The organism is Vibrio sp. SCSIO 43009 (assembly GCF_023716525.1).
Taxonomy (GTDB): domain Bacteria; phylum Pseudomonadota; class Gammaproteobacteria; order Enterobacterales; family Vibrionaceae; genus Vibrio; species Vibrio alginolyticus.
Map to the genome: position 1 here is coordinate 2,248,352 of NZ_CP071842.1, position 115,343 is coordinate 2,363,694.

At 43.4% G+C, this 115,343-nt stretch carries 96 protein-coding genes, 1 other RNA gene, 1 pseudogene and 1 riboswitch (2 of these 99 running past the window's edge); of the genes and pseudogenes, 34 read left to right on the top strand and 64 right to left on the bottom strand.

All coding sequences use genetic code 11. The features are described from left to right. The 4 genes in view from mukB to cmoM are tightly spaced (at most 2 nt apart) and all read right to left on the bottom strand, a layout consistent with a single transcriptional unit that may run on beyond the window. A protein-coding gene (mukB, locus tag J4N43_RS10435) for a chromosome partition protein MukB (protein ID WP_044129446.1) crosses the window boundary here: on the bottom strand, positions 1 to 1,851 show its 5' portion. 2,613 nt of this gene lie to the left of the window's left edge; 1,851 of the gene's 4,464 nt are visible here — the first part of the coding sequence; it begins with the start codon at positions 1,849 to 1,851; the stop codon falls past the left edge of the window. Between the two features lie 2 nt (positions 1,852 to 1,853). Then, complete coding sequence (gene mukE, locus J4N43_RS10440; RefSeq protein ID WP_005378379.1) at positions 1,854 to 2,579, bottom strand: chromosome partition protein MukE; 726 nt, start codon at positions 2,577 to 2,579, stop codon at positions 1,854 to 1,856. Then, positions 2,560 to 3,897: a chromosome partition protein MukF gene (gene mukF, locus J4N43_RS10445; RefSeq protein WP_017634722.1), complete on the bottom strand. Its 1,338-nt coding sequence runs from the start codon at positions 3,895 to 3,897 to the stop codon at positions 2,560 to 2,562. The genes mukE and mukF overlap by 20 nt, the downstream gene beginning before the upstream one ends. A gap of 2 nt (positions 3,898 to 3,899) precedes the next feature. Next, the gene (cmoM, locus tag J4N43_RS10450; RefSeq protein WP_053349533.1) at positions 3,900 to 4,691 is read right to left on the bottom strand and encodes a tRNA uridine 5-oxyacetic acid(34) methyltransferase CmoM; all 792 of its coding nucleotides are present in this window, start codon (positions 4,689 to 4,691) and stop codon (positions 3,900 to 3,902) included. Positions 4,692 to 4,805: 114 nt separating this feature from the next. On the opposite strand from cmoM, the gene elyC reads away from it, so the two are divergent. Then, complete coding sequence (elyC, locus tag J4N43_RS10455; protein ID WP_053349441.1) at positions 4,806 to 5,591, top strand: envelope biogenesis factor ElyC; 786 nt, start codon at positions 4,806 to 4,808, stop codon at positions 5,589 to 5,591. Positions 5,592 to 5,664: 73 nt separating this feature from the next. Here elyC and torR read toward each other — a convergent pair whose 3' ends face one another. Then, entirely contained in the window at positions 5,665 to 6,375 is a 711-nt protein-coding gene (gene torR / locus J4N43_RS10460) for a two-component system response regulator TorR (RefSeq protein ID WP_005378370.1), read from the bottom strand. Positions 6,376 to 6,641: 266 nt separating this feature from the next. On the opposite strand from torR, the gene torD reads away from it, so the two are divergent. From torD to J4N43_RS10485, 5 genes are all read left to right on the top strand, one after another. Next, positions 6,642 to 7,289, top strand: coding sequence for a molecular chaperone TorD (gene torD / locus J4N43_RS10465; protein WP_017820035.1), 648 nt, complete (start codon positions 6,642 to 6,644; stop codon positions 7,287 to 7,289). 468 nt (positions 7,290 to 7,757) lie between these two features. Next, positions 7,758 to 8,762, top strand: coding sequence for an HTH-type transcriptional repressor PurR (gene purR / locus J4N43_RS10470; protein ID WP_005378368.1), 1,005 nt, complete (start codon positions 7,758 to 7,760; stop codon positions 8,760 to 8,762). A 287-nt stretch (positions 8,763 to 9,049) separates the two neighbouring features. Then, positions 9,050 to 9,139, top strand: a riboswitch (cyclic di-GMP riboswitch). Between the two features lie 116 nt (positions 9,140 to 9,255). Beyond that, on the top strand, positions 9,256 to 9,846 hold the full coding sequence (locus J4N43_RS10475) for a TfoX/Sxy family DNA transformation protein (RefSeq protein WP_005378367.1): 591 nt from the start codon (positions 9,256 to 9,258) through the stop codon (positions 9,844 to 9,846). A gap of 114 nt (positions 9,847 to 9,960) precedes the next feature. Continuing rightward, a complete protein-coding gene (locus J4N43_RS10480; RefSeq protein WP_005378366.1) occupies positions 9,961 to 10,647 on the top strand; it encodes a TVP38/TMEM64 family protein in 687 nt (228 codons plus the stop codon). A gap of 20 nt (positions 10,648 to 10,667) precedes the next feature. Then, positions 10,668 to 10,988, top strand: coding sequence for a DUF2007 domain-containing protein (locus J4N43_RS10485; RefSeq protein ID WP_017820033.1), 321 nt, complete (start codon positions 10,668 to 10,670; stop codon positions 10,986 to 10,988). A 31-nt stretch (positions 10,989 to 11,019) separates the two neighbouring features. Here J4N43_RS10485 and J4N43_RS10490 read toward each other — a convergent pair whose 3' ends face one another. From J4N43_RS10490 to topA, 4 genes are all read right to left on the bottom strand, one after another. Then, positions 11,020 to 11,823 carry an alpha/beta fold hydrolase gene (locus J4N43_RS10490; RefSeq protein WP_017820032.1) on the bottom strand — a complete coding sequence of 268 codons (804 nt, stop codon included), beginning with the start codon at positions 11,821 to 11,823 and terminating at the stop codon, positions 11,020 to 11,022. Positions 11,824 to 11,932: 109 nt separating this feature from the next. Next, complete coding sequence (gene glgA, locus J4N43_RS10495; protein WP_017820031.1) at positions 11,933 to 13,390, bottom strand: glycogen synthase GlgA; 1,458 nt, start codon at positions 13,388 to 13,390, stop codon at positions 11,933 to 11,935. Further along, the gene (gene glgC / locus J4N43_RS10500; protein ID WP_252094111.1) at positions 13,380 to 14,597 is read right to left on the bottom strand and encodes a glucose-1-phosphate adenylyltransferase; all 1,218 of its coding nucleotides are present in this window, start codon (positions 14,595 to 14,597) and stop codon (positions 13,380 to 13,382) included. The genes glgA and glgC overlap by 11 nt, the downstream gene beginning before the upstream one ends. A gap of 607 nt (positions 14,598 to 15,204) precedes the next feature. Further along, entirely contained in the window at positions 15,205 to 17,835 is a 2,631-nt protein-coding gene (gene topA / locus J4N43_RS10505) for a type I DNA topoisomerase (protein WP_053303238.1), read from the bottom strand. Between the two features lie 434 nt (positions 17,836 to 18,269). Here topA and J4N43_RS10510 point away from each other — a divergent pair, with 434 nt between their 5' ends. Beyond that, a complete protein-coding gene (locus J4N43_RS10510) occupies positions 18,270 to 18,518 on the top strand; it encodes a YciN family protein (RefSeq protein ID WP_005387884.1) in 249 nt (82 codons plus the stop codon). A gap of 62 nt (positions 18,519 to 18,580) precedes the next feature. On the opposite strand, the gene aroA is transcribed toward J4N43_RS10510, so the two are convergent. Together aroA and J4N43_RS10520 are read right to left on the bottom strand one after the other, a co-directional pair. Beyond that, positions 18,581 to 19,861, bottom strand: a complete 1,281-nt coding sequence (aroA, locus tag J4N43_RS10515; protein WP_005387883.1) for a 3-phosphoshikimate 1-carboxyvinyltransferase — start codon at positions 19,859 to 19,861, stop codon at positions 18,581 to 18,583. 290 nt (positions 19,862 to 20,151) lie between these two features. Continuing rightward, positions 20,152 to 20,628, bottom strand: a complete 477-nt coding sequence (locus tag J4N43_RS10520) for an outer membrane lipoprotein (protein ID WP_005378348.1) — start codon at positions 20,626 to 20,628, stop codon at positions 20,152 to 20,154. 39 nt (positions 20,629 to 20,667) lie between these two features. On the opposite strand from J4N43_RS10520, the gene aat reads away from it, so the two are divergent. The 3 genes from aat (at position 20,668) to infA (ending at position 22,373) form a co-directional block, all read left to right on the top strand. Then, positions 20,668 to 21,375, top strand: coding sequence for a leucyl/phenylalanyl-tRNA--protein transferase (aat, locus tag J4N43_RS10525; RefSeq protein WP_005378347.1), 708 nt, complete (start codon positions 20,668 to 20,670; stop codon positions 21,373 to 21,375). Next, a complete protein-coding gene (locus tag J4N43_RS10530) occupies positions 21,372 to 22,073 on the top strand; it encodes an arginyltransferase (protein WP_017820028.1) in 702 nt (233 codons plus the stop codon). The genes aat and J4N43_RS10530 overlap by 4 nt, the downstream gene beginning before the upstream one ends. Positions 22,074 to 22,154: 81 nt before the next feature. Beyond that, positions 22,155 to 22,373 (top strand): translation initiation factor IF-1, encoded by a 219-nt coding sequence (gene infA / locus J4N43_RS10535; RefSeq protein ID WP_001040192.1) that lies wholly within the window; start codon positions 22,155 to 22,157, stop codon positions 22,371 to 22,373. Between the two features lie 133 nt (positions 22,374 to 22,506). Here infA and clpA read toward each other — a convergent pair whose 3' ends face one another. Then, positions 22,507 to 24,774 carry an ATP-dependent Clp protease ATP-binding subunit ClpA gene (clpA, locus tag J4N43_RS10540; RefSeq protein ID WP_005387879.1) on the bottom strand — a complete coding sequence of 756 codons (2,268 nt, stop codon included), beginning with the start codon at positions 24,772 to 24,774 and terminating at the stop codon, positions 22,507 to 22,509. 50 nt (positions 24,775 to 24,824) lie between these two features. After that, a complete protein-coding gene (gene clpS / locus J4N43_RS10545; RefSeq protein WP_005378419.1) occupies positions 24,825 to 25,145 on the bottom strand; it encodes an ATP-dependent Clp protease adapter ClpS in 321 nt (106 codons plus the stop codon). 704 nt (positions 25,146 to 25,849) lie between these two features. Here clpS and cspD point away from each other — a divergent pair. Continuing rightward, positions 25,850 to 26,068: a cold shock domain-containing protein CspD gene (gene cspD, locus J4N43_RS10550; protein WP_005378407.1), complete on the top strand. Its 219-nt coding sequence runs from the start codon at positions 25,850 to 25,852 to the stop codon at positions 26,066 to 26,068. Between the two features lie 183 nt (positions 26,069 to 26,251). Here the strand turns inward: cspD and J4N43_RS10555 are convergent. Continuing rightward, positions 26,252 to 28,478: pseudogene (locus tag J4N43_RS10555) on the bottom strand (NADP-dependent isocitrate dehydrogenase). A 311-nt stretch (positions 28,479 to 28,789) separates the two neighbouring features. Between J4N43_RS10555 and J4N43_RS10560 the strand changes: the two are divergent. Then, positions 28,790 to 29,491 carry a pseudouridine synthase gene (locus J4N43_RS10560; RefSeq protein WP_053349439.1) on the top strand — a complete coding sequence of 234 codons (702 nt, stop codon included), beginning with the start codon at positions 28,790 to 28,792 and terminating at the stop codon, positions 29,489 to 29,491. 85 nt (positions 29,492 to 29,576) lie between these two features. On the opposite strand, the gene J4N43_RS10565 is transcribed toward J4N43_RS10560, so the two are convergent. Then, the gene (locus J4N43_RS10565; RefSeq protein WP_017820027.1) at positions 29,577 to 30,254 is read right to left on the bottom strand and encodes a DUF2057 family protein; all 678 of its coding nucleotides are present in this window, start codon (positions 30,252 to 30,254) and stop codon (positions 29,577 to 29,579) included. 76 nt (positions 30,255 to 30,330) lie between these two features. Continuing rightward, on the bottom strand, positions 30,331 to 31,410 hold the full coding sequence (locus tag J4N43_RS10570; RefSeq protein ID WP_005378424.1) for a porin: 1,080 nt from the start codon (positions 31,408 to 31,410) through the stop codon (positions 30,331 to 30,333). 515 nt (positions 31,411 to 31,925) lie between these two features. On the opposite strand from J4N43_RS10570, the gene dinG reads away from it, so the two are divergent. The 5 genes from dinG to xthA all read left to right on the top strand — a co-directional run bounded on the left by dinG (position 31,926) and on the right by xthA (position 36,409). After that, positions 31,926 to 34,001, top strand: coding sequence for an ATP-dependent DNA helicase DinG (dinG, locus tag J4N43_RS10575; protein WP_053349438.1), 2,076 nt, complete (start codon positions 31,926 to 31,928; stop codon positions 33,999 to 34,001). A 14-nt stretch (positions 34,002 to 34,015) separates the two neighbouring features. Next, positions 34,016 to 34,801: a sulfite exporter TauE/SafE family protein gene (locus J4N43_RS10580; protein WP_005378430.1), complete on the top strand. Its 786-nt coding sequence runs from the start codon at positions 34,016 to 34,018 to the stop codon at positions 34,799 to 34,801. Continuing rightward, a complete protein-coding gene (locus J4N43_RS10585; protein WP_053349437.1) occupies positions 34,798 to 35,343 on the top strand; it encodes a primosomal replication protein in 546 nt (181 codons plus the stop codon). Before J4N43_RS10580 ends, J4N43_RS10585 begins: the two co-directional genes overlap by 4 nt. Beyond that, positions 35,343 to 35,507, top strand: coding sequence for a pleiotropic regulatory protein RsmS (gene rsmS / locus J4N43_RS10590; protein ID WP_005378432.1), 165 nt, complete (start codon positions 35,343 to 35,345; stop codon positions 35,505 to 35,507). Before J4N43_RS10585 ends, rsmS begins: the two co-directional genes overlap by 1 nt. A 95-nt stretch (positions 35,508 to 35,602) precedes the next feature. Further along, the gene (gene xthA, locus J4N43_RS10595; RefSeq protein WP_005378433.1) at positions 35,603 to 36,409 is read left to right on the top strand and encodes an exodeoxyribonuclease III; all 807 of its coding nucleotides are present in this window, start codon (positions 35,603 to 35,605) and stop codon (positions 36,407 to 36,409) included. Positions 36,410 to 36,502: 93 nt separating this feature from the next. Here the strand turns inward: xthA and J4N43_RS10600 are convergent, their stop codons facing one another. From J4N43_RS10600 to J4N43_RS10625, 6 genes are all read right to left on the bottom strand, one after another. Next, positions 36,503 to 39,226, bottom strand: a complete 2,724-nt coding sequence (locus J4N43_RS10600) for an ImpA family metalloprotease (protein ID WP_158159609.1) — start codon at positions 39,224 to 39,226, stop codon at positions 36,503 to 36,505. A gap of 154 nt (positions 39,227 to 39,380) precedes the next feature. Next, the gene (locus J4N43_RS10605; protein WP_053349436.1) at positions 39,381 to 40,058 is read right to left on the bottom strand and encodes an ABC transporter permease; all 678 of its coding nucleotides are present in this window, start codon (positions 40,056 to 40,058) and stop codon (positions 39,381 to 39,383) included. Positions 40,059 to 40,061: 3 nt separating this feature from the next. Then, entirely contained in the window at positions 40,062 to 40,802 is a 741-nt protein-coding gene (locus tag J4N43_RS10610; protein ID WP_005378436.1) for an ABC transporter permease, read from the bottom strand. Between the two features lie 81 nt (positions 40,803 to 40,883). Beyond that, positions 40,884 to 41,654 carry an L-arginine-binding protein AotJ gene (aotJ, locus tag J4N43_RS10615; RefSeq protein ID WP_005378437.1) on the bottom strand — a complete coding sequence of 257 codons (771 nt, stop codon included), beginning with the start codon at positions 41,652 to 41,654 and terminating at the stop codon, positions 40,884 to 40,886. Positions 41,655 to 41,737: 83 nt separating this feature from the next. Then, entirely contained in the window at positions 41,738 to 42,508 is a 771-nt protein-coding gene (locus J4N43_RS10620; protein WP_005378438.1) for an ABC transporter ATP-binding protein, read from the bottom strand. A 264-nt stretch (positions 42,509 to 42,772) separates the two neighbouring features. Beyond that, on the bottom strand, positions 42,773 to 44,248 hold the full coding sequence (locus J4N43_RS10625; RefSeq protein ID WP_017820023.1) for a hypothetical protein: 1,476 nt from the start codon (positions 44,246 to 44,248) through the stop codon (positions 42,773 to 42,775). A 454-nt stretch (positions 44,249 to 44,702) separates the two neighbouring features. On the opposite strand from J4N43_RS10625, the gene J4N43_RS10630 reads away from it, so the two are divergent. From J4N43_RS10630 to J4N43_RS10670, 9 genes are all read left to right on the top strand, one after another. Next, positions 44,703 to 46,250: a DUF3360 family protein gene (locus J4N43_RS10630; protein WP_005378441.1), complete on the top strand. Its 1,548-nt coding sequence runs from the start codon at positions 44,703 to 44,705 to the stop codon at positions 46,248 to 46,250. A gap of 303 nt (positions 46,251 to 46,553) precedes the next feature. Beyond that, entirely contained in the window at positions 46,554 to 48,830 is a 2,277-nt protein-coding gene (pflB, locus tag J4N43_RS10635; RefSeq protein WP_005378442.1) for a formate C-acetyltransferase, read from the top strand. 153 nt (positions 48,831 to 48,983) lie between these two features. Then, positions 48,984 to 49,961, top strand: a complete 978-nt coding sequence (locus J4N43_RS10640) for a lipid A deacylase LpxR family protein (protein ID WP_053349435.1) — start codon at positions 48,984 to 48,986, stop codon at positions 49,959 to 49,961. A 211-nt stretch (positions 49,962 to 50,172) separates the two neighbouring features. Continuing rightward, positions 50,173 to 50,913 (top strand): pyruvate formate lyase 1-activating protein, encoded by a 741-nt coding sequence (pflA, locus tag J4N43_RS10645; RefSeq protein ID WP_005378444.1) that lies wholly within the window; start codon positions 50,173 to 50,175, stop codon positions 50,911 to 50,913. A 154-nt stretch (positions 50,914 to 51,067) separates the two neighbouring features. Then, positions 51,068 to 51,733 carry an energy-coupling factor ABC transporter permease gene (locus J4N43_RS10650; protein ID WP_005378445.1) on the top strand — a complete coding sequence of 222 codons (666 nt, stop codon included), beginning with the start codon at positions 51,068 to 51,070 and terminating at the stop codon, positions 51,731 to 51,733. 136 nt (positions 51,734 to 51,869) lie between these two features. Next, positions 51,870 to 52,370, top strand: coding sequence for a YfbU family protein (locus tag J4N43_RS10655; protein ID WP_005378446.1), 501 nt, complete (start codon positions 51,870 to 51,872; stop codon positions 52,368 to 52,370). A 493-nt stretch (positions 52,371 to 52,863) separates the two neighbouring features. After that, a complete protein-coding gene (locus J4N43_RS10660; protein ID WP_005378447.1) occupies positions 52,864 to 54,798 on the top strand; it encodes a PrkA family serine protein kinase in 1,935 nt (644 codons plus the stop codon). A gap of 47 nt (positions 54,799 to 54,845) precedes the next feature. Next, positions 54,846 to 56,117, top strand: a complete 1,272-nt coding sequence (locus tag J4N43_RS10665; RefSeq protein ID WP_005378448.1) for a YeaH/YhbH family protein — start codon at positions 54,846 to 54,848, stop codon at positions 56,115 to 56,117. 11 nt (positions 56,118 to 56,128) lie between these two features. Then, positions 56,129 to 57,688, top strand: a complete 1,560-nt coding sequence (locus tag J4N43_RS10670) for a SpoVR family protein (RefSeq protein WP_005378449.1) — start codon at positions 56,129 to 56,131, stop codon at positions 57,686 to 57,688. 79 nt (positions 57,689 to 57,767) lie between these two features. Here J4N43_RS10670 and kdsB read toward each other — a convergent pair whose 3' ends face one another. The 5 genes from kdsB to J4N43_RS10695 are packed head-to-tail and all read right to left on the bottom strand — an operon-like array spanning position 57,768 to position 63,731. Next, positions 57,768 to 58,523, bottom strand: a complete 756-nt coding sequence (gene kdsB, locus J4N43_RS10675) for a 3-deoxy-manno-octulosonate cytidylyltransferase (protein WP_053349434.1) — start codon at positions 58,521 to 58,523, stop codon at positions 57,768 to 57,770. Then, positions 58,523 to 58,702, bottom strand: coding sequence for a Trm112 family protein (locus J4N43_RS10680; RefSeq protein ID WP_005378451.1), 180 nt, complete (start codon positions 58,700 to 58,702; stop codon positions 58,523 to 58,525). The genes kdsB and J4N43_RS10680 overlap by 1 nt, the downstream gene beginning before the upstream one ends. Beyond that, positions 58,683 to 59,690, bottom strand: coding sequence for a tetraacyldisaccharide 4'-kinase (gene lpxK, locus J4N43_RS10685; RefSeq protein ID WP_053349433.1), 1,008 nt, complete (start codon positions 59,688 to 59,690; stop codon positions 58,683 to 58,685). The genes J4N43_RS10680 and lpxK overlap by 20 nt, the downstream gene beginning before the upstream one ends. A gap of 5 nt (positions 59,691 to 59,695) precedes the next feature. After that, the gene (msbA, locus tag J4N43_RS10690; RefSeq protein ID WP_005378453.1) at positions 59,696 to 61,444 is read right to left on the bottom strand and encodes a lipid A ABC transporter ATP-binding protein/permease MsbA; all 1,749 of its coding nucleotides are present in this window, start codon (positions 61,442 to 61,444) and stop codon (positions 59,696 to 59,698) included. A 31-nt stretch (positions 61,445 to 61,475) separates the two neighbouring features. Next, positions 61,476 to 63,731 (bottom strand): DNA internalization-related competence protein ComEC/Rec2, encoded by a 2,256-nt coding sequence (locus J4N43_RS10695; RefSeq protein ID WP_053349432.1) that lies wholly within the window; start codon positions 63,729 to 63,731, stop codon positions 61,476 to 61,478. 8 nt (positions 63,732 to 63,739) lie between these two features. Between J4N43_RS10695 and J4N43_RS10700 the strand changes: the two genes are divergently transcribed. Next, positions 63,740 to 64,249, top strand: coding sequence for a DUF2062 domain-containing protein (locus tag J4N43_RS10700; protein WP_005387834.1), 510 nt, complete (start codon positions 63,740 to 63,742; stop codon positions 64,247 to 64,249). 150 nt (positions 64,250 to 64,399) lie between these two features. On the opposite strand, the gene lolE is transcribed toward J4N43_RS10700, so the two are convergent. Genes lolE through lolC form a run of 3 tightly spaced genes read right to left on the bottom strand, consistent with a single transcriptional unit; the run spans position 64,400 to position 67,555 of the window. Further along, a complete protein-coding gene (gene lolE, locus J4N43_RS10705) occupies positions 64,400 to 65,644 on the bottom strand; it encodes a lipoprotein-releasing ABC transporter permease subunit LolE (protein WP_017820016.1) in 1,245 nt (414 codons plus the stop codon). A gap of 2 nt (positions 65,645 to 65,646) precedes the next feature. Further along, positions 65,647 to 66,354, bottom strand: coding sequence for a lipoprotein-releasing ABC transporter ATP-binding protein LolD (lolD, locus tag J4N43_RS10710; protein ID WP_053349431.1), 708 nt, complete (start codon positions 66,352 to 66,354; stop codon positions 65,647 to 65,649). Next, positions 66,347 to 67,555, bottom strand: coding sequence for a lipoprotein-releasing ABC transporter permease subunit LolC (gene lolC, locus J4N43_RS10715; protein ID WP_053349430.1), 1,209 nt, complete (start codon positions 67,553 to 67,555; stop codon positions 66,347 to 66,349). Before lolC ends, lolD begins: the two co-directional genes overlap by 8 nt. A gap of 249 nt (positions 67,556 to 67,804) precedes the next feature. On the opposite strand from lolC, the gene J4N43_RS10720 reads away from it, so the two are divergent. The 4 genes from J4N43_RS10720 to J4N43_RS10735 all read left to right on the top strand — a co-directional run bounded on the left by J4N43_RS10720 (position 67,805) and on the right by J4N43_RS10735 (position 73,331). Then, positions 67,805 to 68,374 (top strand): hypothetical protein, encoded by a 570-nt coding sequence (locus J4N43_RS10720; protein ID WP_017634743.1) that lies wholly within the window; start codon positions 67,805 to 67,807, stop codon positions 68,372 to 68,374. A gap of 5 nt (positions 68,375 to 68,379) precedes the next feature. Further along, on the top strand, positions 68,380 to 71,841 hold the full coding sequence (gene mfd, locus J4N43_RS10725) for a transcription-repair coupling factor (RefSeq protein WP_053349429.1): 3,462 nt from the start codon (positions 68,380 to 68,382) through the stop codon (positions 71,839 to 71,841). A 7-nt stretch (positions 71,842 to 71,848) separates the two neighbouring features. After that, positions 71,849 to 72,622: a peptidoglycan binding protein CsiV gene (locus tag J4N43_RS10730; RefSeq protein ID WP_080996815.1), complete on the top strand. Its 774-nt coding sequence runs from the start codon at positions 71,849 to 71,851 to the stop codon at positions 72,620 to 72,622. A 160-nt stretch (positions 72,623 to 72,782) separates the two neighbouring features. After that, entirely contained in the window at positions 72,783 to 73,331 is a 549-nt protein-coding gene (locus J4N43_RS10735; protein WP_053349427.1) for a GNAT family N-acetyltransferase, read from the top strand. Between the two features lie 76 nt (positions 73,332 to 73,407). On the opposite strand, the gene J4N43_RS10740 is transcribed toward J4N43_RS10735, so the two are convergent. The 7 genes from J4N43_RS10740 to hinT all read right to left on the bottom strand — a co-directional run bounded on the left by J4N43_RS10740 (position 73,408) and on the right by hinT (position 79,620). Continuing rightward, positions 73,408 to 74,697, bottom strand: coding sequence for an NAD(P)/FAD-dependent oxidoreductase (locus J4N43_RS10740; protein WP_053349426.1), 1,290 nt, complete (start codon positions 74,695 to 74,697; stop codon positions 73,408 to 73,410). A 532-nt stretch (positions 74,698 to 75,229) separates the two neighbouring features. After that, complete coding sequence (ycfP, locus tag J4N43_RS10745; RefSeq protein WP_005378464.1) at positions 75,230 to 75,772, bottom strand: alpha/beta hydrolase YcfP; 543 nt, start codon at positions 75,770 to 75,772, stop codon at positions 75,230 to 75,232. 75 nt (positions 75,773 to 75,847) lie between these two features. Next, the gene (gene thiK, locus J4N43_RS10750) at positions 75,848 to 76,729 is read right to left on the bottom strand and encodes a thiamine kinase (protein ID WP_053349425.1); all 882 of its coding nucleotides are present in this window, start codon (positions 76,727 to 76,729) and stop codon (positions 75,848 to 75,850) included. A gap of 24 nt (positions 76,730 to 76,753) precedes the next feature. Beyond that, positions 76,754 to 77,344, bottom strand: coding sequence for a penicillin-binding protein activator LpoB (gene lpoB / locus J4N43_RS10755; RefSeq protein WP_005378467.1), 591 nt, complete (start codon positions 77,342 to 77,344; stop codon positions 76,754 to 76,756). A gap of 66 nt (positions 77,345 to 77,410) precedes the next feature. After that, positions 77,411 to 77,803 (bottom strand): YcfL family putative periplasmic lipoprotein, encoded by a 393-nt coding sequence (locus J4N43_RS10760; RefSeq protein ID WP_005378469.1) that lies wholly within the window; start codon positions 77,801 to 77,803, stop codon positions 77,411 to 77,413. Continuing rightward, on the bottom strand, positions 77,803 to 79,200 hold the full coding sequence (locus J4N43_RS10765; protein WP_053349424.1) for a COG3014 family protein: 1,398 nt from the start codon (positions 79,198 to 79,200) through the stop codon (positions 77,803 to 77,805). The genes J4N43_RS10760 and J4N43_RS10765 overlap by 1 nt, the downstream gene beginning before the upstream one ends. A gap of 69 nt (positions 79,201 to 79,269) precedes the next feature. Next, the gene (hinT, locus tag J4N43_RS10770) at positions 79,270 to 79,620 is read right to left on the bottom strand and encodes a purine nucleoside phosphoramidase (RefSeq protein WP_005378473.1); all 351 of its coding nucleotides are present in this window, start codon (positions 79,618 to 79,620) and stop codon (positions 79,270 to 79,272) included. A 269-nt stretch (positions 79,621 to 79,889) separates the two neighbouring features. Here hinT and J4N43_RS10775 point away from each other — a divergent pair, with 269 nt between their 5' ends. Both J4N43_RS10775 and J4N43_RS10780 read left to right on the top strand, forming a co-directional pair. After that, positions 79,890 to 81,881 carry a methyl-accepting chemotaxis protein gene (locus J4N43_RS10775; protein WP_053349423.1) on the top strand — a complete coding sequence of 664 codons (1,992 nt, stop codon included), beginning with the start codon at positions 79,890 to 79,892 and terminating at the stop codon, positions 81,879 to 81,881. A gap of 163 nt (positions 81,882 to 82,044) precedes the next feature. Further along, positions 82,045 to 83,205, top strand: a complete 1,161-nt coding sequence (locus tag J4N43_RS10780; RefSeq protein WP_005378476.1) for a DUF1887 family protein — start codon at positions 82,045 to 82,047, stop codon at positions 83,203 to 83,205. A gap of 157 nt (positions 83,206 to 83,362) precedes the next feature. Here J4N43_RS10780 and udp read toward each other — a convergent pair whose 3' ends face one another. The 21 genes from udp to J4N43_RS10885 form a co-directional block, all read right to left on the bottom strand. Then, positions 83,363 to 84,121 (bottom strand): uridine phosphorylase, encoded by a 759-nt coding sequence (gene udp / locus J4N43_RS10785; RefSeq protein ID WP_005378479.1) that lies wholly within the window; start codon positions 84,119 to 84,121, stop codon positions 83,363 to 83,365. Positions 84,122 to 84,435: 314 nt separating this feature from the next. Beyond that, positions 84,436 to 86,742, bottom strand: coding sequence for a zinc/cadmium/mercury/lead-transporting ATPase (locus J4N43_RS10790; RefSeq protein ID WP_033905039.1), 2,307 nt, complete (start codon positions 86,740 to 86,742; stop codon positions 84,436 to 84,438). 172 nt (positions 86,743 to 86,914) lie between these two features. Further along, positions 86,915 to 87,334 carry a CBS domain-containing protein gene (locus J4N43_RS10795; RefSeq protein ID WP_005378483.1) on the bottom strand — a complete coding sequence of 140 codons (420 nt, stop codon included), beginning with the start codon at positions 87,332 to 87,334 and terminating at the stop codon, positions 86,915 to 86,917. Positions 87,335 to 87,581: 247 nt separating this feature from the next. Beyond that, complete coding sequence (locus J4N43_RS10800; RefSeq protein WP_158159608.1) at positions 87,582 to 88,316, bottom strand: RNA methyltransferase; 735 nt, start codon at positions 88,314 to 88,316, stop codon at positions 87,582 to 87,584. A 564-nt stretch (positions 88,317 to 88,880) separates the two neighbouring features. Then, entirely contained in the window at positions 88,881 to 89,489 is a 609-nt protein-coding gene (locus tag J4N43_RS10805) for an imm11 family protein (protein ID WP_104040164.1), read from the bottom strand. A gap of 232 nt (positions 89,490 to 89,721) precedes the next feature. After that, positions 89,722 to 90,222 carry an AHH domain-containing protein gene (locus J4N43_RS10810; RefSeq protein WP_252094112.1) on the bottom strand — a complete coding sequence of 167 codons (501 nt, stop codon included), beginning with the start codon at positions 90,220 to 90,222 and terminating at the stop codon, positions 89,722 to 89,724. A gap of 1 nt (position 90,223) precedes the next feature. Then, the gene (locus tag J4N43_RS10815) at positions 90,224 to 93,052 is read right to left on the bottom strand and encodes a DUF4150 domain-containing protein (protein WP_169644468.1); all 2,829 of its coding nucleotides are present in this window, start codon (positions 93,050 to 93,052) and stop codon (positions 90,224 to 90,226) included. Between the two features lie 27 nt (positions 93,053 to 93,079). After that, entirely contained in the window at positions 93,080 to 93,544 is a 465-nt protein-coding gene (locus J4N43_RS10820) for a hypothetical protein (RefSeq protein ID WP_169644466.1), read from the bottom strand. Positions 93,545 to 94,487: 943 nt separating this feature from the next. Continuing rightward, positions 94,488 to 95,093: a type I-F CRISPR-associated endoribonuclease Cas6/Csy4 gene (gene cas6f, locus J4N43_RS10825; RefSeq protein WP_169644465.1), complete on the bottom strand. Its 606-nt coding sequence runs from the start codon at positions 95,091 to 95,093 to the stop codon at positions 94,488 to 94,490. Positions 95,094 to 95,101: 8 nt separating this feature from the next. After that, a complete protein-coding gene (gene csy3, locus J4N43_RS10830) occupies positions 95,102 to 96,133 on the bottom strand; it encodes a type I-F CRISPR-associated protein Csy3 (RefSeq protein ID WP_169644464.1) in 1,032 nt (343 codons plus the stop codon). Between the two features lie 6 nt (positions 96,134 to 96,139). After that, complete coding sequence (locus tag J4N43_RS10835) at positions 96,140 to 98,227, bottom strand: type I-F CRISPR-associated protein Csy2 (RefSeq protein ID WP_169644462.1); 2,088 nt, start codon at positions 98,225 to 98,227, stop codon at positions 96,140 to 96,142. Positions 98,228 to 98,229: 2 nt separating this feature from the next. Next, positions 98,230 to 99,441 carry a TniQ family protein gene (locus J4N43_RS10840; protein WP_169644461.1) on the bottom strand — a complete coding sequence of 404 codons (1,212 nt, stop codon included), beginning with the start codon at positions 99,439 to 99,441 and terminating at the stop codon, positions 98,230 to 98,232. Between the two features lie 91 nt (positions 99,442 to 99,532). After that, positions 99,533 to 100,489 carry a toll/interleukin-1 receptor domain-containing protein gene (locus tag J4N43_RS10845; protein WP_169644460.1) on the bottom strand — a complete coding sequence of 319 codons (957 nt, stop codon included), beginning with the start codon at positions 100,487 to 100,489 and terminating at the stop codon, positions 99,533 to 99,535. A 23-nt stretch (positions 100,490 to 100,512) separates the two neighbouring features. Next, on the bottom strand, positions 100,513 to 101,229 hold the full coding sequence (locus tag J4N43_RS10850; RefSeq protein ID WP_252044901.1) for an RNA ligase family protein: 717 nt from the start codon (positions 101,227 to 101,229) through the stop codon (positions 100,513 to 100,515). After that, a complete protein-coding gene (locus J4N43_RS10855; protein WP_169644459.1) occupies positions 101,190 to 101,732 on the bottom strand; it encodes a hypothetical protein in 543 nt (180 codons plus the stop codon). The genes J4N43_RS10850 and J4N43_RS10855 overlap by 40 nt, the downstream gene beginning before the upstream one ends. Beyond that, positions 101,729 to 103,006, bottom strand: a complete 1,278-nt coding sequence (locus tag J4N43_RS10860; protein ID WP_169644458.1) for a DUF3696 domain-containing protein — start codon at positions 103,004 to 103,006, stop codon at positions 101,729 to 101,731. The genes J4N43_RS10855 and J4N43_RS10860 overlap by 4 nt, the downstream gene beginning before the upstream one ends. Positions 103,007 to 103,024: 18 nt before the next feature. Beyond that, entirely contained in the window at positions 103,025 to 104,818 is a 1,794-nt protein-coding gene (locus J4N43_RS10865; protein WP_169644457.1) for a restriction endonuclease subunit S, read from the bottom strand. Further along, complete coding sequence (locus tag J4N43_RS10870) at positions 104,818 to 106,296, bottom strand: N-6 DNA methylase (RefSeq protein ID WP_169644455.1); 1,479 nt, start codon at positions 106,294 to 106,296, stop codon at positions 104,818 to 104,820. Before J4N43_RS10870 ends, J4N43_RS10865 begins: the two co-directional genes overlap by 1 nt. Before the next feature lie 123 nt (positions 106,297 to 106,419). Next, positions 106,420 to 108,867, bottom strand: a complete 2,448-nt coding sequence (gene hsdR, locus J4N43_RS10875; RefSeq protein ID WP_169644454.1) for an EcoAI/FtnUII family type I restriction enzme subunit R — start codon at positions 108,865 to 108,867, stop codon at positions 106,420 to 106,422. A 123-nt stretch (positions 108,868 to 108,990) separates the two neighbouring features. Further along, complete coding sequence (locus J4N43_RS10880) at positions 108,991 to 110,376, bottom strand: DEAD/DEAH box helicase (RefSeq protein ID WP_169644453.1); 1,386 nt, start codon at positions 110,374 to 110,376, stop codon at positions 108,991 to 108,993. Next, positions 110,370 to 110,915, bottom strand: coding sequence for a VspR family transcription factor (locus tag J4N43_RS10885; protein WP_049535808.1), 546 nt, complete (start codon positions 110,913 to 110,915; stop codon positions 110,370 to 110,372). Before J4N43_RS10885 ends, J4N43_RS10880 begins: the two co-directional genes overlap by 7 nt. A gap of 101 nt (positions 110,916 to 111,016) precedes the next feature. On the opposite strand from J4N43_RS10885, the gene J4N43_RS10890 reads away from it, so the two are divergent. Further along, positions 111,017 to 111,325, top strand: coding sequence for a helix-turn-helix domain-containing protein (locus J4N43_RS10890; RefSeq protein ID WP_045419487.1), 309 nt, complete (start codon positions 111,017 to 111,019; stop codon positions 111,323 to 111,325). 19 nt (positions 111,326 to 111,344) lie between these two features. Here J4N43_RS10890 and J4N43_RS10895 read toward each other — a convergent pair whose 3' ends face one another. The 6 genes from J4N43_RS10895 to J4N43_RS10920 all read right to left on the bottom strand — a co-directional run. Next, positions 111,345 to 112,328 carry a TniB family NTP-binding protein gene (locus J4N43_RS10895; RefSeq protein ID WP_038875871.1) on the bottom strand — a complete coding sequence of 328 codons (984 nt, stop codon included), beginning with the start codon at positions 112,326 to 112,328 and terminating at the stop codon, positions 111,345 to 111,347. A 2-nt stretch (positions 112,329 to 112,330) separates the two neighbouring features. Then, positions 112,331 to 113,440: a TnsB C-terminal domain-containing protein gene (locus J4N43_RS10900; RefSeq protein WP_252094113.1), complete on the bottom strand. Its 1,110-nt coding sequence runs from the start codon at positions 113,438 to 113,440 to the stop codon at positions 112,331 to 112,333. After that, complete coding sequence (locus J4N43_RS10905) at positions 113,430 to 114,248, bottom strand: TnsB C-terminal domain-containing protein (RefSeq protein WP_252094114.1); 819 nt, start codon at positions 114,246 to 114,248, stop codon at positions 113,430 to 113,432. Before J4N43_RS10905 ends, J4N43_RS10900 begins: the two co-directional genes overlap by 11 nt. A 1-nt stretch (position 114,249) precedes the next feature. Next, the gene (locus tag J4N43_RS10910) at positions 114,250 to 114,876 is read right to left on the bottom strand and encodes a TnsA endonuclease N-terminal domain-containing protein (protein ID WP_169644450.1); all 627 of its coding nucleotides are present in this window, start codon (positions 114,874 to 114,876) and stop codon (positions 114,250 to 114,252) included. A 122-nt stretch (positions 114,877 to 114,998) separates the two neighbouring features. Further along, positions 114,999 to 115,095, bottom strand: an RNA gene (ffs, locus tag J4N43_RS10915) — signal recognition particle sRNA small type. Between the two features lie 137 nt (positions 115,096 to 115,232). Beyond that, positions 115,233 to 115,343: the 3' portion of a GGDEF domain-containing protein gene (locus tag J4N43_RS10920; protein ID WP_151514634.1), read on the bottom strand. It continues 1,893 nt past the right edge of the window; only the last 111 of its 2,004 coding nucleotides appear in the window; its start codon lies off the right edge, out of view — the gene reads right to left on this strand; its stop codon occupies positions 115,233 to 115,235.

Sequence of the window (115,343 nt, forward strand, 5' to 3'; positions counted from 1 at the left end):
CTCTCTCAGTTTCTCTAGCGCATCGTTCGCCGCAATCCAAGCTGGTGCTATTGCTTCAAGCTTACTAATTTCTGCCACCGCGTTTTGCTCTAGACGGCGCTGTTCACCACGCTGATCACGAACTTCTTCTTGAGCTATCTCTAGTGATTCGATTTGCGTCGCATGACGTTCACGTTCTTGTTCAAACGTAACCTCATCGGTTAGTTCAACGTGATATTGCTTTTTGTATTCAGCAACCAGTTCACGTGCTTGACGCTGCTGGTTAAGGCTGCGTTCGAGATCACGGTGTTGTGCTCGCCATTGCTGTTCGTTTTGTGCGATTTGTTGTGACTCACGCGCTTTCGCAATTGCGGTTTTCGCATGTTCAGACGCGTCTTTGCGCTCAACTTGACCAACAATGCTTTGTACCAGTTTAAGCGCGGTTTCAAACTGCTCTGCCGCTGCAGAAGACATGTCCAGTTTGTGCTTAACCGATAGCAACGCATTGGTGCTTTCTGACTCTTTGTTCTTAAGCTCAGAGACAAGCGCTTGAGCCGATTCCGCCGTTAGGCTGTCATCGCCAAGTAGCTGCTTCGCTTTCTCCAGCGCTTGAACTGCTTGTTGATATTGAAGGGCGCGAGTTTGCTGAACGTCAAGAGCTTGCTGGTAATCAGCAAGTTGCGTCTTAAGGCTATCCACCTCTTCTTCTGCAACGGTAGCTTGCTCTTCAGCCATCATCACGCGTTCTTGCGCTTCTTCCACTACCATCATTTGTTCTTCAAGACGCTCGCTCAGCTCTTCAAGATCTTCTTGGTAGCGTTCGATCTTCTCTTGCTGACGCAGCGCGTTTTGCACCAGTTGCAAGTGATCAGAAGCCGCTTGGTAGTCTTGCTCTAAAGAAGATTCTGATTCGATCAGCAGTTCCAGCTCTTCTTGAACGCGATTAAGCAGATTGTTTTGCTCAATCAAGGTCTCGCGAGAACCAAATAACTCTGAACGCAAAGACAATGTCTGTTCTAGTTTTTTACGACGCTCGTTAGCATGGCGCATATAGTCCGCTGCCACGTAGTTGGTCGACTCTGTAATCAAGTGTTTGAACAAGTCACGATCTGCTTGCGTGGTTTTGATCGCTTCTAGCGTCATGCGGTTTTCACGCAGTGCCGATTCCATATCTTGGAACGCTTTTTTCACGCCGCCGTTTTGTGGCAAAAGGTAGTCACGTAGCGAGCGCGTAATCGCACTTGAGATACCACCGTAAAGCGATGCTTCGATCAGGCGGTAGAATTTAGAACGGTCACCAGAGTTACGCAGTTTCTTCGGAATCACACCGAATTCAAACATTTGTGCGTGGTAATCCACGATAGAAGAGAACGCTTTGAACTGAACGCCTTCAAATTCCGCGATCGATTCTTTTACTTCGTTGATTTGACGTACACGAGCTTGAGTCGCAGATACGCTTTCAACCAAAATATCCGTTGGTTTCACATGGCTTGGAAGACCTTGGATCACAAACGGTTTGATGTCTACTTTCTTATCACGACCCGCAACTTGCTGTAGTTTTACTGCAAACAATAGGCGTTGGTTACGTGAGTTCACCACGTCTAGCGCCGCATAACATGCGCCCGGCTGTAGCTTACCGTACAAACCTTTGTCGCGAGACGATTGGCTGCTGCCTGCTTCTGTCGTATTACGGAAGTGCAGTAGCGTTTGGTCAGGAATCAATGCGGTGATGAACGCCGCCATTGTGGTTGATTTACCTGCACCGTTACCACCTGATAGCGTGGTGACCAGACCATCGATGTCAAACGTACGGGCAAAGAAGCCGTTCCAGTTGACCATGGTCAGCGATTGGTATTTACCGCGTTCAATCATGCTCATGCTTCACCCTCTTCTGTTGTTTCTTCTTGGGCTTGGTCGTCTTGATCTTCTTCAGACAATAAGCTGCCTTGGCTTGGCTCTTTGGTGTGCACTACTGCTTCACCATCACGGATCAGACGCAGCTGCGCTTCACGCATGTCATCGCCAATACGTACATCGGCACCAAAGCGGAATACCGCTTCACTGATGCTGAATTTACCGGTTTCACCGATGTTGATGATCATGCCTAGGCGACGCAGACGACGAAGTGACGTACGTACTTTTTCAAACAGCTTTTCTTTATCGAGGTCAGAACCAGTCGCACGGTTCGTCACTAGCTTCATCAGCTTGTTTTCATCTGCTAGAGCAAGCAGTTCGTCGTACAGCTCTTGGTTAGTGAAGATGCCTTCGTGCGCAAGACGCTCTGGGCTTAGATAAAGGAAACACAGTACCTTACCCACCAGCATATCCAGTTCAGAAAGAACACTACGGCCAATCAGAGACGTTGAACGAGGACGAAGATAGAAGAAACCTTCTGGCGCTTTCACCAATTCGGTGTTGTAGCGTTGGTAGAAAGAAGAAAGCTCAAGTTCGAAATCCGACAGCAACGCGTGGTTGTCTAGATCTTCACTTGAGATATGACGCCCTGCTCGAAGCATGCTGTCTAGCGCTGGGAACAGAGGGTTAGAAATTGCTTTTGCCAGATTCTCTGACATGTATTCATTAGTATCGGTCGATGACATTCGCTTGTACCTTTGCCCCAAATTCGTTGATTGCTTTCCAGTCTGGTTGAATCGCTTGGTAATCCGATTCTGAATACCCTAGACGTACAGCTTGATCGACGATAATGCGAGCTAAATCAAAATGATGAGTGTAAGGGTGCTGTGCAAGGTAATCTCGCAGTACCACACTCAAATCGATTGGTGTGCCTTGATCTTTATGCGCTTTTAGCATGTCACCAATTCGTTCAGACAGCTCATCATTGACTTGTTGAAACTCTTCGTATTCTACTTCCATCGGAACTTGACCCGTTACCTCGTCATCACGCAGTACTAGGGCCTCATCACGAAGGTCAGAAAGCCTCTCCGCATCTGCATAAGTCAGATACCAAGGCGCATCGAAGTAATCTTTGACAGATTGACGCAGACGCGAGCTAAACGCACGGTTCTTATCCATATCGATTGCAGTACGAATAAACTTGTGCACGTGTCGGTCGTAACCAATCCAAAGGTCGATCGCTTGCTGGCCCCAGCTTGTGATTCGGTCCAGCTTCATTTGCAGACCAAACAAGGCTTCTTCGATAAACTCCAGCTCAGGGTCACCGTAAACAATTTCTTGAATATCGAGGATCTGAGTTTGCAGTTCATCACTGGCGGCTTGCAGCGTATCTTGAAGTTCACGCAACGTGCTTGATGTTTCTGACAGTAGCGCTTCACAGTTGTTGATCGCTTCGCGCCAGTCTTTGTTAAGCAGGTCAGCAATCTGTTGTTTCACTGACTGTTGCTGCTCATCCATAACACGTTGGTTGAGGTCAATTTGATCGAAGATTTCGCCTACAGAATATTTTAAAACACCGTATACGTTTTTCTTCCAGTGACCCGGTGTGCCACCTTTTTGTGCTGCCTCAATCGCTTTCGCCATTTCATCCGCTACCATGGATAGCTGGATAGATAGACGCAGTTTTGAGAACTCACGATGACGCACGTAGTAGTCGGTTATTCCTATCGCTAATGGCGACAAGCGGTAAATGCTCGCTCCGTCAGTAATTTCACTGACAAAACGGCTCATAAGACGCTGCTTAACCATCTCGTTGATCGCATTGTTCGCACGAAAAGCGGAGGCTTCGCCGGTCTCATCAAATAGTCGAGTGACGATGGCAAATGCATCATGCAGTTCACCTTCACCCAGTTCTTCATCGAACCTTTCATTACTCAGTACGGCAATGGCTATCAAAAATGCCAATCGCTCTGTGGTCAGGTTCAACGAGAAATCGTGCTGCTTAACCCAGCCAACCAGCTCATCGATTGGTTGCTCTGCAGCATTGAGAGTCATCTCACTCATTGTTATTCCTGTTTATCGTTCTTTTTAGCCCACACATGAATGTAGCGGCCTAATGAGAGGTATGGCTCTTGTCGACAAAGTTGTTTTTCTAGCGCCAACACATCTTCAAACTCGTAATCACCCATGTATTCCATATTGCCTATGTAATCACTAAATGAGCGAATACCAGATTTGCCACAAATATTAAAACCTGAATTTTCTATCCACTGGTAGACTTCTTCAGGTTTTAAGCCTTTTTGCGGCTGTAGTTTAAATCTTTTTCGGTGAGGCATGCCGTCTAATATATGAGGAATGTTGCCACAAACCACGTTTTTATAGACTAAACCGTGGTGGTTGTAGAACATGACTGATGCGATGCCTCCCGGTTTTACTTGTTCAAGAACTGTTTCAAGTGCGGCCTTAGGATCAACCAACCACTCCATCACAGCGTGGAACATAACCAGATCGACCTGTCCATCCATATGTTCACCGATGGATTGGACAGGCGAATGAATCAGGCGATACTGCTCAAGCAAACCGTTTTTTTCAATATCCTGCTTAGCCAACTGCAGCATTTCCGAAGATAGATCACATAAAGTGATTCGATGTCCGAGCTTAGCAAGCTTTTGCGACATTTGTGCCAAACCACCACCAGCGTCTAACACTTCTAGGGGTTGCTGGTCAGCATCTAATTCACTTAGAATCTGTAGAAAATCTTCCCACACAATGATTTGGCGGATCTCCCCTTTATCGGAGCCGTAAATATTTTTTGCAAATTTGTGGGCGATATCGTCGAAATTGCGGTCTTCTGTCACTTCTGCTGAGTTATCATAACGGATTGTGCCGCTATTCTGGCACAAGGAAAGCAGGAATAAAGAGGGATACCCTCATTTTTATTATCAATTGATGTTTTTTCGGACTATTTATGTATGTTTGAGCTGAAAAAAGTAGTGTCAGCCATGCTTATGCCCCTTCCGGCATTGCTGCTGATAGGCTTGTTGGGTCTTGCTCTCATTAGTTTTACTACAAAACGTAAAACTGGCTGCTTCGTTGTTCTATTCTCTTTTGTTGGCATTTTTCTTGTTGCCTTCCAACCTGTTTCAACCAAGCTTCTTATGCCGTTAGAGCGAGAGCATAAAGCCTTTTTGCCAGTTTCTGGCACCATCGACTACGTGATGGTTTTAGGGAATGGTCATGTTATCGATGACGAAATTCCACCCACCTCGCAGTTAAGCCGTGCAGCATTAATGCGCTTAACTGAGGGCATTCGTATTTTAAGAATGTATCCAGGCGCGAAATTAATCTTATCCGGCTATGCTGGCGGATCTGAAATTAGCCACGCGCGAATGATGGCGAACGTTGCCCTTGCGTTGGGAGTCGCGAAATCCGATATCATTTTATTAGAAGATGCGAAAGATACGTGGGAAGAGGCGCGTCAAGCGGCTGCATTCGTTCAACAAAAGGAGATTGTGTTAGTCACTTCTGCGAGTCACATGAGCCGTGCATTGTATGAGTTCAACGCAGCAGGCATTAAACCAATCCCAGCTCCGACCAACTTCTTAGCTATTAGCGAGATAAGTCAACCTTGGGATAAATACTCACCTAAAGCGCGTTACTTAGAACAAACAGAGCTTTATTGGCATGAGTACTTGGGCAGCATTTGGCAAAGATTGCGTGATACTGTCGGCCAAACACCAATGGCTGAAGCAAACTAGTATTATCTTGAAGCCACAAAAAAGGGAGAGCCGAAGCTCTCCTTTTTCTTTTTACGATTTAGTGATGTTCAAACTAGTCACCAGCAAACATATAGCCTTCGCCGTGTACCGTTACAAAAATCTGTGGGTTCTTAGGATCGAACTCCATTTTTGCGCGCATACGTCGAATAAGAACATCAATGGTGCGGTCATTCGGCGCATCAACTCGATGGCTGATCATGTTCAAAATACGCTCACGACTTAACACCTGGTTAGGGTAAGACGATAATGCCACCAAAAGTTCGTACTCTGCTTTAGTTAGTTTTACTGGCTCACCGTTGCGGCTAAGTGCGCGACGTTGAATGTCGAATGTCCACTCCCCAAAGCGCACAATGTGCTCTTCACTGGTTTCATTCGCTTTCGAGCTGCCACTGCGCGCTGCTGAAATACGCCACAGCAAGTTTTTAACGCGAACTAACAGCTCTCTCAGTTCAAAAGGTTTTGTCACATAATCGTCAGCACCCATTTCTAGGCCTACGATTTTATCAATGCTATCCGTGCGTCCTGTTACTAATATGATACCAATATCCGATTGGCTACGTAACTCACGAGTAAGCATCAGGCCGTCTTCACCAGGCAGGTTAATATCCAGCATGATCAGGTCTACATCGCCCGCTTGCAAAACTTCACGCATTTCTGCGCCACTCTCTGCTTCGCTGACTTGGTAGCCCTCATTTTGGAAATATCCCGCAAGCTTACTACGAGTTACAACATCATCTTCTACGACTAATACGTGATAGCTCATTTACACCACTTTTCTGTCTTCTTATTATCCAAAACGTATTCTATTCATAACTAGTAACATTTCTAGTCATAGATACATTAAAACGCAAGATTTAGCGTTTTTATTGATTCAAAACAAGCTTGCCCATTGCTATTAATAAACGGTCATTTTTGACCATAAAACATAACAATTATAGTTACTGCTATTCATTTTAATTGATTACACTTAGGGGATATCCCTAATTGACTTTGTGATGCATGACTTGAAGCATCATTCAGGAGCCCAAAATGCAAGAAGTGAAAGCTTTTAATGAAAAACGCGCTGAAATTTACTGGTGGTTTTCGAGCTTGTTCGCAAAAGAACTAACAGAGAAAGAATTGGAAGCCTATCACAGTGTTGAAATTCGCAGTTTTCTCGCAGGTTTAGGTGAAAATGAGTCGCTAAAACCAGCCGTTGATAGCCTAGTTGATGCGCTGAATCGGTTACAAGATCGTGAAGATGCACAACTAGAGCTTGCAGCTGACTTTTGTGAACTGTTTTTGAAGACAGAAAAATACGGCGCTCTTCCTTACGCATCCATGTACATTGGTGAATCAGGTTTACTGAATGACAAGCCAGCTGAGGAAATGGAAAAGTTGATGGCTGAATTTGGCGTTCAAGTAGACGAAAACCTAAAGGAACCTGCGGATCACTTAGCCGTTGAGCTCGACTTTCTCGGGAACATGATTATCCGCTCAAACGAGCTTGAACAAGAAAAACACATGGAAGAAGCCTTCGTTAAACAAAACGACTTTATCCAGCAACAATTGATGTCTTGGTTACCTCAGTTTTCAGACAAATGTAAACAATTCGACGAATTTGGATTTTACTCGAGTGTCGCGAAACTATTAGTTGCATTTTGTAAACTAGACAGCGCCTACCTTCTTGGTGAATAATTGCCGCCTATTTTTAGGGAGCCTGCCTATCGGGCTTCCTGTATGCCTGAAAGTGACCAATTGTAAGTAACTTGGGTATAATATTCGTTTGCCTTAACTTAGCGCAAAGACGCTTGGTTATTTAGCAGTCAAAATGTGACTTCAAATACACAAATCTCTTGCTGAAAACATTGCTAGTCAGTCCACATAGGGCTAAAATGTGAGCGCAAACGATTAAATATGATTTATATGTAAACCGCTGAAATATAGCGGTTTTTGTGTTTTCTTAACAGGTTGATGGCAATTTCTCATCAGATAGAAAAAAGATAAAATTCATCGACCGATGCTGCTACGCACCCTTTTGTCGCACTTGGATCAACCGCTGCCGAGACACTTAGCGCCAATTTTATATTGCTAGGTGTGAAACCATTAGAGCATCAGGTACATCCAATACGACATATTTCAGTAGCTCGATACAGGACACCATTTATGGCCACGATAAAAGACGTTGCTCGCTTAGCCGGCGTTTCCACTACGACAGTTTCGCACGTTATCAATAAAACGCGTTTCGTTGCAGAAGCAACGCAAGAAAAAGTAATGAAAGCCGTTGACGAGCTGAATTACGCGCCAAGTGCCGTTGCACGCAGCCTAAAATGCAACTCAACTCGTACGATTGGCATGTTAGTAACTCAATCAACTAACCTATTTTTCTCAGAAGTGATTGATGGCGTTGAGAGCTACTGTTACCGCCAAGGCTATACTCTGATTTTATGTAACACAGGCGGGATTTACGAAAAACAACGCGATTACATTCGTATGCTGGCTGAAAAGCGCGTTGATGGCATCCTAGTGATGTGTTCTGACTTAACCGAAGAACTAAAAGAGATGCTTGACCGTCATGCGGACATTCCTAAAGTGGTCATGGATTGGGGCCCAGAGAGCTCACAAGCAGACAAGATCATGGATAACTCAGAAGAAGGTGGCTACATTGCAACCAAACATCTGATTGACAATGGTCATACGGATATCGCTTGTCTAAGCGGTCATTTTGAAAAGCTTGCTTGCCAAGAGCGCATTGCAGGTTTCCGTCGCGCAATGAGTGAAGCGAACCTAGCTGTAAATGAAGACTGGATCCTTGAAGGTAACTTTGAATGTGATACGGCCGTATTAGTTGCAGATAAAATTACCGCAATGGACAAGCGCCCGACGGCGGTATTCTGTTTTAACGACACAATGGCTCTAGGCCTAATGAGCCGCTTGCAACAAAACGGGATCAAAATTCCTGAAGATATTTCAGTGATCGGCTACGACAACATCGAGCTTGCGGAATACTTCTCTCCACCGCTAACGACTATCCACCAACCTAAACGTCGTGTTGGTAAAAATGCATTCGAAATTCTACTTGAGCGTATCAAAGATAAAGAACACGAAAAACGAATTTTCGAAATGCAACCTGAGCTTGTAATTCGAAATACTGTGAAAAAAATGAACTAAATTTCACTGTATTTAACCGTGTTAAATAAGCGCTCTACAGGGGCGCTTATTTTTTTGGGAAAATTAAGCATTCTCTAATACTTCACACAGCTCTAATAACAATTGACTAACGTTAACTCCCTGTTTTATATAAATGTAATATATATTAAGAACTCCTTTTCAAAGGCCAATTTGCACCTTTCCATATGCAAAATAGAGCATTCAATCTATCATTTTTATTGAACCGAAATCACACTTTTAACGCTAAACCGTGATGTTAATTCAATATAAGAAGTATGCTCATTGTGTCACGCACAGGGCAAACCATTCGAAAGAGTGGGACGCAAAGCCTCCGGCCTGAACCATATTACGATATGGAAGGTAGCGGGGTTACCGATGGCAAGTGTGTAAGCAATGACTTTACTCTGTAATGACATTGTTTTTACGCATGTTTGCTATTCTCTCGGACCTGACTTTTGGTGGCGTAATATTAATTACACCGAGATAACAAAACATGGATAAACCGATACTCAAAGACTCTATGAAGCTATTTGAGGCACTTGGTAATATCAAGTCGCGCTCAATGTTTGGTGGCTTCGGACTATTCGCTGATGAAACAATGTTTGCACTAGTGGTAAACAATCAGCTTCATATCAGAGCAGACCAAAAAACTTCATCTGACTTCGAGAAACAAGGGCTAAAGCCTTACGTTTATAAAAAACGTGGCTTTCCAGTCGTTACAAAGTACTACGCTATTTCCAGCGATTTATGGGAATCAAGCGAACGCTTAATCGAAGTAGCGAATCAATCATTGAAAAAGGCAAAGCTTGAGAAAGAACAGCAAGCAAGTACAAAGCCTAACCGTTTGAAAGATTTGCCTAACTTACGACTGGCTACCGAGCGCATGCTAAAAAAAGCCGGCATCGAATCCGTAGAGAAGCTTGAAGAGGAAGGTGCGCTTAACGCCTATAAAGCGATAAGAGATACGCACTCTGCAACCGTCAACATTGAGTTGCTATGGGCACTAGAAGGTGCTATCAACGGCACTCATTGGAGTGTGGTACCTCAAGCTCGCCGAGATGAGTTGATGAACGGCCTCCAATAAAAGTCGGCCTAAAAACTATCTTGTAAAACCGCAGTCTAATCTGCGGTTTTTTTGTGAAATTTTTTCGGTTTTCCTACTGTCTTATTACATATATCCCAAATTGGAATCAAAATTATGAATAAGAAACTGATATTAGGTCTCATCCTACTAGCGGCTATCGTCTTTTTAGGTATTAACTTTGGCCAGTATTTAACCTTAGAGAATGCAAAAGCCCAACAAGAAGCACTAACTACATACATCGATCAGAATTTTGTATTCTCGGCTGCGATTTACTTTTTTACCTACATTGCAATTACCGCTTTTTCTATCCCAGGAGCGGCAGTAGTCACCTTACTTGGTGCAGCCTTATTTGGTTTTTGGACAAGCTTGCTACTGGTTTCTTTCGCTAGCACTATGGGGGCAACACTGGCCTTCTTGAGCAGCCGATACTTATTGCGTGACTGGGTACAAAACAAATTCGGAAATAAACTCAACGCAATTAATCAAGGTGTCGAAAAAGACGGAGCTTTTTATCTATTTTCCTTGCGTCTAATCCCTGTATTCCCTTTCTTTCTAATCAACTTACTGATGGGCTTAACACCGATGTCTGTAGGTCGATTTTATCTCACTAGCCAAATAGGTATGCTGCCAGGCACAGCCGTATATCTGAATGCAGGTACTCAATTAGCAACAATTGAAAGCCTATCGGGCATTGTTTCACCCGCAGTATTAGCGTCTTTTGCGCTATTGGGACTATTTCCAATCATCACTAAATGGGTTATGAATAAAGTAAGGCCGACACCAAGTCAGCAAAACTCGTAATTGGTGAAGTGGGTATTTTGATGAAAATATTTATCGCTAAAAACCCAGCAGAAGCACACATTGTATGTGAGCTGCTTAAAGTGGAACAAATTTACTGTGAAGTTCGCGGAGAAGGTATTTTCGGCTTAAAAGGAGAACTGCCGTTTGGTGATGATACCGATCCTTATGTGTGGCTTTTTGACACGGCACAAAAGATGAAAGCTGAAGAAATAGTAAAAGCATATCGAAAACAATCCGATAGGCATGAGTATCAAGATTGGCAATGCCCAAAATGTCATGAAATAAACGAAGGGCAATTTGGTGCATGTTGGCAATGTGGATATCAACTAGGAGAGCTATAGCGGCTCTCCTATTCAGCGGATGCACTCAGTTTTAAGCACATACTGCTTGCTGTTTAATAAACTCGATGGAGTGTTGATTGAAGTCTTCTGGACGCTCTACATTGCATACATGACCACAATTCGGGATTTCTCGTAGAATGCTGAGCTTATGTGCTGCAACCATTTCTTTGACAGGTTTAATAAACATGTAATCCCTGTCGCCCATTAAGTAAAGAGTCGGAATGGGTAACTCTCGATCTTTAAAATATTTCATTAACGGATTTACATCAGCGGCAAGAATAAACCAACGTTTAAATTCTTTTTGGCAAAGCTTCTTGGCTTCGCGAATAAAAAGGTGGCGAGATTCTCGTTGGCTTCTTTGAGGCATAACAATATAAGCGAACAGTTTGTAGAGCCACATGTACGGTAGGATATGCTTACAAAAATTACCTAATTTCACCAATATCTGAGAACGAGTGTTAAGCCTTGTGACAGCACCGCCGAGCACCATCGAACGTACGCGCTCTGATGACAATTCAGCAAGGTTTCGAACAATAATAGTACCAAGCGACATACCGACAAAATGAGCGGATTGGATCTTTAAATGGTCCAATACTTTCAAAATATCTTGGGTAACTTCCGTAAAGGTATAACGGCTAGCAATGAGCTCTTTAAGTAACTGATTTGACTTTCCATGGCCTCTTAAATCGATCAGCAATAAGTTAAAGTGTTGCTTGTAAGCTTTAATTTGCTTGAACCAGATAGAAGAGCTACCACCAGCACCGTGCACAAATACAACCCACTCATTACTAGTAGGGTGCAAATAGGTTTTATGAAAAAGTAGCGGCTGGGTCATATTGAGTATCAAAAAGATCGTGCTATTGAGTAAAAAGCCATCCTACCACACTCCCCTTACTCAAGATAATAAAGGCACCTCATTCGGTGCCTTTCGTTACAATTTTAAGTCAAACTAACGCTGAGTGGTAAAGCTGCAAATAAGATTCTGCGGCCTTTTGCCAACAAAAGTCTTGTTGCATCGCGTGCAACTGTACTTTATTCACTTCAGGCTCGTTTTGAGCGTAGAGCAACAGTGCCCTTAGCATCGTTAACAACAATGCCTGCGGTGTCGGTTCGAAAAAAACAAACCCCGTTGCTTCAGATGGGTTTACATCATAATCGCTAACGCTGTCCTTTAAGCCACCAACACCGCGTACTATCGGTAATGTCCCATAAGCCATACTATAGATTTGGTTTAAGCCACATGGTTCAAACTCAGAAGGCATCAAGAAGAAATCAGAACCAGCTTCAACGATATGCGCAAGTTCATTGTCATACGCTTCTACAAAGGCAAATTTGCTAGAAAACTGCGCGGCAACCTCTCGTAACTGAGCGGCAAGAACAGGGTCTCCGGTCCCAACGACAACTAGCTGAACATCGTGCTTCAAAAAGTCGGCCAAAGCAGGCAACAAGTAATGAACGCCTTTCTGCTGGGTCAACCGACAAACCATACCGAACATAGCTACATTTTTTTCGGGCAAATTTAGTCGTTGTTGTAATGCTTTTTTACAAGCTTTCTTCCCTTGCGACATACTTTGCTGGTCGGCGCAGTAATTAACCGGCAAGTAGGTATCCGTTTCCGGATTCCAAGCGCTGTAATCACAACCATTCAAGATGCCGACTAAGTCCTGCGCACGTTGCTGAAACTCCCAAGCCATGCCGTGACTGCCAAGCTCTGTTTTTAGTTCCTCTGCGTACGTAGGGCTAACCGCGTTTATCTTATCTGCATTCATTACACCAGCTTTAAGCATCGTAATATGCGTTGCACTCACCGCAGCATCGGGAACGTTTCTACAATGAAACTCTGGCAAACACTGCACATCTTCATAACTAAATACGCCTTTAAAGACCGCATTGTGAATTGAAATGACGCTTTTAGTATGAGCAAAAAACGGATCATTGCCATACCTGTGCTTGAGCAAAAATGGAACAAGACCTGTGTGCCAATCGTTCGCGTGTATGATATTAGGTTGAAAGGCGAGCTTGGGTAACATATCGAGACATGCTGCACTAAAAAACGCAAAGCGCTCGCCGTTATCAGTATACGCTTGGTTGTTCTCCGCATACATTGATGGTCGATTGAAATACGGCGGACAATCAATCAGGTAAACAGGATTTTGACCTAACATGAGCCGCAAAACTCGATACTCCGTATGCGGCCATGATGTTAATTCTGTTTCTAATACAACTTCTGCGTCTGCGAGTTTATCAATACTGCTGTACGCAGGGATGGTAATTCTTACGTCTTGCTGTAGGTTTTGAAGGGCTTCCGGTAGTGCCTTGGCAACATCTGCCAAGCCACCACTTTTAATGAGGCCTTCAACCTCAGAAGCTACAAACAGAATAGATAAGTTGTTAGTAGCCAACTCGAGCTCCTTTCGGAATAACAACAATGCCCTCCTCAGACACGTGGAAGTGTTTTTTATCTTCTTGAAGATTCACACCAATCTGAGTACCAGGAGCAATATCGGCATCCTTGTCGACAATCACACGACGTAAAACACAGCCTTCGCCAATTTTTACGTCACCAAGAAGTATACATTCGCTGATATCGCAAGCAGAAGCAATATTACTGCGAAAACCAAGCACCGACTTTTCGATTCTTGAGCCTCTAACATAGCTGCCATTACACACTAAACTATCTATTATCTGCACACGACCATTATCAGAGTCGGTAAATGTCGCAGGTGGCAATGGTGGGTAGTAGGTGTGCAATGGCCATTTACGGTTGTACAGCGAAAATGGAGCTTCTTTTTCTAGCAGATCCATATGCGCTTGCCAGTACGCATCAATAGTTCCGACATCACGCCAGTACACCTCTTCTTTTTCGCCACTGATTTTGTTGGTACTGAAGTCATACACGAACACATCACCTCTAGGGAACATCTTTGGAATGATGTCCTTTCCAAAATCATGTGATGAAGCTTCATTATCCGCATCTTCGACCAACTCTGAGAACAGTACCTGAGCTTCAAAAACATAGTTACCCATTGAAACTAAAGCGTAATCAGGGTCACCAGGAATCGACTTCGGATTTGCTGGTTTTTCTTCAAAGCCAATCATACGACCTTCACTATCGACTTCGATAACCCCAAATTGCGACGCCTCTTTTAGTGGCATGCGCAATGCAGATACCGTCAGAGAAGCCTTCTTTTCTGAGTGGAAGTTCAGCATTTGTTTGATATCCATCTTATAGATATGGTCAGAGCCAAAAATACAAACTTGCTCTGGTTCCTCTAATTCCATAAAACGCAGGTTTTGATAGATCGCGTCCGCCGTCCCTTCGTACCAACGTTTACCAGTACGCATTTGAGCGGGAATAGGATCGATAAAGCGGTCTGTAATGCCGTTGATGTTCCACCCCTTTTTTAAGTGATGGAATAAAGATTGAGATTTAAATTGGGTTAGGACGTAAATGCGCATCAGATCCGCATTAACAAAATTGTTTAGAGCAAAATCGATCAATCGATAACTACCACCAAACGGTACCGAAGGTTTACTGCGAGATTCCGTTAAAGGTCTCAAACGAGAGCCTTCACCGCCAGCAAGAATCATTCCCAAAACACCAGCCATTTGTTGTTCTCCATATCGTTATAGCTTGGATTTGGTACTCGCTTGAATGAGTCATACTCGGGGAGTCAAGCGAATACATTTAGCAACCGTCTCTGAGTTTCTGTGAACTCTTACAACACGGATAAAAAAGCTACGGCACTTCCAGTATGCAACGTCCACTCTTTCCTTATTTTTTGACGCAAACAATGCACACAGTTGCACTAATTTTTGTAATAAATTATCTAAGCGGGTTCTAAATTACAATTTTTAATACGCCATTCTGTGTACCATACAGCTCTTGCGTACTCAAGACGATATCTAGATCACACATGGAAAAGCAAACGATTACATTGTGAAAACAATTTACGAACGGATTCACTACACCGCCGATTTTTTAGCCCAATGTATAACAAATATGTGAATGCAAAATGAAAGTTACAACGAATATTTTTTACATAAAAATACATCAGCGACTACGAAATATTGATACTGGGATCTTCTCGCGTCAGCAAAACTCAGTCAAAGCAGCAAAGATCTATACGAACAACACAGTGGCCTTTACGCAAAAACAAAACGCAAAAAAGGCAGCGATATCGCTGCCTTTTTACATTACTTAGATCGTACGTTTTTATGCTTTCGCTTTTTTACGCTTATCAGTGACTTCCCACTTACCGTCAACAAAGAGCGCTGTCCAACCAGATGGTTTGCCATTCTCTTCCGAACGAACGTAGTTCTCTTTTGTTTTGCGACTAAAGCGTACAACTGCAGGACGACCATCAGGATCTTCTTGCGGTGCGGTCGCTAGGTATTTGAACTTCTCAGGTAAACGCTCTTCAAAACGTGCCAGTTCAGCAACCAAAGGAGCACGTGTCTCGCGCGATTTCGGGAAGTTGCTTGCCGCCATAAATAGACCTGAAGCACCATCACGAAGTACGAAATACGCATCTGAGTTTTCACATGGCAACTCGGGGAAATGAACAGGATCTTCTTTCGGTGGCGCGACTTCGCCATTCTTCAAGATCTTTCGAGTGTTCTTGCACGTTTCGCTCGTACAATCCATGTATTTACCAAAGCGACCATTCTTAAGCACCATATCAGAGCCACATTTGTCACATTCAACAACTGGACCATCGTAGCCTTTTACTTTGAACTCGCCGTATTCAACAAGGTAGCCTTCACAGTTCGGGTTATTACCACAAACATGCATCTTACGCTTGTCATCAATCAGGTATGCGTCCATCGCTGTTTCACAGATCGGACAACGCTTTTTAGCACGAAGAGCTGCGGTTTCAACGTCTTCTTCTAGAACGTTAATAATACCTTCTTCGTCACCCAAGTTGATGGTTGTCTTACAACGCTCTTTTGGTGGTAACGCGTAACCTGAACAGCCTAAGAACACACCTGTTGAAGCAGTACGGATGCCCATTGGACGGCTACACGTCGGACACTCGATATCCGTCATGACGATGTGGTTTAACTTCATACCGCCTTCTGACTCATCCAGCTCCGCTTTTTCAAGATCGCCAGTAAAATCAGCAAAGAAGTTGTCTAACACAGCTTTCCAGTTCACTTCACCTTCAGCAATTTGGTCCAATTTCTGTTCCATACGCGCAGTAAAGTCGTAGTTCATCAAATCGTTAAAGCTGTCATCAAGGCGGTCAGTAACAATTTCACCCATTTTTTCAGCGTAGAAACGGCGCTGATCAACTTTCACGTAGCCACGATCTTGAATCGTAGAAATGATCGATGCGTAAGTCGACGGACGACCAATACCTCGTTTCTCTAGCTCTTTAACCAGTGCTGCTTCAGTGTAGCGCGCAGGTGGCTTTGTAAAGTGCTGTTTAGGGTCAAGTGACTCTAAGCTTAGCTTATCGCCAAGTTGTACCGCAGGAAGGATTGTATCCTCGTTTTTGCCCATTGGACGCTGTACACGAGTCCAGCCGTCAAATTTAAGGATACGGCCTTTCGCTTTAAGCGTGTATTCTGCCGCTTTTACACTGATGGTTGTTGAATCGTATTCTGCTGGCGTCATTTGACACGCTACAAACTGATTCCAAATCAAAGCGTAAAGTTTGTGCGCATCAGCATCGACACCTTGCAGGTCTTCCGCCTTAACACCCACATTTGAAGGACGGATCGCTTCGTGCGCTTCCTGTGCTCCTTCTTTGCTACCGTACGTCAATGCTTTCGCTGGTAGGTACTTATCACCAAACTCAGAACCAATAAAGTCACGTACAGCGTCCACAGCCTCGGCACTTAGGTTAGTCGAGTCAGTACGCATATAAGTGATGTAACCGGCCTCATAGAGGCGCTGAGCTAGCATCATGGTCTTTTTCACGCCGTAGCCCAGACGTGTACTTGCTGCCTGTTGAAGCGTAGAGGTGATGTAAGGTGCTGAGGGCTTGCTCTTTGTAGGGCGGTCTTCACGCTTACATACTTCGTAACTTGCATTCTCAAGTACAGACATCGCTGCTTTGGTTTCTGCCTCATTAACTGGCTTAAACGCAGAACCGTCTTTCTGAGCAACAAGCAGTTTAAAGTCCGCTTTGTCTTTCGTTTTCGTATTCGCATGAATGTCCCAGAATTCTTCTGGTACAAACGCGTTAATCTCACGCTCACGCTCAACTAACAGTTTCACCGCAACAGACTGCACGCGACCAGCAGATAAACCACGAGCCACTTTTTTCCAAAGTAAAGGTGAAACCATAAAACCAACGACACGGTCCATGAAGCGACGTGCTTGTTGGGCATTTACACCATCCATGTTCAGCTCGCCAGGTGTCTGGAAAGCTTGTTGGATCGCGTTTTTCGTAATTTCGTTAAAAACTACACGTTTGTATCGCTCTTCATCGCCACCGATGATCTCACGAAGGTGCCATGCGATTGCTTCTCCTTCGCGGTCCAAATCGGTTGCGAGATAAACGCAATCTGCGTCTTTGGCGAGTTTTTGTAGTTCGTTGACAACTTTTTCTTTGCCTGGAAGGATTTGGTAATTCGCTTCCCAGTCATGATATGGGTTAATCCCCATTTTTTTGATCAACGCTTTGCGGTCTTTCTCTTTTTTAACGCGCGCTTTCTCTTCCGGACTCATCCCTTTAGTTGAGATGGCTGCGGCTTTTTTCTCACCAGTGCTTTGACCGGCCGTAGGCAGATCACGCACATGACCAACACTAGACTTAACAATAAAGTCTTTACCAAGGTACTTATTTATCGTCTTTGCCTTGGCTGGTGACTCCACTATAACGAGTGATTTACCCATAACTGACTCTAACGTCCTTCATAATAATGCGGGTAGAAACCTTGTTTAAAGGCCACCCGCATAATGTTCTATTTCATTGCTTCTTTTTTTACTATTGTGCGAGATGAAAAGAAGATCAACTGCTTTTTTGAAATTCAGATCCGATTGGTTGACAATTCATCGTCTTTATACTTCAAAGAGACAGGGTTCTGAAAGGTATTGAGCGGCATATCTAAACAGGCAAACTTAGCATCCGCTAATCCAATGCAATAAATTTTGTTACCCATCACAAAATAGTTTGGTTCAATGCTCTGCCATCTTCCTCCGCATCATGCTTATACTCTAAAAATTGATCTGTTTAGTCTTACTGAACGATTGACTGAATTAATCATGCACACCCATTTTAGTTGTAGGTATACTCAGCATTCTTAACTAAATAGAATGGTAGAAAGAATATGTCTGATAGAACGTTTATCGAAGAGTTCGACCTTCTTTTGATCGCTAACCAAATCATCCAAGAGCACGATGATTACATCGAGGGAATGCGAGCAACAAGTGTAGAAGAAAAAGAAGGTGTTTTAGTTTTTAAAGGTGAATACTTCCTTGATGACAAAGGTTTACCAACTTCAAATACGACTGCAGTATTCAATATGTTCAAATACTTAGCGCATCACCTTTCTAAGGAATTTACGCTGGTTAAATAGTATTGGGAAACAAAAAAGCCAGAGTGTTATTCACTCTGGCTTTTTGTTTTAGGTCAGAATATTTAGCAGCTTAAAGCCTTAAGTTTGTCGAAGTAGTCAGGGAACGTTTTCGACGTACACTTTGGATCGTTAATCGTCACAGGCGTATCACTAAGTGCCACCAGCGAAAAACACATCGCCATTCGATGATCATCGTAAGTATCAATCGCAGCATGCTTTAACTGAGAGACAGGTTTGACGATGATGTAGTCTTCCCCTTCTTCCACTTCCGCACCGACTTTACGTAACTCAGTCGCCATAGCTGACAAACGGTCTGTTTCTTTTACACGCCAGTTATAAACGTTACGAATAGCGGTAGTGCCTTCGGCAAATAGCGCTGTTGTCGCGATGGTCATTGCAGCATCAGGGATATGGTTGTAATCCATATCGATGCCTTTCAATTGACCAACACGTGAAATTACGTAGTCATCACCCCATTCAATTTCTGCACCCATTTTTTCAAGCGCATCAGCAAATTGAATATCACCTTGAATGCTGTTTTTACCGATACCCGTGACTTTAACTTCTCCACCTTTGATGGCTGCCGCCGCCAAGAAGTAAGAAGCAGAAGACGCGTCACCTTCAACCAAGAAATCACCTGGAGCAATGTATTGCTGACCGGCTGGGATCACAAACTCTTGATAGTCGTTGTTGATCACATCGACTCCAAACTGCTTCATGATATGCAGGGTGATATCGATATAAGGCTTAGAAACCAAATCGCCTTCGATGTTGATGCGAATTTCACCTTCAGCCAATGGCGCAGACATTAAGAAAGCGGTCAAGAACTGACTTGAAATGGACCCATCGATAGAAACTGTACCTGCTTTTAGGCCAGTACCAATTATTTTGAGAGGCGGAAAGTTCTCGTTTTCCATGTACTCAACGTTCGCACCAGCATCTTTCAGTGCCGTGACAAGGTGACCAATTGGACGCTCTTTCATACGAGGTTCGCCCGTCAGTACATACTCCCCTTCTCCAAGACAAAGAGCCGCAGCTAATGGTCGCATCGCAGTGCCAGCATTGCCGAGAAATAACTCTACCGGCTCTGAGACAGAAAACGGACGCCCAAGGCCTTCAACGAGACATTCTGTTTTATCTTCGGAAAGTTGGTATTGAACGCCTAGTTTAGTCAGCGCATTCAGCATATGACGAATATCATCACTGTCGAGGAGATTAGTAAGGCGAGTTCTGCCTTTAGCAAGAGCAGCAAGTAAAAGAGCTCGATTAGAAACACTTTTAGAGCCAGGAAGGTTCACTTCCCCTTGAATTTTATTGATAGGTTGTAACGTTAGGCTTTCCATTAAAAGTTGATAATCCTTTGTGCCCTCAACATACGATTTTTTATGAGGGCTAAACAATTCTTCGTGAATTCAGACTACCCAAAAAAACACGACAAAACCAGAGTAAATCGGCGCTAATTTATGAATATCCTCAAGCAGCCTAAAGATACAGAATTAAAGGCATTGCCAGCGATGTAAATCAGAGCGAAAGAAGCACGGCGAAACAGCAAACTATTTCGACTTTATTTGACGATAAGCCAGCCCGACTGTACATGCCTGATTAGGCTTCGTTAGACTAAAACAACCTAGGGTTAATAAGTGATATCAACCCTGACTCCATCATCAAAATATAAAATACGAACTTCATCCCCTCGACTAAATAACATATTTTTATCAACATCTTGGATGACATTAATTAGCTTATCACCCTTCACTTTGATGAGTAGCTCAACTAACTTATATTCAACCGTGTATTGGTAATTACTTTGGTTTTGAGCAACTGCGGCACCTGCAAGCGCACCCACTGCCGTCGCGACTTCTCTTCCCGTACCGCCACCAAATTGATTACCGACTAAACCACCGATAGTGGCACCAAGTAGTGTCTTCCAACCGTTACTTTTCGATTGAACAACCTCTTGTTGAGTAATATAACGGACAGAGTCAATCTTCCCGTAAACTACTTCATTAACTGGCTTGGCAACATTTCTTTCATAGGCTGCGTTGGCGACAAGTGGTAAAAACAGTATGATCCCAAGCCATACTTTTACGATATTTCTTAACCAGGTCATCATAAACTCCTCTGACTCCAATGTTGGTAACGACTTCTTATGGCTATTTATTTAACTGAACTCGATGAAACGTTCAACTTTCCCTCACCCTATAAAGCACTCAGCGACCCCAATGGTTTGCTGGCTTTTGGTGGTGACTTAAACCCCATGAGAATCCTCAATGGTTACTATCAAGGCATTTTCCCTTGGTATGGTCCTGGTGAACCTATTTTATGGTGGAGCCCTTCTCCGCGCGCTGTGTTTGACCCATTGCAGTTTAAGCCATCTAAAAGTCTCAAAAAATTTCAGCGTAAACATAACTATAAAGTAACACTCAATTTCGCGACAGAAGAAGTGATTAGACTATGTTCTTCAACACGCCCTGCAGAGGAAACATGGCTCAACGAGGAAATGCAAACTTCCTACATTGAGTTAGCCAAACTTGGTCACTGTCACTCTGTAGAAGTATGGCATGACAACAACCTGATTGGCGGACTATATGGCATCTGCGTGGGCCAACTTTTTTGCGGGGAGTCGATGTTTAGCCTAAAAGATAACGCATCCAAAATTGCATTGTGGTACTTATGCAACCATTTGGCGTCAAAGCAAGGTCAATTAATCGATTGCCAAGTTATGAATTCTCACTTGGCATCACTTGGCGCATTTGAACTTGAGCGTGACGAATTTATGCAAAAACTACTATCTTTAAGAGAAAAGCAAACACTATTTGATGCCTATCAGCCCCAAGTTTTGCAGGATTCAGTATGAGTACGGATATACAACATATTCGAATAGGGTTGACGAATAATCACCCTTGTAGTTATTTGCCTGAACGGCAAGAGCGGGTTGCGGTGGCGCTTGATGAAAGGCTGCATACTGAAGAAAATTACCAGTTGCTCATGGCTAACGGTTTTCGTCGTAGCGGAGATACCATATATAAACCGCATTGCGAGCATTGCACCGCTTGCCAGCCAATTCGAGTCTCGATTCCAGACGTTAGATTATCAAAAAGTCAGAAGAGGCTGCTTAATAAAGCACAGTCTTTACGCTGGGAAATGAAACCTGAAATGGATGAGGAATGGTTTGAGCTTTACAGTCGGTACATCGGCAAACGGCATAAAAACGGCACTATGTACCCACCAAAGCGTGATGAGTTTGCTCGATTTGCTCAAACTAGCTGGCTGACAACGTCGTTTTTACACATTTACGATGAATCAGATCGATTGCTCGCCATTGCGGTGACAGATTTGATGCCACAATGCTCGAGTGCTTTTTATACTTTCTTTGACCCTGACTACGAGTTATCTCTTGGCACGTTAGCAGTGCTTTATCAAATTAAATACTGCCAAGAAAACAAACAACAGTGGCTATATTTGGGATATCAGATTGATGAGTGCCCAGCAATGAGCTACAAAACACGCTTTCAACGCCACCAAAGGCTAGTAAATCAGCGTTGGCGAGGGTAGAATACGCCTCAACTTTACATAATTACTATTTAGCGGCAGAATATAGCCCGCTAATATTGCCTAATTTCTAAAGAGGATTAAATGGCTAAAGAAGACGTAATCGAGATGCAAGGCACTGTCCTTGACACTCTACCAAACACTATGTTCCGTGTTGAACTTGAAAACGGTCACGTTGTGACTGCTCACATCTCTGGCAAGATGCGTAAGAACTACATCCGTATCCTAACGGGTGACAAAGTAACTGTAGAGATGACTCCATACGACCTGTCAAAAGGCCGCATCGTCTTCCGCGCTCGTTAATCTCTGATTTTCGGATGCAATAAAAAACGGAGCAAGCTGCTCCGTTTTTTATTGCACAATTTTTTCCGATTTAGTTCAGATAAAAAAGCGCACGATCTTCTCGTGCGCTTTTGCGTTTGTTACCGACTAACGATTAATGCATCGCTGTCTCTTTCTCACTTAAGTATTCAAACTCAAGCGTATCGTTGACCAGCGTTACTTTCACTGTACCGCCGTCAACTAAAGATCCAAACAACAGTTCGTTAGCCAAAGGCTTCTTAAGCTGTTCTTGGATAACACGCCCCATTGGGCGAGCCCCCATAGCTTTGTCATAACCTTTATGTGCTAACCAATGGCGAGCGTCTTGCGATACTTCCATTGAAACGCCTCTCGCATCAAGTTGCACTTGCAGTTCAACAATGAACTTATCAACCACTTGATGGATAACGCTTTCATCAAGGCTGTTAAACCAGATGATGTTATCAAGACGGTTACGGAACTCAGGAGTAAACACCTTCTTAATTTCCGCCATTGCATCGTGACTGTTGTCTTGTTGAATCAAACCAATTGATTTCTTCTCGGTTTCCGCCACACCTGCGTTAGTTGTCATAACAAGAATGACATTACGGAAGTCTGCTTTGCGACCATTGTTGTCCGTTAGCGTACCGTTATCCATGACTTGCAACAACAGGTTAAAGATATCAGGGTGCGCTTTTTCAATCTCATCAAGTAATACGACCGAGTGTGGATGCTTAATAACAGCATCGGTTAGCAAACCACCTTGGTCATAACCGACATAACCAGGAGGCGCACCAATTAAGCGACTTACGGAGTGACGCTCACCATACTCAGACATATCAAAACGAAGTAGCTCGATACCTAGAAGCTTAGATAACTGCACCGTCACCTCTGTTTTACCAACCCCTGTTGGGCCTGCAAACAAGAATGAACCAACAGGTTTGTTGTCTACACCTAAACCTGCACGTGTCAGCTTGATCGCCTCGGACAATGCATCAATCGCATTATCTTGACCGAATACCAACATCTTCATTTTGCTATCTAAGTTTTTCAAAATGTCTTTATCTGAAGAAGAAACCGACTTCTCTGGAATTCGCGCCATTTTGGCAACCATTGATTCGATATCTGCCACTCCGACCGTTTTTTTACGACGGCTTGCAGGAGCAAGACGACTACGAGCACCAGCTTCATCAATGACATCAATGGCCTTATCTGGTAGATGGCGTTCATTAATGTATTTAGCCGACAGTTCTACCGCGGCACGCAGTGCTTTATTGGTATAACGTACTTCATGGTGAGCTTCGTACTTCGGCTTCAAGCCCATCAAGATTTTAGTTGTATCATCCAATGAGGGCTCTACAACGTCTATCTTTTGGAAGCGGCGAGACAACGCACGCTCTTTCTCGAAAATGTTGCTATATTCTTGGTATGTCGTCGAACCAATACAACGCAACTTACCGCTACTTAAAAGAGGCTTAATAAGATTTGCTGCATCGACTTGACCACCAGATGCCGCGCCTGCACCGATGATGGTATGTATTTCATCGATGAACAAAATGGCATCTTCTTCTTTTTCAAGTTGTTTCAAAATCGCCTTGAAGCGCTTTTCAAAATCACCGCGGTATTTGGTACCAGCGAGCAAAGAGCCAATATCTAGTGAATAAATCACGCTGTTTTGAATAACCTCAGGGACCTGCCCTTCGACAATTCTCCATGCAAGACCTTCCGCTATGGCTGTTTTACCAACCCCTGCCTCACCCACTAGTAGTGGATTATTCTTGCGGCGTCGACAAAGTACCTGAATAGTGCGCTCTAACTCTTTATCACGTCCAATGAGTGGGTCGATGTTTCCATCTTTAGCGACTTGATTAAGATTCGTCGCAAAGCTTTCTAAGCGTTCTTCAGAATTAGGCTCTTCAACACTTTCTGAGCTAAACGAGTCTGATGATGAATCCTCACCTGCACCTGATGCTTTAGTAATACCGTGGGAGATGAAGTTAACAATATCTAATCGGGAGATGTCATTTTTCTTCAGAAGGTAAGCGGCATGCGACTCTTGCTCACTGAAGATAGCAACAAGCACGTTGGCGCCTGTTACTTCATTACGACCAGACGACTGTACATGAAAGACGGCGCGTTGTAGTACACGTTGAAAACTCAAAGTCGGCTGCGTTTCACGCGTCTCATCACTATCTGGGATAAGAGGCGTAGTTTGATCGATGAAAATATCGAGTTCGTTGCGTAAAGCGTCAAGATCCGCCTTACAAGCTAGAAGGGCTTCCTTAGCTGCATCATTTTCCAACAATGCAAGTAGGAGGTGTTCGACAGTCATAAACTCGTGGCGTTTATCTCGCGCCCGAGCAAATGCACCGTTAAGGCTTGACTCTAGTTCTTTATTTAGCATAAGTACCTCCCGAAAAAACAACTGGGGTTGTTCGAGCAAGTCTTCTTTGTTTACGCTTGCTCCATAGTGCAAAGTAGCGGATGTTCATTTTCCCTTGCGTACATCGTAACTTGCGCTACTTTTGTCTCGGCAATTTCTGCGCTGTATGTGCCGCAGATTGCCTTTCCTTCATAGTGGACCTGAAGCATGATTTGAGTTGCTTTATCAATATCATGTGAGAAAAATCGCTCAAGCACCTCTATGACGAAATCCATAGGTGTATAGTCATCATTATTGAGTACGACATTGTACAGCTTAGGTGGCTGGACTTTCGTACTTTCTCGCTCCAGAAGATCAGAGTCCGGAGTGACCCATTCAAAATTTTTACTCATGGCAATCTAAAGATATCGTATCAAAGGGTTGATGTTTTCGACCTATAAAAACAATCTACCACAAGCATGCAGCGCGGTGTAGTGAGTTATGGCACCGAATTCGATCTTTGATCGATAAAAGTTGCTACCTAATATAGAGACTAATGCACGTCTTGATACGGCGCAAATAAAAGATGCTTGTCGATAAGTTACACATTTTTTCTTATAAAAGAACTTTCTATTTATTGCTCTCGGACTATTGCAAACCACCCCATCATCTTCTATCTGGATCACACTTCCTCATTGAGAATACGGTAATTATCACGAAAACTTCATTTTTTATTCAGTCAGAGGATTCTTCTCCCATAAGCAACACGGACAGTATGGCTTTTTCAGTATGAGCCACTTCATAGGCAAATTGACTAAACTTCTGCGTATATACGAAAAACTGTTTGCAAATTTGTTAATCTCAAAAGTGATTTGTTTTCAATTATGTTTCTGTTTGTTGCTCACTGCTATTGACTGTCGAAATTCATTGACTACAGTGGAAAGTGTCGATGCATAAATCATCATTTTGAAACCTCTCTTCTTTAAGTGGTTTGATGAATGTGACTTATCATTGATTTGACGTTTGTTGGCATTCGCTGACAATGGTAGTACCAAGTTAAAGGTATAACTTGGTTGCAGTAACAACATCAGTAAAAAATGCATGAGGGATGTAAAGCATGGCTACAGGTACAGTAAAGTGGTTTAACAATGCCAAAGGATTTGGGTTTATTTGTTCAGATGAAGAAGAGGGAGATATCTTTGCCCACTACTCAACTATCCAGATGGACGGTTATCGTACACTGAAAGCAGGCCAACAAGTCTCTTACGAGATTGAAAAAGGTCCCAAAGGCTGTCACGCGAGTAGCGTCGTGCCTCTTGAAGGCCAAGCCAAATAATTAGAGCGCCGTCGAAATATAAAAATATTGCTCTCGAAACGCCACGTTGATGTTTTGAAGAGAAAAATAAACCCGCCAAGATAGCGGGTTTCTTACTATTTAGAGCACGTGTTACAAAAGGAACACTTACAACGCACTTACAGGATAGGAAACACGCCGAAAACGACGTGTTTTTACACTAACTTACTTGTTAATGATTGCGTTAAAGGTTTCGCTTGGGACGCATCAATTTAGAAACCAATGCATCGTCTAGTAAGTAGTAGCCTCCTAGCTCACCTTTCACGCCTTGCGCATTATTTAGCTCAGCAACGATCGTTTCTTCCTGCTCTGACAGCGCTTTTGCAATTGGTGCAAATTCAGCAGCAAGATCCGCATCACCCGTTTGCTCTGAAAGCGCTTTCGCCCAGTAAAGTGCAAGATAGAAGTGGCTTCCACGGTTATCTAGCTCACCCACTTTGCGTGACGGAGATTTGTTGGTGTCTAAAAACTCACCGGTCGCTTTATCTAGTGTATCTGCGAGAACCTGAGCCTTAGGATTGTTTGTCGCTACACTTAAATGCTCTAACGAAGCTGCAAGCGCTAGGAACTCGCCCAAAGAATCCCAACGAAGGTGATTCTCTTTTTCTACTTGTTGAACGTGCTTAGGAGCAGAACCACCAGCGCCTGTTTCAAATAGACCACCACCATTCATCAATGGAACAATAGATAGCATCTTAGCAGACGTACCTAACTCGAGAATTGGGAACAAGTCTGTTAGGTAGTCACGAAGAACATTACCTGTAACAGAGATAGTATCTAGGCCCGCTTTCATACGCTCTAGTGAGTACTTACAAGCTTCAACAGGAGATAGGATCTTAATCTCTAGACCGTCAGTATCGTGATCTGGTAGGTAGGCGTTTACTTTCTTGATGAGCTCAGCATCGTGCGCGCGGTTTTCATCTAGCCAGAATACAGCTGGAACACCTGTTGCACGTGCGCGAGTCACTGCTAGTTTAACCCAATCTTGGATTGGTGCGTCTTTAACCTGACACATACGGAAGATATCACCTTCTTCAACCGCTTGCTCTAACAGTACGTTACCTGAAGCATCAACAACGCGAACAGTACCCGCAGCGTCTAGAATGAATGTCTTGTCGTGAGAACCATACTCTTCAGCTTTCTGAGCCATTAGACCAACGTTAGGTACGCTACCCATAGTGGTTGGATCAAATGCGCCGTGCTCTTTACAGAAATCAATAACCGCTTGGTAAATACCTGCGTAGCTACGATCTGGAATCATCGCTTTGGTGTCTTTTTGTTTACCATCTGGTCCCCACATTTGACCCGAAGAGCGAAGCATTGCTGGCATAGAAGCATCTACAATAATGTCACTTGGTACATGTAAGTTTGTGATACCACGATCAGAGTCAACCATCGCAAGTTCTGGTTGAGTTTGGTAAACCGCTTGAATGGCCGCTTCAATTTCTGCTTTTTGCGCTTCAGGTAGAGACTCAATTTTTGAGTAAACATCACCGATGCCATTGTTTACATCAACACCTAGCTCTTCAAACAGCTTACCGTACTTATCGAAAACGTCTTTGTAGTAAACTTTTACTGCATGGCCGAAAATGACAGGGTCAGACACTTTCATCATCGTCGCTTTCATATGAAGAGACAGCAGCACGTCTTGTGCTTTCGCTTCAGCAATCTCTTTCTCGAAAAATTCAACCAACGCCTTCTTCTTCATTACTGAAGTATCAATGACTTCTTTATCTAGTAATGGGAACGCAGACTTAAGCTCTTTAACTGTACCATCATTACCGACAAACTCGATTTTGACCTCTGTTGCACCAGAGATAGTTGTAGACTTTTCGCTACCAAAGAAGTCATTGTCTGACATGCTCGCAACATGGGACTTAGATTCTGCTGACCATGCACCCATTGAGTGTGGGTTTTTCTTCGCGTAGTTCTTAACCGAAGTCGGAGCACGACGGTCTGAGTTACCTTCACGAAGTACTGGGTTAACCGCACTACCTTTGATTTTGTCGTAAGCCGCTTTAATCGCTTTCTCTTCGTACGTGCTCGGCTCTTCTGGGTAGTTTGGTAAATCGTAACCTTTCGCCTGAAGCTCTTTAATCGCCGCTTTAAGCTGAGGAACTGAAGCTGAAATGTTAGGTAGCTTGATGATATTTGCTTCTGGAGTTTGAGCTAGTTCACCAAGCTCAGTCAACGCATCGCCAATGCGCTGTTCTTCTTTTAGATGCTCTGGGAAGTTAGCGATAATTCGACCTGCTAGTGAAATATCACGAGTATCTACATTGATGCCAGACGATGCTGTGAATGATTGAATGATTGGTAGTAATGAATAAGTTGCTAGCGCCGGCGCTTCATCAGTGATGGTGTAGATAATTGTAGGTTTTTCTGTAGGCATGAAATTTCCCTATTTTTTAATCAACTTGTTGGCTGATCAACTCAGCGTCTGAGTTGGTTTAATTGACGCATTGCTGCGCGTTAGCAGTACATGTCTCCTCACTAACGCCACATGCGGTTCGCACTCTTTGTTGTAGTTTGAAGCTCTAAGCTCTGAATCCATGAGTGCACTGATATAATTAAACAAATAACACGAATTAGTCTATCATTCTGTGCGCGTTTGTTAGTTTTAGGCGCGCAAATCATATCCGATCATGAGAAAACTTAAAACTTTCAAACACAGTTCATTTACATTTTTGCAGGGTAGTTAACATGTCATCTCGTACAGGTCAGGAAAAAGGTCGCAGTCGTAACCAGTCTAAAACGGGCCATTTTAAACACTCAGGAGCTCGCAATGGCTCGAAGACTCGTACTCAGCAAGACCGCCGCCCTAATCTCCCAACAAAGAGCCAAAAGCCAAAAGTGCCCCCTAAAGATCGTAAAGTCATTATTTTCAATAAGCCTTACGATACGCTCAGTCAATTTACCGATGGCGATGGTCGCAAAACGTTAGCGGACTATATCCCGATCAAAAATGTCTATGCGGCTGGCCGATTGGACCGAGACAGCGAAGGTTTAATGGTACTCACTAACGATGGCATCTTGCAGGCGAAGCTAACGCAGCCAAAGTCAAAATCGCCGAAGACTTATTGGGTTCAAGTCGATGGCGCTCCTCAGGAGCAAGATCTTGAAAAATTGAGAAAGGGAGTAGAGCTAAAAGATGGTATGACTCTACCAGCCGAAGTTGAAGTTATTCCAGAACCACAAGTCTGGGACAGAACGCCTCCTGTTCGTTTTCGAGCAAATATCCCTACCACTTGGTTAGCCATTACCATTATTGAAGGAAGAAATCGTCAGGTGCGTCGCATGACTGCGCACATCGGCTTCCCTACCTTGCGCCTCATTCGTCATTCGATGGGTGATATCGTCCTTAACGACCTAATGCCTGGTGAATGGAGAGAAATCTCTCTCTAATAAGCAGAAAAGATAAAAGCAGGCTTAAAGCCTGCTTTTTAGATTCGTACTTTTTCAGTTAAGCCCTATCTAATGAACTAAGGGATTACTGCTCAGCAAGCCAGTTTTTAAAGGCCTCTTTTTCCGCCGGAGACGCTTTCTGGTACATCGTCTTTAATACATCAACCATTGGGCTGTCGTTCGATGCGGCTGTTGAACGGGTATCACTAGTCTCAACTCGAGGCTCGATATCACTTACTGATTGTTGATGCTGATTCACAGTTACATAGCTAACAGCAACACTCGCGATACCGCCAGCAATGTTGTAGTTACGAGTTTCTTGAGGGTAATTACGACCAATTTGAACACCATCTGACTCTAATACATCTTCGACCAAAGCAATAGGTTGGCCTTTGGTATCCAGTAATTGCCAATCTAGAGGCGAGATGTTGTTTTGCGCTTGGCGAAGAGTTTTAAACTCTGGCAGTTCAAACGTTAGCTTTTCGTTTTCAGCATCAAATTTAGCAACGATTACATCACTGTAAACCGTCTTAAGGTTTTCGTTAATTTCGAATGTAGGTTGATATTTGAAGACAATTTGATTCGTTCCGTCAGGTAGTTCGATTGTCTTCTCACTAGAAAAAAGACCACCTTCTAGATCTGGCTTCTCCATGTTGACGGCCAATAACTTCACGTCTTCTGGAACCACTAAAGTCGTTGCAGCGTAGAGGTTTGTACTGGCAAAAATAGACAGTGCCATTGCCACTTTTAATGATAACTGCATAGAATTTTTCATCCTTATCTTCATAGTAAAAGACCCAGCATATAGCTGGGTCTTACAATATCAAACTGGGTATTGATTACCAGTAGAAACGAGCACCAACACCGAAGTTAGTTGCGTCGTCTGTGTCTTTGTTGTCGAAGTCAGTACCTTCGAAAGTGTAACCCGCTTCTGCGAATACACGTGCCCATTTAGAGAACTTGTATTCAACACCAGCGTAGAACCAAGAAGAGTCTGCGTCTACTTTACCTGCTTCGTCAGTAGACTGAGCTAGGTACTCGTAACCAGAGTATAGAGTTGTTTTAGGAGCGACAGCGAACATACCAGCTACAACGATGTAGTGTGAATCAACTGTTGATTTACCTAACTTATCTTCGTTTTCGTTGTAGTAGTACGTAGCACCTAGAGTGTGCTCGTTTAGTGCGTACTCAGCAGTTACTTCAAAAGATAGGTTTTCGTTATCAGTACGCTCTGTGTGAGAAACTGTTTGCTCTACACCATTAAGAACTAGTTTTTTCTCTTTAGTTACGTTGATGTCGTTGTTCGCAGTAAGTACACCAGCGTGTAGAGATAGGTCGTTGAAAGATTTACCAACGAATACTTCTAGTACTTCTTCGTTAGAATCTTTTTCGCCTAGCGCGTAACCAGCTTTTAGCCAGAACGCGTCATTTTCGTAAGCGTATTTGATTTGAGAATCGTTGTTCCAAGCGTGACCGTATGCAGTTTCCGCTGCGTTACCACCGAAGAAGTAAGAGTAATCTGCGAAGTATACGTCATCAGCCCAAGTACCTTCTTTACCGAAGCGAAGAGTACCCATATCACCCATATCAAAACCGATGATGTGGCGACGTACGTATACAGAGTCATCTGTACGCTCGCTTGAATCAGCACCTGCGTCGTAGTTGTCACCTAGAGCAACACCGATTTCAACTTCACCCAGAACTTTTAGGCTTTCGTCAACAACGTAAACCGCGTTCACACCAGTACGAGAAGAGCTAGTGTTTAGCTCTGCTGTGTGATCAGTTTTTTCTGTGAATAGAAGAGTTGGACGTAGCTGACCGTAGAAATCTACAGAACCTTCTTCAGATTTGAATACTTCAGCTGCGTTCACTGAAGTTGCAGACGCAACTACAGCTAGTGCTAATAGAGTTTTTTTCATAATTAATCCACTGCCTTTTCTTAGTTCGGGATATCCTTGTCCGGTTCCCTTTTTTTATATGTTTGAGGTAGAGCGTTAACAAAACGTTATACAGCACCTCCTCAAAATCTGGAGCTAAGAGTGCAAAAGATTATTCTGGCTGTCAAATTTTCTAAATACCAATGTAAAAAAAACAAAATACCATTATAAAACAATAGCTTGATAAGCTTACCTTTATTTATTCGACGAACATCTAACCAATCTCCATTATTATTTGTAATTTACAAAATTATTAACAAATGGTTTTTTAATCCAATAAGTAAATTTAAAAAAACAAAAAAAAGAATAAAAACCCACAAATCAGGCCAAGTTGGAGTTTTATATTTTTCATATAATGAAATTAATTTCATTAAGATAAGGTTCAATATTTTTTTGTGAAGGAGATCTACATTCCTTATAAAAGCATTCCGTTTTGTGAACTACTGTACAACTAGTGATGTGTGCTACTATTCGCCTCCAACGCATTTGAGGCCCGTATGCTGACCAGTAACATTCAAAAATCGATTCGTAATAGCTATCAAAACCTTCAAGATCAACTTGATAACTTTGTGCCTAGAAGAGCACAAAACTACCTTGTTGCAGAGATTGCAAAAACGCTGTGCGGTCAGTATCACAAATCTAACCGAATACTCGTTGCAGAAGCAGGGACTGGAATTGGTAAATCGCTCTCCTATCTAATGGCGACCATTCCCGTGGCTGTACATAACAATAGAAAAGTGGTTATCTCAACGGCGACCGTCGCTCTGCAAGAGCAGCTCATAAATAAAGACCTCCCTCTTTTTCGTCGGATTACCGACCGAGAGTTTTCTTTTATTTTGGCAAAAGGCCGTCAACGCTATTGTTGTGCAGAAAAGCTCGCTACTGCTAGCGGTGCTGATGGTGGCCAGTTAGCCATGTTTGAAACCAAACCTAAGCAAAAAGATATAGAGCTGTTAGAAACAATGCATCGCTCTCTTGCGCAAGGTAAATGGGACGGTGACCGTGATTCTTGGCCTAAACCCATCGACGATAAGCTTTGGCAACTGATTGTCAGTGATAAACACAGTTGCAATAACAGTTTACCAGGCCACCGCGGCTGCCCATTCCAAAAAGCGCGCTCAGAGTTGGATAAAAACGATGTCATCATTGCTAACCACTCTCTCGTCATGGCAGACGCAGATTTAGGTGGCGGCGTGATTTTACCTGAGCCAGAAAATACGATATACGTCTTCGACGAGGCACATCACTTACCTCACGTCGCTCGTGACCATGCTTCAGCATCTGCGAGTTTAAAAGGTGCGGCAGCATGGCTTGAGAAGTTAAATCTGTCGATTAGTAAGTTTTCATCACTCGCAGACGAGAAACGCGTAGCTCGATTTCGCAACGACCTTCAAGACGCGGTTCAGAACTTGATACCGGCACTGACTCAATTGCCCAAACAGTTCGACCCAGCTCAATTTGAAGAGGGTATCTACCGCTTCGAACACGGTGAACTACCTGAGTGGCTAGAGAACCAATCCAAAGAACTAAAACAGTTCAGTAAAAAAGCAAATCAGAGCGTGGCAAAAATTGCCGACCTTATTGCGGAAAGAGTAAAAGACGGGGAGCTTGCGACAAGGTTGGCTGAACCAGCGCTTGCAGAGCTCGGTTTCTACATTCAAAGGTTAGAAAACCTAGCGCAAGTATGGCATTTAATGGCTGAACCAACTCGTGAAAAAGGTGCGCCTTTAGCTCGCTGGTTAGAAACCCACCCCGATCGCGAGGGTGATTTCATTGTGAGTGTTTCGCCACTTGAAATTGGATGGCAACTCGACCAACAGATTTGGAGCAGATGTATTGGCGCCATTTTGGTTTCCGCAACGATGCGTGCATTAAACTCTTTCCATTACTTTTGCCATCAGGTTGGTATTGATGGAAAACCAGAATCAGGCACTCAGTTTTTAGCGCTTGCGTCACCATTCGATTACCAAAACCAGGCAGAATTGCTCATCCCTGCGATGAAATATGAACCACCAGCGCCTCAATTTACTGAATATCTTATCGAGATATTGCCTAAGTACTTGGAAGACAAGAAAGCCAACTTAGTATTATTCTCATCCTATTGGCAGATGAACCAAGTCGCGAAGGCACTCTCTTCGGAGTTCATAAAAAAAGGCTGGGCGTTGCAAGTTCAAGGTGAAAGCTCACGTCAAGAAATTCTAAAAAAACATAAAAAGTTAATAACATCAAATAAAACCAGCGTCTTATTTGGTACTGGCAGTTTCTCTGAGGGGCTAGACTTACCTGGCGAATTACTTGAAAACTTGGTGATTACAAAAATTCCATTTGGCGTTCCAACCTCCCCTGTTGAGCAGGCTCATTCCGAATACATTGAGAAAAAAGGAGGAAACCCGTTTATGCAAATAACTGTACCAGACGCAAGCAAAAAGCTGATCCAGAGCGTAGGTCGCTTACTGCGTAAAGAGAGAGATTCTGGTAGAGTAACGATTCTTGATCGACGCCTAGTCACTAAGCGATACGGACAAGCCTTAATCGACTCACTACCTCCATTTAAACGTAAAATAGAATATTAGAAGAATCACCATTTATGGAAATGATTGAGCCAACCATGCTGTTGGTGTTGGCGCTTGTCGCTTTTGTCGCTGGATTTATTGATGCAGTTGCCGGTGGTGGTGGCATGCTTACCGTACCTGCTCTACTGTCGCTGGGCTTGCCGCCTCATATTGCACTAGGCACCAATAAACTTGCCGCTACCTTTGCTTCTTCTACTGCGGCATTTACGTACTACAAAAAACGTCTATTCAAGCCTCAATGCTGGCGGCGTGCATTCGTGGCGACACTCTTCGGAGCGACATTAGGTACGCTATTTGTAGATGCGATTAGTACGGATTGGCTGGAAAAAGGATTGCCGCTTGTTATTTTGGCGGCAGCGTTGTATACCGTTTTTCATAAAACGCCCCACTCTGCTCATCAAAGTCCAATACCCGAGCCTTGCCCAAAACTTCATAAAAAACAGTACATGCAAGGCTTATCCATAGGATTCTACGACGGACTCGCAGGGCCTGGAACTGGGGCTTTTTGGACAGTAAGTTCAATGGCGCTGTACCGACTGAATATCTTGCTCGCCTCTGGCTTAGCAAAAGCAATGAACTTTACCAGTAACTTTACCTCTTTGATCACTTTTGCATTCCTCGGACACATCAACTGGGTGCTAGGCTTAACAATGGGAGTATGTTTAATGGCTGGTGCTTTTGTTGGCGCGCACTCCGCTATTAGATTTGGTTCTAAATTCATTCGTCCTGTATTTGTTACTGTCGTCAGCATACTAGCCATTAAATTGGCTTATGACGCATGGTTTGTAGGTTTGTCATGAACATTTCTCAACTCCAGGAAAATCTAGAACAAATGGCGAAGCAATCCGCTGTTCTTGACCGTCAAAGAGGCGAACATCATGTTCCGCTTTTTGATGAGCGTTTATTTGGTTGCCGCTCTCGCTTACTTACTCCTTGCGTAAAAGAAGCAAAAGCCACGCTGGGTGCGATTGTGCGTGAGCAAAATGAAGGTAAGCTCACCGCTTTGCGTGCTGAGTACCTCACTGAACGGTTAGTGGCGCAAATCGGTGCGATTCAACGCGAGATTTCTACCACTAAAATTCGTAAGAATGAAATCAAACATAGCAGCCATTTCCGTAAGCCTATCAACGTGCTTTATCAGGAGCTCGCTCAACATCAAGAGTGGGCAAGACGCTTGCGCGAGATGGTGTTAGAAAAAGAACGTGCTGTCGAAAGCGCTCCTAGTTTTATGCGTGCCGACGCTCAAAAAGTATTACTAGCAACCGAGCAACGTTTAGCGCGTTGTGAAACAGCACTTCTTAAGCTAGAGAACCAAATTACACATAGGGAAAAACATCAATAATGGCTGATCAACCAACCTCGCCTTTAGATGACGCACCTGAAGAGATCAAACTGGCTGTCGATTTAATCTATTTGCTTGAGAGCAATGAGATAGATCCAGAAGTTGCGCTTAACGCTTTAAAGATCGTGCAAAACGACTTAGAAAACAAATTAAAAGCAAAGTAGCTCAGAGCGTTTCACTCCTTTCACCGAGACTCGTTTTCAGTGCTCTTACACAATGATACTATTCATAAAAAGTACGCCCCCAAAAAGGATAAATAATGAAAGTAATCAGCTTTAACATCAATGGACTACGTGCGCGACTGCACCAACTCCAAGCGCTAATCGACAAACACCAACCTGATGTGATTGGTCTTCAGGAAATTAAAGTTCACGATGAAGCATTCCCGATTGAAGCTGTCGAAGCCATGGGCTACAAAGTGTATTTTCATGGTCAAAAAGCACATTACGGCGTAGCAATGCTTTGTAAGCAAGAGCCTCTACACGTACAAAAAGGGTTCCCGACGGATAACGAGGAACATCAAAAGCGCATGATCATGGCAACGTTTTTAAATGAAAACGGCGAAAAGGTCACTGTGCTAAACGGCTATTTCCCTCAAGGGGATAACATCAGCCACGAAACCAAATTCCCATACAAGCGCCAATTCTATAAAGATCTGATGACCTACCTAAACGATCATCACAATAACGACGAGCAATTGATTGTTATGGGTGACATCAACATCAGCCCTATTGATGCAGATATCGGTATCGGCGAGCCAAACCGTAAACGTTGGCTAAAAACAGGTAAATGTTCATTCCAACCTGAAGAGCGCGAATGGTTGAAAACCTTACTAGACTGGGGCTTTGTGGACACCTTCCGTAAGCTATACCCAGAGGTGAACGATCAATTTTCGTGGTTTGACTACCGTTCTCGCGGTTTTGATGATAACCGTGGCCTACGAATTGATGTCATTTTGGCAACCCCTTCTCTAGCGGAAAAGTGTATTGAATCTGGTATCGACTATGAGCTTCGTGGTATCGAGAAGCCTTCAGATCACGCACCAATCTGGTCGACATTTAAGTAATTTATTGCAAAGCTATAAGCTAGACTCAACGCTAAGCTTAGTCCAATAAAAAGGGAGACTCAGTCTCCCTTTTTCATACAAATTACTATTTAATCACTGATTCAGCGGCCAAACCGTTTGACCATCAATAGTTATCGGTGTTTGAGCAAATTCGTTCAGACAGTAGCCGGTATTGCTGCTTGCAAAGTAAGTGAGCGGCATCGGCGGTAGATTCAGCGCCATAACCTGCTGTTTCGCTTTTTCTGTGAACGAGAAGCCCCACATATCTAAATAGCTCGTCATGTCTCGCTGAGAGATGTAGCTCAGAGCAATAAGCAACCAGTCGTTGTTTGAGATGCTATTTGCTTCTTCCCGAGAGTAGTTGGCGAAACCAATACTCAATCGTCTCTCATCCCAAAGCGCATCGTCCGATTTTAAGCGGTTAAACTCACGTTCAATCAGGTGCAAGCGCGCCAATAAATGCCAACCATTTTTAAGCACACCTTCATGCTGCGCCGCCATCATCATTTGAATGTAAACACGAGCGCCCCAACTCCAACTGATTTGATTTTGCGCAGCCATGTATGCGTTTGGATCCGCTTGAGTTCGACTAGCTTGCAATAATTCAAACTGGCCTTTGAAATCCAAGCTTTGGCAAGTTGAAACTTTCCCCGTATTCTGGAAGAAACGAGACTTACTATAATACGAGTAGTAATTGGTCGTTGAATGCCCTTCCCAGCCTGAAAATCGGAATCGACCTTTTTCTAAACCATGGCCAAGCTCATGTAAATCACCGTGACCGAGTGGGCTGAATGACCAATAAGCATCGTAAGGGTTACCCGAACAACCATAACCACACGTCGCTTGGTCGGCGTTCATGTGCTTCACTATATCAATATTGGCGATTTCCCAACCTTGGTTTTGGGCGTATTGAATAATTTCAGGCACTTCATCTATGCCCGGCCCTTGGAAACCTGCCAGCACATGCGGGTAGTTGTGAACATATTCTTCTGTTGCAAGCGCCATTTCCGAAGGGGTAGACCACATTTCATCGTTGACCGACTCCAACATTTTGTCGCGCTTTGAGTGTACTTCAAACCCAGGAGTGATCAGCTCAGCCCAATCGAATAAATTGGCTTCTAACTGTTGAATAAAAGCGTCGTTGTCCTTCTCACTTCTCCAAACTGGATGCTGTGCCACATGATTAAATTTCAGTTCAACCGGAACATCATTTTTGTCAAAGTGAACCTGTACTGGACCACCATAAGGAGAAGTCAGCGTGATGGTTTCACCCGGCTTCACTTCATAGCCGAATGAAGTCAGCAGTTTTGGTCGCGTGTATCCATCTTTGCTGAACTCATGAGTTGCACCATTTCTTAAAGTGTTGATGACAATCTTAGTCGCCACATCATTGCTGTCATTACGTTTAACCGTAAAGGTTTCCCCAGGAAGCGCATACACACCAGCCGAACGGAAGTTACGCTTTGATTCCATATTAATCGTTGCACTGATTCTCTTTATGTCAGGGCTAAACTCACTACGGCTGAAGTTCCCCATATTTGGTTGTTTTGGGTTTACGCTTCGGCTGTTGTATTGCACGTAATCGGCAAAGTACGACTTTAGGAATTCGGTCGTTTGGGTTGATTGTTTGTCCATCGGGAAGACAACCGTTTGACGATAATGATCAGCCAGCAATACCATGAGTTTTTCGTATTGGTAGCCGTTTTGATTAAACAAATCTACTTTTTGTTCATCAAGCTTTTGCAACCAATGGCGAATGCTGTTTGCCCCTACATAAAATTGACTGTCCATATTCGCAGTGTCAGGACAAGATTTGTCATCACACTTTGACAAGTCAACGTTGAAATTTTGAGATTCAAAACGAGACAACAGCGCTTGTTGTGTGATGACAGAGTCCGGCACAACGTTCATCAACGATGAAGGTTCCCAGTCGACCAAGCCTAACTTACGCCAATAGTTATCTCCCACATAATCAACATGGAATTTTTCCAAAATGTCTTGGCCAAGATAAGTTAGTCCTCCATCCCAATGCAGGTATAGAACAGGAATTTGGGCTTGCTCAGCGTATTCCAAAGCTTCGAGTACTGGTTTGTTGGTATCTCCAGATTGCAGATGCTGTGACAAGATCAATAAGTTTGGAGTATTGGTTTGCAAGCAGCTAAGTAGCTTCGAACCATCGCATAGGTTGGCCTCGTTAAACGCCAGCTCTTGTGAAACATTGTCTTTCAGCCAATTCCGAGTCGCTTGCTCATCCGGAAAGTAATAAGACTGATCCATTTGCGCGATGACGACGTTTGAAGTAACTCCGCCCGACAACCAAGTGACCAGGTTACTTAACCATTGCGTCATCGCTGCGTTGGAAGAGTCGGGAAAACGTTGTGCCGTTCTAAATGGGTTACTACCTAATAGTGCGTAACGTTGACCATTAGACTTTTCCCCGGCAACGCCAATTGACAGAGCTTGATCTTTGTAACCGCTTGCCATGGCCTTATTGGTCATCAAGATGGTGTCGTTGAAGCCATACTGAGGTGCCAAGATCGCGGCATCATGGGTTGGATCCCAATAAAGACCTGAAAGGTTTTTCGCAATTGCAGATTTGATCGTATTCGACTGCATCTTGTGAGCTTCTACAACCTGACGACTTTCTCGAATGAAATCGCTCGGGTCAGAAACGAGCAGTGCATTACCAGTTTCAAGAGCTTGTTGAACTGGAGCTGGCGTTGGTTTTACTTGAGCATTAGGTTGTGATTCTCCCTCTCCCCCACCACATCCTGTGGCTAAGGCGGCAATGCCCAACGATAGAATTGTTTTTTTCATTTTTACTTACTAAACAATGAGTTTACCGAATGTTAATGTAAGTTGATGAATAATAAGAAAGAGTCTTTTACATCGACTGAAAAAATAGGAATGAAGATAACAAAATTATCAAAAGCAATAGCACCCACTCCGATGCTATTGCCTCTATTGATAATTAGCTTAAAGGACGCAGATAAGCTAAGAAACGCTTCTCTGCCACTTTGAAACACCACAAGATCATAAACGTCAGTGCCATGTAGAACAGCCCCGCCGTCAGGAAAGACTCAAATGGTGCATAGTAGCGCGAGTTAACTAGACGCGCAGCACCAGTTAAATCCATGATGGTAACGATGCCCGCGACTGCACTTCCGTGCAGCATAAATATGACCTCGTTGGAATAAGCTGGTAATGCTCGACGCAATGCACTCGGCAAGATAATACGTCTGTATGTCATAAACTTACTCATGCCATAGGCTTTCGCAGCTTCCACCTCACCTTTCGGCAAACCATTAATCGCACCACGAATAATTTCTGCGGTGTAAGCCGATGTATTCAGAATAAAAGCGACCAAAGCACAGAACCAAGCGTTCTCCCACAAGGTATCTTTCACAGGGAAAAACTGATCCATGCCGTAGTAAATCAAATACAGCTGAACCAATAGCGGCGTTCCACGGAAAAAGTAAATGAATCCCCAAGAAGGTAAGCTTAGAGCGTAATTGGTACTATTGCGTGCCACGGCTAATGGGATAGAGACAAACAAGCCAATAACCAACGCTAATCCCACTAACCAAACTGTTGTCCAAAGTCCCTGAAGATAAGTTGGAAAGCTTTCAATAATCAAAGAAAAGTCCATAACTTACCTCGCATGAATACTGAACTTACGCTCAACAAGCTTGAGTAGCCCGGTCGAAACGCTGGTAAAAAATAGAAAGATGAGCGCGACAGCCATGTAAAAGGTGAACGGCATTTTCGTTGTACCTGCTGCCAATGAGCTCATTCTCACCATGTCATCCAGACCAATAATGGAAACTAACGCTGTGGTCTTAAGTAACACTAACCAGTTATTACCAAATCCAGGTAATGCATGACGAATCATCTGAGGAAGTAAGATTCTTCTAAACGATAAAGCAGAACTCATCCCATAAGCTTTCGCCGCTTCTAATTCACCCTTGTCCACCGCCATGATCGCTCCACGAAAAGTCTCCGCCATGTAGGCGCCAAAGATAAAACCAATCGTGAGTACACCAGCTATAAATGGGCTGACATCAATATAATCAGGTAAGTAAGACGTCCATTCATGGTTTGGATCACTCGAGGCAAACCACTCGTTGAGCGTTTCGTTGATGGAGTAAAGGCTGTTATTTAAAAGTATTTGTCCACCAAAGAAAATTAGCATCATCAGAACCAAATCTGGAATGCCGCGAATGACGGTGGTGTAAAGAGTGGCAATCGCCCTTGCCCATTTGTAAGGCGCTAACTTAGCTAGTGCGCCAAGCATGCCTAAGACCATGGCGAGAATGAGTGAAAGCACTGCAACTTCTATTGTTACTAAAGCTCCTTTCAAAATCGAAGCTTCGTATCCTTGTAAATCTAGCATAGGTGAGTTCCTAATCCCTAAACTCAAAAAATCGACCGTTGACTACTTCTAGGAACAAGCCAACGGTCGCTTAATTACGGTTTATTCACCGTACACATCGTAGTTAAAGTATTTACCAGCAATTTCTTGGTAAACACCTTTCTCACGTAGTGAAATAATTGCTGCGTCTAGTTTCTTCGTCAGATCTTTGTCTTGTTTACGAACAGCGATACCCATACCTTCGCCAAACCATTTTGGATCGGTTAACGATGGTCCAACAAACTCATAAGCTTCGCCACCGGCTTTGTTGATCACACCCTCTTCTAGAGCAGACGCATCACCTAAAACGGCAGCAATTCGACCATTTTCTAGATCAAGATACGCTTCATCAAAAGAGCCATAACGCACAATTTCAACATCATCGCCGTAGTTGTCAGTTAAGTACTTGTCATGTGTCGTCGCACGTTGCACGCCAATTTTGACATCTTTAAGATTATCAAAATCTAGACCAGCACCTTTCTTCGCGATAAATTTATTTGGAATTTGTGCGTACTTGCCAGTGAAATCGACTTTTTTCTTGCGCTCTTCAGTAATAGACATTGCTGCGATGATGGCATCGTACTTACGTGCAAGCAGAGAAGGAATAATACCATCCCAATCTTGAGCGACGATTTTGCACTTCACTTGCATCTCTTCACAGAGTGCATTTGCCATGTCTACGTCAAAGCCTTTTATTGAGCCATCAGTTTCTGTCCAGCTAAACGGAGGGTAAGCACCTTCGATACCAAAGCGAACTGTTTTCCATTCTTTCGCTTGGGCAACACCTGATACTGCCGTTGCAGCAATCGTTGCTGCTAATAACCACTTTTTCATTTCCATACTCCTGTGATTGCTATTTTATTTCGTTTTGTTTGTTGTGTTGGCTTAGGAGGCAATAGTCTGCCGCCTAACAAATATTAGTAAATGGATGAGATAAACTGCTGTAATCGTTCTGAATCCGGGTTTGTAAATAGCTTAGCTGGATTTCCCTGTTCTTCCACTAAGCCTTGATGTAAAAACATCACATGGTTTGATACGTCACGCGCAAACGCCATTTCGTGCGTGACCACCAGCATAGTTCGCCCTTCATCTGCCAAATCTCTCATTACCCCCAGAACTTCTCCTACAAGTTCTGGGTCAAGCGCAGAAGTTGGCTCGTCAAACAACATCACCTCTGGGTCAACTGCTAGCGCACGGGCAATAGCTGCACGTTGCTGCTGGCCGCCAGATAAGTGCCCAGGGTAATAATCTTTACGCTCATACAAGCCTACTTTCTTAAGCAAGACTTCTGCATTTTCAATCGCTTGAGCTTTTGGCACGCCTAAGACATGAACAGGCGCCTCAATCACGTTTTCTAGTACGGTTAGGTGAGACCAGAGGTTGAAACCTTGGAAAACCATTGCCAGGCGTGAGCGAATACGTTGGACTTGCTTTTCATTAGCAGGAACAGATTCACCTGCTCTGTTGTTCTTCATTTGGATTAATTCACCATTTACCCAAATTTCGCCCGCGGTAGGCGTTTCTAGCAAGTTGATACATCTGAGAAAGGTACTCTTACCTGAGCCGGAAGAGCCAATAATGGAGATAACATCTCCTTTGTGCGCGGCAAGTGAAATGCCTTTTAAAACTTCATTTTGTCCAAATGTTTTGTGCAGGTCTTTTATATCTAGCGCTGGTACATCATTCATGCGCCCTACTCCCTGTGTTTTTGTCACTGCAATTAAGGGACTCCGCCCTCTCTAATTCGGAACAAATTAGCACCGCCCCTTGAAACTTGCAACAAATTATTAACCTAAATAATTCGAATAGAAAGATACGATAGACAAATTAATATGCAATATATAGCAACATATTCTTCAAAAGTTGAATATTAAATATAAAAAAGCCCCTTTCAAAGGGGCTTAATAAATTTACAAAAGTGTTAATTGAAACCTATTCGAGGTCGCAATGAATTAATTAAAACGACTGACTACCAACGAGTTTGAAGTACGTAATGTCACTTCATTTTCTAAGCCTTCTTTTTCAGAAGTAATGATGCCATCTAGGTCTTCATCTAGTTCAGGCTCTGACGCTTCACCATTGGAAAAGAAGCTCATGAAAACTTTAGAATCAATATTACTATCTTCATTCACTACCAAAGCAGTGCGATTAAAATCGTCCGAAGCTGAAACTTTCAAACCGTTAACGGCCGATGTTGGGAAGTTGTAGTAATGCAATTCTGGAACAACAACAGAATCACTATCACTTGTTGTGAAAATGCGATGTGTGACTCTGTAGTCGCCTGAAGTTGCAAAGTAAGCGACACGAGTAAAGCCTTCAGTAGACGATGTTAAGCCCATGTCCAGATCAATCACGGACTCTGCACTTCCTTGCGTTGATACACTTGGTTTTGTGTTCGGCAGGTTATCAATATTTAAGTAAGCACTCGGATCAACGTCAATATCCCATCCGTCAGAGATCGTTTCGTTAAGTAGAGACTCCCAACCATTAACTTGATTCTCTGAGAACGCCATGTATACCCAAGTTTCTTTATTCGTTGCACTAGGGCGATTATATTCAACGGCCGTTTTATCCAGCTTCAACGCGTCATATGCAAAGCCGTTAGTAACAAAGCCAATGTTGAGCGAGTCGTAAGTATAGTCAGAAGACGAATAAATGTTTGACGTATTATCCGCTCTAACTAAGGCTATCTCACCAGTTCCCCACGAACCAATACCATATTGGTAAAGCGCTTTGTCGCTTGAACCTGATTCATACTGAAACAATGCCGTTGGTTCACCTTTAAGCCCCATCAGTTCATCAGTAGGCAACATATCAGGGTTCGGAGACGTGAAAATATCGGTTTGCGAGACAAAGTTGTAATCTCCGCCACCTGATTCAGCGTTTCGGTAATCTAAGTTAGTAAACTTATTGCTTGCTAAGTTACCGCCAGTAAAGCATTTGTTCAAAGAGTCTCGGTTTAGTGCAAAAGTAGCATTACGTAGTTTCTTATCTTGCAAGAACTCTTTTGAAAACGTGTTTACGCGAGCTTCTTTGCCGTTAAATTCTATTGCTTGAAACGTTACAAAGCCACCGTCAGGGATATCTTCAAGATAAAACTTAAAGTTATCAGTGGTAGGTTTGATAATGTCTCCGGATCTTTTGCCATCGGCATCAGAGTAGTAACCGATAACATAGTTGGTCACTTGCTCTTTTGACGCTGCACTATAGGTTAAAACCGTTTTATCGCCGTTCAGCTCAGTTTTGTGGTCATATACAGTACAACCTTTCGTAGTTGCTTCACTTTCAGTCATTGTTGCTGGTATAGCAAAATCAAAAGTAAACGCAGTTTTCGGCGCTGCACCACCGCCACCGCCGCCACCGCCGCCGCAACCGACCATTAACCCTGAGATGATTGCCACTAGTGGCAGTACTTTAAGCTGTTTCATGTCTTTTTCCTAAACTGAGCGGCAATGATTAGCCAAAAAATTGTCTTTGCTCTGTCCAAAGCAAGAATAAAGCCAGCTTTATATAATCATCGTGAATATTGACATTTAATCTGCATCTCGTGCAAAAGGACAAAAAGTTCTAATTTTATGCAACTTGTGTAATGAAATTACACAAGATCTCCGCATCTCATTCGCATGCCAGAAACTTTCTGTAGTTTTATTTCACAACCATTCTTAAAGTGATCTAAATCAATCACCCTAAATGGCTATCTTGCTAGACTCCTGCCAAAAGATGAGGCTTTTTTTTGTGCCTCAACACAATAAGTTATTAGCTATGCTTAGGCACAGTGTCGACGTGTAACAAATCTAACAATAGCTAGCATAAGCGTGCCGCAGGATGCGGATTAACACAATTGAATGAAGAATTCATAACTTTTAAATATATGAGGAATCTATGTCAGACGCAGTTAACAAAACGCACTCTGATTCAGATATCGAGACCAAGAGCTACCGTGAGCTTCATCGTCCAGCATCTGAGTTCGCAAGCCGTTCAGACTACCTAGACCACGAACTACAAATTATGAAGCCACGTCGTTTTGGCTTGAACTTGCCAGGTCGTGACTTCCGCTTTGAGCTTGAAGACCTTGTTCCAGCACTTGCTGGTACTATCGGTATTATCGCAATGTACTCTGCGGTAATGATGTCTTGGGCTGAAGGTCTTACTGCAGCATGGGACCACGTAAACTTAGGCAAGGACTTTGCTATCGAAGTTGCGCGTGTAGAAATGCTCATCCCTGCACTTCTTTTCTGTGTACTTGCCTCTGGTTTTATTAACCCTAAAGCCAACCTAGCAGGCAACCACGGCCCAATGATCCCTCTTATTGGTACCATCGCTCTTGCTGGTGCTCACCCTCTTGCATTAGCAATTCTCATTGGTGTGTTTGGTTTGATTTTGAGCCTCTTAAAAGGTGGGTCAAAACTGGTTAACCTCACCTCTGAAGGTACGGCTGGTGGCCTTCTTATTTTCTTAGGTTTAACCGGAACCATGAGCCAAATTAACTCTATTCAAGCTTGGGCTGTTGGTTTGCAATCCGATACGGTTGCCGCTGGTAGCATGGGTTACATCGGTCTAATTGTTCTTGCGGTTACCATTGGCTTATACGCGTTCCTTGCTAAAGTGAACAAACGCTGGCTAGCGATCCCTGTTTGTGCCTTCACTGGGCTTGCAATCGCACTTGCTCTTGGCGCAGGCTTCGATATTAAATTCGTAACCGAGACAGGCCTTCCAAACCTAAATCCAATCTACTGGTGGGGTTCAACAGAAGAAGGTTGGATGCTTGGTCTTCCTAATATGGAACACTTCATCGCTTCTCTACCATTCGCCATTCTTGCGGTAGCAATGTGGTCACCTGACTTCTTGGGTCACCGTATCTTCCAAGAGATGAACTACCCACGTAAGAGTGAGAAAGTGCTGATGGACGTTGATGACACAATGACAATGTGTTCCGTTCGCCAAATGGTCGGTACTGCAGTGGGTGGTGGTAACATCACATCATCTTGGGGGACTTACATGATCCCTGCTGCAATCGCGAAACGCCCTATTCCTGCTGGTGCCATCTTACTAGGCTCTCTATGTATTATTGTTGCAATCCTTGGTTTTCCTATGGACGTTGCAGTATGGCCTCCAGTTATGCGCGTTGCTCTTCTCGTTGGTGTATCTCTACCACTGCTTGAAGCTGGCATGCAGATGGTGAAGGACTCGAAAGACTCACAAGCAGCAGGCATTTGTATCTTTGGTTCTGCCGTTGTTAATCCAGTTCTAGCTTGGGCACTAACTATGCTTTTAGATAACAACGGTTTAATTGGAGATAAAGAGCGCGCGTCTCGCCTATCATTTGTAGACAAGATTGTGATCCCAGTAAGCGTACTTGTTATCTGTTTAGTTGCTATGCTTGCAGTTGGTATGCTTGAAGGCCAGTATGGCATCCAAGCTTGGCTATAAGCTAGCAGTCCAGAAATTTGTGGGTAGCGCTCGTCGCTACCCCATTTTTATCGAGATTTTTGAGGATTTATTGATTTAGTTTAAGGTTTGCAAAAAAATTTTAGTTTAACCTCTAACTGTTGCTTAAAAAGAGAAACGTTAAAACTAGTGACAATATTTATAGTTTTGTAAATCGAATACGTAAATTTAAGACTATAAATATTGTTATTCATAAGAGTGTACTGTTCCCCTCTTTTATCTGGGGATAGCTGGCTCAACGGCGAAGCAGTACGTATTTTTTTCTACTAAAAAGGTAGGTATGTCATGGCAGAGCAATTTGCTAAAGCTTGGGAAGGTTTTGCTGCAGGCGACTGGCAAAACGAAGTAAACGTTCGTGATTTCATTCAGAAGAACTACACTCCGTACGAAGGCGACGAATCTTTCCTAGTTTCTGAAGGTACTGAAGCGACTAACAAGCTTTGGGCTAAGGTAATGGAAGGCATCAAACAAGAGAACGCGACTCACGCTCCTGTTGATTTTGATACTTCAGTTATCTCTACCATCACTGCTCACGATGCAGGCTACATCGAAAAAGACCTAGAAACTATCGTAGGTCTTCAAACTGACGCTCCTCTAAAACGTGCGATCATCCCTAACGGTGGTATCCGCATGGTTGAAGGTTCATGCAAAGCCTACGACCGCGAGCTAGACCCACAAGTTAAAAAAATCTACACAGAATACCGTAAAACTCACAACCAAGGCGTTTTCGATATCTACACTCCTCAAATCATGGCGTGTCGTAAATCTGGCGTACTGACTGGTCTTCCAGATGCATACGGTCGTGGTCGTATCATCGGTGACTACCGTCGTGTTGCTCTATACGGTATTGACTTCCTAATGAAGGATAAATTCGCGCAGTTCTCTTCTCTACAAGAGCGTTTTGAGAACGGCGAAGACCTACAAATGACAATGCAGCTTCGTGAAGAGATCGCAGAGCAACACCGTGCTCTAGGTCAAATCAAAGAAATGGCTGCAAAATACGGTTGTGATATTTCTCGTCCTGCTGAAACTGCGCAAGAAGCTATTCAGTGGACTTACTTCGGTTACCTAGCTGCTGTTAAATCTCAAAACGGTGCGGCTATGTCTCTAGGTCGTACTTCTACATTCCTAGACATCTTCATCGAACGTGATATCGCGGCTGGTAAGCTAACTGAAGAACAAGCTCAGGAAATGATCGACCACTTCGTAATGAAACTACGTATGGTTCGTTTCCTACGTACTCCTGAGTACGATGATCTATTCTCTGGCGACCCTATCTGGGCAACTGAGTCTATGGGTGGTATGGGTCTTGACGGTCGTACGCTAGTTACTCGTACAAACTTCCGTTTCCTAAACTCACTATACACTATGGGTCCTTCTCCAGAGCCAAACATCACTGTTCTTTGGTCTGAGCAACTACCTGAAGGCTTCAAGAAGTTCTGTGCGAAAGTATCTATCGATACTTCTTCTATTCAGTACGAAAATGACGACTTAATGCGTCCAGACATGAACTCCGACGACTACGCGATCGCATGTTGTGTATCTCCAATGGTTGTTGGTAAGCAAATGCAGTTCTTCGGTGCTCGTGCGAACCTTGCGAAAACAATGCTTTACACCATCAACGGTGGTGTGGATGAGAAGCTAAAAATCCAAGTTGGCCCGCAAATGCCTAAGATCGAAGGCGATGTTCTTAACTACGATGAACTGTGGGAGAAAATGGACCACTTCATGGATTGGCTAGCGAAACAATATGTGACTGCACTAAACGCTATCCACTTCATGCACGATAAGTACAGCTACGAAGCGGCGCTAATGGCTCTACACGACCGTGACGTTAAACGTACTATGGCTTGTGGTATTGCTGGTCTATCTGTTGCAGCTGACTCACTATCTGCAATTAAATACGCAAAAGTTAAGCCAATTCGTGACGAAGACGGTCTAGCAATCGACTTCGAAATCGAAGGCGATTACCCTAAATTCGGTAACAACGATCCACGCGTTGATGATATTGCATGTGAACTTGTTTCTGTATTTATGGGCAAAATCCGTAAGCTTAAGACTTACCGTGATGCAATCCCTACTCAGTCAATTCTTACTATCACTTCAAACGTGGTTTACGGTAAGAAAACTGGTAACACGCCTGACGGTCGTCGTGCTGGTGCTCCATTTGCTCCAGGTGCAAACCCAATGCACGGTCGTGACGAGAAAGGTGCTGTAGCATCACTAACTTCAGTTGCTAAACTGCCGTTTGCTGACGCACAAGATGGTATCTCTTACACATTCTCTATCGTACCTAACGCACTAGGTAAAGATGAGGGTTCACAACGCGCTAACCTTGCTGGCCTTATGGATGGTTACTTCCACCACGAAGCGGGTATCGAAGGTGGTCAACACCTAAACGTGAACGTTCTTAACCGTGAAACTCTAGAAGACGCAGTTAAGCACCCAGAGAAATACCCTCAGCTAACAATCCGTGTATCTGGTTACGCTGTTCGCTTCAACTCTCTAACTGCAGAGCAACAAGCTGACGTAATCGCGCGTACATTCACTGAGTCTCTATAAGACTATAGCGAAATAACGTTCTAGTAATACAACAAAGGCTGATGCTAAGTAGCATCAGCCTTTTTTTATTTCTTGAATGAAAGTTGTGATATCGCGAAAGACTTTTGCCCGCATTCTTACGTATGATGCGAAAAAAGTTAGCAAATAAAGTCTATGAGATTTAGTAAATTAATTATTCTTACCCTTCTTTCTCCAGTTGCAATAGCATCCACTAAGTCTACGGTTTCTTTTACCATCGACAACGATGGTATTTTTGGCGTCGATCAAGACTATACGAATGGTGTTTTCCTTTCTTACGCGACAGACCAACTGACACAAGAAAGCCAATGGAAATGGCTGAGTCTAGCTAACTCAGAGCACGCCAATATCGATAAAATAGAGTTGGTTCTTGGCCACAAGATGTGGACTCCAAGCGACATTGAAGCCGATTATCCACTAATCAATGATCGCCCATATGCCGGTTACCTACACACCGAAATCAACTACCTTTCCCTAACGAGTGACAAAGCTGTACGGTACAATTTCACCATAGGAACTACGGGTGAAAGTTCGCTATCAGAAAAGGCGCAAGAAATCGTTCACGGCATAACAGGATCGACGGACCCTCAAGGTTGGGATTACCAGATTGAAGATAAAGTGGCGTTCAGCCTTGGTTACCGCGTATTTAACAAATTGATGCGCAGCGAAGAACAAAAAACACAATGGGAGATCACCAACATTAACGACATCAATGCGGGTAACTTCCGTAGTGATGTCTCTCAAGGCGTCATGTTTCGTTGGGGTACAAACCTAGCGAATAGCATCGGAGCAGCCAATATCAGTGTCGAAAGCCCTTTCTCAGCAAGTATGATCGCTCAGAACACGTCGAGTTGGTTCTTGTTCACCGGGTTTGAAGGTCGTTACCGCTTTAATGACATGACTATCGAAGGAGATCGTCCTGGCATTCCTGAACCGTCAGCGCCATACGACATCACACTGCAAAATTGGCAAGCAAGTGCCGTCGCGGGAGTATCTTGGTACAACCAAAATTACGGTGCAAGCATCACCTTTACAATTAAAACACCGGATTATGAAGAAGCCCAAACCGATGTTTATGGGACAGGCTCGTTCTCCGTGTTCGCCTTTTTCTAAAAACTGGATTATCCCAGCATCGAAGTCAATCTAGATACACGGCAAGTTCTCGGGGTAGGTATTAACCACCTCGTGTTCAAGCGTTTATGTAGATTGGCTCCATCTATTTTCTTTCTTCAAATAACCTTGCCTTTAGTACCGACAAAGCTGTTTTAACCCTGCTTTTTGTAATAAAATAACAGCTAGAATTTACTAGTAATGAGAGCAAAAGATGTCAACAGCTGGTCGTATTCACTCATTTGAGTCATGTGGTACCGTAGACGGACCTGGTATTCGATTTATCGTCTTCTTGCAAGGTTGTTTAATGCGGTGTAAGTATTGCCATAACCGCGATACTTGGGACACGCATGATGGCAAAGAAGTCACGGTTGAAGAAATCATTTCCGAAGCGAAAAGTTACCGCCACTTCATGAATGCATCAGGTGGTGGCGTTACTTGTTCTGGCGGCGAAGCGATGCTTCAACCGGAATTCGTACGTGATTTTTTCCGCGCTGCTAAAGCCGAAGGCATTCATACATGTCTAGATACTAACGGTTATGTTCGTAAGCACACTGATGTTATCGATGAAGTACTGGATGCAACAGACTTAGTCATGCTTGACATCAAACACATGAAAGACGAAGTGCACCAAGATCTCATCGGTGTATCCAACCGACGCACATTGGACTTTGCTCGTTACTTACAAAAAATCGGAAAGAAAACATGGATTCGCTATGTCGTCGTGCCTGGTTACACAGATGACCCAGAAGCAGCACACATGCTTGGTGAATTTATTAAAGACATGGATAACATCGAAAAGGTCGAGTTACTTCCTTACCACAAATTAGGGGCTCATAAGTGGGAAGCGTTAGGCTTAGAATACCCACTCGAAGGCGTAAACCCGCCACCGAAAGAAACCATGGATGAAATTCAATCCATTCTTGCTCAATACAACGATAACGTAAAATACTAAGTGAACCGCAAGACTAACCTCTTTAAAATACCAGCTTATTGCTGGTATTTTTTTGATTATATCTAAGCCTTATCAGTGAGTTTCTCTGCGGTCATTTAGGTAGAAAAAGAACGATAGAAATGATTGCGTCATGTTCGCATAGGAAGGAAGTAACATGGATTTGTTTAACTTAGGCTCTCTTGTTGTCTCAATTTGGATAGTAGTAGTCTACTGCCTACCAGATTGGAAAAAAGTCGTTTGGCCCAAACTGGAAAAAGAGAAAGGATTTCAGCACCTCGTTTTTGCAACGCTCTTCTTTTTCAGTATTTTATGGACAGCTCAAGCAGGTGTAAAAGAAGGATTACAGATTCATTTTCTTGCACTAACAACGCTGACGATGATGTATGGTTGGCGTATGGCATTTCTACTCAGTATCCCTGCAATGCTGGTCAACCACCTACTACATGATGTGTCCTTGCTACTCTTACCCACGTCGTTAGTTCTATCTGCCCTAATTCCGATTTTCATTAGTTACTTAGTGTTTCTTCTGAGTTACCACTACTTGCCACGAAACATTTTTGTTTTCATCTTCGTTGCTGGATTTTTCAATGGCGCGATAACAGGAAGTCTGCACCTCATCATTAACTCTTTTTATCACCTATCAGTTGGTCACTACGATTGGGAAACCATTCAACATAACTACTTTGTTTTTGTGCCGTTGCTCGCCTTTCCAGAAGGTCTATTAAATGGTATGGCACTGGCGGTTTTAACCGTATTCAAGCCAGAGTGGCTGAGAGTATTTTCAGACCGAGACTACATATACAATCATTACCATAAATAAGTGTTTTCAAACTGGTCAAAAGTGACAGTTCTTGCCATTTTTTAGTATTAAATATGTGTTGAGATCATGTTTCACTCATGTCTTAAGCGTTAACCTAAGCACATTAAAAATGTATTAGATATCTAGTGAGGTCACCATGGAAATGTCAAACGCTCAACGTTTGATTCTATCAAACCAATACAACCTTATGTCTCAACTTGATCCAAGTAATGCGGCCAAATACAAACGCTTACAAACGATCGTTGAACGTGGTTATGAACTACAAATGCGAGAGTTGAACAAAGATTTCGGCTGCCTCTCAGAAGCAGAGTGTCGTGAGATCATCGACGTTATGGAGATGTATCATGCGATGCAAGAGTCTTACAACATGCTAGACGATGAAGATCGCAGCAACGTGGATCAACGTCGCTTGAAGTTCTTGGGATTTGATATCGCTTCAGAAGCGCAACAAGTACATTACGTACGTTTTCTCATCGATTCTGAAGGTTTGTACCCTCAGTTTGACAAGGCAGATCATCACTTTAACAGCCAAATGCCGATGCTAGATAAATACCGCCGTATGCTGCAAACTTGGCGTAACTGCCCTCGTCAGTATCATTTATGTGAAAACGAACTAGCGCAAATCTTCAGCGCATAAAATGGTCGTCTAAGAATGAGGAGAGCGCCCGCTCTCCTTGTTATTTACCCTGTCACAAACTTATCTAAGACTTTGCTCTCTTCCTACCTCTTTCACTTGCCTTGCTCAATGTAGAACAACGAATCACTGAGACTCTTCCGTCTTTGCCAAATATTTGATTTCTATTGCACCTATTCACGACATAAATTCGTCCTTAATAAAAGAGTGATTCAAATGTCACTTTTACAATAAATTCATAATTGTTAAGCAAAATTGCAAATCCCCGACTAGGCTTAAGTAGAGAAAGGCTGTGATTGAAAAATTCATATCCACCGCTCACCGTTGTAACGAAAAAACCGTCCATAAAGCAAAGTCTTTGGTGTCGCCAATCTTACATTCTGTACGAACCAAATGTGATAACAGGACGTATATTCAAACAACAACGAGCATAACTGTTGGTGGAAAGCCTGAATCAACGTTCGTCGGTAGACTGACTATTAAAGGGGAAAGCGACATGAGTATTTTCGACCACTATCAATCAAGATATGAAGCTGCAAAAGATGAAGAGATGTCGTTACAGGAGTTTTTAGCCCTGTGTAAAGATGACAAAAGCGCTTATGCTAATGCAGCAGAACGCCTACTGATGGCGATTGGTGAACCAGAGATAATCGATACGGCAAAGGATCCGAGACTAAGCCGAATCTTCTCGAATCGTGTTATCTCTCGTTATGAAACCTTTAAAGACTTTTATGGCATGGAAGATGCCATAGAACAAATTGTGTCTTACCTAAAACATGCGGCGCAAGGCCTAGAAGAGCGTAAGCAGATTCTTTACCTACTCGGCCCTGTAGGTGGCGGTAAGTCTTCGCTTGCAGAAAAGCTTAAGGCTCTGATGGAACAGATGCCTATTTATGTTCTTACTGCTAACGGCGAACGCAGCCCAGTGAATGACCATCCATTCTGCCTATTCAAAGCCACAGAAGATGGCGATATTTTGAAAAAAGAGTATGGCATCGAGCACCGTTATCTTCGCTCGATCATGTCTCCTTGGGCCGCTAAACGTCTTCACGAGTTTGGTGGTGATATCACCAAATTTAAAGTAGTGAAAGTACGCCCTTCTATCCTTGACCAAATCGGTATTGCCAAAACTGAACCAGGCGATGAAAACAACCAAGATATCTCATCATTGGTTGGTAAAGTCGATATTCGTAAGCTTGAACACTATTCGCAAGACGATCCAGACGCTTACAGCTACTCCGGTGCGCTGTGTAAAGCAAACCAAGGTTTAATGGAATTCGTTGAGATGTTCAAAGCACCAATCAAAGTGCTTCACCCGCTGCTAACAGCAACGCAAGAAGGCAACTTCAACGGTACAGAAGGCCTTTCTGCGATTCCATTCGACGGTATGATTCTGGCTCACTCAAACGAATCTGAGTGGCAGACCTTCCGTAACAACAAGAACAATGAAGCGTTCTTAGACCGTGTTTATATTGTGAAAGTACCTTACTGTCTACGTGTTTCAGAAGAAGTCAAAATCTACCAAAAACTTCTTGAAAACAGTGAGTTGTCTCAAGCCCCTTGTTCACCAAGCACGCTCGAGACTCTGGCACAATTCAGTATTCTTTCTAGACTTAAAGAGCCTGAAAACTCGTCCATCTTCTCTAAGATGCGCGTATACGACGGTGAAACGCTGAAAGATACGGATCCAAAGGCAAAAAGCTATCAAGAGTATCGTGATTATGCTGGTGTCGATGAAGGCATGAACGGTCTCTCAACACGTTTTGCCTTTAAGATTTTGTCACGCGTATTTAACTTCGACCAAACCGAAGTGGCAGCCAACCCTGTACATCTATTCTATGTGATTGAACAACAGGTCGAGCGCGAACAGTTCCCTGCTGAAACAGCAGAGAAGTATCTCGAGTTCTTGAAAGGCTACCTAGTACCTCGATACGTTGAGTTTATCGGTAAAGAGATTCAGACTGCTTATCTTGAGTCTTACTCTGAATACGGCCAAAACATCTTCGACCGATATGTCACCTATGCAGACTTCTGGATTCAAGACCAAGAGTACCGAGATCCAGAAACCGGTCAGCTATTTGATCGCTCTTCACTGAATGCAGAGCTAGAAAAGATCGAAAAAACAGCTGGTATTTCTAACCCGAAAGATTTCCGAAACGAAATCGTTAACTTTGTGCTTCGTGCGAAAGCGAATAACAATGGTCAAAACCCGGTTTGGACCAGCTACGAAAAACTGCGCACAGTAATCGAGAAGAAAATGTTCTCCAATACCGAAGAGCTACTTCCGGTTATCTCATTTAATGCGAAAACCTCTTCTGAAGATCAGAAGAAGCACGACGACTTTGTCGCTCGCATGATGGAAAAAGGCTATACCGAGAAACAGGTTCGCCTACTTTCTGAGTGGTACCTACGAGTACGTAAGTCATCCTAACCCAGTATTGAGTTAGGTCGCTTGTGAAACATGAAGAGGGCTATTTCATGGCGCAATTTATAGACCGAAGGCTCAATGGCAAGAACAAGAGCGCTGTTAATCGACAGCGCTTCTTGAAGCGCCACAAAGAGCAAATAAAAGAGTCGGTAGCAGACGCAGTGAATCGACGCTCGATTACGAATACGGAAACGGGCGAAGACGTCTCTATCCCTCACAAAGACATCAATGAGCCTATATTTCATCAAGGCAAAGGTGGTGTTCGCGAACGAGTTCATCCCGGTAACGACCAATTCATTACTGGTGATAAAATTGAGCGTCCCAAAGGTGGCGGTCAGGGTAGCGGCTCAGGAGAAGGGAACGCCAGTCCAGATGGAGAAGGCCAAGACGAATTTGTATTCCAAATATCAAAAGATGAGTACCTCGATATTTTGTTCGAAGATCTCGAGCTGCCTAATCTAGAAAAAAACCAAATTGCCAAAATCACAGAATGGAAAACGCACCGTGCAGGCTTTCAAACTGCCGGTATCCCTTCCAATATCGCCGTAGTACGCTCTCTGCAACAATCTCTTGCGCGCCGTACTGCAATGACTGCTGGTAAGAAACGACTTCTCAAAGAGCTAGAAGACGAACTTGCTCGCATCAAAAATATTGAGCCTGCTCAGCAGTTTGAAGAGAACCGCTTGAAGGCTGAAATTGAAGAACTGCGCAAGAAAATCGAAAGCGTGCCGTTCATCGATACCTTCGACTTACGCTTCAAGAACTATGAGAAACGCCCTGTACCATCGAGCCAAGCGGTCATGTTCTGTCTAATGGACGTATCCGGTTCTATGGATCAGGCAACGAAAGACATCGCAAAACGCTTCTATGTTCTTTTGTACTTGTTCTTAACTCGTACCTACGAGAATGTCGAAGTCGTCTTTATCCGCCACCATACCCAAGCGAAGGAAGTGGACGAGCACGAATTTTTCTACTCACAAGAAACCGGGGGTACCATTGTATCTAGCGCGCTCAAGTTAATGGATGAAATAGTAAAAGAGCGATACCCGATTGGTCAGTGGAACATATATGCAGCTCAAGCATCCGACGGTGACAACTGGGCAGATGATTCGCCAAGATGCCGGGATCTGTTAGTGAACAAATTACTTCCAAACTGTCAGTACTACTCTTACATAGAGATCACGCGGCGCTCGCACCAAACTCTATGGCATGAGTACGAAAAACTCACTGAAGAGTTTCCTAATTTCGCAATGAAAAACATTCGCTCTGTGGAGGATATTTTCCCAGTCTTTCGTGAACTATTCCAAAAAGAAACGGCGTAAGGAGGCTAGCGATGAATACCGCAACGAGAAACCTCTCAGGAGAGGCGCCTAAGAAGCGTAACAGTAAAGTGTTGCCAGATGGACCAGATTGGACATTTGAGCTGTTAGAGCGATACCACAAAGAAATTAAGCGTGTCGCGGAGCATTATCGCCTAGACACTTACCCTAACCAAATAGAAGTGATTACTTCAGAACAGATGATGGATGCCTATTCAAGCATCGGCATGCCAATCAATTACAACCACTGGTCATTTGGTAAAAAATTCATTCAAACAGAGCAGAACTATAAACATGGTCAAATGGGGCTAGCCTACGAGATTGTGATTAACTCCGACCCTTGTATTGCTTATTTGATGGAAGAAAATACGGTAACAATGCAAGCGCTCGTGATAGCACACGCGTGTTACGGCCATAACTCTTTTTTCAAAGGTAATTACCTATTCCAAACGTGGACTGACGCCAGTTCTATTATCGACTATCTGCTGTTCGCCAAAAAGTACTTAGCCGAATGTGAAGAACGATATGGCGTAAAAGAAGTGGAAAAGCTGCTCGACTCTTGTCACGCGTTAATGAACTTTGGTGTAGACCGCTACAAGCGTCCAGAGAAAATCTCAATTACAGAGGAAAAAGCAAGACAAGAAGAACGCGAAGCATACCTACAATCTCAAGTTAATGAGCTTTGGCGCACGGTACCAACAGCCAAGACGAAAGAGGAAGACATTAAAGAGCGATTCCCAAGCGAGCCTCAGGAAAATTTGCTCTACTTCTTCGAAAAACATGCTCCGTTGTTAGAGCCATGGCAACGTGAAGTTGTTCGGATCGTCCGTAAGATCAGTCAGTATTTTTATCCGCAAAAACAAACGCAAGTCATGAATGAGGGCTGGGCAACGTTCTGGCACTACACCATACTCAACCATCTTTATGATGAGGGCTTGGTGTCTGAAAAGTTCATTCTAGAGTTCTTACATAGCCACACCAGTGTCGTGGCTCAGCCGCCTTATAACAGTCCTTACTTTAATGGCATTAACCCCTACGCGTTAGGCTTTGCCATGTTCCGAGATATTAAGCGTATCTGTGAAGAACCAACTGATGAGGACAAGGAGTGGTTTCCAGACTTGGCAGGAACCGACTGGTTAGATGCAGTGCATTTCGCGATGCATAATTTCAAAGATGAAAGCTTTATTAGCCAATACCTTTCTCCGAAATTAATGCGTGATTTCAAGTTGTTTGCGATCAACGATGATGATCATAAGAACTTTATTGAAGTCGCTGCGATACACGATGAGATGGGTTATAAACGCATTAGAGAAACCCTAGCCGCTCAGTATAACTTATCTAATCTTGAGCCAAACATTCAGGTGTTTAATGTCGATGTCCGTGGTGATCGCTCGCTTACGTTGCAGTACGTTCCTCACAACCGCATCCCACTTGATGATAGTTACGAAGAAGTTCTAAAGCACGTGTATCGATTATGGGGCTTTGATGTCATTCTCCAAGAAGTGAAAGACACCGGTCACCGAGAGGTGTTAGCGACCTGCCCTAAACGGAACCAATACGACACTAACATTTAACTAATACCGCGATACAAGTAAAACAAAAAGGCTCCTAATTCAGGAGCCTTGTTTATTCTTAAATCTATATGAGCATTTGTTACGCTTGCTTTGCAACAATCGCGCGCACGGCTTCTAGATCTTCGGGCGTATCAACGCCTGCTGCTGGTGCTTCTTTCGCTACCGCCACATGAATTTTTTCACCGTACCAAAGCACTCGCAGTTGCTCAAGACACTCAATCTGCTCTAATGCACTTGGTGCCCAGTTGACATACGTATTAATGAAACCAGCTCGATAAGCATAAATACCAATATGACGCATTAATGGGTTGGCAATGGTTTTGTCTTGTTTAGCAAAGTTATCGCGATCCCAAGGGATGGTTGCTCGACTAAAGTACATCGCATAGCCTTGCTCATCTGCGACAACTTTAACAGCGTTCGGGTTGAACACTTCCTCTTCCGAGTCTATTTCTACAGCTAACGTCGCCATCGGGGCTTCACACCCTGATAAGTTATCAGCAACCTGACGAATGATGGACGGCGGAATCAAAGGCTCATCCCCTTGCACATTAACAATGATGTGGTCTGACGGAATAGCCATCTTTTCAACAACTTCTGCAAGACGCTCCGTACCTGATTCGTGGTGGGGAGAGGTCATACAAACTTTACCACCGAATGACGAAACCGCTTTCGCAACACGCTCGTCATCAGTTGCAACGATGACATCTTCCGCACCCGCTTGTAGCGCTTGTTCATAAACCCACTGAACCATAGGCTTACCACCAATATCCGCTAGCGGTTTACCAGGCAAACGGCTCGATGCGTAGCGCGAAGGGATGACAACCGTAAAAGACATTAGCGTCCCTCATCCATGCTCATAGTGCGAGCTTCAGGCTCTAGCAGAACTGGAATACCCTCTTTGATCGGGTAAGCAAGGCGATCCAATTTGCAGATCAACTCTTGATTATCTTTATCGTACGTCAGCTTACCTTTGCAAACAGGGCAAGCTACAATCTCAAGTAGACGGTGATCCATAAGCCGCTTTAACCTCTTTTATTCTATTTAAAATTTGCTCTGCATCGTTTGATTCAAACTGGGCAGATACAGGCAGATACCACCAATTATCTTGCGCATAATGGCTGCACTTGACGGCATCTTTCTCGGTCATAATCACATTGGTCCCTTGTTGAGCCAATGCTTCTAATTCTTGTTGATCAAAGTCTTGATGGTCAGCAAAACCTTTTGTGACTTTAACATCTGCGTTCATCGAGTTTAGTGTATGAAAAAAACGCGGAGGATGCCCAATGCCCGCAAATGCGACGAGATCTTTCAACTCCGAGACATCCACATGTTGCTTAGTCTTAAGATTAATAGCTTTAGAAGGTGCTAAAGCCATTGCGATTTCGCCCGTATGAGCTTGACCGCCATTGGTGATGGTAAAGTCGACTTCTTTAAGTCGCTCAATACCTTCACGTAAAGGACCTAATGGAATCAGGCTTTCATTACCAAACCGGCGATTCCCATCCACAATCACTAACTCAATATCACGGCCTAACGCATAATGTTGTAATCCATCATCCGTAATTATGATATCCACATCCAAATCTAGCAGTGCTTTCACAGCATTTGAACGCACAGGATCTACCGCAACAGGTGCTCCTGTACGGCGATGAATCAACTTAGGTTCATCGCCACAATGCTTCGCTGGAGTATCTTCTTGTAGCACTAACGGATAGGCAGGAGCCTTTGCCCCATAACCACGAGAAACAACCCCCGGCTTAAAGCCCATTTGCTGTAGTTGCTCAACAAGCCACACAACAACTGGTGTTTTACCATTGCCACCAGCAGTGATATTGCCAACTACAACAACAGGTATAGGCGCATTATAAGCTTGCTTGCGGCCAGTTTGGTATTGCTTTCGCTTTGACTTGCTTATCGCTCCAAATAATAAACTCAGTGGCCACAAAAGCGGCCACAAGAGATATTTTATTGGATGGTTTTCAAACCAGATTTTTTCAATCACCGCGCTTATTCACCAAACTGAATACGGTGCAATTGTGCATACGCACCATTTTTCTCAATAAGCTCAGCGTGGTTGCCACGTTCAATGATGGCACCATCATCAACCACAAGAATTTCATCGGCTTTCTCGATTGTGGATAAGCGGTGCGCTATTACAAGTACCGTTTTGTCTTTTTGCAGCTCATCAAGTGCAGCTTGAATAGCTCGCTCGGATTCGGTATCCAAAGCTGAAGTTGCCTCATCAAGAATCAGCACTGGAGCATCACGCAATAGAGCTCGCGCAATCGCAACACGTTGGCGTTGACCACCAGACAAGCTAGCACCATTTTCACCAATCATGGTATCAAGTCCATCATCCATTTTGCCGATGAACTCCATCGCATGCGCGAGTGTTGCCGCTTTCTCGATATCACTGCGCTCGTATTGGCCATCCGTTGCGTACGCAATATTGTTTGCTATCGTGTCATTAAACAAATGAACATTTTGCGATACTAGTGCAAATTGCTGGCGTAAATTCTTTAGCTCGTAATCACGAATATCATGCCCATCTAATGTGATAGATCCACTGTCAACATCGTAGAAGCGGTTGAACAAGTTCGCGATGGTACTTTTACCTGAGCCAGAACGGCCAACTAGCGCCACCGTTTTTCCTCTTGGAATATCGAAGCTGACATTTTCCAATGCTGGTTTTTCTGCACCAGTGTAAGTAAAGCTTATGTTTTTAACTGAAACATCGCCATTTGCGCGTTCAACTGTCAACTTACCTTCGTTTTTCTCAGGCTCGAGGTCAATTAACGCGAAGAGCGTTTGGCTCGCGGCCATACCACGTTGGAACTGAGAAGTAACGTTAGTCAGCGCTTTAAGTGGGCGCATCAGACCAAACATTGCAGAGAAGACAACAGTAAATGTACCTGGAGTCAGTTGCTCTTTAATCGAATCAATACTTGCTAAATAAAGAACGGCAACAATTGCAAGTGATGCAATCATTTGGATGATAGGGTTAGCCGCCGCTTGAGCCGTCACCAACTTCATGCTTTGTTGACGCATTTGGTTGCTGACTTTTTCAAATCGTTTACGTTCGATGTCTTGGCCGCCATAGCTCAACACAACTTTATGGCCTTTCAGCATCTGCTCTGCTGATGCAGTTACGTTACCCATCATGGTCTGCATATTTTTGGATATTTTTCTAAAACGTTTAGAAACAACACCAATACCCCATGCCACAACGGGAGCAACAGCAAACAGCACTAGCGACAATTGCCAGCTGTTGTAAAACATCAAGACTAACAGACCAATGATACTTGCGCCTTCACGCACAATGCTCACCAACGCTTGGCTAGTTGCCGCTGATACTTGCTCTGAGTCGTAGGTTATACGCGACAATAAGTTGCCAGTCTTTTCCTTATCAAAGTATGACACTGGCATATGCATAAAGTGATTGAACACCATGCGACGGACCTGCATAACTACGTTGCCAGATACCCAACTCAAACAGTAGGTGGAGACAAATCCACTTATGCCACGGATGAACATCATGGCAAAAATAATCAATGGAAGCGTGCGTAAAAAATCAGATTCAGCGTTCCCAAAACCTTCATCGAGTAGTGGTTTTAGTAGGGAAATCATATAGGTATCTGATATGGCATTAATAACTAATGCAATGACTGCAACGACAAGACCTGACTTATAAAGGCGAATAAATTGCCATAGACGCTTAAACGTCTGCCAAGTCGTTTCATCAGTATTTATCGACATAGAAGTGCTTTATTTTCTTACATTAAGACTCTCATTCTACTCCCTTACGCAGCATCTGCCTATACCAAGGCTCAAATGTATCGCTACGTTTGGTTTCTGAGCGCCAATTATCACGGTGAATAAAGAAGCTTACCTGACCACCCTCACCAGTATCAAGCCAAGTAATGCCAAGCTTTCGGTATGAAGCAACGACATTTTCCGCTGGCATTCCCCATCGATTGTTTTTTGCTAAAGAAGCAACCGCCACACTCGGGCTCACCGCCTCGATAAATCGAGGATTCGATGAACTTTTACTCCCGTGGTGAGGGACTAGCATCACATCGCTTTGTAACTTTCCGGGTTCTCTAAGCAAAATCCACTCGCTAATGGCCTCAATATCACCAGTAAAAAGCATACTAAAGTTAGAAATAGGGTCAGTAAGTCGTAATACACAGGAGTGCGGATTATACGCACGTTGAACAAGTTCAGGAGGCCAGAGCACTTCCATCTTTAATCCTTGCCATTTCCATTGGTCGCCTTTAGTGCAAGGCTCATATCCGATAAAGAATTGACTACTAAGTTTACGTTGTGGAGAAAAGGCATCTTCAATGAAAAAGCGGCCGCCTGCGTGATCATTATCGAAATGGCTTAGAATCAGTGTATCTATGCTTTCATAACCTCGTTGATGCAAAACCGGGGTGACGACCTGCTCTGCGATACTGCCGCTTTGCCATGCTTTACCAGTGTCATACAGCAACACCTTGTCGTCTTTTTCTACAACCACTGCAAGGCCATGACCTACATCTAATACATCGATACGCCAATGCGGTTCATACTCCGATGCAAGCTTGATACTAATAACGATGCCGAGTAACAAATACCACGCGTACTGAGACATGAACCGTTGAAATATTAAGCAAACCACTATCGCCATAACCAGCATTGTCATTTCCATGCTAATAGGTTGCCAAGAACCTATTGCGTACTGTATTGACGTGCTCAATGGCTGTAATGACCAGTCCACCAAATGCCACAGAGGCTTCGCTATCATTTCAAGAAACAAAGATGAGAACAGGGCTAGAAACATCAAAGGTACAACGATAAATCCGAACCAAGGAATAAATACCAAGTTGTAGGCTATTGAGGACAAACTAAAACCGGAGAAGAAATGGCCACTAACAGGTACGATTAAAGCGCTCAACATCAATTGAGTAAGCAATAACGCTTTTAATCGCGCTTTCCAACCTCCCCTTTGATGTCGAATCAAATTAATTGCGAACAATACCGCACAAACGGAGAGGTATGATAACCAAAAGCTCATACTGTAGGATGCAAAAGGTTGGACAAGCAGTTGTATAGATACTGCAAGCAAAAGAACTCGCCAAGAAGTCCAGTGCACCAGAGTATACTTCAGGAGAACGTAAACAACGCATACCGACACTGCTCGCGTAGTAGGCAGAGAGAAATCCGCTAACCAAGCGTAGGCAACAGCGAAGATCAGCCCATATAAGCTAGGTAACAACTGGTATTGGGGTAATAGATAACGAACGGTACCGCCCACGACTAGCCCAAAAGTAAACGCCATACCAATATGTAAACCAGAAATGGAGACCAAATGCAGTAAACCACTGTCCCTGAGCGCTTGCCAATCTTCCTTAGACAACCAAGAACGGTCAGCAAAAACTAACGCACTTATTAACGAGAAATGATGAAGGGAAGACACATCATCAGCGACATCGGCAATAATGGATTGACGCAGAGATACATTAGAACGAACAATCCACTTAGCGTCTTTGTTGACAACCGCTCGGGCGATAATATTTTTACCCATCGCGTGCTTTTCAGCATCAAAGCCAGCTTCGTTGCGTAGACCTGTAATCGGCTTTAACGAGATGGATGTCGTAAACTCACTGTTAACATCGAGTGGAAAAGGCGTAATAAGACGGATTTTAGGTTTAAGAAAAGGTAACAGAGTTTGAGAATTTACCGCTTCTATAGCGACAATACCTTCATAACCGTGACTTATTTGCGTAAAAGGGCTGTCAACTTTACCAATTATGGTAATATTCTCCCCTGCTTGAAAAAGGGCTTGTCTCTGAGACTCCAATACATTGCCGTGGACGATGACAACCATAAAGCCCGCAATTGCGCCTATGCTAATTAAGCCACGACGTAATTTGATTATTGAGCCAGTGGTTATTATTCCCAGCAGCAACCAACGCCAATCTGGTATTGTCGGCCACCAAGCTGACGAGATTACGCTCGCTAAAAATAACGCCAAGGTCCAACTTTTTTCTGAGAGAGTCATGCTGTCCTATGCCTAGAAAGCTGATAAAACGCTTCATGCCAGATCATGAATTGATCAAACGCCAAAAAGCATTGAAGGTCTTCGGCAATGTGTTGTACAACCCGAACTTGTGGTGCTTAAACCGCCGCTCGGCATCAGGGGCTTTTGCTGTCGGGTTATTTATGGCTTTTGTTCCGCTGCCGAGCCAAATGATCATGGCCGCTGGCTTGGCCATTATGTTGGGTGTCAATCTGCCCCTCTCCGTCGCTTTGGTATGGATCAGCAACCCTATCACTATGCCTGTGCTATTTTACTTTGCGTACAAGCTAGGTGCTCTAGTGATGCGTCTTCCCCCGCAACCTTTTCACTTTGAACTATCGTGGGAATTCATCATGCAGCAAATGAGCACCATTGGACCTCCATTTCTATTGGGCTGCGCAATTTGTGGGGTTGTATCCGCGATTATTGGCTACTTCGGAATTCGAGGGCTTTGGCGCTACTCGGTGGTACGGAGCTGGCAAAAACGCAAAATAAGATAAGACCTTACTGCGTAAAAATCAGCATTTGAGCTATCAGTTGAGGGGCATCTAACAGTTAGAATGAAACGCGATGTTACTCAAGTCGGATAAATACAAAAAAGGACCGAATTCGGTCCTTTTTTTGTTTTTCGCATATTGTAAAACAATCCGCTATTTAGAACTCAGTACAGCCGCCGGATTCAATCTTGCGGCACGAGAAGCAGGATACCACGTCGCAAGTAAACTAAGCACTATCGCCGTCACTGACACCAATGCCACATCTGGCCAGTGTAGTTGTGATGGTAAGAAGTCGACGAAGTAAATATCGCCCGATAAAAACTGATGACCAATTAAGCTCTCTAACCCTTTAATTAACGGAGTCAGGTTTAACGCCACTAAGACACCGATAACACTGCCGACGAGACTGCCAAATACACCAGAGAATACACCTTGCCAAACAAAGATCCGTTTGATTAGGCTATCTTTTGCTCCCATTGTTCGCAAAATTGCGATTTCCGCCGCTCGGTCTTTCACTGCCATCATCAACGTAGACACAATATTAAAACATGCCACGCCAATCACCAGTACCATCACCAAGTACATAATGGTGCGCACGAGCTGAATATCGCGATACAAAAAACCAAACTTTTGCTGCCAGCTTTTCAAATACACATAAACATCAATCATGCTACCAACCTCGCGAACAATAGAAGGCGCATTGAGAACATCGTCAGTTTTTAGTGAAATGCCAGTGACCCCTTCCCCTAATCTCGCGTATTGCTGAGCATCCGCTAATGGTACTAACGCTAGAGAGTGGTCGATTTGGCCATTCAATGTTAAGAACCCTGACACCTTCACGCGCACTCGCTTAGGAGCCTGCACTTTATTTGCGCCGCCTGTTTGCGGAATCATCAACGTAACGTAATCCCCCACGGCGACATTTAGCTCGTTTGCTACACCTCGTCCTAAGATCACTTGCTGCTGACCGGCATAAAAGTTTTGCCAAGCTTCTTGGTCAATAAAATTCGATAAGCTCGACACCGCTTGCTCGAAAGTAGGCTCTACACCACGAACTTCTATCGCTTTTAGCTTACTGCCTTTTTCTGCCAAGCCCGTAAAACGAACGTACGGTGCTGCCGCAACAACATGTTCATGTTTTAGAGCTTGATTCATCGTTTTGGTGTAGTCATGAAGTGGTCCATTAACACCTTCTAACTCGCCGTGTGGGATCACAGACAACACACGCGATTGCAGCTCGCGCTCAAAGCCATTCATTGCAGACAAACCGATAATGATCACAGCAACGCCAACCGCAATACCAATAGTCGAAGAAAGCGATATGAAAGACACCATCTTGTTGCGCTTTTTCGCTCGACTGAAGCGACCACCAATCATCAAAGCTAAAGAGGTAAACAAAACTAGCCCTCCGCAGATGCTGTATCAGTCACAAAACGATCTACGAGCAAACCATCTTGCATGTGCATTTGACGATCCATTTTTGCTGCCAGCTCTTTGTCATGCGTGACAACCAAAAATGCAATGTTTGACTCTTTATTGAGCTCGCGCATCAAATCATAGATAGACAGTGCCGTATTGTGATCTAAGTTCCCCGTAGGTTCATCAGCCAAGACCAGATCAGGTTTATTCACCAATGCACGCGCAATCGCAACACGCTGACGCTCACCGCCCGATAACTCGGAGGGTCTATGTTGCATCCGATGACTCAAACCAACTTTATCTAACAGCGCTTTAGCCGCCTGTTTTGCATCCGCTACTTTAGCACCGCCAATCATCAGTGGCATCGCCACATTTTCAAGCGCAGTAAAGTCAGCCAATAAGTGATGAAACTGGTATACAAAACCAAGGTGCTTGTTGCGTAATGCCGCCTGTTTGTTCAAGCTCAAAGCTGATAAGTTTTGCCCTAGAAAATCAACTTCACCATGAGTTGCGTCATCTAACGCACCTAAAATATGCAATAAGGTACTTTTTCCCGAACCAGAAGAGCCAACAATAGAAACCAACTCCCCTTTGTCGATATCGAAACTTACGCCTTTCAACACTTCCGTATCTAACGAACCCTCTCGGTAGACTTTACGAATATCACGACATTCTAATAGCTTATTCATAGCGAAGTGCCTCAGCAGGTTTAACAGAAGATGCTCGATAAGAAGGATAAAGCGTAGCAGCAAGGCTAAGAGCAATCGCCAACACCACCACTAAAAGAATTTGCAGTGAATCAATCAAGATGGGTAGATGACCACCAAAGCTGAATAGCGCCACACCAGCAGATTCAAGAATCGCATTTAGATTAAGTGACAAGATCACGCCCGCGGCGCCACCAACAATCGCGCCAATTACACCACTGCTTGCACCTTGCACCATGAAAATGGTCATCACTTGAGATTGAGTCATGCCTTGAGTTTTCAATATTGCGACTTCTGATTGCTTCTCCATTACTACCATGATTAAAGCGGAGATAATATTGAATGCAGCGACACCCACAATTAGACCTAGCATAAGTCCCATCATGTTCTTTTCCATTTTCACCGCTTGGAAAAGCTCACCACGCTGTTCGCGCCAATCACTCCATTGCCACCCATCAGGCATGGGTTGGTCAGCAAAATCCGTCACCATAAATGGGTCAGAGAAAAAGACACGCCAACCAGAAACCGTGTCTTTAGGGAAACGCATCAGCTTAGATGCATCCGTCATGTTCACAATCATTAATTGACCATCAACGTCCGATCCCGTATTGAAAATGCCTGAGACAGTAAAGTTTCGCTGGCTAGGAATACGACCAAGTGGGGTAAACTGCGTCGCGTTGGTCACCATCAAGCGCACTTTATCCCCGATTGAGACCTTTAGTGAACGCGCCAAACTGTGACCCAAAAATACATTGTAGTCACCTGCTTGAAGTGACGATAATCGTCCGGCAATCAAATGGTTGCTAATCGGATCGCCTTTCTTAGGTTCAATACCGATGAGGTAACCAGCCGTCAGCTGTGCAGAACTCTGAATAACAGCCTCTCCTCTAACGATAGGCTCCGGCTGAGATTCACTCGACATCGCTTGAACAAATGGAGGGGCAGACTCGGTCATAGGCGTTTTTCCATCGTGTTGCGAAACAACGGCATGAGGTAGCACACCTAAAATGCGTTCTTTTAACTGCGATTCAAACCCGTTCATCACAGAAAGAACCGTCACCAACGCCATTACACCGATCGTAATACCCGCCGTCGACATATAAGAAACAAATCGGCTGAACCTATCTCCAGAGCGTCCCCGAAGATACCTTAAGCCAATAAACAATGAGATAGGATGATACATATAAGACAAACCAACTGGTTGTTTTGATATAAAGCTTTAGCGGATTATCTTACCTTACTCTTCTCATTAAGAAGACAAGAGAATCGCTAAATTTGTCAACGACATGCAATAAGTCTGTATTTAAGGCAAAAAGTTCAAGGACAAATCGGCTAAACTTGATAACTTCATTCAGTTAGCGATAATCAGTGCCCTATTTCTCTTTGTTTGTTGAGTGAACAGGGAGCGCTCACTGGCAAAAGGATCGACTATATGACAGAGCAAGAATACTTTACCGTCCATCATAACCTCACCATCAACGTCGAAACGTTGAGTGCGGACTTTGCTTTGCCAGATGAAGAAACATTTGCCTCCGAAATTCCAGCACCATTTATTGTCGCCAGTGAATTTAGTCACTTAGATATGTTGGCAGACAACGCGCGTCTAGAGCTGAAAAACAAAGAGTTAAAGCATGTGATCAACTTGCTTGATACGCAAAACGCGAAACTTAACCTCTTGTTGAGCTTTATGCTTTCACAACAAGATGACGCCTCCATTCGATATCAAACGACGCAGTTTGGTGCTAGTCAACTCAGTTTCCGCTCAGATACAGCGTTAACTACTCAACAACTCGTTCGTGTTAAACTGTTCCTCGATCACCCTGCTGCGGCGATTTACTGTTACGCTCAAGTAGAAGAATGTGATGCTTCAGAGCAAGATTTCATTATCACGCTTAGATACAAGATGCTCCGAGAATCTGATCAAGATTTACTGATAAAGGCGGCACTGTATCAACAACAAAAACTTTTACGTCAGCGCTCGATGGAGCGAGATAAAAAATAATTCCTATGACAAAAGCAACGATTCTTTCCGTCACCAACCCTTCAGAGCGTGGCGACAAAAAACAGCTAGGTAATTTGCCGGGCGCAGCTCTACCTCTAGCCATTGCAGAGCTAGCCAAGCAGCATTCGAGTCACTCGCTACTCGTTGTGCCTGACCCGCAAATCGCTTTAAAGCTTCAGGCAGAGATTGAGCAATTCACCGACCAAACGGTAAGCCTGTTCCCCGACTGGGAAACGCTGCCTTACGATAACTTTTCTCCGCATCAAGAAATCATCTCTGAACGTATCGCACGCCTATACCAACTGCCAAGTCAACGTGATGGCATAACCATCGTTCCGGTCAGTACAGTATTGCAACGCCAATCGCCACGTGATTTTCTGTTGCAACACACTTTAATGGTGAAAACTGGTGATCGGCTCTCGCTAGAGAAGTTACGTGTACAACTTGAAAATTCAGGCTACCGCCATGTAGATCAAGTATTTGGACCAGGTGAATATGCAAGTCGTGGGTCTATTCTGGATCTCTTTCCTATGGGCAGCAATGACCCGTACCGCATCGACTTCTTTGATGATGAAATAGATACCATTCGCACGTTTGATCCAGAGAACCAACGCTCTATCGACGATATTCAGCAAATCCAATTGCTGCCTGCACATGAGTTCCCAACCACTAGAGAAGCGATTGAAGATTTCCGTACACGTTGGCGCACCCAGTTCGACGCACGCCGCGAGCCTGAATCAATCTACATGCAAGTGACCAAAGGCACGTGGCCCGCTGGTATTGAGTATTGGCAGCCGCTGTTTTTTGACCATACCGAGACTTTATTTGAATATTTGCCAGAAGACTCTCAAGTCATCACATATGGTGATATCGAATCTGCGGTCGATACTTTCTTAGCCGATGTCGAATATCGATTCGACCAGAAAAAAGTTGATCCGCTACGTCCTCTTTTGACTCCTGAACAGCTTTGGTTGAAAAAAGACGAACTTTTCAGTCAACTAAAACAGCTCCCTATCGCTCAATTGAGCCTAGATAAAGTGGTTAAGCGTGCCGGTCGTCAAAACCTACCCGTACAATCGTTAGCCGAGCTTGGCGTTCAGCAACAAAATAAAGAGCCGCTCTCGCGCCTTCGTCAGTTTAGTGAGCAATTCAGCGGAAAAATCGTTTTCTCGGTAGAGTCAGAAGGTCGTCGTGAAGCACTAACGGAGCTGTTGCAAGGCATCAAAGTTCGGCCAGTCGTACATGGCTCACTTTACCAAGCTCTAGACTCGGGTGATCGATTCAGCTTGATCTTAGGCGCAGCAGAGCATGGTTTCATTCACGAAGAGCTGAACTTCGCTCTGATCTGTGAAAGTGATCTACTCGGTGACCGTGTTATCCAGCGACGCCGCAAAGATAAAAAAGCCGTCAACAGTGACACCGTTATTCGCCATCTTGCGGAACTAAAACCCGGTCAACCTGTGGTTCATATTGATCACGGTATTGGCCGCTACATCGGTTTACAAACACTTGAAGCCGGTGGTATGAAAACGGAATACGTCACTCTTGAGTACCAAAACGATGCCAAGCTCTACGTGCCAGTTTCATCACTGAATCTTATCAGCCGTTATTCTGGCGGCGCTGAAGAGAGTGCGCCACTGCATAAATTAGGTGGTGAAGCGTGGGCAAAAGCACGTCGTAAAGCGGCAGAAAAAGTGCGTGATGTCGCGGCAGAATTGCTGGATGTGTATGCTAAACGAGAATTAAAACCTGGCTTCAAATTTGAGCTAGATCGTGGGCAATACGCAACATTTAAAGCAACATTCCCGTTTGAAGAAACAGATGACCAAGCGATGGCCATCAATGCCGTCTTGTCAGACATGTGCCAGGCAAAAGCGATGGATCGCTTAGTGTGTGGTGACGTGGGCTTTGGTAAAACGGAAGTCGCTATGCGCGCAGCATTTGTCGCAACGGATAACAGTAAACAGGTCGCCGTACTCGTACCAACAACCTTGCTTGCTCAGCAGCATTTCGAAAACTTCCGTGACCGTTTTGCCAACTTACCAATCCGAGTTGAAGTACTGTCTCGTTTTAAATCTGCCAAAGAACAAAAAGTCATTCTGCAAGACGTTGCCGATGGTAAAGTAGACATTGTCGTTGGTACGCATAAGCTGCTTTCGAGCGACATTAAATTCAAAGATTTAGGTTTGTTGATCGTTGATGAGGAACACCGCTTTGGGGTTCGTCAAAAAGAAAAAGTCAAAGCAATGCGCGCGGATGTGGACATTCTTACCCTCACCGCAACACCAATTCCACGCACACTGAATATGGCAATGAGTGGCATGCGAGACCTGTCGATCATCGCGACACCTCCTGCACGCCGTTTAGCCATTAAAACCTTTGTTCGACAAAAAGAAGAGCCAGTGGTCCGTGAAGCGGTACTGCGTGAAATTATGCGTGGTGGTCAGGTTTACTTCCTGCACAATCAGGTTGAAACCATTGAAAAAACGGCAGAAGACTTACAGAAGCTCATCCCAGAGGCACGCATTACCGTGGCTCATGGTCAAATGCGCGAGCGCGAACTTGAGCGAATCATGAATGACTTCTACCATCAGCGCTTTAATGTGTTGGTGTGTACAACCATCATCGAAACCGGTATCGACGTACCAACGGCGAATACCATAATCATGGATCGTGCGGACAATCTTGGCTTGGCGCAGTTGCATCAATTACGTGGCCGTGTTGGACGTTCGCACCATCAAGCCTATGCTTACTTATTAACGCCACATCCAAAAGCCATGACCAAAGATGCCATCAAGCGTCTTGATGCGATTGCTTCACTGGAAGACTTAGGTGCTGGCTTTACGTTAGCAACCCACGATTTAGAAATCCGTGGTGCTGGTGAGCTGCTTGGTGATGAGCAAAGTGGGCAAATTCAATCCGTTGGTTTTACACTTTATATGGAAATGCTGGAACAAGCAGTGCAAGCATTAAAAGAAGGCAAGGAGCCATCTTTGGATGAGCTGCTTCGTGAGCAAACTGAAGTGGAAATGCGAATCCCAGCGCTCTTACCAGATGATTACATTCCGGATGTAAACACACGACTGTCGATGTACAAACGCATTGCGAGTGTCACAAGCAGTGATGAACTATCAGAGCTAAAAGTGGAACTGATTGATCGCTTTGGTCTGCTTCCAGACGCAACAAAGAACTTACTTGCCGTCTCAGAATTGAAAATTTCGGCTGGTAGTTTAAAAGCGAAAAAGATAGAAGCCCATGATAAAGGTGGATTTATCGAGTTTTACCCTGATGCTGACATAAATCCAGCGTATTTAGTTAAACTGTTGCAATCACAGCCGCAAAAATTTGCAATGGAAGGTCCAACTAAGTTCAAGTTTAGCGTACCATTGGTGGACCGACGTAAACGCATTCAGTTTGTTCAAGACTTACTGAATGATTTTAAACAGAATTTATTACCAACGAGCTAATAGTCGAATGAGAATACTGATCCCGTTATTGCTTCTATGTGTCTCAATGCCCTCTTGGGCACAGCGCCAATTTGATATTGAAGTGATCATTTTCAAGCGAGCAGTCGACGCTGAAAGCACAACAGAATCTTGGCCGAATCAACTGCCAAAAATCGATATGGAAAATGTCGGTAGCCTAGAGAGTGAATCCTACCGCCGCTCTAAAGGCGTGACACTTTTGCCAAGTTCTTCTTTCCGTCTCAACGCGCAAGAAGCGGCACTAAATAATCATGCCGGCTTTAAAGTGCTTAAACACGTAGCCTGGCGTCAAGGTGACCGAGGTAAATCTAGCGCCCCAATTTTCCGCATCGTTGGCGGGCGAGATTTCTCTGATTCTTATCAAGCAGATGGCCGCCCAATCAATGGCAATAGTAATCAAACATTTTCCAGCGACGGTTACAGTAAAGAGACGGTCAATGGTCCTTTATATGAACTAGATGGTCGATTCCAAATATACGTACAGCATTACCTCTTCGCCGAAACAACACTAGATCTGCGCGAACCAAGTGTTAGAGAGGTGCGTTTTGAACCAACCTCAACTGAGCAATTGGCGGATGACTTAGGTGAAGTAGATGGTAACGTCCAAGTCGGTAACTTGGCAGAAATATCGCCGACAGTAACCGAAGAGAAATTCCTGAAGAGTTATCGAATGGATCAAAAACGTCGTATGCGTAGCAGCGAGACTCATTACCTAGATAACCCGTTGATGGGTATGATCATTCAAGTTCGTCGGGTTCGATAAGCACGAGCGGTTCGACAAAGCGCAGCAAAGCTGCGCTTTGTTTTTATCTGCTATACCTCAGTTATTCCTAACCAACGCAGAGCAAGGAAAATAGCTGCGTTCAAGTATAAATAGACAGCTTTCAATTTACTTACACTCAACATGGAAGTCGTATTAGTTCATGAGTCCAGACTTTGAAATCATTGCGCCCCGCTTAGCGCTCAAGCTCATCCCTGCTGAAGAAGCACATTCACTACAACGATTACTTGCAGAATCCCCTTCGCTGCACCAATGGCTTGACTGGTGTGATAAAAACGTCACATTGAAAACCGCGCAGGACTTTCTGTTGGCAACCCGTCTTAACTGGGTCAAAACTGAGGCTTTTGGTTTCGGTATCTATGAGCGGCAAAGTAACACTTTGGTTGGAATGGCAGCGGTTAATGAGTTATATCATACGTTTAATATGGCGAGTATTGGTTACTGGGTTGCCGACCGCTATCAACGGCAAGGCTATGCCCAAGAAGCCGTTAAAGCCTTAGCAGAATTCTGCTTCGCAAAGCTAAGTTTAACTCGACTAGAGATTGTTTGTGACCCCGACAACGAAGCTAGCCAAGCCTTAATTGAGTCCGTCGGTGCACAAAAAGAAGCCATCGCCAGAAACCGGTTTATTTTTCAGGGTGAGCCTAAAGATGGCGTTGTGTTCTCACTTTTACCGACAGATCTAACATAAACAAAAAGCCACCGACTTGCGGTGGCTTCTGCATTTTTTAAGATACAACACATCCACACAGAGTGGATTTAAAACCTTAGTGCAGCTTAAGGTTTGGACGCAGCACGCGATTAATGCGGCCGACGAGCATCATCAGACCGGTTTTGAATACACCGTGCAACGCCATTAGGTGCATGCGATACAATGAGATGTAAACGACACGAGCAATACGGCCTTCTACCATCATCGACCCTTTAGTTAGGTTCCCCATCAGACTACCAACGGTTGAGAAGCGACTTAGAGACACTAATGAACCGTGATCTTTATATACATAGTCTTTCAACTCGCGCCCGTTGATCTTCGCGACGATGTTACTAAATGCCTGGCTTGCCATTTGGTGTGCAGCTTGAGCGCGTGGCGGCACGAACGAACCGTCAGACTGGGTGCATTGTGCTAAGTCACCAATAACAAAGATGTCATCATCTCGTGTTGTCTGTAGTGTGTTTTTCACTACAAGCTGATTAATACGGTTCGTTTCTAAGCCAGCGATATCTTTAATAAAGTCTGGAGCTTTGATACCCGCAGCCCAAACCATGATTTGAGCTGGGATCTTCTCACCATCTTTTGTAGTAAGGCCATCTTTTTCAGCTTTAGTCACCATAGTGGCGGTGCGCACGTTTACGCCCAACTTCACCAACTCTTGATGAGCAGCAGAAGAGATTCGTGGAGGTAACGCTGGTAAAATACGCTCACCTGCTTCAATCAGATTGACGTTCAACTTGCTAGAGTCAAGATCACCGAAGCCATAAGTGCGCAGCTCTTTAACAGCATTATGTAACTCAGCTGATAGTTCAACGCCAGTTGCACCAGCACCAACAATCGCAATATCGACCGTACCGTTACCGTTTTTCGCGTGCAGCTTTAGGAACTCGTTGTTCATTTCTGTACGGAAACGGTGTGCTTGCTCAGGGCTGTCTAGGAAAATACAGTTTTCACGAACGCCAGGCGTGTTGAAGTCGTTTGATGTCGAGCCAATTGCCATCACTAGAATGTCGTATTCTAGCTCACGGCTTGGCATAAGAAGTTCACCGTGTTCGTCTTTAAGCTCACTTAAGATGATCACTTTACGTTCACGGTCGATGTCTTGAAGACTACCCATTTGGAAGTCGAAGCTGTGGTTTTTTGCATGAGCTCGATAGCTCAGTGCATCTACTCCTTCGTCCAAAGAACCTGTAGCAACCTCATGCAATAATGGCTTCCACAAGTGGCTCGCTTTTCGATCGACTAGCGTAATTTGCGCACGGTTTTTGCGACCTAGAGTTCGACCAAGCTTAGTTGCCAACTCAAGACCACCTGCACCGCCGCCTACAACGATAATGCGTATCACAATGATTTTCCTCTACAAAAATGAATATATGGGGTTCAGCTCGATGCATGACTCACAAACATTTGTGGCATCCATCCAACCGATGAATTCTTGGTTCTTAGAGGTGTCTCAATTACTTGGATTAAAAAACTGCCACTCACCTTGATTCTTTATCTATCAATGACTTGTCAGGGTTTGGCACGTTTATCTGGTACGCATACGACGCCAGAATTTTTGGGCAAGTTTATTACTCGCTCTCAATTTTTTTTGATATTTATCAAATTATTTTAGTCCGGTTCATTATATAGAGACCAACTTTGAAGGCAACCAAAATCCGTGTAACGAGTACGGATTGACTACTTTTCGACTACTCTACAACAAGGTGTTCGTGCTACATAGGAGGGAAGTAAGAAAACGGTAAGGAGAACACAATATTCAAAGCGTTAAACCAAGAAAATGTGCCTTTCAAAGAGACAGTGGCTCGGCATACTCAAGAGAAGGAATCGCAGCAAAGCAGCCGATAAAAACGCCGCTTTACTGTCTACACTCAACATTAATAAGTATTTTTAAATGCCTTTATCGCTTGTAAATGATGAGAGATTTTTTTGAACTTATGAGACTGAGTTTCATCCCAAATGATTTGATAGTGTTTTTCTAGCTCAGCTGCCGTTTTCGAGTTGTCATGCACTTCATCATCTTTAGAGAGAATCACTAAGCAGTGAGCTTGATTTTTCGCTCGGAACTGATCAACACATTTTGTTGCGATATCTTCGTACTCTTCTGGGCGATCGATTCGACCAGCCATCGTTTTTTCTGGGTGCAAGTTCGGGTTGAACATCACTTGCTTGATACCGCATAGAAAACCAATTCGCTCAGACCAGTAACCACCTAAACCAACCCCACAGATTAACGGGTTTGGGTCATCAGATTGATCGATAACTTTAGACACTTCTTTTAACAAGTGTTGCATGTCGTGCTTTGGGTGAAGGGTGCTGTAATTGATAAAACGAACGTCGTCGTCGATAAATTGCAGTTGAAGAACTTTTTCGTGGTTACCCGGGCTTGTACTGTCAAAGCCGTGTAAGTAAATAATCATGTGTACCTCTCCCTGTGTGTATCTGGTACTTTTATTAAAACTACCACTATTTCCTTACTGTTAAAGGGGAAAACATCACGAGTTCTCAAAACAGTGATCTTCCATACACAATGAGCCTTTCAACTCATACGCACTGTTTAAGTATTGTTCAGTTCCCCACAATTTATAGGCAAGTAGATACCAGAGCATCGCCATCACCAAGGTTCTTGGTTGCCAAGCGTGTACACCTCTCAGCCAAAGAGACACATCTTCGATACCTCGAATTTGGCAATACTGCTTTACCGCTTCTTCCACAGGCGCATTCGCGACCTGAATAGTTAAGGTCAAATCAAGCCTAGGGTCAGCAATCCCGGCATACTCCCAATCAATGACTTTCACCCCACTCTCCCCTCGCACTAGGTTGTAACACCCCAAATCGAAGTGACATAGGGCAAGCGGAACAGGTGCAACGTTCGGTTCCGTGCGCCACTTCATGTACAAAGCCTCAAACTCCGTACCCACATACTGACCATCAAGCTCAAGCCAATAATGATCGATGCGAGAAATATATGAAAATGGAACCAAAGGAATTGCGCTTATCGGATATTGATGAATCTTCGCCGCAATGGATAATAAATCGCTTAGTGCTAAGCCTGACTCCGTCAGTGCCTCTCCTTCTATCCATTCCACCAGCAACCCTTGCTCATGAATAAAAACTGGCTTGGGGACAATTTCCAATGAAGAGACTGCATTCAGCACTTGATATTCACTGTGACGAGAAATTGAAAAAGCCTTGCAGACATGACTGGTCGGTCGCCAGATGTATGCAAGGCCTTGAGAAGATTCCAACCGCCAACAACGGTTGGTGAGCCCCCCGGTAACAGTTTGTACTTTTACCGGAGGCTCCGTAAAGAAGCCATCGAGAGCGTTAAGACTCGGATCTAACTGTTTTGCTTGTTGCCAAGAAAACCATGCCATTGATGACTTCTCCACCCTGTTCGATTAAAGACCGAATAGGCTCTTAGATTGCGCTTTACGAATTTCAGTTTCATCCGCCCACTCAATCAAACCTGTTTCTAGGTCCATTAGGCGCATGGTCATCTTGTAGTATACATCTTTATCGCTACCTGCATTTTTCACAATGCTAGATAGGTTGCCGTAAAGCATGTATTGAGCACCAACCATTTTACCAAATTGGATAGCTGTGCTTTGGTTAACAAGCTCATCCGTGTTTTGGAAGTTAAGTTGTTCACGCACAGACTCAACACGATCCATATCAACAAAACGGAACTTACCTGAGTTCAACATCTTAGTAGAGATCGTGTCAGTAATGGATTCAGTGTCAATATGTTCACTGGTTTTGTTCTTAATTCGCTCAACAAAAACGATAGGACGTTGGTCACGAGTAATTGCTGCTACAGAGCCCGACATCATCATGCTATCCACCATTTCAGCCGCGATTTTTTGTAAATCTGTTGAGCCAAAATCGATAGTCGTGGTTTCTGTTGCTTGCGCATCGCCGTAAGAGACTTTGTTAGAACAGCCACCTAAAATGACGGCAAGACCTAAAAGAGCAATAATACTTTTTTTCATGAGAGTTCCTTAGTTTTTCAATACCAGCGCATCGTTAGCGCGGCAGCTTCGGCAGAGCCGTTAAGATTAATCGTCTTGTGCTTCTCTAATTTGCACACGGAATTTTGTGCCATTTGGATTCACAGTAACTTCAGATAACGTGACTTGCTCAAATCCTCGCACAATCATTTTTCGCCACGGACCAGGTTTGGTATTCACTTCTAAACCATTGTTGTCATACCAATAAAATCGGTAAAGAATGTGCTGATCACCTTTGTAATTGCTACTCAGCTGCACGACTCCTCGTGGGCGATCATCAACGTAAGTGGTGGTGATGTTGTCAACTAATAAGCGACTACCTAAAACGTTATCATTAAAAAATACTTTTTGCGTTTGGCCATCAATTCGAATACCAGCCGTGTTTTCGGCGCATCCAACTAAACCAATAGCCATTGCTAAACAAACAAGCCATGCTTTCATTACAGTCTCCCTAGCTGTTTATGCCACACGGTTGAGTGTGCTCCCTGACGAGATACCCATACCAATGTAGTCTGCTGTGCAGGCACTTCAAACTGATAGGTTTGATCACCCAAGTTTAAACTTTGTGTTCCCGGTTTCACGATTTTTGAAGCCGTTTTCACTTGCGCTGGCAATGTTTGCCAACTTCTTGTATCTGGCTGTTCGGTCAATGTGTTCCATACATTGAAAAGTATGTTGCCCACATCATCGCCTTTTTTCGCCGCCTCTTTTCGGATTCGATCTTTTGCCCAAACACGAAGAGCTTGACGGATCACTATTGTAGTAAGACGTTCATTAAGATCGTTTTGCGCCATCGCATTAACATCAGTCAGCGTACTGGAAGGCAATACCTGACCATTTAAAACAACATCGCTAAAACGTTGAGCACCTCGGTTCTGATAATAAGGAAGCGCCAACGAATAAATCGCGCCATTATCGCGACTGTCGTAAATCGGTAAATCAATACGCCACCCTTTCATCGCCTCAACAACACCCTGCTCATCAATAACGATGACTCGCCCTTGTGACTGAGTTAATCCAGAAGGTGCTTTGCCATACCGCTTCTCTAGCATGCGCAAGTCTTCACGCATGCCCAGCTTCTTAGCAGCGTATAAGGTGCTTTCCACAACTTGCTTGTTGTCTGGCATTACAGCGAGTGCTCGTCGGTAATCAACATAAGCACTGTTTAAGTCTCGCGACGCTTCATATAACAAGCCAGAAAGATAGAACAGATAACCATTTTGTACCGCGCCTAGTTTTTTACCAGCATCAGGGTAGTTCGCTAACACACTGCCTAAATTGGCAGACATGCCTTGCTTGTTAAGGTCTTTCTCTGCTGCTTTTAGCTCTTTTTCACGCGCCTTTCTTGCTGCTTCCTGAACTTGATTAGCTCGACGCACTTCAACTAGTGCCCCTTCTAAATCGTTTTTCTGTAAGTAATTTAGTCCTAGATACAGGTGCAAAAAGCCAAGTTCGTAATCGGCGGGATGATAGTCTTGGAGATTGTCGTTCACTGCGAGAGAGCCGACGCTCGTTGCCGTGTCTGACACAGATATCGTCGCACGATCTTGTTGAACACGTACAGCACGATCGCTGCTTTCTAGCGCATTCAAACTTGTTGGGTAATCTTCAGCAAGAAAAGAGATGCGACCTTTTTCAAAATTGCCAAGTATCTCGCCACCCACTTCACTTGATTGAAGTTGTTTTGCTTTGGCATATTCCCCTGCAACAACGGCTTGATAAACTTCTTGATTCTGGTTGCTGTAATGACTAAACAGATTGCCCGCAGATAAATTCGCGCAGCCAGAGGCCATTAAAGCCCAGCTCATCAGCCCTAACAGCTTTACACCTAGTTTCACATTTATCTCCACAAATGTGTCATTCGACAGGAAAAAGAAGTGGGTGAATCGCCACCCACTTTTAAAAGCTTAGCTCAATACCATTGGACCTAGAGGGCGGCCGCCTAGTAGGTGCATGTGAATATGGTAAACCTCTTGGCCACCATGTGGATTACAATTAACGATCAGGCGATAGCCGTCTTCAGCAATACCTTCTTCTTTCGCTAACTTTCTAGCAACAGTGAACAAACGCCCCATCATTGCTTCATCTTCAGCTTCTACATCATTCGTTGTTGGGATCAGTTTATTCGGAATAATGAGAATATGGCTTGGTGTGCGAGGGTTAATGTCGCGAAACGCAGTCACCAAATCATCTTGATAAAGGATATCGGCAGGGATTTCCTTGCGAATAATTTTACTAAAGATCGTTTCTTCCGCCATGAGGACTCCATTTTATAAACGTAATTAGACCCCAGTTAGTATGCGCCAACCAAAAGCGGAGCTCAATAAAAACAGTGTTCACTTAACATTATTAATCAAATGCTAATTAACGAAGCTTTTTTTGTCGTGTGCGTCATAAAATGCGCGTCACAAACTGAATACAATCCAATGAATTTTGTTACTTTTTTAAGACAATTATTATTTTTATACCCAAGTAAATTCAAAAATACTTGGGTAGCTTGTCTATTTTTGGGAGAGGAAGCTCACTTATGCGAGGTTCAGTTATTAAAAGGATGTATGCCGGCTTTGCACTGATCATCATCCTATTTGCCGTCACAATTGCCATTATGATGGGAGGAATGAGTGATATTCACGGAAAATTTGGCACGGTTTCTAAATCATCCCTACCGTTGGTATCGTTATCTAATCAAACCAGTGTTGAGCTGCTTTCTGCCGACAAATCATTTAAAGACTTCCTGACGACAGAGAATAAACAACGCATGGATGAAATGCGTCAGGAATTTGCTAGATCTCAACAACGCTTCGAATCCACATTGGCTCAACTGAAAACCGCAAGCCAAATCTACCCTTCTCTTGCCGAACCGTTTTCACAGTTAAAAGCGTTAGAGCAGAGCTATTTTACAGAAGCTCTAGAGGCCATGGACAACTACGAAGCAATGTTTGCGGCTCAAGAAGAAGTGCAAAAATCCTCACGCCGCTTCCAAAAACTGAATACCGAACTTTCGGTTGGTCTTAAAGAATATGTGGCAGATCAAACCAGCATTTCTGTCAAAGTCATGGCAAAGAGCTACTTTATCAAGTTAAAAGATGCCGAAGTAATTACCTCTGATGCCCTCGCCAGTTCCAACCCTGAGTTTGTTACGCAAGCCGTAGCTAAAAACCGCAAAGCAGTAACGCACTTGAATTACGCATTCCGCGGGTTGGTGACTCAGCTTCCTGAGCTAGAAAAAGCATTTGGCGAATCTGTAGAGCAATTTACTCGTGACGTCGGTATGCGTGGCGGTGTGCTAGACCAACATAATAATTACCTCAATGCTCGCGCCGCTTTGTATAACAATATCGCCAACCTAGCAAATAAAGTGGATTCAACCATGGCGATTCTTGAGCAATTTACGACAACCGCAACAGATAAGCTCAATGAATCATTGGCAGATGCAGGTGACATATATTCGGCCGGTGTAACGAAAGCCATCATCATTGGCGTTATTGTCGTTTTACTCGCGACAGCGATTGGCTACCACATCGCACAAAGCGTTCGCGAGCCGTTGACTCGTATTCTAAAAGTGTTAGAAGGCCTGACTGAAGGTGATATGACACAGCGTATCGATATTCGCTATAACAACGAATTCAGCCGTGTGAGTGGACACATTAACTCACTCGCCGACAACCTTCACGAGATCTTGGTGAAACTCAACGAAGCGTCAGAAAACCTATCGTCAACCGCGACAACCAACGAACGCACCTCTTCGCAAGCACAAATTAAATTGAGCTCTCAACGCGAACAAACGGCAAACGTCGCTACCGCGATGACAGAAATGTCTCATTCAGTGCAGGAAGTCGCGCAAAGTGCGCAAGGCTCGCTAGAAATGGTGCAACGCGTCGAATCTGCCTCTGAAGAAGGCAGAAATGTTATGAGCAGTAACATCTCAACCATTAATCAACTAGAAACACGTTTGAACGAATCGGTCTCCGCAGTTTCTGAGCTACAAAAGATGAGTGGTCAAATTGGGTCTATCCTTGATGTGATCCGCAACATTGCGGAGCAAACCAACCTACTGGCATTGAACGCGGCAATTGAAGCGGCTCGCGCTGGTGAACAAGGTCGCGGCTTCGCGGTAGTGGCAGATGAAGTACGAGTACTCGCATCAAGAACGACTCAATCAACCACTGAAATTGAATCCATGATCAGTAATCTGCAATCTAGCTCACAATCGGCAAACCAAGTCATACAAAGCTGTATGAGCGATATGGAGATGTCGGTTGAGCAAGCGTCAAAAGCGAACAGCTCAATGGAAGAGATCCAGGCGCTAATCATCGAAATCAGCCAAATGAGTACGCACATTTCACAAGCAGCAGCAGAGCAAAGTGAAACATCAACAGACATTGCTCGCAGCATCGAAGATATCAACAGCATCGCCGATGAAAGTTTCCAAGCCATGTCGAATATCGCACAAACCAGTGAATCACTGACCCACTTGGCTCATCAGCAAAATGAATTGGTCCACCGATTTAAGTTATAAATACTTTATAATTAAGAGCATTAATTAGTGCAATCAACTGTATAAGGGCGACTTTTTGTTAAGTCGCCCTTGTTTTTTGTCGGCCATGTCTACATATGATTAATAAGGCCAGCTCATCCCCTTGCACAACTCTTTTCGAGCGGCCTCATAAAAAGGAAAATCTATGGCTGTTCATGTTGGTATTATCGACCAAGACCCAGTGAGATTGGTCACTCCTCTATTAGATAATCGTACGCTAAGCACACATATCGTCTTCATCGGAGACAAGAGCCAGTTAGATATATTTGACCGACTGAGTGCCGTTTTAGATCAACGAGAAATTACTTCTGAATTTTTTGAAATTCCATCCGCTGTTAATACATCTCTGATCAAACAAGCAATTCAAAAACTGGCAAAAGATCTCCATGAACGCGGCGAAGATGTAAAATTGAACGCGAGCTGTGGTCTTCGTCATCGCTTGTTGTCGGTGTACGAAGTTTTCCGTACCTATCGCTGGCCAATTTTTGTGGTTGAGCCTAGTAGCGATAAGCTTTGTTGGTTATACCCTGATGGCAAAGAAGATACCCAAGTCGAAGATCACATTACGATTGCAGATTACCTCACTATCTTTGGTGCACGCGGCGAATTTCACCACGTTGATTTACCACCTCTTCTTGATAAAAAATTGTATGAACTTGGTGAACGATGGGCCTCAAATGCGCTTGAGCTTGGGCCAGGTCTAGCAACACTTAACTACCTTGCAACCACATGCCGCAAAGAACAAAAGCTTGATGTCGAGCTCTCCGAAAAACAGCAGGGCTACCGTGAGCTAAACATGTTGCTTTCAGATTTAGTAGAAGCAGAAATCGCCACCTATGAGAATGGCGTTTTAACGTTTGCAGATGAAGATGCTCGACGCTTTTCAAACGGTGAGTGGTTAGAAACTTTGGTTCACAGCACCGTGAAGCAAATCCAAGACACCATGCCGACGATCCAAGATCGATCGTTAAATGTTCAGGTTTATCGCAAACTTGGTGAAAGTGAAGTACGCAATGAGTTAGATGTCGCAACAGTTGTAAACAACAAGTTGCACATCATCGAGTGCAAAACCAAAGGCATGAGAGATGACGGCGACGATACTTTATATAAGTTAGAATCGCTTCGCGATCTATTAGGTGGCTTACAAGCGCGCGCAATGTTGGTGAGCTTCCGTCCTCTTCGTCACAATGACATTACTCGTGCTGAAGACTTAGGACTAGCCCTGATTGGCCCTGATGAGCTTAAAGATTTAAGAACGCACTTAACTGCTTGGTTTAAAGACGCGGGCGGTTCAGACGAGATATAGTGCCATTAAGAAAAGCTAAAATTCACAACGATAAAAAGCAGCATTAATGCTGCTTTTTTTATACCTAAATTTTAGCTGTACGCATTTCTATAACTAGAAAAAAACCAGAGGTTAGCCTCTGGTTTTTTCTGTTTGTTTAAATGCCAACTATAGGGGCTTAAAGCATTTTACGCGCTGCTTCTACAACCACTTTAATTGAACGCGCTTCCGTTTCTTTCAGAGTTGAATGATCTGGAATCTCTTTTTGTGTACGGTTGATGATAACACCTGCCACACAACCCGCTTTTAAACCAGAGCTCGCACACATTGTTAGCAGTGTTGCCGACTCCATCTCGAAGTTAAGTACGCCCATGTCTTGCCATTCTTGCATAGAGCCTTGGAAACGCTTAACAACACGACCAGAGAACGTATCGTAACGTTCTTGACCAGGGTAGAACGTGTCGCTTGATGCAGTCACACCCATGTGAACTGTAGCGCCAGACTCTTCTACCGCTGCTTTCATTGCGGTTGCTACTTCAAAGTCAGCAACTGCTGGGAATTCCATAGGAGCAAAGTGTAGGCTCGCACCGTCAAGACGAACTGACCCCGTCGTTACGATCATGTCACCCACGTTTACATGTGGTTGAATTGCACCCGTTGTACCAACACGTAGGAAAGTACGAACACCAAGCTGTGCCAATTCCTCAACTGCGATAGAGGTAGAAGGACCACCAATACCTGTAGAACAAACCACAACAGGTTTACCGTCTAACTCTGCACGGTATAGCGTGTATTCACGATGGCTTGCTAGAAATACTGGATTTTCCATTTGTTCTGCGATTTTTTGAACACGCGCTGGGTCACCAGGAATGATCGCTAGAGTCGCACCATTAAGATCAGCTTCAGTAACACCTAAATGGAATACAGCTTGAGACATAAGTCGCTCCTTATTGTGGCTTATTTTATGAACAATAAGCTCATTAATCAGTTATTGGGTACAGATGCACTGTAGCGAACCTTTCACCAACATAGAGTGATCACAATCACAATGACAAAATGTAATGAAAATGAAATTTCAAACAAAACTGGTATTGATCACACTTTAAGGGGCATTAGATCATTTTGTTGCATAGCAATGCGTGATTTCAAGGACGAGAAAAACGTCTGATCGCATCAGGTGAATACGGTTAAAAAAAGCCCGATACACGAATGCCTCGGGCTATTAATGAGTGGGATCAATGGTTAGGTCAGTTATTTGATCTGCTTGGACTCAAAACGAAGTAATCTCAACGCATTCAATGTCACCAGTGCTGTTGCACCACTGTCGGCTAATACAGCAACCCACAACCCAGTAACACCAAGTAAACTTGTCACTAAGAATACACCTTTCAAACCTAGCGCTAACGCGACATTCTGACGAATGTTACTTAGCGTCGCACGCGACAGTTCTATCATGGCAGGTAGCTCAATCAAACGGTTGTGTGTTAACGCCGCATCAGCAGTCTCGAGTGCAACATCCGTACCGCCTCCCATCGCAATGCCGATACTCGAAGCTTTCATGGCTGGAGCATCATTGATACCGTCTCCCACCATCGCAACGGTATGTTGTTGTGATAGCTTCTCGACGTAATGCACCTTGTCTGCAGGTAACAAACTCGCTTTATAATCCAAGCCTATTCTATTTGCCATTGCTTCTGCACTTCTCGGGTTGTCACCCGTTAGCATCACCGACGTGACCCCAAGTTCCTTCAACATTGCGATGGCTTGCTGGGCATCTGAGCGCAATGTATCTTGCCATGCGATCACGCCAATGACCTCGTCATCGAAACGCACAATGACAACCGTTTTACCTTGTTGTTCCAACGTAACCACTTGCTCTTTGGCTTGTTGAGAAAGTGGAAAGTCTGCCTTTGAAGGCGTGACCACTTGGACCATTTTTCCATCGACGTAACCTGTGACACCAGAGCCTACTTGCGCGGTTTTATCCAACGCTTCAGGAATAGTAAGCCCCTGCTCTTGCACTTTGGTAACTAAAGAAACCGCTAGAGGATGACTTGAACCAACCTCGATTGACGCAGTTAGGCTAAGTAACTTGTCTTCATCCATATCAAAAGCAAAGACGTCGGTCACTTCTGGTTTACCTTGCGTCAGTGTCCCAGTTTTATCAAATGCGACAGACTCAACCTTGCCAAGCAACTCAAGCGCCGCACCACCTTTGATCAATGCGCCCCGCTTAGCAGCTGCCGCCAAGCCAGAAGTGATCGCCGCAGGCGTTGAAATTACTAATGCACATGGACAAGCAATCAACAGCAGGGCGAGTCCTCGATAGATCCACGTTTCCCACGGTTGGGCAAATAGTAATGGCGGCGTAACGATAACCATCAGAGACACCAACATCATTAGTGGCGTATACCAACGGCTAAATTTATCAAGAAAGCGTTCTAATGGTGCCTTACGGGATTCTGCTTCTTCAATCAAATGAAGAATTCGATCTATCGCATTCTCGCCCTGACGGGAAGTCACCTGTAAACGAACCACTTTATCGACAACCACAGCCCCGGCCATCACTTTGCCACCGGTTTGATGCTCAACGGGAACAGATTCTCCCGTTAACGCACTTTCGTCAAAACTCGCAAGCGCATCTTGCAAAACACCGTCGGCAGGCAAACGACCTCCGGGTGCGACTTCTATGATATCCCCTGGTTTAAGCTGAGCAGCTGGTACTTCTTTACGTTCACCATCAATTATTAAAATTGAATTTTCTGGGACTAAGTCCATTAACGCCTGGACACCGCTTCGCGCGCGAGATGATGCATATGCTTCTAACTTTTCACCAATAAGGAAAAGCAATAACACCATTGCGGCTTCGGCGGTTTCACCTAAATATAAAGCGCCGAGCGCCGCTACACTCATTAACGTTTCAATCGCAAAAGGCGTACCGCTACGCGCCAACTTAAATGCTTTGAGCGCGATTGGGTATAAACCAAGTAAACACGTCAAAGTGAATAACCAAGCGCTTATTTGAGGGTCGATCTTAGAAATTACTGCCGCAGTAGCCATTGCACCAGCAATCGAGAGAATTTGGATGTTGTCTCTTATGACGCCAAGCCAGCCTTTCTTTGTAGTGCTTGGTTTTGGAGCATCCAGTGAAGAGAGCGGGAAACCCGTTTTTTGGGCTGTCTGCTCTATCGTAGCTATCAGCTCTAGACCATCAAAATCGACGACCAGTTTTTCTGTTGCAAACAAAACCTTGGCTTGGCTGACGCCTTGTAAAGACGTAATGGCTTTCTCAAGCTTTTGCGCACAAGATGGGCAATCCATACCTGACACAAGCCAAGCGTTCCGAACGGAGGAATTACTCTCCCTTGTGGGATCGTCTTCCTCGCCTGTATCTACGCTGCAGCCTCCTCCACTACAGCAAGAGCTTTCAGAAACATCAACACTGGCCTGAGAGATATTGAGCGAAGATTTTACTGGCGCACAGCATGACTCGCTTGCACCAAGCGGCACCGCAGTTTTGATTTTGCTAGATTGGCAACCTTGATGTTTTGTACACATAATTTTTTCCTTATTGGTATCGGTGATTTACCTATTGCTAAGGATAAACCTTAGAGTAAGCTCCAAGGTCAAGATAAATTTGTACAGTTCGGCGATAGAAAATAAAAAAGACGCCGAAGCGTCTTTCCAAACCAGTTTAAAAGCAATATTCCGTAAAGTTTAAACAGAGAGGTTAAACGGGATGCTTAAAACACTCATTTAATGTCATTCCTATGGCACGCAGCACGTCTCTTCTTGTGATAACACCAACCAACTTACCTTTGCCATCCACCACTGGATACATTTTCGGCTTTCCAACTTTCATCATGTCAGCCAGTTCAATTACTGACATTTCTGGAGAAACAGATAAGACATCATCATGCATACACTCTTGTACCGTATGTGTATCTTGGCAGTGATAACTTGCTTTCACCAACTTATCTAATAAGTCTTGCTCCGATAAAAACCCAACCACTTTTTCATTTTCATCAATGACAGGGCCACCTAGTGTGACACTTTGCATTACTTTGTTTAAAGCTGCCGAAAGTGACATATCTTTCGTGAAAGTCACCGCTTGCAACGTCATGTAATCTTTTACTTTTAATGAATGCATTCTTATCTCCTTAAGGGCATTTTATTGCGGCCTTTAGATAAGTGTCGCCTAATTTCCTGATTTTACTAAATGGAAAGGAGTAATTTTATTTATAGGCACAGCCTATTGAACTAAAACAAAATTAACTCACCGAACAACATTCACTGTATTTCGTTAAACGCAAGATTCAGCCAGGCTGATTTTTCTAGGCAATAAATACAACAAAGCCAGTCAAATTGACTGGCTTTGTTATTAAGTAATTGTTGCGTTAGCTATGTTGGCGGCGCATGTTGTCTAAAATAATGCCAGTCGCCATCGCGACATTCAGTGATTCGGCACCGCCAAACGCCGGAATCGTGATCTTATCTGTCACGAATTTTGCTGCGGCGTCGCGCACACCATGAGATTCGCTGCCCATCAACAAAATACCTTCAGCAGCGAAATCCGTTTTATGAACGCTCTCTCCCTCCAAAAACGCGCCATATACTGGCAATTTGGCGTGTTCCAAATAACTTGGCAAATCCACCAAACTCACTTGTACGCGGCCAAAGCTGCCCATGGTCGCACTGATCGTTTTAGGATTATAAGGATCAGCACAATCTGTACTCGCAATAATGTGCTTGATGCCATACCAGTCTGCAACACGAATAATCGTACCTAGATTACCAGGGTCGGATACACCATCTAGCGCAATCATCAAGCCTTTCGCTTGAGGCTCTTTTACACTCGGAATTTCAACCACAGCAATGGCCGCATTATTGCTCACAAGCGTGCTCGCTTTGGTCAATTCATCAAGCGATGCTTCAACACAATCAAAACGATTTAGCGTACCAGCATTTTGTTCGAGAAATGCCGCTGTTGCAAAAACCTGCTTCACCTTCAATGAACTACTTGCTAGCTCTAGTACGTTCTTTTCACCCTGAACTAGGAATAAGCCATGCGCTTTACGCTGTTTCTTTTGACCTAAAGCACGAAGCAGTTTTAATTGGTTTTTTGAAATCATTAAAGTATCCCAGGTGAAAATGGTTATTCGACGAGCGTACCCTAAACAATCTTCACGAAAGTTCGGTATCGAGCGGATGAGATTATAAATTATACCTAAATAACCTCAAGAAGCTTGATCATCAGAAGACGTTGAACACCAAGCGTAGCCAAAATAAAAGAAGGCTCAAAAACGAAAAAAGCCCTGCGATAACGCAGGGCTTTCTGTCGCTAAAACCATAATGCGTCCAACCACATAGTTTAAACTCAACAAGTTACATATCGATTGAAACCATAATTTGTCAAGATTTAAAACCATAACATGTCCTTTTGGTCTGCTTCAACAAAAACACAGAGGTTAGGTGTAAGAAAGTTACACAACACTAGAAGCAGTCAAAATGTGGTTTCTAAAACAGTGGCAGTAAGTGTTCATCTCGTTACACTATTGGATGCGTTCTCTATCAAACCGGTGATGAGTGCAGAAGAATTTAGGGGGAAATAAAAACATCCCCCTTTATCACTAATATGCTTTAATTTCTCATATTATCTGATTATATGTAGTTGCCAATCTTATAAAAAGAGCGCGTTATTTATACTTATCACCTAACTTATAATCACTCAATTTAAAGAATTTAAACTCAGAGTCTTTGACGTACTTGTTGATTTTATTAACTATGCTTTCATGAATTAACAACCCGCCTCCTGCTACTTTATGAGGTCGTATAATTAGACGATTTTCTTGTGGGATCGCATCTAACACTTCATTCTTGAACTTATACTTTATGACCTCATGCCTACTGTCGTCAGGGGAGTAGTCGAGTATCTCACTACGCTCGAAATCAATACAGTCAAGGTTTTCATACGCATTAAAGAAGAAAAAATCTTCATGCCACTCTTCATCATCACCAATCAAAACAGCAGGGAACAATTGGAAGCCATTTATATTGAGCGGCAGTAATTTATCTGCAATCTCCTTAGATACTACAGGAAAAAAACTGTGGAGATTAAAGTCACTTACAATGAAAGGCATATCACCTTTTTCTGCATTAGTAAAGAATATAGGGCCATCACCAAAATCTAGTTTAGTGAAGCTGTAACGGCGACGTCCTGTATCCAATGATGCTTTTAAATGAAGATAAGTATCTCGAAATGGGATTTCAAATACCTTGTAGTATTGTTCTTCGTAACTATTCATATTCCCCTCTTTGGTGACCAACTTGTTCCAAAAGATATTTGAACTTCTGGAGTATAGCCTTTGAATTCATCCCACTCCCCCCTGTGACCATTCTTTCCATTCTCACAAGGAGTTATAGATTTTGATAGCTCGCCTACTTTCTCACTGTTTGCGCACCCAATATAGATTTTGTTTTTCTTATTAAAATGCTCACTAACCTTTGTCAGTGGCAAGCTAAAGTTCAAAATCCTTTTTAATAGTTTCTCACTGATCGGATCCATGTGTTTTTTTTATGGATCTCTCTTTTCGGCTCTACGACTTCGGTGGTGCCATAACAAAGATAAATATCTTGAGCTATGTCGACTAAATAGTCGATCACTTCACTATGGTAATTGGATGCTTTTATCTCTGAAAATTGATTACTTTTAAACGTATGCCCTGTCCTGTGAACTTGGATACCAAGGTGGCAAGCCCCTTTGTAGCTGGATGGTAAACCAACAAGGTTTGATAAGCTATTTATATTATAACCCTTATCTATAAGAGCTTCTTGCATATCTTTGTCAATTTCACTTAGTGCCTTCCCTGATATGAGGTGGTGAGTATCCATCTGAATGCCATTACAAAATGGATGTGCTTTTTTCTTATTATACTTATTCGCACTTTTAATCCATTCTTCTCGGTAGTCAGGTACCTTCTTACCATTAACTTTTTCTTTAGGATTTTTTTCTAAGTTTCCTCTTATTTCTTCACTCATTTTATTTCCTTTCTAGCTCACCACGATAAAGCTTTGGAGTACGGTGTTTGCTGCTTTTACACACTGTACACTTGCCTTTTCGCTTTTTACTCTCAACTTCTTTTGACAGCGTCATGTTTGCTCGGCCTTTGATTGTGTCCCCTTTACGTTTAGCCAATTTGTCCGCTAAGCCTTCCAGATCTCCCATGATTTTGCTCATTTCATCCAAGGTCTCACCAAAAGTATCGAGTGCTTTTTGAGCTCCGGCGATTTGTTTAGCACGTTTCCCCTTAACTACGAGCCTCGCGGCAGTGGAAGTAGCTCTAGCTGCGACACCTGCACCTAGAGTAAATAACCCTAACACGAGGTTCAGAACGACTTCTAGCAATACGTAGATACCTAGCTTACCGCCGTAATAGGTATAAAAGTTTGGTGGGATCGCATCCAATATCAGGACAACGTAAGCACTGTAAGTTATTGCTGATGAAGGATCTCGCATTACTGCCATGGCTTTCGGTAAAGCGCCCGTATCATCAATTTCTTTCGCCCACTCAGGAGCTATCTCTCTTAAGGCTGTGTCAATAAATGTTTGAAGTGCTCTCGCATCGTTTTCGGCAATATACTTCGGAAGCGCAATAATCTCTTCATGATATTTGGCAATCAACCGAGCACGTTCAACAGCATCCTCCGCGCCATCATAAAACTCTATTAGTTTTTCTTTTAACCGCTCACCATTATCTAACATCAGGTCACTCAGGGATTCCACACCATCTTCAAGTGCCTTTCCGAGCAAGTCAGTCACATCGTCGAATGACAATTCATTTACAGGTTTTGTTGTATTCGACAAATACCATCCTGCCCCTGCTCTTACTTGATCTTCAAGGGACTGCTTTATGAAATTGTGGGCTTCAGCAGCATAGACAGCACCTGTATCTAACACTGATGCGCCAGCATCCCAAACAGTATTACCAAAGCTACTCCAGAAATCTTGACTAAACATGTCTGTGAAGTCTTTGCCCCAGTCAACAATGCCATCATCAATACCGTCTGCCAAACTTGCAACACCACGCGTTTGCCACTGTAAAGCGAAGGGTTGCATTGCTTTGCAGACTTGGACATAAACGCTGTCTAGACGGCGTTCGATGAGCTCTCGTGTGTCCTTAATCTGACGCTCTATTCCGGGCTCACCAATTATCTCAACAGTAACGAGGTCAGTATTCGGCTTCAGATCATCAAAAGCAGCTACTCCACCTTGCTTCTCACTACTCTCTATAGCATGAATAGCGCTATCAGAGACGGTACTCTTATTTGGCAGCTTGTTGAGTGCTACCTGTTCAGCATGTACGACTGAATTCGTCTGTATGCGTATATTGTCAGCAAGGAAAGGGGTCTGCCATAGGTCATCATAAAAGAGCTGGACTTTAACCCACTTCTGCTCTTCTAAGTCGATTTTTAAAATCGCATTTATGACAACTTCAATATTCCCTGCCTCTGCTGAATACACGTTATCCGGTGCCTGAATGACAGAAACTTCAGAGGTATCATTCATCAAGCTTTCCGCTTTGGTTTGAAGACGCTCAAACGCGCTTGAAAGGTTATCGGACAGTTTTTTCGAGTAGGTATTTATCGTACTTACGTGCGCGTCATAGATATCTGACGAGAGATACAGGTAGTTTAATCGGCTAGCCTCAGAGCTAAGTGATTCGAGACGCCCTTTGACTTTTGAAAGTACCGCTTCAAGCTGACTACTAAGCGCTTGCTTTGCACTTTGCCAATCGTATTCTTGTAAGAACGTTTGTGGGTTCCCTTTCCCTCTTGCTCGCATGTATGCCAGCATTCGATCTGCTGTTTCATGTTTTGGTAAACGGAACAGAACCGAAAGCAATTCACCTTCCTCTAGAACCAAGGGTAAACCAAGAGAAAGAACACGATCCATACTCTCTTCAGACATGCTTTCAATCCCTGCCACTAAGGCTTCAGCAAGAATGCTGAATGAAAAGTCTGGATGACGCTGGAGAAAATGTGTTTTGACCTCTAAATCGACAATGTCTAAAAAATAACGATCGGCAGTTAGACTTGTCCCCATTGCTCCCCATCCTTCAGAGGGAGGAGCTATACGGTAGGGGTGCCAAAATGTTTGCTGACCTTGAGATGCTCTATCGAAAAAATCTTCGTCAGTTTGCGTCATCAAATAATGTGGGTTATCAATTCGCACAACTTTAGGAACGAACGTATTCGTGCTTTCTTTAGCCAGAATCTTAATTTGTCCCGGTTTTAAACCAGAGACTGTGCTTTTTCCAGAGTCATCAAAGTGCCCGCTCGTTAACACGCTTCCTGATGGGTCGGTAATATCAAAGTCAGCATCTTTGAGCAGAATGCCGTCAGGATAGCGAGCTTTCACGTAAACCGTGTAAGTCCCTTCTTCATCTTCTGTCACGCTAACAGCAGGGTTTTGAACGCCACCCAAACACATTGTGTTAGCTTTGTTCATTGTCATCTGATCAGAGAGGCGAGCGACGCCTTTTCCTTCAATCAGGACATCGGGAGAAGCTGAAATGAATTTTGCTTCCGCCTCGATAGTACCCGAGGCGACGCCTTTTTTATCACCTGCTGCATCGCCAGTACTTTTTGCAAATGTGCTGCCTTTTAATGCAATGCTATTCCCACCGTCAGCGGTAACCGTTGTTGAACCGCCAGCTAAATCAGATGATTTAGCATTATTACCGTAAGGGATAGGCACGATGGGCTTCCCCACTTTTGTTAGACAGACATCTGGCAGTGTTGCGTTTGCTTCGCCGCCCGAACCTTTATGGACAACACTGAGTCCATTTGCACTTATTGTTACTGCCATAATATGATCTACTCAGGATTAAGTGGATTAGTTGAGCTTTACTTTAGAGCCCTGAATCTTCTGAATTTTTTCAGCACTACTACTTACATGCTTAGCCGTTGTAGTAATACGCCCATCCGTCCCACTAAATTTAGTTTGTGTCTCGCCTGAACCAATAAGCACTTCTTCCTCTGCATGAAGTGTTATTTTCTTTGCTTTAACAACAAGCTCTTGTTCTTCCAGCAAAGACATGTAGATATCAACTAATGTTGGAATGGTGAGGTCTTCGGATAGAAAAGAGATACGGCAATCGAGTTTATTATCGATGGCCATAAAAATTTCTGACCGAGTAAAAGCACGGCCTAATGATGCCCAAATTGGTTGAGAAAATGGGTTATTCTCAAAATCTACTTTTACTCGATTCTTCTCTGGATGAACTTCCACTATCCAACCAATTCGAGAGCAGGGTTTTGAAGTGATGTTAAGGTTGTCTAGGGGTAGTTCTTGATTCATAGTCGACCTAGTACTTTTTTAGATCTAACTATTTTATCCCTGAGCGGTTTGAATAGGTAATGTGGAAATGAATAGTTACTACGATTGAAGTACGGACTTAAAAGACATTAGACCCAGACAATATAACTAAACCAGCCAGTAAATTGGTTTAATCGCGTGTGTTTTTCACTTTTCTATAGATTTATCTCGCACTCAAAGTTGTGAATCAAATCACACAAGCGAGGTTGCGATGTCATCACTATAACTTGAGCGTAAAGAGTAACTTATCAACCTTGACGCCTTTCCTCGTTCTCACACTTCAGTCTGTGCAAAAATAACTCAAAACCCTCACTCATCACTACCTTCCCAACCAATATACCAGAGTAAAAGCGTTAACAAAGGCTATCAAATAATCCAGTTCTCTGATGAGCCACAAAGTTTGAATGAGTAAGAAAAAGTCAGATTATGATATTTCGATTCTGGAATTGCCCATCGAAATCGTCTAGCGAAAACACACTGAATGAATAACGACAGCTCAGAAAAGCTTTAATTGTCAGACCTTGTTTGTATGACAAACTTTTGATTCCCCTAACTGACATGACACTAATAAACAAAAAACCATCAAGCCTAAACTCGATGGTTTTTATTAACTGCTTGTTCAGCAGGTCGGTTGCTTTCTTCCTGACCTATTCCTAGCTGCCTATGCGGCAGGACACTGATCTGCTGAGTGCAATTGCATTTGTTGCAAATTCTTAGCTGCCTATGCGGCAGGACACGGTCGGTGTTTTGCCACTGCACTTTCTCAAATATTCTTAGCTGCCTATGCGGCAGGACACTGTAGAATATAGTCTCTAACCATCTGATTCTGCGTGCTTAAAGTCACAATTCATCAAAATACCCTTTTTCTTCGTACTTCTGTAAGTGATTGTTTTTATTTCTCTAAAAAACAGCTTTAGAAAGAGGGTCAAAAACGTAATTCAGGTACTGTGCCTTTTCTTTCTTGATTGGTGGCTAAGCCATAGCTATTAAAGTTTGCAGCACCACGCTCACCGACAAGCTCCTTTTGTAAAAACAAAATATAATCTTCCCCAGATGAAGCGCTGGAGATTGGTATTCGATGGAAGCTATCGACGACACGCTCTTCATTAGTAGCTGGTAACGATGGTTCAACACCAGATAGTTCGGCTCTCGCCATGCTACGTTTAATTCTGCGTTTCTTAGAACCTAAAAAGCTTTTCCCAATCGTTTGATTGCGGGTAAACCTCACCTCTATCGCATTATCTGGCACTTCACAAACACTAGAAATCTCAAACAGACCTTCATTTACCATCAAAGAAAAATAGGGCTGAAAAGAGAGTCCAATCATCATCTCTTTATCTTCAGCCACAAAGGCGATGGTTTGACCAACCGTAACATCACTCCAGTCGGGAAAACTCACGCCTATTTTATTGATGGATTGTCGGTTATTGACCATAAACAAGTGCATTTGAGAGATACAACGCCCTGCTAACAGCTCATAGTCGGCTTGAACAGGGGTATAACGTATACAGAAGTAGTAACGCTTCGTCATAACCATCCTTACTTCGCTTTGGAACAATTGAAGAGACCACCCTTGATCAAGACCGACATAATAAAGTGCACGTCATTTGGGATGGTCTGAGAAGCTGTCATTGTCTCAATCCAATTCTCTGTATTTCTGACTAACTGGTAAAAGTCATTTCCATAGGAAACATGTCGCCTTGCTATAACGTACTCTCGGTCAGCTCCATACTCATTCACTCTTAATGGCTTATCTGCTTCTTCATGCCACCAATCGTCAATCGATTGCAACGCTGCACCAATTTTCTGACCATGAAAAGCAGCAGTTTCTTTTCCGTTCAATAATTCTACGGTAGCTAACTGCTTAGTAGGAGCACCATTTTCTTGATCATCCAAGAACTCTTGGCTTGGGTAAACCTCATCCCCCCAACCAACTCCAATTTTAGCTTTGACATCCATGTAGAAATATTCGGTCGGGTCAGATAGGGCTCGCATCAAATAAGCTGTAAGTTTTTCTAGGCATTCTGCTGAAGCTTCATCCCAATGACCATACCAAGAAAGCCTTGTTGCGTTTTCTTCAATCAAGGTTTGTGAATCACTGGTGGTCACTTCTATCGACAATTGTCGACACTCTCTGTTTCTCCAAAGCCAAGTACCAAGCAGTATATTCTTCGCGTATCTATGTGCGAGCTCCTGATACCCATTGAGCTCTTTATAAGTGTTAGCCAGTAACGAAAGTTTAGAGCGCACTTCGTCATCACTACAGGTATCTGGAGTTAGAGAGTTGGCTCGAATTCGAAGGGGAAATGCGCAGTAGATATCATCAACACCAGGTTTTACATAACACTCTTCGATGAACTGAGGATTGGAGTAAGCTAAATCTTGTGGAGCAACATTCTTTTCTACGAACTTACTCCCTTTATATGCTTCTGCATAACCACCTTTTGGTGCGCGCAACCTAGTTCTATCAATTTCAAGGGGGCACATCTCACCACTTTTAGATAGATAGTAGAAATATGCTTTGCCAGCAGAGAGTGATCGAACGTAGTTCAGCTGAGTGCAAAGTTCCATAAACGATTAATCCCTATAGTTTTTTATAAGAATAGTTTCGCTACTGCATTCTATCGACCAAAAGGCATGGTTGAAAAAGTGATCTCTTCCACTAAAACGTACTTCTATCGGATTCACTTTCTTAGCAAGCCCTATCGCATTCTCTGCATAGGCGTGACAATCGGTGATTGAGTTGCACCGTTTAGTTGGACATTCTAACAAATGGTAACCAATAGAAACTGGCAAATTATCGGCGTCTTTCGTTATTAAACGCTCTAGTTCATCAAAGTTACTCGGCTGGCTCTCACTTGGGTATAACCATCGCCCGTATGCTGGTAACCCTTTTATGACATGGAAAAGCTCGCTCCTGCTGGTAAACGTCTTCAGCCACTCAACCTGTGTCGATAACTGTGGTTGGTATAATGCCCCTCCAGCGAAAGCAACGGGAAGTGCCGTTTTAAGCGCTGCCTTAAAATCTGAAATTCGGCTGTCACTGTGGACTCTGATAACTAAGTCTATTTCTAGGTCCGCCAATCGTTCACTACGAATAGTTGGTCGCTTCGCGTTTGAAACCGTTCGCGCTTTAGCGACCGAGTTAGGTTCGGTAAGCTTCGCTGTCGGTTGAATCTTCTCGCTTCGAACATAAAAAGAGAAACTCGAAAATTCAAACAGGGAATTACAATTAACTAGCTTATTGAACTCCCTTTGATAACGGTGCATAAAGCCCCAAATAGCCGTCAAAGAAGGAGCACCACACAAATAAGGGCTGCTCATTGCGACAGCATCTTGCACTTTCATTGATGACAAATAGATATACTGCTCGCCCGTTACCTTATCTGCATTACCAGTAGGTTTACTGAGCTGTTCGAGAATCCATACAATTTGGGCTTTAACGAGCTGCATAAGCTTAGGGTGATAGGCAAACTTGGCGGCATACTTATTATTCTGAAACGTGAGATGCAAGTGACGGTTAAACTCACTGGCTAAGGAGCCCAGATCCGATTCTGGTTGGGTCAAAAAGGCTTGAGCTAAAGTGTCATCATGTTCCAATTGCTGCTGGTTGGGGTCAGCGTCAACGATATCTCTTAATTCAATTAATGGCAGCATCCACAACGCTATCTGCTTTCGCAATATCTTACTTCTAACCTTACGAGCGCTCTCTCTTTGCTTCTGTGTTTTTGATGGCTCTGAACCAATTAGATGATTTAAAACCTGACAAACTTTGGTATTAGTTACCTGATAGTCATCAAAGTAGTGACCACTCTTTTTTCGACTTTCAGGTAACGTTCCACCTCTCGCTGGTTTGACGTCTAGCGGGTAGTTTAGGGCTTTCATATTCCCACCTAAACTGCCACACAAGTTCCCGATACTTGCCGAGTTCGGCAGTGACGAAGACACAAAGCTAAGCTTACTTTCTCGATTTCTCGATCTCACTTCTAACTCGCTCTGAATGGCATGGCTGACCACTGGGGTCAACGAAATATAATTATCCCCCCATGGAAACCGTAGCTGCTTACTGTAAGAACTGACGTTATCGGGAAAATGATTATCAGGGAGCTGCTCTTCAATTGTATGTTTTAAGCGAGCAAGTGACTTAGCACTTAGACCGAATTCTTTGAGCAACTCAATCCAAATGGAGCTTTCTTGCTTGATAAGTGAAAGGATGCATACGGGCTGTGATTGCCAACTAAAAGGATTCAATAACCACAATGTGTGACGATATACCGCAGAGTTATGCGCCCACCCCAAGCGCTGCTCTAATACTCCGCTTGAAATGAATACCTCGGTTGTCGTAAGAGCCTGTGCAACTATCCGCTGATCTTTAACTCGACAGTCTGGAAACTTGAGATTATGAGTGTGGAACCATTTAATTTCATCAAGGGACGCTTCTAAGTTCTCAGCCGCTTTTAAATGCCTTTTAGCACGAGCTAAATCCAACCAATCCGAGCATCTATCCGCTTGATGGCTTGAACTGAGATTGAGCAAGATCGTTAATGCCTCTTTTTCACACCCTTCAACACAGACATCTTCTGTATAAGGCATGAACATCTTCTTTAGCGTAACCTGCTTTACTGCTTCGTCTTCAATTGCTAATAAGTCACTTAATTTCGTCATAATTACCACTCAGGCAGATATACACTTAAACCATCACTTTCAGAGCTCATTCGAGTCAGCTTTGTTTCGATGACACTTCTCAGAGTAAACGCTGATTCATGACTCGCTATCTTTGTATGCATTCGCGGCCTAATAGCGGCTTTGATCTCACCAAACTCATACAACCGATATACTTCATCTGTTGTACAAGAGAGCAATGTAGAAGCATCTAAGGGGCTGAGCAGTACATCACCGATATTTCCTTTTGCGGTTGAAGGTACTGTTGCCATAAGCTGAGTAAAGTAAGCTAACACCTGTGCAAGCACGATATTGTGACTCAACTGCCGACTAGGTAACTGACGACAATCTTTAAGCAGAGCGCCAAAGGCTTCATTGAAAAACACCTTCTTCCAATCTTTTACTCGAACAAGTTCTGCCTTCTCTTTCAAGGTATCGAGGTCTTGCCATAGCGCCGTTGGCCAAGCGCTACAGTATTCAACGAATGACTCAAAACTGAGATCATCGATATCACCATAACGATTTATATACCAAAGTAAAAAGCCATAGCGCTCAGATAACATCATTTCTCCTGTTAACAATCCCAAGGGTTTTGAATCATTTCCTGACAACCATCGAGCGACCAATATCTCAGCCTCTGGGGCATCCTCTACGGGCGAATTTCGCAGTTCAAAACCACATTCACATTGGCTAATACTCTCGAGACTTTGATATTCAAGTCTCGACTTACACTCGGGGCAATGATGAACCAGTCTACAGCCATGGTGTTCACAGGCTTGGTGAGAGATAAATTGCCACTGCTGGCGAATGTAAGGGGCTTCGTCAATACACAGAGGGCAAATTGGCGTGAAGCGTTTGCGAAGAAAAGCATGAGGGTAATCAAAACCGAATCTATGTACCGCTTTGTATTGAGGAGAGAATTGAGCTTTTGAATGTGATAATGCTAGACGCAGTACACCAAAGTTGTTGAGCTTTAATTGGTTCTCAAGATGGATAAGCACTCGAACCCGCATTTGGCTTGTGGTTTGAGCGTGGTAGATATTGACTCGCTTGAGCTCTAAGGGGAAAGCACCAGCCACCGCCTCATGCTGATCCATCGTGTCGAACCAAATATCTTCGGCGAAATGAGAAAATCGCTCGTAACCTTGCTCTTGCGATAAGCGCAACAAGAAGCTTTCGAGCGATTCGTCAGGGTAAAGTTGAATGTCCGTTTTCACATGCCACCACTAAAACTTAGAATATCTAAGTTTTAGTTTCGCTGATATTCCCATTAATGCAAATTTTAACTGTAATAAGTATGAAAGCAGATCACTGTAGAGAATGAATAAAAGACGACCAAAAGTATTCTGCTGCACCTTGTTGCGTAAGTTGTTCTTCCGTGTCACTTGTTCGATAAAAATTCATCCCGCTAGCTTTTAAGTACAATGAAAAACCATCATTTTCAACACTTAGCCAATCATTCATACTGTTATCATTCTCAGAGCTTGAATAACAAATAGTATTGCGCTCAAAGTGCCCACTACCATACCAAATATTACACACGCTCTTCTGACTGCCGTTTTCATAAATATAAGCACAAAAACGTGTCGAGGTAATTTGCTTAAAACGAACTTGTATCTGCTGGTTCCGATTACCTAGTTCTTCTAAAGAGCCTTCAAAATAACGAGCTATGTAGTCAAAACTTGTTTCCAAAAAGCAATCTCTATCATGATCACTAAACTCTTGTTTTAGTCGCATATTACTCGAACGTGGTAAAGCGACGCTTTCTGACTTGATAGGAGGTTGAGGACTAATGAAGCTAGTAACACTTTTGGGGATGGGACTACTTGGAAGTTCTTCAATTGCCACTCTGATCTGTTTTGCGATAATTGTGAATGCTTCTTGTTGATTCGCAAACATGGTTACCGGCTTTCCATCTGTAGGTGTTGCCAACAGCTTTCCAAAGGGTGCATGATGCCAATCACACGGATGTAGAATGACAGGGATCACTTTCGCTTCCCCGAGTTCATGCTTTTCTAGTGCTCTAACCATTTCTTTTTCATAGCAATAATTTGAAGCCAAGAAATGAGCACTTACCAAAAGAAGAATTACATCTGAATCTTCTAAATTTTGACTAATATCTTGATCAATTTCAGAACCAACCACAATTCGGCGATCATGCCACGTAGTAATCAGTCCTTGTCTTTTAAGCATAGCAAGGTGGACTTCTAATTCATTTCGTAGCTCTTCATCAACATGACAGTACGAAAAAAATAAATTTGCCATTACCTCTCCCTCTCTACTTTAAATTAATACTGAATTTTGTTTGGAATTAGAGGCTTACGAGACCAGTGTTCATCAATAGTTTGAGTAAAATCAGCCCTGACTAATTTGGCTCGTTTCTCAAGCCAGTTCCCTTTATCCTTCCTCAAATAAATACCTTCAATTTTATTAGCACCGTAATATGACGGTTGGTCTAACATCAATTTCAAGTCTTTGAGACTAAATCTACCTTGATTCAACGGTGAAACAATGGGGATACCCACATTCACTAGAACCTCATTCCTTCTTTTAACAGAATAAAATTTGCCTGCTGATCGACTATAGAGATCAAAACCAATAAACCAATTTGGTAGCTTTTCATAACCAATTGAGTGCTCGGCATAACACCATTCACCAAAAAGTATTAGATCCTTATCAAGAGCTAGTTTAAGTTGATACTCATATTGTTTTATCCATTTCCACAAATGCTTAAACTGACCACCTACACCTTTATCTATCCAAGCCCCTCGATTTTGTGCTCTTAATTCCCCATGCTGATCAACTGAGAGGCCCACATTAGCCCCATCAACTTTCTCCTCAACAACTAGCTCTGAAGATAAAAAAGATTCCACTTCTAATGGTGACAGTAGTTTATCACCCCTAGGTTCTCGACCACCTAACCAAGCGATATGGGGAGTATGAGGAAATCGGAAAAATTCAGGTATCATTTTGCTTTCTTTTTTCCCCAGCTCTTTTTGTTCCAATCATCAATAAGCTGATGAACATTGACGCCTGCAGCCACTAATTCGGTTTCCCAATCATACCAATCGGTATCACAAGCATTAACAATCGTACATTCTGGTTGTTCTTCATTTGCTTTAATACAAGCAGCGACCATTTTTGTATCCGCGAGGTCATGAACAACTGTTTTTAAAGGCTCGTTTAAAACGGCAACTTTGGCAGTGTGAGCGGGGTTGCTATCCCACTCGATATCTACGAAGTCAACTTCATTTCTCGATATTTTGTCAAAAAACACACGCTGCCCATAGTCTTGCTCCGTCAGTTTATTTGAATATTCGTTGGGAATCTCCCAATCAGTATCAATAACCATCCGATCTGCTCCAGCCTCAAATGATGCTAACCACTCAAATACTTTTTCTGCTTCAAGGGGGTCTTCAACTGGATGCTTTTCTGAGCGAAAGGGGGATTCAGGGTGCTCTCCACTGGCTACAATAAGTACGTTAGTATCAACTACATGTCTGCTCATTGTTTCGCTCGCTCTGCTTTCATTCGTTGCATCGTTTCTTGAGCTTGCTTTCTCAATTCACCAGTAGCATCACCGAAAAAGTTTTTCGGCCATTCTTCAAGTCGCCCATATTTATCCATACTCAATATTTTCAACACCGCATCTGAATTTTTTCGTTCAACAAAATACAGTGCACACTGTTCTGGCTGCGCCTTTTGGGTTGCAACCAAAGTTTGCATACGTCTGAATAAGTGCTCGGAATGTGTCTCAACGATAAATTGAACATCACGTTCTAAGCTAACTTCCAAGAATAACTCAGCAAGTAATGACTGAGCCAGAGGATGCAAATGGATTTCAGGTTCTTCTAAGATAATCGTTGACTTTTCTGGTGCGAAATATGCTAATACAAGCACAGGAAGCACTTGCGACACACCTGTACCAACATCAATTAGATTTGCCGCTACACCATCTCGATGAACAAGTATGTTGTAGTTACCTGCACCAATATGTTTGACCTCAAGCTTATCGGCGATGCGCATTTTTTTGAGCCACTTTGATACCGCTTCAACTAGGCCATCGCTCTTTTTGCCTGATGTATTATTACTAGCTAACAATGCAAAAACGGCCTCGCTACCATCGACTCCGATGATTCCTGGGCGAGTTCTATTCCATATATACGTTCTTCTAGGCTTGCTTCTGAGAGGACCTAAATAAGAGACGGCTTCAAGATCTCTTAATACCGACAGACTGATATCTTCTACGTCACTTCCACTTGGCCCTAAATCGTAAATTGCATCTTTAGAAAATGACACACCACGCTCAGGCGAATACTCTCTACTTTTCAGGCTAGTTCGAGTCTCATTTGGCAAATAAATATTAAAAGCACCTTTGTCAGAACGTTGAGCTCTAAACCAATTCTCACTATCCTTACTAAGTTGGAGTTGATCGATTACTGGGCTTTGCTTCGAATCCTGCTTATAGTCAACTTTAAGAAAGCTACTACCCTGCTTACCATCAACATCCATTTCAATAGAAATTTTTCTGTTTTCAGGATCTTTCGTTAATAGATCGTCAAATGATCCCATGTCCACATAGTCATTTGCCTCGTCTCCCCCCAGATTTAAATGAATCGTTCTATCTGGGGATGTTGCCGTCTGTTTCATTAATAACAGGCTTTGTAAGAGGCTAGATTTCCCTGTTGAGTTTTCACCAAGTAAAAGAGTCACTGGGGCAAGGTTGACATCTCCTGACTCACGCCACGCTTTAAAATTGGTAAGTTTGATTCTCTTAAACATAAAAATATCCTTCGGGCTCTAAACAGCCTGTTCAACAATAGCATCAGTAAGGTGTAGTTGTGTTGTTTGAGACTCTTTTAAGCGAGTTTTTAGAAACTTACATTGCTCTAGTAGTATGTCGACTAACTCAACTAACCTTTTTTGCTCTTCAATACCAATCACTGGAATAAGCAAATCACGGCATTGTTCTAAAGACAGATTGTCTTGCCCAGCAGTCCCTTTCACTTCTTTTAAAACTGAGTTTAGAGTCAAGTCACAAGATAATACGTAATAAAGGTAACGGTTGAAAACGACGTCTACTGGTTTAAAAACAGCTAATGCCTGATTCATATTCCATTGTGTATATTGATCAGTAAGAATCGTCACTTTACCTAGAGGCGGTCCAACAATGTTCATTATCACATCCCCTGGGCTTGCCATAGATCGCTTTAGTTTTCCTTCATGTACACCTTGAGAAATAAAAATTGGTCTGTAATCAAAGTCCAATTGATTATCTACAATGTTATAAACTTTTAAGAAAGGTACATCTCCGATTTCTAGTAACTCTGTTTTACTTGGTGTTGTTCCCTTTGTAATGAAGTCACAAAAACATCGGGCTTTTAACATCACCCTGTTAGCACCAACTTCAGCTTTGGCGCTTTCGAGTTCAGCTTCTATAAGCTTAAACTCCTTGGCTGAAGCAGTTAACTTTTGTTGCTCTAGGATACTATCCAAATGATTTGAAACAGGTGTATCAGAATCTAAAGGCTTTGATAGCTTACCCATCACCGCCAGTTGCAAAATGGTTTGTTTTAGCTGATCAATGCTCTCTTCGGTGGTGAACAATGTATCGAAGTGCTCGCTGATTCGACCCCAGTTTTGCATTAGCTCGTCGGCATCATCAGAGTTGGTAAGTGTGTCTAACAGCGTTGTTACCAATACCTGATGGGCTTCAATGCTGGCTTCGGTTTGTTGCTCTAATTGGTCGCAGACTGTCATGAGTTCATCGACTTTGGCGACAATGCGGTGTTGCTCTTCAACTGGAGCTACAGGCACAGCTACAGATAAAACTGAGCTTGTGTTTAATTCGACTTGCTTCGTAGAGCCAGAAACTAGGGCGTTCTCATGATCTGGCTGTATTCTTGCTTGAATACCTGGTGCCATAATAAAACACCATAAAAATCGGCTATAACAATTGTTTGGTCGAATTACAGTAACGTGTGAATCAGCAACGATACTCTTTTCAGGAATATTAGTGATCACATTTGCACGACCAACAGTGCCTGTGCCTGTTGAATTCCAAAGAATATCATTGTCCTGCAAATATCTTTCATCCTGATATTTTTCAAGACTTTCATCAGTCACATAACGAGCAGGAGATAAATCAAATCCTGAGTTTTGCACACACTTTTGGGATACTACTTGTACACTTCCTGTCTCAGCATACTTGGGGCCTTTCCCTCGCTGAATATATGTCGTCAAATCTTGTAAATGAGCCCATTCCCAGCCAACTGGTAGTATGAAACTTTTTTCTTCGTCTGATATCTCTGGTAATTTTTTCGGTTTTTTTATCTTTTTATCTTTCACCAACTGTGCTTTTTCAGTCGCAATTCGCTCAAGCAACACAGAAGCAGGTTCATCCGTTGAATCTTGGGGCACCAGCTTACCTCGTACTGCCAACTCTAAGATCAGCTCACGTAGCTTCTTCACACCATAAAGCTCACGCTTTTTGCTGCTGCCACGACCAGAGGATGACTTGGTTTTAACGGTTGAAGTCCAAATGTCGATATTGTCAGTGATCAACTGATTCATGGAGGTCTGTTCTACACTCATTATTCAGCACCACCCGCAGACGAATTCAGGGCTTCACCTAGAATACCTTTAAGTTGATTACGAAGCTGTGAGATCTCTTGCTGCTGCTTTTGGTAGCTATCTAACAACTCGTTTGGATCGTGACTTACCACTTCACCTTGATATGGGTTCTTAATATCTAGGTTGAAGTTGCGCTCAATAATCTCTTCAATAGAGACTTTCCAGGCGTGCTTGTTCTCAACACGAGAAGCAAACCCGTCTTCTTCGCTGCCCCACCAGTCTTGCTCTTGCTTGAACTCTTCAAACTTCATTGGCTTGGTTTTGCTGTAGTTCTTAACGCCTTCTGGGTATGGATGTTCGTAGAACCACACCTCTTTTGTCGGCTTGCCTTTAGTGAAGAACAGAATGTTGGTTTTGATGCCTGTGTATGGGTTAAATACGCCATTAGGTAAACGCACGATGGTGTGCAGGTTACACTCTTCGGTTAGCATCTTTTTGATTTTGGTTTTAACGCCTTCACCAAACAATGTGCCATCTGGCAGTACTACGCCTGCTCGACCGTTGTTTTCATCAAGCACTTCAATAATAAGTTGTAAGAACAGATCGGCAGTTTCACGCGTCTGCATTTCGGCTGGGAAGTTCTTTTCAATGCCGTCTTCTTCTGTACCACCAAACGGAGGGTTAGTCGCAATCACATTAATGTTGCTGTCCCAACTTGAAAGCGGCTTGTTTAGCGTATTGCCGTGTTTGATTTGTACGGGTACTTCAATGCCGTGCAGCATCATATTAGTGATACAAAGTAGGTGCGGAAGCTGTTTCTTCTCTACACCGTGGATTTGCTTTTGCAGCGTTTGGTGATCAGATGCCGTTTTCACGTAATTGTTTTTAACGTGGTCGAATGAACAAGCAAGGAAACCGCCCGTACCCGTTGCAGGATCCATGATAGATTCACCAAGCTTTGGATCTAGGCGGTCAACGATAAAACGAGTCACAGCACGAGGGGTATAGAACTCACCCGCGTTACCTGCACTTTGTAGGTCTTTTAAGATCTGCTCGTAGATATCACCAAATAGGTGGCGCTCTGAAGAGTCAGTAAAGTCAATTTCGTTAAGCTTGTTGATCACTTGGCGCAGTAGCGTACCGTTTTTCATGTAGTTAAACGCATCGCTAAATGCTTCTTTAACAACAAAGCCACGCGGGTTGAGGTCAACCGGTGCCGTTAGGTTTTTCAGTTTGTAGAACAAGTCGTCGTTTACGAACTCAAGCAGCGCTTCACCGGTAATGCCTTCGGCATCTTGAGCCCAATTACGCCACAGATATTGTTCTGGGATTGGTGATTTGTAGTCGTCCAGTTCGAGCTCTAACTCTTCTTCTTGAGCGTCAAATACTTTAAGGAAGAGTAACCAAGACATTTGACCAAGGCGCTGTGCATCACCGTCGACACCCGCATCTTTACGCATGATGTCTTGAATAGATTTAATTACTGAACTGATAGACATATTTTTCTTACTTTTCGTATTCTAAAATTAGGCGGTATTATATCAGGTATAAGGACCTGATTAGTGCCGTAAAAAGCAATAAAGGCCAGCATTTCGCGACCTTTATTATTGTTTGGTTAGTTGCTAAGCAGATTTGTAGATTGCGTCTTCTAGCTCTTTCACAGCAGCAAGGTACTTAGGTTTTCCACCAAAACCTTTTTTAACGATTTCACTCATGCTGCCTAATTCGTTGAAGGGTGCTACTTTCAACACTGTAATATTTTCAACCTCGCTAACACCGCTGTCAGCGTATTTATCTAAAAGTCTATCTAACACTTGTTGCGCGGTTTCACCGTACTTAGTGAAGTAGTTACGCTTTTTCACGTTCTCCGCTCGCTCTTTTCGAGTCAATGGCGGTTGGTCATATACAACGTGACAAATCATATCAAATGGGTCCATGTCTTTGCCCACTTCGTCTTCTAGCGCTTCCCATAGAATACCGGCTTCTGCTAGCTCATCGATAATGGCTTGCTTGCGGTCAGATTCGTTCCAACGTTTGGTGAAGTCATCTAATGAAGAGAACTGCTTCACCATAGTTTTACGGGTGTAGTCTTTAAATGACTCGGTTACAAGCTTACCGTCTGAATCATAATATTGAACACGTTCAGCAAGGGCTTTTACTGGAACGCCATTCACATGGAATTTTCGAACTCGATTCTCATCATCCCAATCGTCTGCACCGCCTGTACTTTCAGGGGAGTTACCAAAACCATCACCATAGGTGGTCTCTGGTTCTTGAATTGAATCGGGGTCAATGTCTTCATCACCGAATGGGTTGTCAACATCGATATCATCAACGCCGTCGATGATGTCATCTAAGTCGTCTTGATCTTCAAACTGCTCAGGAGTCGTGACCTTCACACGTTCTGGTGTTCCGTCGAAACGTTCGTCAGCGAACAATTCGGTCGCTTTTTTAAAATCTAAGATAGTGAACCAAAGCTTGCCATAGCGATCATCAATACGAGTACCGCGACCAATGATCTGCTTAAACTTGGTCATTGATTGAATACCTTGATCAAGCACCACTAGCTTACAGGTTTTTGCATCAACACCCGTCGTCATTAGCTCCGATGTAGTCGCTATCACAGGGTACTTCTTTTTGGGGTTAATGAAGTTATCTAGCTGAGCTTTACCGAACTCATCATCACCCGTAATCTTCATTACGTATTTATCGTTCTTCTTAACCTGTTCAGGATTCAGGTTTACTAACGCACGACGCATACGCTCTGCATGATCGATATCGTTACAGAATACGATGGTTTTGGCCATTGGGTCAGTGCGTGTTAGATAATTGGTAATGGTTTGTGCGACAAGTTCGGTTCGCTCATCAATGACCATAGTGCGATCAAAATCTTTTTGGTTGTAGATTCGGTCCTCAATTACTTCGCCATTTTTATCGGTTTGCCCTTTGGTGGGTCGCCAACCTTGAACATCCACATCAATATCGACACGAACGACCTTATATGGAGCTAAGAATCCATCCTCAATACCTTCTTTAAGAGAATAGGTATAAACCGGATCGCCAAAGTACTCGATGTTAGAAACTTCATCTGTCTCTTTTGGTGTAGCCGTTAAACCGACTTGAGTCGCGCTGCTAAAGTATTCAAGAATTTCACGCCAAGCGCTGTCTTCTGAAGCACTACCACGGTGGCACTCATCAATAATGATTAAGTCAAAGAAGTTAGGGTCTACTTGCTTGTAGGCTTTCTGTTCTTCTTCTGACCCAGTAAGTGCTTGATAAAGGGCTAGATGAACTTCAAAAGCAGGATCGACTTTACGGCCTGTAATCTTGGTCATTGCCGTACCAAAAGGCTGAAAATCATTCGTTTTGGTTTGATCGACAAGAATATTTCGGTCAGCTAAGAACAGAATCCGTTTCTTAGCCTTTGCTTTCCAGAGGCGCCAAATTATCTGGAATGCCGTGTAGGTTTTACCCGTACCTGTCGCCATGACTAACAAGATTCGGTCTTGACCTGATGCTACCGCTTCAACCGTTTTGTTAATCGCTTGAAGTTGGTAATAACGAGGTGACTTACCACTACCATCATCGTAATAGTCTTGTGTAATAATTGGTAAGTGCTCTTCTTTATAACCTTTCCAAACACAGTATTTATGCCAAAGCTCTTCAGGTGACGGGAAATCCTCTAGACGAATTTCAGATTCTAATTGAGCGGGATTAGTTAAATCTCTGAAGATGAAGCCATCACCATTCGAAGCAAAAACGAATGGCACCTCTAACAACCCTGCGTAGACCATACCTTGTTGCATGCCTTTACCAACTTCGTGTTTATTGGCTTTTGCCTCAATCACTGCGAGCGGCATACTAGGTTTATGATAAAGAACGATATCGGCTGATTTTACTTTCTGACGGGCAGCAGCTTGGCCACGAACAATCACCTTACCGTCTCGCAATTTCACTTCTTGGCGAATTTGGGTCATATCATCCCAACCAGAACCTTTAATGGCAGGTAAGATGAACTTGGTGATGATGTCTGTTTCAGAAAGCTTAGACTTGGAGAACTTTTCGACCATACGACTTTGATTCCATACTGAATTGCGATGGATTATATAACAAAGTTCATATGATTGAAGAATAAGAACGCAACAATAGTGTGGTTAACAAGTAATTCGATCACAAATTGCAGACTTGGGAGGTTAAACATAATCAAAGGCTGCTATCACCCGTTCTCGAAAAGCCCCAAGCTTTATGCGTTCTGATTCTTCAATCGCTAAAAAATCTCTATTCGCTTTTTCTATAAAAGTATCTGTAGCCCACTCAATTTGTAGAAAATCATTTGTTCGTGGTTCAGAGGTAATGCACTTCTCTTCAAAAGAGGAGTTTACGCAAGTTGGAATTTCTGACCTTTCAATTTCAAGAAACGTACAAGATTCTGGAATATCTTCTTCTACACGCTCTGCGAACTTGACCAAACTTTCTTCAGCGAAGGTATACAACCATGCTTCTTGGTTGGGTGAATCATTAACTCTCAATATCCTTCCAAGGACTTGCCTAAAGTAAAGTTCCGTTTTGACCGAACTCATATGGCAGCAAACCTGCAACCGAGGGATATCCGTGCCTTCACTGATCATTCCAACACTGACTATCCACTGAACATTCGAGTGACGAAAAGACTCAATTTCATTTAACGGATTATCATGATGATAAGTCACGATGCATGCTGATTGATGAAAGCGCTCAATCAGTCGCTTTTGAATATGTTTAGCGTGCTTGATAGAAGCAGCGACGACTAAACCACCTGCATTTGGGGACTCTTGCCTTATTTGGGCTAGCTTTTGGCAACCACTATTCAATATGTAGTTCATAGCGTCTTCATTGTGAATGACGCTTTGATAAGAAACATCGGATTCTTTAAGGCATTCCAAAATGGAAGCAAAATGCTGATTACTATTACCAGTCTGGATACTCAAATGCTCGTTGTCTATCAAGGCAATTTTAGGTTGGCGACATACCCCATCAACAACTGCCTGTTGCAAGCCATATTGATAATCACAAATGAGCATACCATCAGGGTCGGAATACTCGGCCATAACTATCGGTAACCGATCAGAGCGCCAAGGAGTACCCGACAGCGCTAATGTGTAACGGGCAAAACCTTGGATCTTACTGACAATTTCTAACCCCCATGAATTTGACCTACCCTCATCATCAAACGAGCAATGGTGGATCTCATCAAATACGACTAGTACCCGATATTTACTGACGGTGTTCCAGAAGTTTTCACCTAAAAAACGGATGGATTGATAGGTATAAGACCCACCTAAAGAGCCCAGGCCTCCATTAAAGGAACATTCCAGTTTCCATGAAAAGGTCTTTTTCATCCCTTCAGCGACCGAAAGTGATGGTGAGAAACAGAGAACTAAGTCAATCATACCTTCTTGAAAAAGACGCTTAGCAACCTCTGCTGCCATAACGGTTTTACCAGCACCAGGAGTGGCTTGACAGAAAAAATGTGGGCGTCGATTTGATGAAAACTTATTGATAGCCAGCTCTACGCACTCAGCTTGCCATGTTCTTAACATTGGGAAGCCTTGCTTTGGGCTACTTGCATCCAGTTGGTTAGTGCATTGATTTTGCCCAATAGCTTAGCTGATCGCTCTCTCGCTGCATTGAATAACGGTTCCATATCATGCTTGTTGTTTGGAAAACGCGTTAACAAAGATTGGTATTCCTCAATCTCGCCCAGAGTAATCGCTAACTCACCTTCATGTTGTTTTTTCTCTTGTTCTAGTGCATTTAGAGAGAACTCCGGAGTTTGAACAGTTATTGAATCAACTTTAGCTTTCTTATTTCTAGCTGCTCGAGGCTCAATTGTAAGCGCTTTAAATTCATTAGTTTGATGGTAACGCTTGCCTCTGCGAGTCCCAATGACAGAAAGCCAGCCTTTCTCCTCAAGTGATAGAAGTTGCTTATAAACATACTTTCGAGCTTCGTCACTGCTCGTAAAGGTTGAAGTACTATTTAACAAAGCATCCCTAGCTTCTATAACAGAGAAATCATCCATCCCTTTTTCAATCAATAGGTTAAACATATCAGGGTTAATTCTGGTTACTTTCTTCATTTGACTCTTGCACGCAATAAAAACTTAGGATTGCTAAGTATACAAAAATCAGTAAAACTTAGACAATCTAAGTTATCTAAAGGTTGAAAAGAAATGTGTAAGTGCAGAAAGACAACCCCATCCCAGCGAGGCTCAAAGCTGCGCGTAAAAAAGCCAAGATCACCCAAAAAGATTTAGGGGTGAAAATCGGCATGGAACCAAGTTCTGCTAGTGGGCGAATGAACCATTATGAGAAAGGTAGACACGTACCAGATATTGGTACACTCGAACGTATGGCTGAAGAGTTAGATGTTCCCTTGAACTATTTTTTCTGTAGGAACGAATTGAGTGCTGAACTGGCGTGTGCCATTGATAAGATGAGTGATGAAGAGAAGGCGGTGTTGCTAGAAAAACTGACACCATCTAGTTAACTCTGAGTAAGGTGCTTCACTAACCAATAAGTTGCTGTATCGATAGTTTGCTAAAAACCTGCTTTACAAAACGAAGTTCACCAGTCTCGGCATCAGTTACATAATTTTCATAAGAAGCTATTTGCTCTATGGTTAGAGCATCTATCTGCACAGTGAAAGGATTTATATCATTCGGATCGTTAATTTTCTCGTAAACAGCAGCAAAGTCTTCCTCACCAATATAGTCCTTATTTTTCGCCAAAGCGACGTCTAGTGCGGCTGCAATTAACTCTTTAATTTCACCAAGTATACCTTTGCTTGCTGATAACAGTCTCATTGCGAAATCGACGTCGGTCAACGGCACCTTGAATGGTAAAGGCACCGTCTTTTCCAGAGCTTGTAAAACATCTAAATAGTTATCAATTGCGGACTCATCTGTGATCTTAATGTAAGGGAGTGTGCGTCGAACCATAATTCGCCTGTTCCACTGAGAGTCCTCTAAAATTAGTCCGGCACTATGAAGTCCTACAAACACTATCGGCAAATGACACTCATCACTAATCATTTTGAGGCGATCTCTAATATCCTGCCTCTGGTTATGACTGGTTCGTTCAAACAACTCTTGACACTCCTCAATCACTAATAACTTAAGCCCAACTCTTTTCGATGTCTCAATCACACAATCCGTTAATCCAATCTCTGAAGGCTTAGCTCTGCTATTTCTGTAAGCGCCAAGCTCTTTGGCCATCCATAGTAAAGTCTCAAGTAACGAGGGTCTTACACGAGTAATAAGGACTTCATTCCTTGATAAGTTTTTCTCGATAAAGTGATTAATAGTGGCGGTTTTACCTGCACCGGTGCCTGCTGTCAGAAGCATCGATGGCGCAAAAGTGCCAAACTTCCTGCGTTTAATTATCCATTCGAGTCCAGAGAGAACTTTTTCAACCTCTGGGTAAATTGAAAATGAGTCATGATAGTTTGCTAAAACTTCGTCTCTATTTAAATTCCTTCTCGCTGCTGTCACAACTATTTCCTTAGATTTCTGCGCTCGTCCCATTTAGCTCTGAAGCTCTCTAGCGGTGTTCTATCCGAGCTTTTTTCTGACTCTGCGACCTTTTTGTTTGGTTTAGCTGTTCTGTCACTTAGTTTGGAATGAGGGGTGTCGCTATTAACACTCGATATTTCTGCAACTTTCTTGGTAGATTTCGCCTTTCGTTTTCGCTCAGTTTGAGTTAACTGCATTAAGTCTGCTTGTTCTGATTCGATTCGGTCATGCAGTGCAAGTCGAGCTTTTGCTAATGACAGCACATCCATTTCCCCCTTTATATAGGTTCTATGAGCCGCCAAAATCTTTTCATGTTCGCAAACGCTCAATCTGACGGTGTAACCCATTGGGTCCTTACTCGGAACCTTCACGTACCCTTGAAGTTCATCGAGGTAAACATAAATAGCGGATAAATCATCTGGATCTACTTTTATTTTCTTTTTTGAAGACTCGTTTGTTTGGGGGTATGTTTTTCGATAATCAGACAGCGCCACACAGTCATATTCTAAGTGCATGAACTTAATGCCTTTATCTGTCAGTTTTCTATACTGAAGAATCCCCATAACTACCCTAAATGCTTGCTCTTGCTCGGGTAAGAGTTTTAGTGGTGATAAAGCGTCATAGCTTTGTTTCCAATAAAGGTTTGGTATTCTTTTATAACGACTATCAGCATTAGCATTGTGCACGTCTACTATCCAACGGTGAAACTCCTCTACAAAGGTACTAAAGCGCATAACTGCATCTTTTTCTGGCTTATAGTCTTCTTTTTCCAGCACGTTGGAGAATGTTTTACCCGGCACCCAACCGACAATCCCTTGAACAATTTCACCAAACTTACGCTCAACAAATGGCTTTAACCATGGTTTCCGAACCTTGTTATAAACGACATTTATCCCGACCTCCAAACATGCATCCTCCCAGCTTTTTGACCAAAACTCCGCGCCGTTATCGACTACCAAGTTCTCGATTTTCCCTTCGCAAAGCCACTCATTGTTGAATGAAATAGGCATTTCAGAAATGTAGCTCTTACTTTTTGTCGCATGAATAACGGCTCTCGATGCCGACACATAACTAGGAGCCTTAAAAGCCAAGATGAAAGCCTATTATGCACCCACTAAAAACATCCACGAGTAGTGTCAAATGCGCTCTACCTAATGGGACCATTAGATCATCATGCAATAAAATTAAATCCAACGGGGTGTGATCCATTTCGACTCGCTCCAAAATTCGAGTCGGCATTTCTACAGATTGGTAATAGTTAAAGAGCTTATCTGCGTAGTATTTACCATGGCGAGCTAGCGCGACGCTGTATGGCTCTTCTTTACGAATACGCTTCTTAAATGCTTCATATGAGACTTTCGGGATTCTTCCGGCGACAATGGCCTCATTAGCTACGGTTATCCTATCGCAGTAGAAGGCGTGTGCTGCGCGAATCGACTGTCGCCTTGCGTCTAAAAACATCTTCAGGGCTTCATCATAATATTTTTCATCACCAACAACTCTGGCATCTCTGTTACCTTTGAGGTGGTTTTTATCGACTAAGCTAGTAAAACTTCCATCCGAGTCGACAAACGAATTATGCCAACGTTGCAGTGATTTATAGCTTGGTTTTTTGGTAAGGCGTGTTTTGTCGAAGTGTTTTTCAATTAGAGGAGTAAGGTTTTTAGAGGTCCAACCTCCATTAAGTTCATTCGCAACTAAGCACAACAATTTGTACCTTTCTAGAGCTTTGTTCTTCTGTTCCTCTGGATAAGAAGAGAGGTCTCGCTCAATGATTTGTGTTGACTGTAATCTCGAGTACTTTAGACGTTCTGTCTGAGCTGCGGGCAAAAACTCATGCTTTAGATCAGAATCTTCGTCGTACTCAGGCTCAAACTCGTCATGGAATCGGCCTACCATTTCATCTCACCGAAACAGTTGTACTTTCACTCAACTGAGCGATGTCTAAATCAACATCAGCTTTTCCTACTGCAATAAGTCTTAAAACAGAAGCGAACACCCGACCAACAGACTCTCCGATTGAGTCTGCTAGATCACTAATTTTCATAGTGTTCTGTGCGATCAGATAGGAATATACTTTTATTGCAAGCTCATCGCCTGCGATACACCCACTATAGCGGTGCACAAGCTCAGTATTCTTGAGAAAGTACCCATCTCTAATTTGCTTGTCAGTCACTAAAACAAGACTAACCCCTCTTCGGTTGGCGGCCTCTTTACGAGCAGAAAATTCTTGTTTAAATGTTTTTGATAATGTCTTCTTGTGTGGCTTAACTTCGATATATTCGAAGGTGCCGTCGTGGTAGGTAACTAGAAAATCGGGTGTGTAAGGGCGCTTCTTTCCATTGAAGTCATAGTAGAAACCCTCTGGCTGAGATTCGTACCGAACTACATCTGGATCATACTCGAAATGATAGCAACAGTCTTTCTCCAAACTACCCTCACACATAACAGCGTCTCGGTTTTTTAGACTCGAGAACTTAAAGATGTTCTTATTAGGTGACGGTTTGCGAAGATTACGGATATACATATGCGTCCCTTTTGTTGTAAAAAAACAACCAAAGTAAGCTTAGGACACTTTATGGATTTTAAAAGGACAGATTATGGTTTTATTGGGACAGGTTATCGTTTTAACGACACTTTCAAAGGGTGGGACCCCAGCCACATCCCGGCACACAAGTCACACGCTGCGGCTGCTTCCTTCCGGACCTGACCGAGTTCACGAGCTATTGTTGCGAGAGGACCAGAGCCCCATAATTCTTTTCGAGAGGTCTTGCCTCAATCGATGGGGCGATTATTCAGTATCAGCTCTCATAATGCAAGAGCAAAAACCTTGAATTTCATCATTTCATTACCGTTTGGACAAAACTCGATCAATTCATTCCTTTATGATGAAACCGTACAGTCACGATAAGAGGAGTCGTGCCGTGAGGACTGCTTACTCATGTACATGTCTTCATCAGCCAAATGCATCGCTTGCTCTAAGCTCATGTGCCG

Excerpts from the sequence above, each read along its gene's own strand:
- J4N43_RS10660 (WP_005378447.1), top strand. The coding sequence starts at position 52,864 with ATGAGTATTTTCGACCACTATCAATCAAGATATGAAGCTGCAAAAGAT.
- J4N43_RS10560 (WP_053349439.1), top strand. The coding sequence starts at position 28,790 with ATGTCATCTCGTACAGGTCAGGAAAAAGGTCGCAGTCGTAACCAGTCT.
- hinT (WP_005378473.1), bottom strand. The coding sequence starts at position 79,620 with ATGGCGGAAGAAACGATCTTTAGTAAAATTATTCGCAAGGAAATCCCT.
- J4N43_RS10855 (WP_169644459.1), bottom strand. The coding sequence starts at position 101,732 with ATGAGCAGACATGTAGTTGATACTAACGTACTTATTGTAGCCAGTGGA.
- pflB (WP_005378442.1), top strand. The coding sequence starts at position 46,554 with ATGGCAGAGCAATTTGCTAAAGCTTGGGAAGGTTTTGCTGCAGGCGAC.
- ycfP (WP_005378464.1), bottom strand. The coding sequence starts at position 75,772 with ATGATTATTTACTTACACGGCTTTGACAGTACAAGCCCGGGTAACCAC.
- J4N43_RS10730 (WP_080996815.1), top strand. The coding sequence starts at position 71,849 with ATGAGAATACTGATCCCGTTATTGCTTCTATGTGTCTCAATGCCCTCT.
- msbA (WP_005378453.1), bottom strand. The coding sequence starts at position 61,444 with ATGTCGATAAATACTGATGAAACGACTTGGCAGACGTTTAAGCGTCTA.
- J4N43_RS10795 (WP_005378483.1), bottom strand. The coding sequence starts at position 87,334 with ATGCATTCATTAAAAGTAAAAGATTACATGACGTTGCAAGCGGTGACT.
- infA (WP_001040192.1), top strand. The coding sequence starts at position 22,155 with ATGGCTAAAGAAGACGTAATCGAGATGCAAGGCACTGTCCTTGACACT.
- lolC (WP_053349430.1), bottom strand. The coding sequence starts at position 67,555 with ATGTATCATCCTATCTCATTGTTTATTGGCTTAAGGTATCTTCGGGGA.
- J4N43_RS10700 (WP_005387834.1), top strand. The coding sequence starts at position 63,740 with ATGCCTAGAAAGCTGATAAAACGCTTCATGCCAGATCATGAATTGATC.
- torD (WP_017820035.1), top strand. The coding sequence starts at position 6,642 with ATGCAAGAAGTGAAAGCTTTTAATGAAAAACGCGCTGAAATTTACTGG.
- glgC (WP_252094111.1), bottom strand. The coding sequence starts at position 14,597 with ATGGCTGGTGTTTTGGGAATGATTCTTGCTGGCGGTGAAGGCTCTCGT.
- J4N43_RS10835 (WP_169644462.1), bottom strand. The coding sequence starts at position 98,227 with ATGACGAAATTAAGTGACTTATTAGCAATTGAAGACGAAGCAGTAAAG.
- J4N43_RS10905 (WP_252094114.1), bottom strand. The coding sequence starts at position 114,248 with ATGGTAGGCCGATTCCATGACGAGTTTGAGCCTGAGTACGACGAAGAT.
- J4N43_RS10630 (WP_005378441.1), top strand. The coding sequence starts at position 44,703 with ATGTCAGACGCAGTTAACAAAACGCACTCTGATTCAGATATCGAGACC.
- pflA (WP_005378444.1), top strand. The coding sequence starts at position 50,173 with ATGTCAACAGCTGGTCGTATTCACTCATTTGAGTCATGTGGTACCGTA.
- J4N43_RS10565 (WP_017820027.1), bottom strand. The coding sequence starts at position 30,254 with ATGCAGTTATCATTAAAAGTGGCAATGGCACTGTCTATTTTTGCCAGT.
- torR (WP_005378370.1), bottom strand. The coding sequence starts at position 6,375 with ATGAGCTATCACGTATTAGTCGTAGAAGATGATGTTGTAACTCGTAGT.
- lolD (WP_053349431.1), bottom strand. The coding sequence starts at position 66,354 with ATGAATAAGCTATTAGAATGTCGTGATATTCGTAAAGTCTACCGAGAG.
- aat (WP_005378347.1), top strand. The coding sequence starts at position 20,668 with ATGGCTATTTATTTAACTGAACTCGATGAAACGTTCAACTTTCCCTCA.
- J4N43_RS10860 (WP_169644458.1), bottom strand. The coding sequence starts at position 103,006 with ATGTTTAAGAGAATCAAACTTACCAATTTTAAAGCGTGGCGTGAGTCA.
- rsmS (WP_005378432.1), top strand. The coding sequence starts at position 35,343 with ATGGCTGATCAACCAACCTCGCCTTTAGATGACGCACCTGAAGAGATC.
- J4N43_RS10640 (WP_053349435.1), top strand. The coding sequence starts at position 48,984 with ATGAGATTTAGTAAATTAATTATTCTTACCCTTCTTTCTCCAGTTGCA.
- J4N43_RS10670 (WP_005378449.1), top strand. The coding sequence starts at position 56,129 with ATGAATACCGCAACGAGAAACCTCTCAGGAGAGGCGCCTAAGAAGCGT.
- aroA (WP_005387883.1), bottom strand. The coding sequence starts at position 19,861 with ATGGAAAGCCTAACGTTACAACCTATCAATAAAATTCAAGGGGAAGTG.
- mukF (WP_017634722.1), bottom strand. The coding sequence starts at position 3,897 with ATGAGTGAGATGACTCTCAATGCTGCAGAGCAACCAATCGATGAGCTG.
- J4N43_RS10490 (WP_017820032.1), bottom strand. The coding sequence starts at position 11,823 with ATGACCCAGCCGCTACTTTTTCATAAAACCTATTTGCACCCTACTAGT.
- J4N43_RS10775 (WP_053349423.1), top strand. The coding sequence starts at position 79,890 with ATGCGAGGTTCAGTTATTAAAAGGATGTATGCCGGCTTTGCACTGATC.
- cas6f (WP_169644465.1), bottom strand. The coding sequence starts at position 95,093 with ATGACGAAGCGTTACTACTTCTGTATACGTTATACCCCTGTTCAAGCC.
- J4N43_RS10885 (WP_049535808.1), bottom strand. The coding sequence starts at position 110,915 with ATGAAGAAAGTAACCAGAATTAACCCTGATATGTTTAACCTATTGATT.
- J4N43_RS10815 (WP_169644468.1), bottom strand. The coding sequence starts at position 93,052 with ATGGCAGTAACAATAAGTGCAAATGGACTCAGTGTTGTCCATAAAGGT.
- J4N43_RS10880 (WP_169644453.1), bottom strand. The coding sequence starts at position 110,376 with ATGTTAAGAACATGGCAAGCTGAGTGCGTAGAGCTGGCTATCAATAAG.
- thiK (WP_053349425.1), bottom strand. The coding sequence starts at position 76,729 with ATGGCATGGTTTTCTTGGCAACAAGCAAAACAGTTAGATCCGAGTCTT.
- xthA (WP_005378433.1), top strand. The coding sequence starts at position 35,603 with ATGAAAGTAATCAGCTTTAACATCAATGGACTACGTGCGCGACTGCAC.
- J4N43_RS10655 (WP_005378446.1), top strand. The coding sequence starts at position 51,870 with ATGGAAATGTCAAACGCTCAACGTTTGATTCTATCAAACCAATACAAC.
- J4N43_RS10665 (WP_005378448.1), top strand. The coding sequence starts at position 54,846 with ATGGCGCAATTTATAGACCGAAGGCTCAATGGCAAGAACAAGAGCGCT.
- aotJ (WP_005378437.1), bottom strand. The coding sequence starts at position 41,654 with ATGAAAAAGTGGTTATTAGCAGCAACGATTGCTGCAACGGCAGTATCA.
- J4N43_RS10600 (WP_158159609.1), bottom strand. The coding sequence starts at position 39,226 with ATGAAAAAAACAATTCTATCGTTGGGCATTGCCGCCTTAGCCACAGGA.
- mukE (WP_005378379.1), bottom strand. The coding sequence starts at position 2,579 with ATGTCATCGACCGATACTAATGAATACATGTCAGAGAATCTGGCAAAA.
- dinG (WP_053349438.1), top strand. The coding sequence starts at position 31,926 with ATGCTGACCAGTAACATTCAAAAATCGATTCGTAATAGCTATCAAAAC.
- J4N43_RS10800 (WP_158159608.1), bottom strand. The coding sequence starts at position 88,316 with ATGATTTCAAAAAACCAATTAAAACTGCTTCGTGCTTTAGGTCAAAAG.
- J4N43_RS10680 (WP_005378451.1), bottom strand. The coding sequence starts at position 58,702 with ATGGATCACCGTCTACTTGAGATTGTAGCTTGCCCTGTTTGCAAAGGT.
- J4N43_RS10650 (WP_005378445.1), top strand. The coding sequence starts at position 51,068 with ATGGATTTGTTTAACTTAGGCTCTCTTGTTGTCTCAATTTGGATAGTA.
- J4N43_RS10910 (WP_169644450.1), bottom strand. The coding sequence starts at position 114,876 with ATGTATATCCGTAATCTTCGCAAACCGTCACCTAATAAGAACATCTTT.
- J4N43_RS10610 (WP_005378436.1), bottom strand. The coding sequence starts at position 40,802 with ATGCTAGATTTACAAGGATACGAAGCTTCGATTTTGAAAGGAGCTTTA.
- J4N43_RS10845 (WP_169644460.1), bottom strand. The coding sequence starts at position 100,489 with ATGGCAAATTTATTTTTTTCGTACTGTCATGTTGATGAAGAGCTACGA.
- J4N43_RS10720 (WP_017634743.1), top strand. The coding sequence starts at position 67,805 with ATGACAGAGCAAGAATACTTTACCGTCCATCATAACCTCACCATCAAC.
- J4N43_RS10485 (WP_017820033.1), top strand. The coding sequence starts at position 10,668 with ATGAAAATATTTATCGCTAAAAACCCAGCAGAAGCACACATTGTATGT.
- J4N43_RS10480 (WP_005378366.1), top strand. The coding sequence starts at position 9,961 with ATGAATAAGAAACTGATATTAGGTCTCATCCTACTAGCGGCTATCGTC.
- J4N43_RS10580 (WP_005378430.1), top strand. The coding sequence starts at position 34,016 with ATGGAAATGATTGAGCCAACCATGCTGTTGGTGTTGGCGCTTGTCGCT.
- clpS (WP_005378419.1), bottom strand. The coding sequence starts at position 25,145 with ATGAGTAAAAATTTTGAATGGGTCACTCCGGACTCTGATCTTCTGGAG.
- elyC (WP_053349441.1), top strand. The coding sequence starts at position 4,806 with ATGTTTGAGCTGAAAAAAGTAGTGTCAGCCATGCTTATGCCCCTTCCG.
- J4N43_RS10620 (WP_005378438.1), bottom strand. The coding sequence starts at position 42,508 with ATGAATGATGTACCAGCGCTAGATATAAAAGACCTGCACAAAACATTT.
- J4N43_RS10585 (WP_053349437.1), top strand. The coding sequence starts at position 34,798 with ATGAACATTTCTCAACTCCAGGAAAATCTAGAACAAATGGCGAAGCAA.
- J4N43_RS10735 (WP_053349427.1), top strand. The coding sequence starts at position 72,783 with ATGAGTCCAGACTTTGAAATCATTGCGCCCCGCTTAGCGCTCAAGCTC.
- J4N43_RS10695 (WP_053349432.1), bottom strand. The coding sequence starts at position 63,731 with ATGACTCTCTCAGAAAAAAGTTGGACCTTGGCGTTATTTTTAGCGAGC.
- J4N43_RS10870 (WP_169644455.1), bottom strand. The coding sequence starts at position 106,296 with ATGTCTATCAGTTCAGTAATTAAATCTATTCAAGACATCATGCGTAAA.
- J4N43_RS10810 (WP_252094112.1), bottom strand. The coding sequence starts at position 90,222 with ATGAGTGAAGAAATAAGAGGAAACTTAGAAAAAAATCCTAAAGAAAAA.
- J4N43_RS10780 (WP_005378476.1), top strand. The coding sequence starts at position 82,045 with ATGGCTGTTCATGTTGGTATTATCGACCAAGACCCAGTGAGATTGGTC.
- purR (WP_005378368.1), top strand. The coding sequence starts at position 7,758 with ATGGCCACGATAAAAGACGTTGCTCGCTTAGCCGGCGTTTCCACTACG.
- J4N43_RS10530 (WP_017820028.1), top strand. The coding sequence starts at position 21,372 with ATGAGTACGGATATACAACATATTCGAATAGGGTTGACGAATAATCAC.
- csy3 (WP_169644464.1), bottom strand. The coding sequence starts at position 96,133 with ATGGAACTTTGCACTCAGCTGAACTACGTTCGATCACTCTCTGCTGGC.
- J4N43_RS10475 (WP_005378367.1), top strand. The coding sequence starts at position 9,256 with ATGGATAAACCGATACTCAAAGACTCTATGAAGCTATTTGAGGCACTT.
- lpoB (WP_005378467.1), bottom strand. The coding sequence starts at position 77,344 with ATGAAAAAAAGTATTATTGCTCTTTTAGGTCTTGCCGTCATTTTAGGT.
- cspD (WP_005378407.1), top strand. The coding sequence starts at position 25,850 with ATGGCTACAGGTACAGTAAAGTGGTTTAACAATGCCAAAGGATTTGGG.
- J4N43_RS10820 (WP_169644466.1), bottom strand. The coding sequence starts at position 93,544 with ATGAATCAAGAACTACCCCTAGACAACCTTAACATCACTTCAAAACCC.
- mfd (WP_053349429.1), top strand. The coding sequence starts at position 68,380 with ATGACAAAAGCAACGATTCTTTCCGTCACCAACCCTTCAGAGCGTGGC.
- J4N43_RS10805 (WP_104040164.1), bottom strand. The coding sequence starts at position 89,489 with ATGAATAGTTACGAAGAACAATACTACAAGGTATTTGAAATCCCATTT.
- topA (WP_053303238.1), bottom strand. The coding sequence starts at position 17,835 with ATGGGTAAATCACTCGTTATAGTGGAGTCACCAGCCAAGGCAAAGACG.
- clpA (WP_005387879.1), bottom strand. The coding sequence starts at position 24,774 with ATGCTAAATAAAGAACTAGAGTCAAGCCTTAACGGTGCATTTGCTCGG.
- J4N43_RS10865 (WP_169644457.1), bottom strand. The coding sequence starts at position 104,818 with ATGAGTGTAGAACAGACCTCCATGAATCAGTTGATCACTGACAATATC.
- J4N43_RS10760 (WP_005378469.1), bottom strand. The coding sequence starts at position 77,803 with ATGAAAGCATGGCTTGTTTGTTTAGCAATGGCTATTGGTTTAGTTGGA.
- kdsB (WP_053349434.1), bottom strand. The coding sequence starts at position 58,523 with ATGTCTTTTACGGTTGTCATCCCTTCGCGCTACGCATCGAGCCGTTTG.
- J4N43_RS10625 (WP_017820023.1), bottom strand. The coding sequence starts at position 44,248 with ATGAAACAGCTTAAAGTACTGCCACTAGTGGCAATCATCTCAGGGTTA.
- udp (WP_005378479.1), bottom strand. The coding sequence starts at position 84,121 with ATGTCTCAAGCTGTATTCCATTTAGGTGTTACTGAAGCTGATCTTAAT.
- J4N43_RS10570 (WP_005378424.1), bottom strand. The coding sequence starts at position 31,410 with ATGAAAAAAACTCTATTAGCACTAGCTGTAGTTGCGTCTGCAACTTCA.
- J4N43_RS10790 (WP_033905039.1), bottom strand. The coding sequence starts at position 86,742 with ATGTGTACAAAACATCAAGGTTGCCAATCTAGCAAAATCAAAACTGCG.
- J4N43_RS10520 (WP_005378348.1), bottom strand. The coding sequence starts at position 20,628 with ATGACCTGGTTAAGAAATATCGTAAAAGTATGGCTTGGGATCATACTG.
- hsdR (WP_169644454.1), bottom strand. The coding sequence starts at position 108,867 with ATGGTCGAAAAGTTCTCCAAGTCTAAGCTTTCTGAAACAGACATCATC.
- J4N43_RS10510 (WP_005387884.1), top strand. The coding sequence starts at position 18,270 with ATGTCTGATAGAACGTTTATCGAAGAGTTCGACCTTCTTTTGATCGCT.
- J4N43_RS10605 (WP_053349436.1), bottom strand. The coding sequence starts at position 40,058 with ATGGACTTTTCTTTGATTATTGAAAGCTTTCCAACTTATCTTCAGGGA.